Genomic DNA, 111,032 nt, shown 5'->3' with positions numbered 1-111,032 from the left:
TGACGGGGCGTTCTTCCTGCTGCTGGACGAACCCGAGGTGTACGGGTTGCCACCGGACCCGGTGGTGACCACCCGCGACCTGCCGAAGATGTGGAGAAGCGCCGGCCTCGCCGCGCTGACGATGGTCGCCGTCTCGGCGGTCGCCTTCCTCGGCAGGCGGCCATGACCCGCGAGCAGCTCACTGTGGCGCCAGCCGACTTCAGCTCCTACTACGGCAGGCCGATCCTCAAGGCGCCGGTGTGGAAGCGTGACATCGGCGGATACCTGTTCACCGGTGGCCTCGCGGCCGGAGGCGCCCTGATCGGCGCGGGAGCGCAGCTGACCGGACGTCCCGCCCTACGCCGCGTGGGCCGCTGGACGGCTCTCGGCGGCACCCTCGCCAGCGCGTACCTGCTGGTGCACGACCTCGGCCGGCCGGACCGGTTCCACCACATGCTCCGGGTAGCCAAGCTGACCTCGCCCATGTCGATCGGCACCTGGATCCTCACCGCGTTCGGGCCGGCCGCCGGTGTGGCCGCGGTCGCCGAACTCGCGCCACGGCTACCGCAGCACGGTGTGCTGGGCCTCGCCCGTCGGCTGGCGCTCCCCGTCGGTGACGTCGCCGGTCTCGCCGCGGCGGCCACGGCTCCGGCGCTGGCCACGTACACCGGGGTCCTGCTCGCCGACACCGCCGTACCGGCCTGGCACGACGCGTACCCCTTCATGCCGTTCGTCTTCGGCGGCAGCGCGCTCGCCGCGGCCGCCGGGGTGGGTCTCATCGCGGCGCCGGCCACCGAGACCGCCCCGCTGCGACGGCTCGCCGTCGCCGGCGCGGCCGTCAAGCTCATCGGCGGTCACCGGATGGAGCGGCTGCCGGTCACCGGCGAGCCCTACCGGAGCGGCCACAGCGGAGGCCTGGTCCGGGCGGGCAACGTGCTGCTCAGCGTCGGCGCGGTCGCCGCGCTGCTCTCTCGACGCAGCCGGGTCCTGTCGGTGCTCTCCGGCGCGGCCCTGGTGGCCTCGTCGGTGGCCACCCGGTTCGGGATCTTCGAGGCGGGCTCGGTGTCGGCGCGCGATCCGAGGTACACGGTCGTACCCCAGCGCGAACGCCTTGCCGGCAACGGCCCGGCGGCGGACGACGGACGAGGCTGACCGGCCCGGGCCGGGGCTGTCTCAGCCGGTGAAGAGCTTCGCGGCCGTCATGACGGTCTCGACGATGCCGTAGCCGAGCAGCACCGCGACGAGCAGCCAGGACAGCCAGAGCCGCCCGGTCTGGCTGCCGACGTGCGCGGGTACCGGTGGGCTGCTCTGCGGGCCGAGGGCCACCGGCTCGGTGACGCTGGCCTTCGCCACGGGCGAGGTCGACCCCCGGTCGGGCTCGTGGAACCGATCAGGTACGGCGCGGACCAGCAGGTTCGCGACGAAGCCGATGGCGAGCACACCGACCATGGTGAACAGCGCGGGCCGGTACGCCGACGCGGTGAGCGTCCCGGGCTTGCCCTGCGTGTCGAGGATCCGGTTGACGATCAGCGGCCCGGCGACGCCCGCCGCCGACCAGGCGGTCAACAGTCGCCCGTGGATGGCGCCGACCTGGAAGGTGCCGAAGAGGTCCCGCAGGTACGCGGGCATGGTGGCGAACCCACCGCCGTAGAAGGAGATGATCAGGGCGGCGATCAGCACGAAGAGCGCCGTCGCGGCGTGCCCGGCCACGGCGAGCAGGGCGTAGAGGACCATGCCGACGCCGAGGTAGATCAGGTAGATCGGCTTGCGGCCGATCAGGTCCGACGTCGTCGACCAGACGAACCGGCCGGCCATGTTGAACAGCGACAGCACCCCCACGAAGCCGGCAGCCGCCGACACCGACACGGCGGTGGACCCGTTGTCCCGGAAGAAGTCCTGGATCATCGGGCTGGCCTGTTCCAGGATGCCGATGCCCGCCGTGACGTTGCAGAACAGCACGATCCACAGCAGCCAGAACGAGCGGGTCCGTACGGCGTTGGACGCGGACACGCTCGCCCTCGTCACCAGCGGCCGGCTCGCGACGCGAGCGGGGTCGAACCCGGCCGGCCGCCAGTCCGGCGGAGGAACCCGGACGTTGAACGGACCGAACATCATGATCACGAAGTAGCCGAGGCCGAACGTGACGAACAGCCCCACCAGGGCGGACCCCGAGGCCACCGCCGCCGGGTTGGACGGGTTGTAGTCGGCGTCGTAGAGCGACAGCAGTTGGCGCGCGAGCGGGCCGGCGATCAGAGCGCCACCGCCGAACCCCATGATCGCCAGGCCGGTGGCGAGACCCGGCCGGTCGGGGAACCATTTGATCAGGGTGGAGACGGGCGAGATGTAGCCGATGCCGAGCCCGATGCCGCCGATGACGCCGTACCCGAGGTAGAGCAGCCAGAGTTGTTGTGTGGCGATGCCGAGCGCCCCGACCAGGAAGCCCGTGGTCCAGAAGCAGGCGGAGACGAACATCGCCCGACGGGGGCCGTTGCGCTCCACCCATCGGCCGCCCACCGCCGCCGACGACCCCAGCATGACGATGGCGATGCTGAAGATCGCCCCGATCGCCGTCTGGCTCGTGCCGAAGTGCGCGATGAGGGAGTTCTTGTAGACGCTGGTCGCGTAGACCTGGCCGATGCACACGTGGACGGCCAACGCCGCGGTCGGGATGAGCCAGCGGCTGTATCCCGGGGGAGCGACGGTGTGTCGAGGGTCGAATACCGACAGCATGGGCTCCGCACCTCCTGCGGCTGAGCGGGCAGGCGGCGGGCGCGTCCGGCGTTCGCCGTTGATCGGCTGTCGTTCACGTTACGTGGTCGTCGGGGGCCGGCTCGTGATTACCGGAAAACGCGCTGGTCCGGGCGTTGGCGCTCGCCGGCACGTGGCCCGTGCTGACGATCTGCCCATCTCAGGCAGCAGTCAGGCGCGCCCGATCCGTGGGTCCTGCCGGTCGGTGAGTCGCAGCCCGACACCACGGACCACCTCGATCGCGGCACCGGTGCCGAGGTCCCGTAGCTTGCGCCGCAGCCGCTTCACCAGGGACTGCACGTCCGCCCTGCGCCCGCGTCCCTCGTCGTGCCAGACCGAGCGGTGCAGCTCGGCGTAGCTCCACACCCGCAGCGGCTCGGTGGTCAGGCAGATCAGCAGATCGTGCTCCAGCCGGGTGAGGGCGACCTCGCGCGTCCCGTACCGGGCGGTGGAGCGGGCCGAGTCGACGATCAGGACGGGACCGGGATCGGCAATGGGCTCCGGGCCCGGCGTCCGTCCGCCCGGCGACCCGGTCCGCTGCGCTGGCACCCCGATCAGCCGGCGCAGCTCGTCGAGGTCGGCCACCAGCAACAACGGCGCGATCCCGTCGAGCCGTTCGGCGAGCCGGATGCGCTCACTGGGCGACGGCGTCACCGCGATGAGCAGCGGGAACTCCTCGTCGGCCGGGTCGACCCCGTCCCACGCCGCGTCGTCGGTCTCGGCCACCGCACCGCCTGCGAATCGAGGGGCTTCCCTGCCCAGTCATCGTCACGGTCCTGACAATGTTTGGCAAGCGCGCCACCGGCAGGGCAACCGGTAGCGACAAGTTGCTCACAGCAAGTTCTTGATCGTCCTTTCCTCTCGATCATAGTGTCCAGTCGGGCAACCGGCGTGACCCGCGCGGTGCATGGGGGAGGCATGAGGGGTCCGTTCGCTCGGTTCCGTCGAGCTGGATCTCGCGCACTTCTCACCATGGCCCACGTACACCCCTGGGTCGTTCTGAGGAAGGCGGCACCGATGTCCAGACGTCCACAATGGAGACGAACGGCCAGATCCCTGGTGAGTGCCAGCGCCGCGCTGGTCCTCGCCGCCACATGCCTGGCCAGCCTCGGCTCCGGGGCGCAGGCCGCGCCCGGCTCGACGAGCACCGCCACCGGCGACAAGATCCGGCCGGAGCTCGCCAAGCAGTTCCAGGCCAAGAGCGCAGGGGACTTCTGGATTCGGTTCAAGGACCGGGCGGACCTGAGCAAGGCCAGCGCCACCAAGGACTGGACGAAGCGCGGCGCGGCCGTGGCCCAGGCGTTGCGGGACAGCGCCGCCGGGAGCCAGGGCAAGATCCGCGCCGAGCTCGACAAGTCGGGTACGAAGTACCAGAGCTTCTGGGCCACCAACGCCATCAAGGTGAACAGCGGTTCGCTCGAGATGGCCCAGCAGTTCGCCGCCCACAGCGAGGTCGAGGGCCTCTACGCCCCGGTCGCCTACGAGCTGCCGAAGCTGACCAAGGGCACCGACGAGAAGACCGTCAACGCCGTCGAGTGGGGCGTTGCCAACATCAACGCCGACGACGTCTGGTCCCAGTACGGCATCACCGGCGAGGGCGTCACCATCGCGAGCATCGACAGTGGCGTCCAGTACGACCACCCCGCACTGGTGAACTCCTACCGCGGCAACAACGGCGACGGGACGTTCGACCACGACTACAACTGGTTCGACGCCGCCGGCACGTGCGACGGCGCGCCCTGTGACGACGACGGCCACGGTACGCACACCATGGGCACCATGGCCGGCTCCGCCGGCGCGAACCAGATCGGTGTCGCGCCCGGGGTCAAGTGGATCGCGGCGAACGGCTGCTGCCCCACCGACGAGGCGCTGATCGAGTCCGGCCAGTGGATGCTCGAACCGACCGACTCGAACGGTCAGAACCCGGACGCCAGCAAGCGGCCGAACATCATCAACAACTCCTGGGGCACCCGGCTGCCGTCCAACGAGCCCTTCATGGAGGACGTCACGCTGGCCTGGGCCGCCTCGGGCATCTTCGGGGTGTTCTCCAACGGCAACAGCGGGCCGGCGTGCCAGACCAGCGGCTCCCCGGGAAGCCTGGCCAGCAACTACTCGGCGGGCGCGTACGACGTCAACAACACCATCGCCAGCTTCTCGGCGCGCGGCGTCGGGCAGAACGGCGAGATCAAGCCCAACATCTCCGCGCCCGGCGTGAACGTCCGGTCGAGCGTTCCCGGCAACGGGTACGGCACCGCAAGCGGCACGTCGATGGCCGCCCCGCACCTCGTGGGCGCGATCGCCCTGCTCTACTCGGCGGCACCGTCGCTGGTGGGCGACGTCGACGCGACCCGCGCGCTGCTCAACGGCACCGCGATCGACAAGGCCGACGACCAGTGCGGCGGCACGGCCGCGGACAACAACGTCTGGGGTGAGGGCCGGCTGGACGCCCTCGCGCTGCTCAACGCCGCCCCGACCGGCGACGTCGGCACCCTGGCCGGCACGGTCACCGACGCGGCCACCGGCGCCCCGATCGCCGGCGCGACCCTGACGCTCACCGGCCCGACCTCGCGCGAGATCACCACCGGCGCCGACGGCACGTACTCGACCCTGGTGCCGATCGGCGACTACCAGGTCGTCGTGTCCGCGTTCGGGTACGGCAGCACGACCAGGACGGCGACGGTCACCAACCGGACGACCACGACCCTCGACGTCGCCCTGACGGCGGTGCCGCGCGTCAACGTCACCGGCTCGGTCACCGACGGCTCGGGTCATGGTTGGCCGCTGTACGCCAAGGTGACCGTGAGCGGTCCGGCGGGCGTGTACGACTACACGACGCCGTCGAACGGCCGCTACAGCATCACGTTGCCGGCGGGGCAGACGTACACCCTGACGTACGAGGTGCAGTACCCGGGCTACCAGAAGGTCACCAAGGAGGTCGTGGTCGGCACCCGCAACGTGACCGCGAACGTCGCGGTGCCGGTGGACACCACCAGGTGCACGACGGCCCCCGGCTACACGTTCGGCTCCGACGGCGAGTACGAGACCTTCGACGCGACGACCACTCCGGCCGGCTGGTCGGTGGTGGACAACGTGGGCAGCGGCCAGGTCTGGAAGTTCACCGACGACGGTGAACGGGGCAACCTGACCGGTGGCACCGGCAACTTCGCGATGATCGACAGTGACGCGTACGGCGCGGGCCGGAGCCAGGACACCTCCCTGGTCAGCCCGGTGGTCGACCTGACCGCCGTCAGCGCTCCGGTCATCCGATTCAACCAGGACTTCAACCAGCTCAACGACGACACCGCCGATGTCGACCTGAGCATCGACGGGGGCGCGACCTGGACGAACGTGCTCCGGCAGGAGACCGACGTCCGGGGTCCGAAGCTCACCGAGATCCCGATCCCGCAGGCGGCCGGCAAGTCGCAGGTCCAGGTGCGGTTCCACTACTACGACGCGACCTTCGAGTGGTGGTGGGAGGTCGACAACGTCCTGATCGGCAGCCAGGTCACCTGCGTGCCGCTCGACGGTGGCCTGGTCGTGGGCAACGTCCGCGACAAGAACGACAACAGCTACATCAACGGCGCCACCGTCACCAGCAACGACCGGCCGGCCGAGAAGGCGGTCACCGTGGCGACGCCGGACGACCCGGGCCTGCCCGACGGCTTCTACTGGATCTACTCGACGCTGACCGGTACCCACAAGTTCACCGCGACGGCCGGCAGCTACGTCAGCCAGAGCAAGCAGGTCGACGTCGAGCCGGACTGGGCGACGACCGCGAACTTCGTCCTCGCGGCCGGTCGTCTCTCGGTGACGCCCACCGAGTTGAGCGCCACGCTCCAGATGCCCAGCGGCAAGACCACCAGGACGTTCACCGTGACCAACACCGGCGGCGCGCCGGTCGAGGTCGGCTTCGGTGAGCGGGACAACGGCTTCGAGTTGCTGCGGGCCGACGGCTCGCGGGTGACCCGGCAGCAGGTTCTCGGGTCGACCGGCGCGCCCGAGCAGCGGGTGACCGCTCCGACGTCGGTCGCGGCCAAGGCTTCCGGCAAGGCGGCGACGGCGACCCCCGCCGCGGCCGGACCGCAGGCTGCGCCCTGGACGGACATCACCGACTACCCGGGCAACATCATGGACAACCGGGTGGTCACTCTGGACGGCAAGGTGTACTCGGTCGGTGGTGGCGACGGAACCGCCTCCACCGCGAAGAACTACGCGTACGACCCGGTCGCGCAGACCTGGACGGCCGCCGCCGACCTGCCCGGCGCCCGCAACGCGCTGACCGTCGGCGTGGTCGGCGGGAAGATCATCGCAACGGGCGGCTGGGGCGCCGAGGGCCCGGACGCCGCCACCTGGTCGTACGACCCGGGGGCCAACGCCTGGACCGAACTGGCCGACAACCCCGCCCCGCGGGCCGCCGCCGGGCAGGCGGTCGTCGACGGCAAGCTCTACGCCGTGGGCGGCTGCACGACCTCGGCGTGCCTGCCGATGTCGAACTCCGTGGTCCGGTACGACCCTGGCGCCGACACCTGGGAGACGCTCGCCAACTACCCGAAGTCGGTGGCCTTCGCCTCCTGCGGCGGGATCGACGGCGTCCTCTACTGCACCGGTGGCAACGACGGCACGGCGGCGCAGAAGGCCAGCTACTCCTACGACCCGGGCGCCAACACCTGGACCGCCATCGCGGACGCGCCGACCGACAACTGGGCCAGCTCGTACGCGGTGGCCAGCGGCAAGCTCCTGGTCGTGGGCGGGTCGCAGGGCGGTGCCATCACCAACGCCGGCTTCGCCTTCGACCCGGCCACCAGCTCGTGGTCGAACCTGCCGAACGCCAACACCGCCCGCTACCGGGGCGGCGCGGCGTGCGGCTTCTACAAGATCGGCGGCTCGTCGGGCAGCTTCAACGCGGCGCCGGACAGCGAGGCCCTGCCGGGCTTCGAGGGATGCGCCGAGGCGGCGGCCGACGTCAGCTGGATGACGATCGACAAGACGACGGCCACCCTGGCGCCGGGTGAGAAGGTCACGGTCACCGTCGGGTTGACGGCGAACGTGGACCAGCCGGGCATCTACTCGGCCGCGGTCACGATCAGGGAGAACACGCCCTACTCGGTGCCGCCGGTGCCGGTGACCATGACCGTGACGCCCCCGAAGACCTGGGGCAAGTTGATGGGTACGGTGACCGGGACCAGCTGTGCGGGTGCCACCGCACCGATCGCCGGCGCGGTGGTCCAGGTCGACTCGTGGGCGATGTCGTGGACGTTCACGACCGACGCCGCCGGCACGTACGCCTACTGGGTGGACCGCCGGAACAACCCGCTCACGATGATCGTCGCCAAGGACGGCTGGAAGCCCCAGACCCGTTCGACGAAGATCGACACCACCACGCCCGCGGTGGAGAACTTCACGCTGAAGCCCATCCGGTGCTGACGCCTGAGCGGTAACGCACCGAACCGGCCCGCCTGGTCCTCGACCGGGCGGGCCGGCCCGTTCGTGACGTGGGTGCGTTCAGATCGGGGTGAGTCGGAAGCCGACTCCACGGACCGCGTGGATCGTGGCCGTGGCGTCGAGCCGGGCGAGCTTGCGGCGTACCCGGCGGACGACCGAGTGGATGTCGGACCCGCGGCCGAGGTGCCGGTTGCCCCAGACCTCGAGGTGCAGCCGCTCGTACGTCCAGACCTGCCCGGGAGCGTCGACGAGACAGAGCAGCACGTCGTGTTCCAGCCGGGTCAGGTCGATCTCCTGGTCACGCCAGCGCAGCACCCGCCGGTCGGAGTCGACGCTCAGGTCGGGTGGCGGCTGCGAGAGTGGCGGCACCTCCGTGTGCACGGCCGGAACGGGCGGGGGTACGACCGGGGGCAACTCGCCCACCCCGAGGAACTCCCGTGCCTGCTCGACGTTCGAGACGATCAGGAAGGCGTCGCTCCCGCCGAGCAGCCGCGCCAACTGCCGGCGCTCGGCCGGCGAGGACGCGATGCCGATGACCAGCGAAGCGGCCGAAACCCCGTGCATTGCCCAACCCCTTCCGGTTCCCCACGAACACTCCGGATGGTTTTCGCACTGCCGAGACGAAGATCGATCGGCGTCCTGACCCTAGTGGCGGCTCGTCTCGGCCGGGTAAAACATAGTTGCATGTAAGCATGTGAATTGAAGTTCACGTCCGGACAGCTTGGCGACACGACCTGTGGGCGGGCGGTCGCGGGGGAGGATCGCCCCGTTTTTCCGGTACGCGCGGCGGTTGTGACAGAACCAAGACAATCCACGGACAGCGTCCGGATCTGGCGGGCCGAGCATGGTCGCCATGTCCCACGGATCGTCGTACCCCGTCGGTCGCTCGTCCTCCCCGACGCGAGCGCTGCCGCCCGTTCCCGCGTCGACGCTGGCCCACGACCGGCCCGCCGTGCCGCCGGCTGTCCGACTGCTCGCGGCGGCCGTCTGTTGTCTCCTCGCGTTGGGTCTGGTCGGCGTGGTGTTCGTGTGGACCCAGCCCGGTCAGTGGATCGACGGGCTGCTCCTGCCGCGCGCCGAGCGCGGCGGGGGATACGAGCAGTCCAGCGACCTGTTCGGTCCGGCCACTGTCGTCCTGCGGCACTTCGGCCGGCCGTCGTTGCTCGCCGTCCTGCTCGCCGCGGTGCTGGTGGTGGGTCTGCTCGGCCGCCGGCTGCTGCCCGGCGTCGTGGGTGTCGGCATGGTGCTCGGCGCGGTGCTGGCGGCCGGCGCGGCGAAGTCGGCGCTGCCCCGCCCGGAGTTCGCGGTCGCCGGTTCGACCACGCACAACAGCTTCCCCAGTGGTCACGTCGCTGTCGCGACGGCCCTGGCGCTGGCGTTCCTGCTGGTGGTGCCCGCTGCGGTCCGGCGGTGGCTGGTGCTGCCGGGCGCGGCGGGCGTCTCGGTGATCGGCGCGGCCACGATGATCGCGGGATGGCACCGCTTCAGCGACGTGCTCGGTGGGGTTCTGCTGAGCGTGGCGCTGTTCTGCCTGGCGGCGGCCGTGCTGGCGGCACGGCCCGGCGGGGCCGCGCGTCGCTTGCCTGCCGTGCCGGCGTCCGGCCGGGCCTGGCGCGTTGTCGCCGAGGGGGCGGTCGGGCTGCTCGTGCTGGTCTGGGTGGTTCGGGTGCTGGTGCCGGGTCTGGCAACCGCGCTGCGGTGGGGGCCGTTCGTGGCCATCCTCGCGGCGGCCGGGCTGACGATGCTGGCGGTGGGTGTGGCGGCGTTCCTGATCCGGTCGGTGGAGTTCGGCGGGCCGGCGCAGTCGTCAGATGACCGGACGTCCGGGCGCTGACCGGTCGAGAGCGGGCGCGGGACATCGACAAAAAGCGAGCAATTCTCATGATGGGATACTTGACGGCATGCCCCAGGTCCTGCTGATCGAAGATCACCAGACGGTCCGCGACGGACTGCAGTTGGCGCTCACCCGGCAGGGCCACACGGTGGACGCCGTGGCGACCGGTGAGCAGGGGCTGGAGCGGATGCGGGCGAGCGCCCCCGACGTGGTCGTCCTCGATCTCATGCTGCCGGGTATGGACGGCTTCGAGGTGTGCCGTCGCATCCGACAGCGTGGTGACCTGCCCATCATCATGCTCACCGCCCGCAACGACGACATGGACGTGGTGGCGGGTCTGGAGGCGGGCGCCGACGACTACGTGGTCAAACCGGTACAGGCCCGGGTGCTCGAGGCGCGCATCCGCGCGGTGCTGCGACGTACCGGCGGCGACTCGCGACGCCCCGGCCCGGAGCGGCCCGGGCTGCACCAGCACGGCGCCCTGACCATCGACCGTGCCGCCCTGGTGGTCAGCAAGGGCGGGGTGCCCGTCAGCCTGGCCCCGACGGAGCTGCGTCTGCTGCTCGAACTCGCGTACACGCCGGGTCAGGTGCTCAGCCGCCAGCAACTGCTGGAGGCCGTCTGGGAGCACGGATATCTCGGTGACTCGCGCCTGGTGGACGCCTGCGTCCAGCGGCTACGCGCCAAGATCGAGGACGAGCCGTCGACGCCGGTCTTCATCCAGACCGTACGCGGTTTCGGATACCGGTTCGGACCGCTGTGACCCCCTGGAACCGGGCCCGCGCCATGGCGTTGGGCCTCCGCACCCGCCTGCTCCTGGCGTTCGCCCTGCTGGGCGTGACCACCACGGCCGTGGTCGCCAGCGGCAGCTACTTCCAGGCCCGGACCGTCATCCTCCAGCAGGCGCAGGACGCGGCGGTGGCCTCGCTGACCGACCAGCTCACGAAGGTGTATCCGATCCTCGGCCTGCCGCCCAGCCCGGAGGAGCTGAACGTGTTGGCCCAACGGCTCTCCGACCGGGACAGCTACGCCCTGGTCCACTACCGGGACCGGTGGGCGTCGGGGGTCGACGGCAGGGAACCGCTCACCCCCGAGCTGCGCAAGGAGGTGGCGGGCGGTCAGATCGCCTGGCAGCGCGTCGACCGTGGCGGACATCCCGTGCTGCTCATCGGCACGCAGCTGCGGATCGAGCGGTCTGACGGCACGTCCGTGGAGTCCGGGGTGGAGGTCTACTCGGTGCGCAGCCTCGCCTCCGAGCAGCGGAGCATCGACCGGCTCGCCACGCTGGCGTGGGTGACCGGCGGGCTCTCCCTGATCCTCGCCGTCCTGCTCGCCCTGCTGGCCGCCCGGGGCGTGCTGCGGCCGGTGCGCGAACTGGGTCGCGCGGCACGCCGGCTCGGTGAGGGTGACCTGTCCACCCGGCTGACCGTCCGGGGCGTCGACGAGCTCGCCGACGTCACCCGCACCTTCAACGACACCGCCGCGACCATCGAACGCCAGGTCGGTGAGCTGCGGCGGATGGAGGCCGACGCGCGGCGCTTCGTGGCCGACGTGTCCCACGAACTCCGGACGCCGCTGGCCGCCATGACGGCCGTCACCGACGTCCTGGACGAGGAGGCGGACCGGCTGCCCGGGGACGCCGGCCAGGCCGCCCGGCTGGTCAGCCAGGAGACGCAGAGCCTCACCCAACTGGTCAACGACCTCATCGAGGTCAGCAGGTTCGACTCCGGCACCGCCCGGCTCGCCCTCGACGACGTCGACGTCGCCGCGGCTGTCACCGCGACGCTGCGGCTGCGGGGCTGGACCGATCGGGTACGGACCGAGCTGCCGCCCGGTGTCGTCGCCCGGCTCGATCCCCGCCGGCTGGACGTCATCGTCGCCAACCTGGTCGGCAACGCCTTCCGGCACGGCGCCGAGCCGGTGTCCGTACGTCTGCGCGCCGAACCGGAGTGGTTCACGATCGAGGTCGCCGACGAGGGGCCGGGGCTGGACCCGGAGGTGCTTCCACACGTGTTCGACCGCTTCTACAAGGCCGACACCGCCCGGACCCGCTCCGAGGGCAGCGGCCTGGGTCTCGCCATCGCGTGGGAGAACGCGCGCCTGCACCGGCACGGCGGGCAGTCGGGGAGCCTCGTGGCGAGCAACGCGTCGCGAGGTGGAGCCGTGTTCACACTCCGCCTGCCCCGGACGGCGGCCGAGACCACCGCCGCCGGAGGCGTACGGTGATCGGTCGTCGCGTGGCGCGGGCGCTCGTCGCGGGCGGCCTCCTGCTCACCCTGTTCACGGCCGGCTGCGGGGTCCGGCCCAGCGGCGTCATCACCGGCCGCTCCGCGGTGAGCGGCCCGTCCGGCGGTGGGGGCGTCTACCTGATCTCGGACGGCGAGCTGGCGCTGGTGCTGCGACCGGCCAAGGGCGCGCCGCCGTTACCGGCCGAGACACTCGCGCTGCTCGCGGCCGGCCCCACCGACACCGAGCGGAGCGCGGGGTTCACCAGCGAGGTGCCGACCGACCTCGCTCCGACAACGGTGACGTCGAGCGTCGACGAGCCCGGCATCACGGTGAAGACGCCGACTCCCGTGCTGCCGCTGTCCACCCTCGCGGCCAACCAGATCATCTGCACCGTGGCGTTCGCCGATTCGGCGGTCAGTCCCGCCCCGGTCACCCTCGTCGGCCCGGACGGCACCCGGCCGCCCTGGTCCTGCCCGCTCGAGTGACCGGGGCGACTGTCGCTCACACCAGGTCGACCGCCCGTCCCGGCCGGGGCAGGCCTCGGGAGAGAGCCTGAGCCCGGTAGGCGAGCGCGCCGGAGACCAGGATGTCGAGCAGGGCGGGAAACTCGATGCCGGCCCGCTGCCAGATCTGCGGGAACTGCGACGCGGCGGTGAAACCGGGGAAGGTGTTGACCTCGTTCACGATGGGCTCCGCACCCTCGTGGGCGAGAAAGAAGTCGACCCGCAGCAGTCCCCGGCAGTCGAGGGCGTCGAAGGCACGGATCGCCCGGTCCTGGAGCACCTCGGTGGTGGCCGGGTCGAGTCGGGCCGGGATCTGGAAGACGGCGCCACCGTCGTACTTCGCGTCGTAGTCGAAGAAGCCCGCGCCGCTGACCCGGATCTCCAGGGGCGGCCCGGCCTGCACCCGGCCGTCGGGGTGCTGCAGGACGGCGACGTCGATCTCCCGGCCGTGCGCCCCCTGCTCGACGAGCACCTTCGGATCGACCTTCCGTGCCTGCGCGAGCGCGTCCGGCAGAGCCGACCATTCCGTCACCCGGACCACGCCCAGGCTGGAACCGGCCCGCGCCGGCTTGACGAAGACCGGCAGGCCCAGTCGTCGCTGGTCGGCCGGCGACAGGGTCTCCCCGGGCCGCAGCGTCACACCCGGGCTGACCCGCAGGCCCTCCGCGGCCAGGAGCCGCTTGGTGACGCCTTTGTCCATGCCCGCCGCGCTGGCGAAGACGCCGTTGCCGACGTACGGCACGCCCAGCCACTCCAGCAGTGACGAGACCGTGCCGTCCTCGCCGTACGGGCCGTGCAGGGCCGGGAACACCACGTCCTGGGCGCGTAGCACCCGCAGCGCCTGCGGCAGGCTGGTGGGACGACCGTCGACGTGCCATCCGCCGTCGACGCCGATGAGCACCTCGGTGACCTGGTACCGCTCGCGGTCCAGCCCGGCCAGGGTGCTCTCCCCCGAGCGCCGTGACACCTCGTGCTCGCCGCTTCGTCCGCCGTACAGCACTGCCAGTCGCGTAGTCATGCGACGTCCGCCCTTTCGTGGAGATGGTCGCGGCCCACCCGCGCCCCGATTCCGGTCAAGATCTCGTGTGGGTTGGTGCCGGCCCAGCGCGCCCACTCGGTGACTCTCGGCGCGTCGTCGTCGCGTCCCGCGCCGATGACGACGACCGGATCGCCGATGCCGACCGCCAGGTCACCGGCGTCGACGACGCACTGGTCCATGGCGATGCGCCCGACGACCGGGCAGCGTCGACCGCCGAGCCACACCTCGGCCCGGCCCTCGGTGGCCCGGGGCAGCCCGTCGGCGTACCCGAGTGGCAGCAGCGCCAGCGTCGTCGGTGCGGCTGTCACGTGCTCCGGCCCGTACGAGACGCCCGTGCCGGCCGCCACCCGCTTCACGTTGACCACCGTGGTGCGCAGCGTCAGTGCCGCGCGCAGCCCGAACTCGCCCGGACCGACCGCGCCGAACGGGTCGACGCCGTAGAGGGCCAGCCCGATCCGGCAGAGGTCGAAGTGGGTCCGGGGCGCCGACAGCGCCGCCGCCGAGTTGGCCAGGTGCACGAGGTCGGGGTCGAGGCCCGCGGTCCGGGCGACGTGCAGCGCCTCGGTGAAGGTCCGCACCTGACGGGCCAGCGTGGGAGTGCCCGGTACGTCCGCGTCGACCAGGTGGGACCACACGCCGCGTACCCGGAGCGCGCCCTGCACCTCGTACTTACGGGCCCAGGCCACCAGGTCGGGCCAGTCGTCGCGGCCGGCGCCGTTGCGGCTCAGGCCGGTGTCGGCCTTGAGCTGCGCCGTCGCGGGCAGGCCGAGGCGCAGGGCCGCGTCGACGAGCGCGTGCAGGTGGGTGGTCGTCGAGACGCCCACGTCGACGCCCGCGACGATCAGCTCGGCGAAGTCGTCGTCCGGTCGGTGCAGCCAGCTCAACGTCGGCGCGGTGATCCCCGCCGCGCGCAGCTCCAACGCCTCGGCCGCCGAGGTCACGCCCAACCAGGTGGCCCCGGCGCGCAGCGCGGCCCGCGCGACGGGCACTGCGCCGTGGCCGAACGCGTTCGCCTTCACCACCGCCATCAGGTCGGTGCCGGTGACCGCGGCGACCGTGCGGACGTTCTCGGCGATCGCCCCGAGGTCGACCACCGCTCCGCCCAACGCGCTCATCGGTCGGCCGCCGGGCGACGGGGGCCGGGGAGCGCGAACAACCAGCGGGCGTGCGCCGCCAGCAGCAGCCGGTGTACGGCCAGGCTCAGACCGGTGACGAGCGCGGTCAGCGCGATCGGGTAGCCCAGCACGACGAGGCCCTGAGCGCCCGCGCCCAGCCCGGAGACCCGGGCGGCCAGGAGGCGGTGCAGCAGCGCCACCAGCGGCATGTCGATGACGTAGACGGGCAGCGTGGTGCGCCCGAGCGCGGCCAGCCGGTCGCCGAGGGCGGGCCACCGGACCAGTCGGGCGGCGGCGGTGACACCGAAGGCCACCGCCACGACGGAGACCGCCGGCCAGACGCCGAACCACCGCTGTGCGCCCGCGGCCGCCATCGCGGCGAGCGCCACGGCGTACGACCCGCCGGTCAGCGCCAGCCGACGCCCGGTGGCCGTGGCGGCCCAGCGCTGGATGTGGGGCCGCAGATACAGGCCGGCGAGGAAGAAGATCAGGTTCTGGTAGAGGCCGGCGCGGTTGCCCGCCGTGGCCAGCAGGCCGGCGGCGGCGACTGCGGACAACGCCGCGGCGGGTACGCCCACCAGCAGCTTCGGCAGCCGACGCGTCGCCTTGGCGAGCGTGAAGTAGAGCGCCAGGGCGTACAGGTACCAGAGGTTGGAGGGCGTGATGGTGAGCTGCGCCAACAGGCCGAGGGCGGACGTGGCCCGGTCGGTCGGGAAGTCCGGCGTCAGGGCGAGGACCGCCGTGTGGACCAGGAGCCAGAGGGCGTACAGGTAGAGGAACCCGGCGATGCGACTCCGGGCGACGGTCCGCCACGGCCGGTGCACGGCGTTCGCCGCGAAGAGGCCGGAGATGGTGAAGAAGAGCGGCATCCGCAGCGGCAGGAACTGCTCGCCCAGCGTGCCCCACAGGCCCGGCACGGGTACGCCGACGTGCCAGTCGATGCGCAGGTAGTCCTTCAGGACGACGTGCCAGGCGACGACGAGGAGGATGCAGACACCCTTCGCGGCGTCGGCCCACTGCACACGCTGCGGTCCGCCGGTGTCGGCCTGCCGCCGGTGACGCAACCGGACGCGCGCGTCGGGGTCGTACCCGCCCGGTCGTGGCTCGGTGAGAGACAGCTCTTGGATCACTCAGCAGAAGGTGCCAGCGGGATATCCGCTCCCGATCCTCGAATTGTCATGAACCGGTAATGGACTCCGCCCGCTCGTCGTACGGGGACCACCACCATCGTGCCGACGACGCGTTGGGAACCCGGGAAGCGCTACTAGGCTCGATCGCGGAGGTGCCGAACATGAAGCTCGGTCTGCACTACTGGAACTTTTCGACTCCGGCCGATCCGGCGGCCATCGCGCCGACCCTCGCCGAGGCGGCGACCATCGCCGAACAGGCCGGAGTGGCCTCGTTCACGGTCATGGACCACTTCTTCCAGATGGAGGCGCTGGCGCCGGCCGAGGAGCCGATGCTGGAGGCGTACACCACGCTGGGTTACGTCGCGGCGCAGACTCGCCGGATGACGCTCGGTGTGCTGGTCACCGGTGTGATGTACCGCTATCCGGGGCTGCTGGCCAAGACCGTGACGACCCTCGACGTGCTCTCCGGCGGTCGGGCCCGGCTCGGCATCGGGGCGTCCTGGTACGAGCGGGAGCAGCGGGGACTCGGCGTGCCCGTGGTGCCGGTCGCCGAGCGGTTCGAGCGACTGGAGGAGACGCTGCGGATCTGCAAGCAGATGTGGAGTGACGACGACGGGCCGTTCGACGGGCGGCACTACCAGCTCACGGAGACGATCAACTCGCCCCAGCCGCTGCGCCGTCCGCACCCGCCCATCATGATCGGCGGCAGCGGCGAGAAGAAGACACTGCTGCTGGTCGCCCGGTACGCCGACGCCTGCAACCTGTTCGGCACGGGCGCCGAGGGGATCGCGCACAAGCTGGACGTGCTGCGCGGGCACTGCGCCGCCGAGGGCCGCGACTACGACAGCATCGCCAAGACCGTGTTGGCCTCCAAGCCGCCGCTGGAGGATCTCGACGCGTTCCTCGCCGAGGTGTCCGACTATGCCGCGCTCGGCGTCAGCGAGGTGCAGGTCACGCCGGACCGGCACCCCGTGGAGTTCGCCCGGCGGCTCGGCGACGAGGTGCTGCCGCGGCTGGCCGACATCGGCTGACGTGGGCGCGGCCGACCACGCTGAACGCGCAAGGCCGATTCGACGACGAGGGCCGCCCACCCGCGGAAGCGGGGGACGGCCCTCGTCCATGTCGGGTCAGCCCACCGAGGCGGGGAACCTCTCCCACACCCGGTGCGCGGCCATCAACCGCTGCACCCCGGTCAGCGCCTCGGCACCCGAGTCGGCGGCCACGATGCCGGGTGTGCCCGCCACCCCGGCCTGCTCCAGCACGGTGACGCCGGCGCCCCACGCGCCGATCGCCTTGGCGTGCCGCCAGCACTCCTCGACCAGGAGCAGCACGCGGGGGTCGACGGTCGCCGCGTCCGGTCGTCCGGCCTTGGCGTCGCGGGCGGGCAGCGCGTCGGGCGCGGGCACCGGTGCCCCGGCCAGCAGGAGCGCGTCGAACTCGACCGAGCGGCCGGTGGCGAAGGTCCGCTGGACGGGCAGGTCGCCCACCATGCCTCCGTGCGGGGCGATCAGCAGTGGCACCATCCCGGCCTCGAACACCGCCCGGCGGACCCCGTCGACGTCGTCCAGGTCACCGTCGGGGTCGACGACGATCCCGACCGTCCGGCCGTCGGCCGGCCACTCCCCGCCGACCTGGGACAGCGCCGGGCTCGGGGCGACGTCCGCCAGCGGCACCGTCGGCTGCGGCGCGGGCAGGCCCAGGCCGGTGGCCACCTGCTCGCAGAGCACCGGGTCGATGTTGGCGAGGGACTGGAGCTGCCGTTCCTTGATCGCCTGGTGGTAGCACTTGCCCAGCTCGAAGGTGTACGCCCGGATGATGTGCTCCCGCTCCACGGGCGACATGCTCAGCCAGAACAGCCGTACCTGGCTGTAGTGGTCGTCGAAGGACGCGGGGTTCGCGCGGACCTTGGGCGCCTGCGCCACCGTCACCGGTACGTCGACGAAGGCGTGCTCGGCGTCGCCGGCCGGGAAGGGGTTGCCGCCGTCGAGCGAGTTCGGCCGGTACGGCGCCACTCCGGCGTGCACGGCCTGCTGGTGGAAGCCGTCACGCAGCATGTCGTTGACCGCCGCGTGGGGACGGTTGATCGGGATCTGCGTGAAGTTCGGGCCGCCCAGGCGGGTGAGCTGCGTGTCGACGTACGAGAAGAGCCGGCCCTGCAACAGCGGGTCGTTCGTGACGTCGATGCCCGGGGGGAGGTGGCCGAGGTGGAAGGCGACCTGCTCGGTCTCGGCGAAGAAGTTCGTCGGCGTCCGGTTGAGGACCAGCCGGCCGATCGGTTGCACCTCCGCCAGTTCCTCCGGGACGATCTTCGTGGCGTCCAGTAGGTCGATGCCGGCGAAGGTCTCCTCGGGAGTGTCGGGGAAGACCTGGATGCCGAGTTCCCACTCGGGGAACGCGCCGGCCTCGATCGCGTCGTAGAGGTCGCGGCGGTGGAAGTCGGGGTCCATCCCGCCGAGCAGCTGCGCCTCCTCCCAGGTCAGGGAGTGCACGCCGAGCTTCGGCTTCCAGTGGAACTTGACCAGCGTCGTCTCGCCGGCCTCGTTGACCAGGCGGAAGGTGTGCACACCGAAGCCCTCCATGGTCCGGTACGAGCGCGGGATGCCCCGGTCGGACATGTTCCAGATGGTGTGGTGCTGCGCCTCGGTGTGCAGCGAGACGAAGTCCCAGAAGGTGTCGTGCGCGCTCTGGGCCTGCGGGATCTCCCGATCGGGGTGCGGCTTGGCGGCGTGGATGATGTCGGGGAACTTGATGGCGTCCTGGATGAAGAAGACCGGCATGTTGTTGCCGACCAGGTCGAAGGTGCCCTCGTCGGTGTAGAACTTGGTCGCGAATCCCCGGGTGTCCCGGACGGTGTCGGCCGAGCCGCGCGATCCCAGGACCGTGGAGAACCGGACGAAGACCTCCGTCTCCCGGCCCTTCTTGAGGAAGCCGGCCCTGGTGACCGCCTCGGCGGTGCCGTAGGCCGTGAAGACGCCGTGCGCGCCCGCGCCCCGCGCGTGTACGACGCGCTCGGGGATGCGCTCGTGGTCGAAGTGCGTGATCTTCTCGCGCAGGTGGTGGTCCTGAAGGAGGACCGGTCCCCGGGGTCCGGCCTTGAGCGAGTGGTCGGTGTCGCGTAGCCGCGCCCCGTTCGCCGTCGTCAGGTACGCGCCCTGCTGGCCGTTCGCGGTCGTCGGCGCGCCGGTCTCGACGCCGGTCGGCGTCCGGGTCTGCGGCGCGCCCTGCTCCGTCTTGGGCGGTAGCGGGTCGTGGGGCGAGGTCGGTTCCTCGATGCTCGGCGGTGCGCTGCCGGGTGCGCCCGGCACGTCCGGCGTGAGGGCGTCGGCGATCTTCTCGGAGGCGGTCTTGACGACGTTCTTGACCGCCTCGGCGGGCTTGCTGGAATCCACTGGGCGAACCTCTCCCTGGAGCGTTTGAGCAGGCCCATGCACCCCTACCCCTGGCCAGAGGGTCGAAACGCGCAAATAATCCGATCCTTCGTCGGGACTGGTGATTTCACCGATGCGCCGATGGACCCGGGCGACCAAGACTGATGAGCGTCGATATCGCTCGACTCTAGGGAGTGCCCGACGTGTCGTCACCAACCACCACCCGTCCCCGTTCCCTGCCCGCCCGAGCCGCCCGGCTCGCGCTGGCCGCCACCCTGCTCGCCACCGGCGTCCTCGTCGGACCGACGGGCGCCGCGCAGGCGGCCGGCCCGTACGAGCGCGGCCCCGCCCCGACCACGGCGATCCTGGAGGCCAGCCGCGGCCCCTTCGCCACCGCCTCGCAGAGCGTGTCCTCGCTGAGCGTCACCGGCTTCGGCGGCGGGGTCATCTACTACCCGACCAGCACCAGCGAGGGCACGTTCGGTGCCGTCGCCATCTCGCCCGGCTACACCGCCGCCTGGTCCAGCATCAGCTGGCTGGGTCCACGGATCGCCTCGCACGGCTTCGTGGTGATCGGCATCGAGACCAACACCCGGCTGGACCAGCCGGACAGCCGTGGCCGGCAGTTGCTCGCCGCGCTGGACTACCTCACTGAGCGCAGCTCGGTGCGGAGCCGGATCGACAGTAGCCGGCTCGCGGTGGCCGGCCACTCCATGGGTGGCGGAGGAACCCTGGAGGCGGCCTCGTCGCGGCCGTCGTTGCAGGCCGCGGTGCCCCTCGCGCCCTGGAACACGGACAAGAGCTGGTCCGAGCTGCGCGTCCCGACACTGATCATCGGCGGCGAGAGCGACACCGTCGCCCCGGTCGCCACGCACTCGGTGCCCTTCTACAACAGCATCCCGTCGTCGGCCGAGAAGGCGTACCTCGAGTTGAACGGCGCGAGCCACTTCTTCCCGCAGACGGTGAACACGCCGACCGCCCGGCAGATGGTGGCCTGGCTGAAGCGGTTCGTCGACGACGACACCCGCTACGAGCAGTTCCTCTGCCCGGGGCCGAGTGGTTCGCAGATCGAGGAGTACCGCAACACCTGCCCCAGCTCCTGACTGGGCGCGTGAACCGGGACGGCCGCCGTCGGGCGGCCGTCCCGCTCGCGTTGCCGCATCGAAGGGTCTTGACGCGATAACCGAGAAACGTACACTGCGAGTGTAAATAACACCCGCCACGGCAGAGGGATGGGTGCATGGAGCGCGGCCTCGAACTGCACGACATCGGCGTCCGTTTCGGCGGCCTCACCGCCCTCGACGACGTCTCGCTCCGGGTGCCACCCAACCGGGTGGTGGGCGTCATCGGGCCCAACGGCGCGGGCAAGACCACACTGTTCAACGTGATCTGCGGTTTCGTTCCGCCGCACACGGGTTCGCTGACCCTCGACGGCCGGCCGCTGCGACCCCGACCACACCGGCTGACCAGGCTCGGCATCGCCCGGACCCTGCAGGGGACCGGGCTCTTCGCCGGCCTCAGCGTCGTGGAGAACGTGATGACCGGCGCGTCGCACACCGCCCGTGCGGGGTTCGGGGCCGCACTGCTCGGGTTGCCCCGCAGCGACCGCGACGAGCACCGACTCCGTCGGCACGCCCTGGACATCCTCGACGGTCTGGGCATCGCCGAGCACGCCGGGGCGGCGCCGGGCACGCTGCCCTTCGCCGTACGCCAGCGGGTCGCCCTGGCCCGCGCGCTCGCCGCGCGACCCCGGCTGCTGCTGCTCGACGAACCCGCCGGTGGCCTCGGCGCCGACGACATCGCCGACCTCGCGGAGCTGGTGCGGCAGCTCCCTCGCCGCGACACCGACCCGTGCGCCGTGCTGCTCGTCGAGCACCACATGGACCTGGTGATGGCCGTCTGCGACGAGATCGTGGTCCTCGACTTCGGTCGGGTGATCGCCACCGGGACGCCGGCCGAGATCCGCGACGACGCGGCGGTCACCGAGGCGTATCTGGGCGCCCTCGTCGAGGAGGCCGCACCGTGAGCGCGCCGGACCTGCTCGTGGTCCGGGGGCTGGTGGCCGGTTACGGCGCCGCGCCGGTGTTGCGGGCCGTCGACCTCACCGTGCCGGCCGGCACCATCGCCGCCGTGGTCGGCGCCAACGGCGCCGGCAAGACGACGCTGCTGCGGGCGCTCTCCGGCATGATCCGTCCGAGCGCCGGCCAGGTCGTCCTCGCGGGCGAGGACCTGCGGGGTACGCCGGTGGAGCAGCTCGTGCGGCGCGGCATGGCCCACGTCCCGGAGGGCCGGGGTGTGATCAGCGAGCTGACGGTCGACGAGAACCTGCGGCTCGGCGGGCTGTGGCGGCGTGACCGGGCGGACGCGCGCCGCGCCCTCGACGAGGTCTACGAGCTGTTCGAGCCCCTGGCGCGGCGTCGCCGGCACCTCGGTCACCAGCTCTCCGGAGGGGAGCGGCAGATGCTCGCGCTCGGCCGGGCCCTGGTCGGCCGGCCACGTCTGCTGCTGTTGGACGAACCGTCGCTCGGCCTGGCGCCCCGGGTGGTCGCCCGGATCATGGCGCTGCTGCGGCAGCTCCGCGACCGGACCGGCCTGACGGTGCTGCTGGTCGAGCAGAACGTGCGCAGTGCCCTCGCCGTCGCCGACCAGGGCGTCGTGATGTCCCTCGGTCAGGTGGTGATCGCCGCTCCGGCGGAGACGCTGCGTGACGACGTCGACCTGCGCCACGCGTACCTCGGTTTCTGACCACCACCGGTGTCCCCTCTGAAGGGAGGACAGTTGGACCGCTTCGTCTTCCTCACCGTCGACGGCCTGTCCCGGGGCGCGGTGTACGCCGCGTTCGCGCTCGCGTTGGTGCTCATCTGGCGGGCGGCGCGAGTCGTGAACTTCGCCCAGGGGGCCATGGCCGTCGCCGCCGCCTACGTCGCGTACTCGGTGACCGCCGCGACCGGCTTCTTCTGGCTCGGTTTCGTCGTCGCGATCGTCGCCGGCCTGCTGCTCGGCGCGCTGGTGGACCGGGTCGTGATGCGGCACGTCGACCACGCCTCGCCGCTCAATCCGGTCATCGTCGCGCTCGGCCTGGTGCTGCTGATCCAGGCCGTGCTCGGCATGGTGTACGGCAACGAGTTCCGCCCCGCCGACGTCCCGTTCAGTCGGTCCGCCCTGAGCGTGGGCGGGGTCGCCGTGCTGTCGCCGTACGACCTGTTCGTCTTCGCCACGATCGCGGTGGTGGTCAGCGGGCTGGCCTGGATGTTCGCCCGTACCGCGATCGGGTTGCGGATGCGCGCTGCGGCGTTCGCGCCGGAGGTGTCCCGTCTGCTCGGGGTGAACGTCGGTGGCATGTTGACGCTCGGCTGGGCGCTCGCCTCCGGGGTGGGCGCGCTCGCCGCGATGCTGGTCATCCCGACCGAGCTGGGCCTGCACCCGCACGCCATGGACCTGGTGTTCGTCTCGGCGTTCACCGCAGCGGTGGTCGGCGGCCTGGACAGTCCACCGGGCGCGGTCGTCGGCGGCCTCGTGGTGGGGCTGCTGCTGTCCTACGTGAGCGGGTACGCCGGCAGTGACCTCACCCCGCTGGCGGTGCTCGTGCTGCTGCTGGCGGTACTGCTGGTACGGCCCGGCGGCCTGTTCGCCCCGGTCACGGCGAGGCGGGTGTGAGCGCGACCCGGGCGGCCGTGCCGCCGAAACACCGGCCGGCCGACACCGGCGACCGACCGGTCGAGTCCCGACGCGGCTCCACGCTGCTGCGACACCTCGCGGTCGCGCTCGCCGTGGGGTTGCTACTGGTCGCGGTCAGCTATGCCGTCGAGCCGTTCCGCAACTTCCAGCTCGCCACGATCGCGGCGTACCTGTGCGCCACCGCCGGGTTGACCGTCCTCACCGGACTCAACGGCCAGCTCTCGCTGGGGCACGGGGCACTGATGGCGACCGGGGCGTACACGGTGGCGCTGTGCCAGAACGCGTTCGCCGACCGGGGGTTGACCGGCGGTTGGCTGTTGCCGGTGTCGCTGCTCGCGGCGGTACTGGGCACGGTCGCGGTCGGCGCGGTGGTCGGTGTGGCGGCGGCCCGCCTGCGCGGCCCCTACCTGGCCGGGGTGACGCTCGCCGTGGCCGTCGTCGTGCCGGCGCTGGCCGTCACCTTCGACGGTGTCCTGGGCGGCGAGCAGGGGCTGTCGGTGCCGGTGGAGCCGCCGCCGCTGGCGCTCGGCCCCTACTTCCCCTACGAGCGGTGGCAGCTCTGGATCTCGGCGGCCGCCACGTTGCTGGCGCTGCTCCTGCTGGCGAACCTTGTCCGCAGCCGGTACGGGCGGACCTTCCGGGCCGTCCGCGACGACGAGGTGGCGGCCCGACTCGCCGGCATCCACGTGGCCCGTACGCAGGTTCTCGCATTCGTGGTCAGCGCCGCCACCGCCGGGCTCGGCGGTGGTCTGCTCGCGGTGCTGTCGCAGAGTGTCTCGCCCGGGGCGTTCTCACTGACGCTGTCCCTGTTCCTGCTGATGGCCGTGGTGATCGGCGGTCTCGGTAGTCTCGCCGGCGCGCTCTGGGGGGCCGTGCTGCTGGTCGCCCTGCCCGATCTCACCCATTCCGTCACCGAGCTGCTCACCCTGTCGCCGGGGGTGGCGCAGCGACTGGAGGGCAACCTCCCGCTGGCGATCTTCGGAGTCACGCTGATCGTCGTGATGATCGCCGCGCCCGGCGGTGTGCAGGGCCTGTTGGCCCGCCTCGGCCGGGCGCTGCTGGCCCGCTGGCCGGCTCGGCGTTCCTGAACTGTTCCCGGTCCGGCCTCTCGCCGGGCGCCTCACCACCACACCGTTCCGCAGAACCAGACCGAGAAAGGTCGGTGTTTCCCATGCACCCTACGGCGCGACGCGGTCTCGCGATCGCCACCACCATCGCCCTGCTCGCCGCCGTCGCCGCCTGTGGCGGCGACGACGGCCCCACCTCCGGCGGAAGGTCCGTGCCGGGAGTCACCGACACCGAAATCGTCGTCGGCACCCACATGCCCCTCACCGGGCCGGCGTCGGCCGGCTACTCGAAGATCGCGCCGGCGACGAAGGCGTACTTCGACTACGTCAACGCCAACGGCGGCGTGCACGGTCGGAAGATCACCTACAAGATCATGGACGACGGCTACAACCCGGCCAACACCCAGCAGGTCGTCCGCCAGCTCGTGTTGCAGGACAAGGTGTTCGCCGTCCTCAACGGCCTCGGTACGCCGACGCACAGCGGAGTGCTCGACTTCCTCAAGAGCAACCGGGTGCCGGACCTCTTCGTCGCCTCCGGCAGTCGGAGCTGGGACCAGCCCGAGACGTATCCCGGCACGTTCGGCTTCAACCCGGACTACACCGTCGAGGGCAAGATCCTCGCCAACTACGCTAAGGCGAACCTGGCCGGCCAGAAGGTCTGCTTCCTCGGTCAGGACGACGACTTCGGCCGCGACAGCCTGGCTGGCGTGGAGAAGGTGCTCGGGGCCGGCGCGGTGACGGTCAAGCAGACGTACGTCACCAGCAACACCAACGTCGCGCCGCAGATCGGCGCGTTCAAGGCGGCCGGCTGCCAGGTCGTCGTGCTGGCGACGGTGCCCGGCTTCACCGCGCTCTCCATCGGCACCGCCGCACGGCTGGGCTTCAAGCCCCAGTGGCTCGTGTCCAACGTCGGCGCCGACCAGCCGACCCTGGCCAAGCAGCTCGGCGCCGCCGCGCCGCTGTTGGAGGGCATGGTCGGTACCAACTACCTGCCGATGCAGAACGACACCGCGAACCCGTGGATCCAGCTCTTCACGAAGATCAACAAAACCCACAACGGTGACGCGCCGTTCGACGGGAACACCGTCTACGGCATGTCGGTCGGCTACCTCTTCGTGCAGGTGCTGCTCGCCGCCGGTAAGGACGTCACCCGCGAGAAGGTGATCGACGCGGTCCAGAAGGGCGGCTTCCAAGGTCCCGGCCTCGCGCCGCTGCGTTTCTCCGCCGACGACCACTCCGGCTACGGCGGGCAGCGGTTGAGCCGGGTCAGCGGGGGAGTCCAGAGCTACTTCGGGCCGACGTACGAGACCGACGAGAGGGACGGGCCGGTCAAGGAGTACACCGCCGCGCCGGTAGCGCCGCCGGCGAACGGGGTGCCGACCGCCTCCTGACGCGCGCCACGTTGTCGTACGACCCGGGGGTGACCACGCCCGGGTCGTACGACCGCGCGCGTCCGTGCGCGCCGTCCTGTGGCGTTGACCGACGCCGATGAATACTCTTACTATTTGCACCGTGAATGCAATCCGGCCGGCCCGGATGATGCCGCCCACGCGTACTCGGTACCACCCTGTCACCGTCTGTCTAGACTCCTCGCAGAGTTGGGTGGCACCGTGACGATGAAGGGGCGGGGGCGGATGAACAGGGTCGAGGCGCCGGGGCGGGTCGACGGGCGGACCGCCCGCGCCGAGCGCACGAGGGTGGCCATCGTCGAGGCGCACCTGGCGCTCATCGCCGAGGGTGACCTGCGGCCGACCGGGGAACGCATCGCCGAACGGGCCGGCATCTCCCTGCGGACGCTCTGGACCAACTTCAAGGACATGGAGACGCTCTTCGAGGCCAGTGGTGCGGAGGTGCTGCGGCAGCAGGACGCCGCATACCGGCCGATCTCGACCACGTTGCCGCTGGCCAAGCGCGTCGACGCGTACTGCCGGCAGCGGGCCCGGCTGCTCCAGCTCATCGCGCCGTCGGCGCGGGCGGCGCAGATGCGCGAGCCGGTCTCCGACCAGCTGCACCGCAACCGCCTCAAGCACATCGACCGGGTCCGTGACGAGGTCGAGCAGCTTTTCGCCACCGAGCTGGCGCGTGCCGGGTCCGGGCGCGGGCAGTTGGTCAACGCGGTGGTGGCGGCGAGCATGTGGCCGGCCTGGTCGATGCTGCGCTACGGCCTCGGTCTGGGCGTGGACGCGGCCCGCGGGGTGATGAGCCGTACGGTGGGCGCGCTGTTGGCCGAGGTGGCGGCCGACTGATCCCGGCCTGTCCTCTTTCCATCCGCTTATCGATGAGTGACACTGTGACGCATGGTTACTGCATCACAAGTGCAATTAACTGTGCTGCGCGGCCGGGATGACCAGTGCGGGGCCGTCCGGAGTCTGCTGGACGGCGTGACCGACGGCGGCGGAGCCCTGCTGCTGCACGGTGAGCCGGGCTCGGGCCGGACCGCCCTGGTCTCCTACGCCCACCGGTACGCCGCGAAGGACTGCACGATCCTGGCCGGGGCCGGACTGCCCGAGGAGGCGATGCTGCCGTACGCCGGCCTGCAACGCCTGCTCGATCCGGTGCGCGACCGCGCGGCCGCCCTCCCCGAGCCCCGACGGCACCTGCTGTTCCGGGCGTTGGACGGGGAGGGCTGCCCGCCCGAGCGCCGGCTGGCCCTGTCGGTGGCCGTCCTCGGGCTGCTCGCCGCGGCCGCCCGGGAGCGCCCGCTGCTCGTCACGATGGACGACGTCGACCGGGGTGACCCGCAGACCATGCAGGTGCTCGCGGTCGTGGCCCGCCGACTGCGGTGCCTGCCGGTCGCCGTCCTGCTCACCGCGGACGCCACCGCCACCGTCGACGGTCTCGTGACGTACCGGCTGTCGCCGCTGGACGAGCGGGACAGCGTCGCCGTCCTCACCGATCGACTGCCCGAGCGGCCGGCCGTGCCGGTCGGCGCCATGCTCGCCGCCGTCGGCGGCGGCAACCCGCAGGCCCTCGTGGACCTCGCCGGCGTCCTCACCCCTGGGCAGTGGCGTGGCGAGGAGCCGCTGCCGGCCGCGCCCCCGGCGGACGGCGCGCTGGGACGCGCCTACCGGACCCGCCTCGACCGGCTGCCGGCGGACACCCGCCGGATGCTGCTGCTCGCCGCGCTCGACGAGTCGGACGACGCGGCGACCCTGATCCGTGCGGCCGGCGCCGCCGGGATGGCCATCGAGGCGCTCGCCCCGGCCGAGGCGGCCGGGCTGGTCCGCGTCGAGCCGGGAGCCGTCACGTTCACGCAGCCACTGGCCCGCGCGATGGTCGCGGCCGGCGCGCCGCTCGCGCAGCGGCGAGCCGCGCACCGGTTGCTCGCGGGCGTGCTCGATCCGCACGGTCAGCGGTTACGCCGGGCGATGCACCTCGCCGACGCGACCGCGGGTGCCGATCCGGCCCTCGCAGAGGAGTTGGAACGGGCGGCGGCCGGCGGGCGCACCGGCTGGGCCGTGGCATCGGCGGCGCTGTGCCGGGCCGCCGCGCTCAGCGACCGTCCCCTCGACGCGGCCGCCCGCCTGCTCGCCGCGGCCCGTTACGCGTGGGCCGCCGGGCAACCCGGCCAGGCCCGCCTGCTGCTCGACCGGCTCCGGGCGACCTGCGCGGACCCGGTCGTCGACGGCCACGCCGGGCTGCTGCGCGGCGAGGTCGACCTGCGCTGCGACGACGCCACCGGCGCGGCAGCCACCCTGGTGACCGCCGCGCGAACGGTGGCCGGAGTCGACCGCGCCCGCGCCCTGGAGGGTCTGGCGCGCGCCGGTGAGGCGGTGTGCTTCGCCGGCGACCAGTACCGGTACGCGGAGGTCGGCCGGCGCGCCGCGGAGCTTCGGCAGCGCAACGATCCGCCGGTGGTGGAGCTGACCGGCTGCCTGGTCACCGGGGTGGCGGCCACGCTGCGCGGCGACCACGAACGGGCCGGGCCCGCGCTGCGCCGGGCCGTCGTGCTGGGTGGCCGGCTGACCGGGCCGGAACTGACCACCACCGCGCTCACCTGTGCGGCGGCGGCCGGGCTGGTGGTCGCCGTGGACGGCGCGGCGCACCGGTTGGCCGAGCGCGCCGTCGGGTTGGCGCGGGAGCGCGGCGAGCTGTCGATGCTCTCCCGGGCGTTGGAGCTGCGGGCGGTCGCCGAGTACTGGCTGGGACGGCACGAGGCGGCGGCGGAGACGTCCCGCGACGGGCTGCGGGTCGCGCGCGCCACCGGGCAGTTCAACTGCGCGAACGTCCACCTGGGCATGCTCGCCGTGCTCGCGGCCGTGCGCGCCGACCGCGAGAACTGCCTTCGGCGAATCCGGGAGATCGGTACGACGCCGACGCCGGGCAGCCGACCGCACGCGCTCGCCGGCTGGGCGCTGGCCGTCCTGGACCTCGTCGACGGCCGGCACGCCGAGGCGGCGAACCGACTCGCGTCGCTGGCCCGCCTCGGCACCGGCCGAGGCCAGGTGCTCGTCCAGGTGATGGCCACCCCGTACCTGGTGGAGGCCGCCGCCCACCTGCCGCACCGCCCGGCGGCGACCGCCGCGCTCGCGGCCTTCGACAGGTGGGCGAGCAGCACCGCGAGCCCGCTGCGCCGGGCTCTGTCGGCCCGGTGTCACGCGCTGCTGGCGCCCCGGGGCGGCGTCGAGGCGGAGCGGGAGTTCCGGACGGCGCTGCGGCTGCACCCGACGGAGGCCGGGGCGTTCGAGCGGGCCCGCACCGAGCTGCTCTTCGGTCAGGAGCTGCGGCGCAGCCGGCGACCGCGGGACGCCCGGGAGCATCTGCATCGTGCCCGGGAGGCCTTCACCCTGCTCGGGGTCGGTCGTTGGGCCGAGCTGGCCACGGCCGAGCTGCGCGCGGCCGGGGAGTCGGTCGGGCCGCCTGATCTCCCCGCGGCGCGGCTGTTGACCGGTCAGCAACTGCGGATCGCCCGACTGGTCGCCGAGGGCGCCACCAACCGGGAGATCGCCGCCCGGATGTTCCTGTCCACCCGCACGGTCGACCATCACCTGCGCAACGTCTTCCACCGGCTGGGCATCCGCTCCCGTACCGAGCTGGTCCGCGCGTTCGCCACCGAACCGCACGCCGGTCTGGCCTCCGACCGCTGAGCGCCGCCGTCCGCTCTGGACGGCGTAAACTATCACCGCTAGTTTGTGGGTCAGGCACCCTCCAGCGCTAAGGACACCCGCATGCGAGTCTTCACCTCCGTCGACGAACTGGCCGCCGCGGTCGGCGAGACCCTCGGCCCCGGTCCCTGGCAGCGGATCGACCAGGATCGCGTGAACCTGTTCGCCGACGCGACCGACGACCACCAGTGGATCCACGTCGACCCGGAACGCGCGGCGGCAGGTCCCTTCGGTGCCCCGATCGCGCACGGCTTCCTCACCCTGTCGCTGGTGCCGGCGCTGGCCGGCCAGCTTTACCGCGTCGAGGGGATCGCGATGGGGGTCAACTACGGGCTCAACCGGGTGCGCTTCCCCGCGCCGCTGCGGGTCGGCGCCGCCGTCCGGGCCAGCGCGGTCATCGCCGAGGTGTCGCCCGTCAGCGGCGGGGTGCAGATGGTCACGGCGGTGACGGTGCACAGTGACGGCGGCGACAAGCCCGTCTGCGTCGCCGAGACGGTGAGCCGCCTCTACCGCGCGGCGACCCGCTGAGCGGACCACACGCTGGGCTGGCGTCGGTCATCCGCATCGGCTGCCCGCCGTGTCGATGTGCTGTTGAGCGTGATGCCTCAGAGGCATCAAGATGACTCTGAGGCATCACGCTGACGACCACATCCGCCCCCAACGGTCGTGGCTGGCGTCTGGTGGGCCATCTCCTTTCGCAGACGATGAGCCGAGGACCCTTGCTCCGCGCATCGAAGCGTGCCGGGCCAGGCAAATGGGCGGTACCTTCGACATGGCGGTGCTCCCGGTAGAGGCCGGTGGTGCCGCCATTCCCGTCCGCTACCGGGAGCACCGCCATGACGGCCCACGTCGACCCACGCTTCGGCGCTACCCTTCGGCAACTTCGTGAGCAGGCCGGCCTGTCCCTGCGGGCGCTCGCTCAGCTCACCCACCGCGGCAAGAGCCATCTCCACGAACTGGAGAACGGCAGCAAAGCGGCCACCTTTGAGACCGCCCGCCACCTCGACCAGACGCTCAACGCAGGCGGCAGACTCGCCCGCCTGGTCGCCGCTCCCGTCGACCACGAAGCCGAAGCGGACGACCTGCTTCAACGGGCGTCGGCCAGCGACGTCAGCGCCGAAACTCTCGCCCGCATCGAGCAGGGTGTTGACGAACTCGCCATCCGGTACCCGACCACCGCCCCGGCCGACCTGCTGCCGCTGGTGCGCCGGCATCTGGGCCACGTCACCCGCCTGCACCTTACGCCCACGCGTCTCGTCGCGGCATCGGCTCATCAGCAGATCCGGACGTCGCTGGGTTGACCCACATGACTGGCCCGAAGGTCAGCCCGTCCGACTCGAGTCGCGTTCGAAGCCATCCGTAACTGCGGGGGCGGCGAGAAGAACTCTCGCCGCCCCCGCTTTCGGTGTCCGGGGCGCGTGTGTCAGGCGACCGCGCAGGCGGTGCCGTTGAGCGTGAAGGCGGTCGGCTTGCCGGCGTTACCGGTGTGGGTGGCCTGGAAGCCGATGTCCACCGACGTGTTCGCGGCGATCGTGCCGTTGTAGGAGACGTTGCTGGCGGTTACCGCGCCGCTGGTCGGGGAGTAGCTGGCGTTCCAGCCGCCGGTGATGGTCTGGCCGCTCGGCAGCGTGAACGCCAGCGCCCACCCGTTTATCGCGCCGCTACTCGTGTTGGTCACCGAGACGGACGCGGTGAGACCGTTGTTCCAGGCGTTGACCGTGTACGTGACCCGGCAACCCGCGGACGGCGGCGGCGTGGTGGGCGGGGGAGTGGTCGGCGGCGGGGTGGTGGGCGGCGGGGTCGTCGGCGGGGGCGTGGTGGGCGGCGGAGTGGTGGTCGGCGGCGTGTCCCCGCCGATGCTGCCGGGCACCGCGCGCAGGGCGTCGTACCAGGCGACGGCCATCTTGCGGTAACCCGTGGCGTTGGGATGGACTCCGTCGGCCAGGTCGCTGAGCGTCAGCGCGCGGTACATGTCGACCAGGTGGACGCGCTTGCCGGCCGCGGCTCTGGTCTGCACGATCCCCGGGATCGCCGCGTTGTAGCCCCGGACCACGTTGTCCGCGCCGGACTTCGGGATGATCGTCGCCACGAACACGTCCGCGTTCGGGGCGGTGTTGGTGATGCGGTCGACCAGGGTGGCCAGTCGGCCCGGCGCACCGGAGGTGTCGCCGTACATGTCGTTCGTGCCGATGTGCAGCAGCACGGTGCGCGGGTTGGTGGCGCGCAGCCAGTTCACGATGTTGGCGTCGATCTGCGCGATGGTCCAACCGGAGTGGCCCTCGTGGTCGTGGTCGCCGAGGCTGGACGGGCCGTTGAACATGGAGCCGACGAAGTCGATCCGGTAGCCGCCGGACGCGAACCGCTGCCAGAGTTCGATCCGGTAGCCACCCGCGACGTTGAAGCCGTCGGTGATCGAGTCGCCGAGGGGCATGACGCGTACCCCGCCGTTGGACTCGGCGCTCGCGGGCGCGGTCGCCACCGGCACGGCGGCTGTCATGGCCGCGACGGCGGCCAGCGCCGTCCACCACAGCCGGGCCCGTCGGGGCCTCCGGGTGGTCGCGGGCCTGGCGGGTGTCGGGGGGACGGGTTTACCAAGGGTCACAGTGCTCATGGGGCTTCCTCGGGTGATGGTGCGACGACCAGGAACCCGGACGTCGGGATGTGCCCTTCACCCCGCCCGGACGCACCATAGCTTGTTATCGCTAACACCGGCAATGCATCGATCGCCGACCATGGGTGGGCTCAGCTCGCGAGCGTCGCGGCGAGCCAGCGCAGTTGCCGCCGGACGTGCAGCGCCTCTCCGCTCTCGTGACCGTTGAACGGGTACACGTGCATCTCCCGCCGCGGGGCTTCGGGCCGGCCGGTCGCGGCGCCGTACTGGTTGTAGGCGGCGAAGCCGGTGCTCGGCGGGCAGACGGTGTCGCGCAGGCCGATGCCGAAGTGTGCCGGCGCGGTGGCCCGCCGGGCGAAGGTCACCCCGTCGACGTAGGACAGCGTGCGTCGGACCGCGGCCTCGGCCTCCCGGTTCACCGCCAGGTACCGGGCGATCTCGCCGTACGGCGAGGCGTCGCTGAGCGCGATGGCGTGCTGGACGTCGCAGAGGAACGGCGCGGTGATCAGCACCGCCGCGAGATCGTCGACCAGGCCGGCGACAGCCAGGGCCACGCCCCCGCCCTGGCTGTTGCCGAGCAGGGCGACCCGTCCCGCGTCGACTCCGGGCAGGGCGCGTACCGCCGCGACGGCCCGGACGGCGTCCGTGATCAGCCGTCGGTAGTGGTAGTCGTGCGGGTCGAGGATGCCCCAGGTCGCCGGCCAGGGTCCGCCGGGCGCGCCGTGCGGGTCGGCGGTGTCCCCGGCGGCGTACAGCCCGGACTGGCCCCGGTTGTCCATCAACAGGTGCGCGTATCCGGCCACCGGCCAGACCAGCCGCTCGTGGGGGAGGCCACGGCCACGCCCGTAGCCGGCGTACTCCACCACGGTGGGCAGCGGTTCGGGTACGCCCGCAGGGCGGGTGAACCAGGCCCGTACCTCGTCGCCGTCGAAGCCCGCGAACGTGACGTCCCAGGTGTCGAGGACGCGCAGGTCGGTGGGTTCGGGGCGGACGTCGACGAGCACCGGACGGGCGGCTGCCTCGACGAGGGTGTCACCCCAGAACCGGTCGAAGTCCTCCGGTTCGACGATGGTGGGCGCGTATCGCTCGAGCTCGTCGAGGCGGACAGCGGAGTCGGGCACGGTTCCTCGCAGGGTCAGCGTGGCGGGGCGGGGGGTGCGGTGCTCTCCCGGACGACCAACTCGGTCACCAGGTCGATCCGGCTGGTCGCCGGCTCGGTGCCGGCGGACAGGTCGAGCAGCATCTGGGTGGCGATGCCGGCCATGTCGCGCAGCGGCTGGTTGATCGTCGTGAGGGCCGGATCGGTCCAGGTGGCCAGCGGCAGGTTGTCGTACCCGATCACCGAGAGGTCCTCGGGAACGCGCAGGCCGCACCGCCGGGCGGCCCGGAGCACCCCCATCGCCTGGATGTCCGATCCGGCGAAGATCGCCGTCGGCCGGTCCGGTCGTTGCAGCAGCTGCAACCCGTGGGCGTGCCCGGTGCCGGCGGAGAAACTCCCGTAGCGGATCAGCTCGCGGTCGAGGGTCAACCCGGCTTCGTCGTGCGCGGACTGGAAACCGGCGGCCCGGGCCCGGCTGCACAGCATGTCGGGTGGCCCGGAGATGACCGCGATGCGCTGGTGCCCCAGCTCGATCAGGTGTCGAGCGGCGAGCAGGCCGCCGTTGAAGTTGTTCGAACCGACCGTGGGCACGGAGGCCGAGGTCGCGCTGTCCGTGTCGATCACGACGAACGGCACGCTCTGACGCCGCAGGAGCTGCTGCTGTGCGTCGGTGAGGTGGCAGAGGACGAACAGCACGCCCAGCGGACGTTGCCCGAGCAGGGTGTCGAGCCACCGTGGCGGCGGACGGTGTGCGCCGCCGAGCTGCGACACGGCGAGGCCGACGCCGGCGAGGCTCGTCACCGCCTCCACGCCGCGCAGGACCTCCATCGCCCACCCGGTGTCGAACTCGTGGAAGACGAGGTCGATCCGACGCGCGCCGGACGACGATCGCCGGTTGCGGCGCTGGTACTGGTGGCGGTCGAGACTCGCCTCGACCCGGGCTCTGGTGCCGGGGGAGACGTCCTCGCGTCCGTTGAGGACCTTGGAGACCGTCGCGACCGAAACGCCGACGTCGTGGGCGATCGTCGCGATGGTGGTGGTGGAGCCGGGTGGGCCGAGCGGGTGGGGCTCTGTCATCGCAGCCTCATACAGCATCCGAAATTTTCGGGAGACCCTAGCACGATCGGTTGACGATGGTCGTCGATGCAGGTAAGCGGGCTGGGAGGCGTCTCAGGACCCATCGAAACTCTTGACACGCTCTGGCGGCGGACTTAGGTTGCCGAAAAGGTTGCTCTGGTTTCCGGAAAGTTTCGGATTGTGGAACCGCGCGCCACGAACCGGTCCCACGACGGCGCCGATAGTGGCCGGAGCTAAGGGGTCTCGGCATGACAAGTCAGCTGCCCGCCGACGGTGAACCGGCGTCCGGGGACGCCACACCGTGGCGCAACACCCGGCTGTCGCCGGCCGAGCGGGCCGAGGCGCTGCTCGCGCGGATGTCCGTCGAGGAGAAGATTGCCCAGCTCTTCGGGGTCTGGGTCGGCGCCGAGGCATCGGGCGAGGGCGTCGCGCCGCATCAGTCCGACATGATCGACGGCAACCCGCCGTGGGACACGATCATCCGGTACGGGCTGGGTCAACTCACCCGCCCGTTCGGCACCGCGCCGGTCGATCCGGTGCTCGGCGCCCGCTCGCTGGCCGCGTCCCAGGAGCAGATCGTGGCCGTCAGCCGGTTCGGCATCCCGGCCCAGGTGCACGAGGAGTGTCTGACCGGGTTCGCCGCCTGGAAGGCCACCGTCTACCCGACCCCGCTGGCCTGGGGCGCCTCGTTCGACCCCGAACTGGTGGAGGAGATGGCCGGGCGGATCGGGGCGTCGATGCGCGCCGCGGGCGTACACCAGGGCCTCGCGCCCGTCCTCGACGTCACCCGCGACTACCGGTGGGGCCGCACCGAGGAGACCATCGGGGAGGATCCGTACCTGGTGGGAACGACCGGCGCGGCGTACGTACGGGGCCTGGAGAACACCGGTCTGGTGGCCACCCTCAAGCACTTCGCCGGATACTCGGCCTCCCGGGGCGGACGGAACCTCGCCCCGGTGTCGATGGGCCGCCGCGAGCTGGCCGATCACATCCTGCCGCCGTTCGAGATGGCCCTGCGTCTCGGCGGCGCCCGGTCGGTGATGAACTCCTACGCCGAGATCGACGGCATGCCCGCCGCCGCCGACGAGCACCTGCTGACCGGACTGCTGCGCGACGAGTGGGGCTTCACCGGCATCGTGGTCGCCGACTACTTCGCCGTGCGGTTCCTGGAGACCCTGCACGGCGTCGCCGAGGGTGCCGTCGACGCCGCCCACCTCGCGTTGCGCGCCGGCATCGACGTGGAACTGCCCACCGTGGACGCCTTCGGCGAGGCGCTGGTGGAGGCGGTCCACGCCGGCGCGGTCGACGAGGCGCTTATCGACCGGGCGGCCCGACGGGTGCTGGTCCAGAAGGTCGAACTCGGGCTGCTCGACGAGGACTGGCGGGCCCTGCCCGACGACGCCGCGGGCCTGCGCCTCGACGACGAGGTCAGCCGGGACGTTGCCGTACGCCTGGCCCGGGAGTCCATCGTGCTGCTGCGCAACACGGGCGCGCTGCCGCTGCCCGTCGCGACCCGGGTCGCCCTGGTGGGTCCGCTCGCCGACGACCCGATGGCCATGCTCGGCTGCTACACCTTCCCCAACCACGTCGGCGTCCACCACCCCGAGCACGGCCTGGGAGTGGAGATCCCGACGCTGCGCGACGAGCTGGCCCGGCGTGTTCCACTGCTCACCCACGAGCCGGGCTGCGCCGTCACCGGCGAGGACGCCTCAGGCATCCCGGCCGCGGTGGCCGCGGCGGCCGGCGCGGACGTGTGCGTGCTCGCCGTCGGGGACCGCGCGGGAATGTTCGGCCGGGGCACCTCCGGCGAGGGCTGCGACGCCGCGGACCTGCGGCTGCCCGGAGTGCAGGCCGACCTCGTCCGGGCTGTCCTCGCCACCGGTACCCCGGTCGTGCTGGTGCTGATGACCGGCCGACCGTACGCGCTCGGGCCGGAGTTCGACACGGCGGCGGCCGTCGTGCAGGCGTTCTTCCCCGGTCAACTCGGCGGGCAGGCGCTCGCGGAGGTGCTCACCGGCGCGGTCAACCCGTCCGGGCGACTGCCGGTCAGCGTGCCCCGCCACGCCGGCGGGTTGCCGGGCACGTACCTGTCGCCGCCGCTCGGGCGACGCAACAAGGTGTCCTCGATCGACCCGACCCCGGCGTACCCGTTCGGCCACGGCCTGAGCTACACCACGTTCGAGTGGTCCGACGCCACCGTCGTGACGCCGGTGGACGCGGATCGGGACGAGGCGACCCCCTGGCCGGTGGACGGCGAGGTCCGGGTGCGGATCACCGTCCACAACAGCGGTGACCGGGCCGGCACCGAGGTGGTGCAGCTCTACCTGCACGACCCCGTCGCGCAGACCACCCGCCCGGTGAACCGGCTGGTCGGCTTCGCCCGGGTGCCCCTCGAGGCTGGAGCGCGGGCACAGGTGACGTTCGGCGTACCGGCCGACGTCACGTCGTTCACCGGCCGGACCGGCCAGCGTGTGGTCGAACCCGGCGCGGTCGAGCTGCGGTTCGGACGGTCGAGCGGGGAGCTGACCGACGCGCTGCGGCTGCGGCTCACCGGGGCCGAACGCCAGGTCGGGCACCAGCGGGAACTGCTCACGTCGGTGCGGATCGAGCCGCTCGTGGCCGTTCCGCACTCCGCATAGGAGGCGAGGATGACATCCGAGACGTTACGGCCACCGCCGCCGGCGCCACCCGACGCCGCGGTGGAGGCCACCGATCCCGGTCCACGCGCGCCCCGTCGGCGTCGCACCTGGCGACAGTCGCTGCGCCGGGACTGGCAGCTCTACTCGCTCGCCATCCTGCCGCTGCTGTTCTTCCTGGTTTTCCGGTATCTCCCGATGATCGGCAACGTCATCGCGTTCCGCCGGTTCAAGCCCGGCGGGAGCATCTTCGGTGAGTACTGGGTCGGGCTGCGGTACTTCCGGATGTTCCTCAGCGACCCGACGTTCTGGGACGTCTTCACCAACACCCTGGTGCTCGGGGCGCTGACCCTGCTGTTCTGCTTCCCGTTGCCGATCGTGCTCGCGCTGCTGCTCAACGAGGTGCGCGCCCGGCGACTGCGGCGGTTCGTGCAGTCCGTGTCCTACCTGCCGCACTTCCTGTCGATCGTGATCGTCGCGGCGATGGTCATGCAGTTGACCTCCGTCGACGGGACCGTCAACCAGATCGTGCAGGTCGCCGGCGGCGAGGCGGTGCCGTTCCTGCAACGCGCCGAATGGTTCCGGACGATCTACGTGTCGTCCGAGGTCTGGCAGACGGTCGGCTGGGGCACCATCCTCTACCTCGCCGCGCTCACCACCGTCGACGACGACCTGTACGAGGCGGCGCGGATCGACGGCGCCAACCGGTGGCGGCAGACCTGGCACGTCACGCTCCCGGGCATCCGGCCCACCATGGTGACATTGCTGATCCTCAACATCGGCACGTTCATGGCGGTCGGGTTCGAGAAGATCCTGCTGCTCTACAACCCGCTGACCTACCCGACCGCCGACGTGCTCTCCACGTACCTGTTCCGGATGGGCTTCGGGTCCAGCAACTTCAGCTACGCCGCCGCCATCGGACTGTTCGAGGCGGTCATCGGGCTCACGCTGGTCCTGACGGCGAACCTGATCGCTCGGCGCACGGTGGGGACGAGCCTGTGGTGACCGTCGACGCCACCGACACCCTCCGCGCGAGCGACCCACCCGTCCGCGCTCGGCCTCGCGGTATCCAGCAGGGCCGGGGCTATCGCGTGTTCCAGGTGTGCAACGCGATCGTGCTCACCATCGTGGTGGCGGCGACCCTGTTCCCGTTCGTCAACGTCCTGGCCCGCTCCCTCAGCGACGAGGGCTACATCATCGCCGGCCAGGTCAACCTCGTGCCGCGCGGGTTCAACCTGGACACCTACCGGCTCGTGCTGAACGACTCGCTGTTCTGGACCAACTACCGCAACACCGTCTTCTACACCGTGGTCGCCACGACCATCTCGATCGTGCTGACCACCTGCTACGCCTACGTGCTGTCCAAGAAGCACCTCCGGGGACGTACGGCTCTGATCGGCATCGCCGTCTTCACCATGTTCTTCACCGGCGGTCTGATTCCCAACTACGTGCTGGTCACCAGTCTGGGCCTGAAGAACAGCGTCTGGGCCATCGCGGTGCCCAACGCGATCAACGTGTTCAACCTCCTGGTGATGAAGGCGTTCTTCGAGTCCCTGCCCACCGACCTGGAAGAGGCTGCCGCCGTCGACGGCCTCAACACGTACGGCATCCTGCTGCGCATCGTGCTGCCACTGTCGAAGGCGATCGTCGCCACGATGGTGCTGTTCTACGCCGTGGCCTTCTGGAACTCCTGGTTCGCCGCGTTCCTCTACATGGACAAGCAGGAGCTGTGGCCGGTGACCGTCTATCTGCGCAACCTGATCGCCGGGGCCACCGGCGCGGAGAACGTCGGCGCGATCGCCGAGGCCGACGAGGTGCAGGCCGAGGCGACCCTCAAGTCCGTGACGATCGTGCTCACGACCCTGCCGATCCTCCTGGTCTACCCGTTCGTCCAGCGGTACTTCGTCCGCGGCGTGATGCTCGGCGCCGTGAAGGGCTAGCCAGCACGTCCACCTGTTCCTCCACCGAACCACCGAACCCGAAAGGACCGCCATGCTCCACCGATCGTGGCGCCGCGTCGCGACAGCGGTAGCCGTGCTGCTCACGGCGACCAGCATCGCCGCCTGTAGTGATGATCCGTCCGACGCCAAGGACCTGTCGGAGAACCGGGCCGGCGCGATGTCCGACTACGGCATCGGCAAGCAGTTCAAGGCGAGCGAGCCGGTCTCCTTCTCCCTCCTGTACAACAACCACCCGAACTACCCGCTGCGCGAGGACTGGCTGTTCTGGTCGGAGCTGAAGTCGCGGGCCAACGTCACCCTCACGCCGGTCGCCGTGCCGCTGAGCGACTACGAGCAGAAGCGCAGCCTGCTGATCGGCGCCGGCGACGCCCCGATGATCATCCCGAAGACGTACCCGGGGCAGGAGGACGCGTACGTGTCCTCGGGGGCGATCCTGCCGGTCAGCGACTACCTGGACCTCATGCCGAACCTGCAGGACAAGATCTCCCGGTGGAACCTGAAGCCCGAGATCGACGGGCGGCGGCAGGAGGACGGCAAGTTCTACGTGCTGCCCGGCCTGCACGAGAAGCCCTGGCAGGACTACTCGGTGGCGATCCGCACCGACATCCTCGACGAGTTGAAGCTGAGCACGCCGAAGACCTGGGACGAGCTGTACACGGTGCTCAAGGCGATGAAGGCCAAGTACCCGGACGTGTACCCGTTCTCGGACCGGTGGAGCAAGCCCAACCCGGCCGGCAACCTGCTCAACATCCTGGCCGTGTCGTACGGCCTGCAGGGTGCGGGCTGGAACTTCCAGCACACGAGCTGGGACGCCAACGCCAAGAAGTTCGTCTACACGGGCGCGAGCGACCCGTACAAGCAAATGCTCCAGTACCTCAACAAGCTGGTGAAGGAGAAGCTGCTCGACCCGGAGAGCTTCACCCAGACCGACGACCAGGCCCGGCAGAAGCTTGCCAACAGCAAGTCCTTCGTGATCAGCGCCAACGCCCAGGCCGTGGTGAACGACTACCGGCCGGACCTGGCCAAGACCAACCCCAAGGCCAGGATCGCCAAGATTCCGCTGCCGGTGGGGCCGGCCGGTGAGGTCAACCCGGCCAACCGGCTGGAGAACGGCGTGATGATCTCCGCGAAGGCCCGCGAGAGCAAGAACTTCGTGGCGATGATGCAGTTCATCGACTGGCTCTGGTACTCCGACGCCGGCCAGGAATTCGCCAAGTGGGGCGTCGAGGGGAAGACGTTCGTCCGGGACGCCGCCGGCAAGCCCAAGCTGGCGCCGGACGTCAACGTCATCGGGCTCAACCCCAAGGCCCCCAAGCACCTGCAGAAGGACTTCGGCTTCTACAACGGGGTCTTCGCGTACGGCGGCAAGCCGGAGTTGGTGCAGGGCTTCTTCGCCCCGGAGGAGCAGGAGTTCCAGAAGGTCATGAACGCCCGCACGCCGGTCGTCGTGCCCCCGCCGCATCCGTTGACCGACGAGGAGCGGGAGCAGGCGTCCCTGTGGGAGACGCCGCTGAAGGACGCCGTCTACCAGGCGACTCTCCAGTTCGCGCTGGGCCAGCGGGACCTCGCCCAGTGGGACGCCTACGTGGCCGAGCTGAAGGGCAAGAACATGGACGCCTACCTGACCATGGTGAACAAGGCGTACGACCGCTACCAGAAGGACCACCGCTGAGGTGTCGGCCGGTCCGGTGACGCGCCCCGGACCGGCCGACCACGGCAATCCGCGCGGGAATCGCCTGCCGACCGGGAGGAGTAGGACAGTGAACGACACGGCGCCTACCCGGCGGCAGCTCGGCGACGGACCCCTGTCCCGGTTCGCGTCCCGCGTCTACATCCTGCTCGTGGTCGAGGTGCTGCTCCTCCTCACCACGCTGCCCGGCCTGCTCCCGCTGCTGCTGCTCGACCGCGACCCCAGCAACCTGCCGCTGGTCGCGCTGTTGCTGACACCGGTCGGGCCGGCTGTCTCCGCCGCCCTGTACGCCCTGCGCCACCAGCGGCCCGACCTGACGGACCTGCGACCCGCCGCGCTGTTCTGGCGGGGCTACCGCGGCAACGTCGGTGGCGCGCTGCGGGTCTGGACACCGGCGCTGGCGTGGCTGACGGTGCTCGCGCTCAACCTCGCCTACCGCGACGCGGTCGGCCTGCCCACCTGGTGGGTGGTCCCGCTGGTCCTGGTCGCGGTCGGGGTGGCTCTCTGCGCGGCCAACGCGCTGGTGATCACCTCGCTGTTCCAGTTCCGCACCCGTGACGTCCTACGCCTGGCCGTGCACTTCCTCGTCCGTACCCCCGGGGTCTCCGTCGGCAACGCCCTGCTGCTCGGCGCGGCGGCCGGGATCACCGCGGTCTTCTCCGAGGGGGTCCTGGCGCTCCTCGCCTCGGTCGTGGTCCTGGGGGTCCTGCGCGTCGCCGACCCGATGGTCGACCTGATCCGGAAGGAGTTCACCGCATGAGCCGCTCCACGACCGCCGAGGTGATCGTCACGCGGAGGGACGCGTGAACGCGGACTTGGAGGAGACGGTGTTCGTGGCGGAGCCGCCCGACGTCGAGGACCCGCGCGTCCACCCCGCGTGGCTGCCGCCGGAGGCGTTCCGGGCCCTCGGCGCGCGGCGCGTCCTCGTGCACGGCGACGGGCTGCTCGTCGACACCGTCCTCGACGAGGTGACGCGCGCCTGCACGCGCTACGGCGGTCGGGTGTGGCATTCCCCCTCCTGGGACGTCGACGTCGACCTGGTGCTCACCCTTCGCGGGGCGCCCGAGCTGCCCAGTTCCGCGGTCGAGGCGGCCCGTTCGGCGGGGGAGGCGGCGCTCGCCGACATGGGCGACGGCGAGACGCTCGGCGACGAGGGGTTCCTGCTGGCCCGCAGCGGCGAGACGACGGTGGTGCTGGCCGACGCGCCCGCCGGCCTCCTGTACGGGCTGTTCCACGTCGTACGGCTCTGCGCGGCAGCCTTCGACCCGGCCCGTCCACCCGAGCTGCACCGACCCGCGCTGCGCCGACGCATGCTGAACCACTGGGACAACGTGGCCGTGCATCCGGTGATGGGCCAGGTCGAGCGGGGGTACGCCGGTGGCTCGATCTTCTGGGCCGGCGGTCGTCCGCGCGGGGACCTGACCCGCATTCGGGAGTACGGACGGCTGTTGGCGGCCAGCGGGATCAACGCGATCTCGGTGAACAACGTCAACGTGGGTCGCGCCGAGGCGCTGTTGCTGACCGACCGACTCGGCGACGTGGCCCAGATCGCGGACGTGCTGCGCCCGTACGGCATCCGGGTGCACCTGTCGGTCACCTTCGCCGCGCCGATGGTCCTCGGCGCGCTGCCGACCGCTGACCCGTTCGACGAGGAGGTGCGCGCCTGGTGGGCGGCCACCACCCGGCGGGTGTACGAGCGCATCGACGACTTCGGCGGCTACCTGGTGAAGGCCGACTCGGAGGGGCAGCCCGGCCCGTTCACCTACGGACGCGACCACGCCGACGGGGCGAACCTGCTCGCCGAGGCCCTCGCCCCGTACGGGGGAGTGGTGCACTGGCGGGCGTTCGTCTACAACCACCACCAGGACTGGCGGGACCGGTCCACCGACCGGGCGCGGGCCGCGTACGACCACTTCGCCCCCCTCGACGGGCGGTTCCGTACCAACGTCGTGCTCCAGGTGAAGTTCGGCCCGGTGGACTTCCAGACGCGGGAACCGGTCTCGCCGGTGCTCGCCGCCATGCCGGCCACCCGGGTCGCGGTCGAGGTGCAGGTCACCCAGGAGTACACGGGTCAGCAGCGGCACGTCTGCCACCTCGGGCCGTGCTGGGGCGAGGTGCTGAGCTTCGCGCCCTGGGGCCCCGACGGGCGCACGATCGCCGACGTGGTCACCGGCGAGGCGGGCAAGGGCGGAGGCCTGGTCGCGGTCGCCAACACCGGTGACGACCTCTTCTGGACCGGGCATCCGCTGGCGCAGGCCAACCTGTACACGGTCGGCCGGCTCGCCTGGAACCCCCGGCTCGACCCGACGGCGATCCTCGACGAGTGGATGACGTTGACGTTCCCACCGTCGGCGACCGCCGATCCGGAGCTGGTCCGGCGGACGCTGCACGAGATCATGGACGACTCGTGGCACACCTACGAGCGGTACACCGCCCCGCTGGGTGTCGGCTTCATGGTCCATCCCGGCGACCACTACGGCCCCGACGTCGATGGGTACGAGTACTCGCGCTGGGGCACCTACCACTTCGCCGACCGCGACGGCGTGGGCGTGGACCGCAGTCGCGCCTCGGGCACCGGCTTCGCCGGCCAGTACCCGCTGTACTGGGCCGAGGTGTACGAGTCGACGCGGACCTGCCCGGACGAGCTGCTGCTGTTCTTCCACCACGTGCCGTACACGCACGTCCTGCACAGTGGATCGACGGTCATCCAGCACATCTATGACACCCACTTCGCCGGCGTCGAGGAGGTGGCCGTGATGCGGCGTCGGTGGCAGACGCTGAACGGGATGATCGACCCGGCCGTGTACGAGCGGGTGGCCGAGCGCCTCGACGAGCAGGTGCGCAGCGCCACCGAGTGGCGGGATCAGATCAACACGTACTTCTTCCGCAAGTCCGGGGTGCCCGACGCGCGGGGACGACGCATCTACTGAGCCAGCGGTTCACCAGGGGTGCACGGTCCCGTCCTCCAGCCGGTTGACCGGCAGGTACGCGGGCGCGTACGGGAAGCGGGCCGCCGCCTCCTCGTCGATGTCGACGCCCAGCCCGGGCGCCTCGGCGGGGTGCAGGTAGCCGTCGGCGAAGTGGTAGCCGTGTGGAAACACCTCGTCGGTCTGCGCGGTGTGCCGCATGTATTCCTGGAGGCCGAAGTTGGGGATCGAGATGTCGAGTTGCAGCGCGGCGGCCATGCAGATGGGGGAGAGGTCGGTGGCGCCGTGTGAGCCGCTGCGGACGTGGTGCAGCGCCGCGAGGTCGAAGATGCGCCGCAGGTGGGTGATCCCGCCGGCGTGCACCACGGTGGCCCGGATGTAGTCGATGAGCTGCTCGCGGATGAGCTGCGCCGCGTCGAAGACGGTGTTGAAGACCTCGCCCACGGCGATCGGCGTGGTGGTGTGCTGCCGGATCAGCCGGAAACCCTCCTGGAGGTCGGCGGGGACCGGGTCCTCCATCCAGGTCAGGGCGTACGGCTCCAGACTCCGGCCGAGCCGGGCCGCCTCGATGGGCGTGAGCCGGTGGTGCACGTCGTGCAGCAGCCGCAGGGTGGGGCCGAACTCGTCGCGGACCCGCGCGAAGACGCTTGGCACGTGCGACAGGTAGCGCTGCGTCGACCAGGTGGCCTCGCTGGGCAGAGCGGCGTCGGCCGGCTCGTAGAAGAGCTTGTCGGCGCTGACCCCGTACGTCTGGGGCAGACCTGGCACACCGCACTGCACCCGGACCGCCCGGTAGCCGAGGTCGACGTAGCGGGCGACCTCGACCAGCACCTCCTCGACGGTCTCGCCGTTGGCGTGGCCGTACACCGTGACGCCCTCGCGGGACCGGCCGCCGAGCAGTTGGTAGACCGGCAGGCCCGCCACCTTGCCCTTGATGTCCCACAGGGCGGTGTCCACCGCGGCGATCGCGCTCATCGTGACCGGACCGCGCCGCCAGTATGCGCCCTGGTAGAGGTACTGCCAGGTGTCCTCGATCCGCGCCGGGTCACGGCCGATCAGCAGCGGCGCCACGTGGTCGCGCAGGTAGGACGCGACGGCCAGCTCCCGCCCGTTCAGGGTGGCGTCACCGACGCCGGTGACGCCCTCGTCGGTGACGATCTTGAGGGTGACGAAGTTGCGGCCCGGACAGGTCACGATGACTCGGGCGTCGACGATCTTCACTCGATCTCCTTCGTGCCCGCGGGAGTCGGGTGAGGACGCTCGCAGGGGGGTGCACGCGAGGACGGTCTGCTTATCGGGAACGTGCCGATAATATCCCGGCGTCGGCCGGTGGCGCAGGGTCCCGCCGGCCCCGGAACCGGTGCTGGTGACCGCGTAATGCCTTACGCCGAAAGGTTTCCGGAAGCCTTGACAATCGAGTGTGCTCGATTGAAGCTGACATCGGTCACGCGAGCCGCGGTCACGGTCGGGCGAAGGGCAGTCCTCGACTAACCCCCTTCCATGCGCCATGTCCCCGAGGGATCGCGAACCATGACACTGAAGACAAGGCTGCTCGGCGTCCTCACGGCCGTCGCGACAGTCGCCGCGGCCGCGCTGGCGTTCGCCACCCCCGCGTCGGCCGCGACGCTCACGCAGGTGACCGGCTTCGGCAACAACCCCACCAACCTCCAGATGCACCTGTACGTCCCGGACCGGGTGGCGTCGCGCCCGGGGATCCTGCTCGCCCTGCACTACTGCACCGGCACCGGCCCCGCCTTCTACTCCGGCACGCAGTACGCGTCCCTCGCCGACCGGTACGGCTTCATCGTCATCTACCCGTCGGCGACCCGCAGCAGCAAGTGCTGGGACGTGGCCTCGCCGCAGGCGCTGCGCCGGGGCGGGGGCAGCGACCCGGTCGGGCTCGTCTCGATGATCGACTACGTCAAGCAGCGGTACTCCGCCGACCCGGACCGCGTCTTCGCCACCGGCACCTCGTCGGGCGCGATGATGACAAACGTCATGCTCGGTGACTACCCGGACGTGTTCGCGGCGGGCGCGTCCTTCGCCGGCGTGCCGTTCGCCTGCTTCGCCACCGGGGGCACCTCGGAGTGGAACAGCCAGTGCGCGAACGGGCAGCTCATCAAGACGGCCCAGCAGTGGGGCGACCTGGTCCGCGGGGCGTACCCCGGTTACAGCGGCCGCCGACCGCGGATGCAGATCTGGCACGGCACGAGCGACGACACCCTGCGCTACCCGAACTTCGGCGAGCAGGTCAAGCAGTGGACCAACGTGCATGGTCTGAGCCAGACCCCGACGTACACCGACTCTCCGCAGTCGGGATACACCCGCACCCGGTACGGCAGCAGCGGCCCGATGGCCCCGGTCGAGGCGATCAGCATGCAGGGCGTCACGCACAACATCCCCGTCGACGCCGCCCAGGTGATCCGCTTCTTCGGCCTCGACGGCACCGCCCCGCCCACGACGCCTCCGCCGACGACGCCGCCTCCCACGACGCCGCCGCCGACCACGCCGCCTCCGACGACGCCTCCTCCGACCACGCCGCCGCCGACGACACCGCCGCCGACCACGCCGCCTCCCACCACGACGCCACCGCCCAGCGCGGGCGCCTGCCGGGTCACCTACACGGTCAACGCCTGGAACAACGGGCTCACCGCGAGCGTGAGCATCACCAACACCGGCACCACCGCGGTGAACGGGTGGGCGCTGACGTTCACCCTGCCCAGCGGTCAGAGCATCACCGGTGGCTGGAACGCCGCCTACTCGCCGACGAGCGGTGCGGTGACCGCCCGCAACGTCTCCTACAACGGCACCATCGCACCGAACACGTCGGTCGACATCGGCTTCCAGGCCACCCACACCGGCGACGCCGGCAAGCCCACGTCGTTCGCCCTCAACGGTGCCGCCTGCTCGGTCTCCTGACCCCACCGCACCCCATCCGCAAGGAGTCACACGAATGGGAAATACGAGATGGAGGGCGGCGTCGAGAGCCGCCATCGCGCTGGCCGGGGCAGGCGCGCTCGCCGCCGGCATGGCGCTGGTCCTGACGGCGCCCGCCGCCGCCGGGACCACGCTCGGCGCGTCCGCCGCCGAGAAGGGCCGCTACTTCGGTACGGCCGTTGCCGGGTTCAAGCTCTCGGACAGCGCGTACACCACGATCCTGAACCGTGAGTTCAACATGGTGACGGCCGAGAACGAGATGAAGATCGACGCCACCGAACCGCAGCAGAACCGGTTCAGCTACGGCTCGGCCGAGCAGATCGTCAACCACGCCCGCAGTCGTGGCATGCAGGTACGCGGTCACACGCTGGCCTGGCACGCCCAGCAGCCGAGCTGGATGCAGGGCATGAGCGGAAGCGCCCTGCGGCAGGCGATCCTGAACCACGTGACGCAGGTGGCCACGCACTTCCGTGGGCAGGTCTACTCCTGGGACGTGGTGAACGAGGCGTTCGCCGACGGCAACTCCGGCGGTCGGCGCGACTCGAACCTCCAGCGCACGGGCAACGACTGGATCGAGGCCGCGTTCCGTGCCGCACGGGCTGCGGACCCGGGCGCGAAGCTCTGCTACAACGACTACAACATCGACAACTGGACGTGGGCCAAGACGCAGGGCGTCTACAACATGGTCCGCGACTTCAAGTCCCGTGGCGTGCCGATCGACTGCGTCGGCTTCCAGTCGCACTTCAACAGCGACTCCCCGTACGTCAGCAACTACCGCACCACACTGTCGAGCTTCGCGGCGCTGGGTGTGGACGTGCAGATCACCGAGCTGGACATCGAGAGCGCCCCGGCGAACACGTACCGGAGCGTGGTCGAGGACTGCCTCGCGGTGGCCCGCTGCAACGGCATCACCGTGTGGGGCATCCGGGACAGCGACTCGTGGCGGTCCTACCAGTCGCCGCTGCTGTTCACCAACAGCGGCCAGAAGAAGCCCGCGTACGACGCCGTGCTCGCCGCGCTGAACAGCGGCACCACCCCGACGACGCCGCCGCCCACCACGCCGCCGCCGACGACCCCGCCGCCCAGCGACCCGCCGCCCACGACTCCACCGCCCACCACTCCGCCGCCCGGACAGGGTGATTGCTTCGCCTCCGTGACGGTGAACCAGTGGAACGGCGGCTTCGTGGCGAACGTACGGGTGACCGCCGGCTCGTCGGCCCTCAACGGCTGGACCGTGACGATCGACCTGCCGTCCGGCGCGACCGTCACCAACGCCTGGAGCGCCACCAACAGCGGTAGCACCGGTACGACGACCTGGACGAACGTGTCCTACAACGGCCAGGTCGGCGCCGGCCAGTCCACCGAGTTCGGCTTCCAGGGCACCGGCACCGCCGGCACCCTCAGCCCAACCTGCGCGCCAAGCTAACCCCCAACCCCAACCCCACCCCCCCGGGTCCCACCCCAGTCCCCGGAGGTCCCCCGCGCCAAGCGCGTTGATCATGAAGTTATTGCCACGACACGCCGACGAGGGCGGCAATAACTTCATGATCAACCGGGGTGGAGGGCCGGGGTGGAGGGCGGGGGAGGGCCGGGGTGGGGGCGGGGGGAGGGGCGCCCGGGGGCGGGGCGGGGGTTAGCCGTCTATTCGGGTTATGTTGCGGATCTTGTTGGAGGCGTCCAGGGCGGCGACCTTGTACGCCTCGGCCAGGGTCGGATAGTTGAACACCGCGTCGATCAGGTAGTCGATCGTGCCGCCGCAGCCCATCACCGCCTGACCGATGTGGACGATCTCGGTGGCGGCGGTGCCGAACACGTGCACCCCGAGCAGCCGGCCGTCCTCGGGGGAGACGAGGAGTTTCAGCATCCCGTACGAGTCGCCGACGATCTGACCGCGCGCCAACTCCCGGTAGCGGGCGATGCCCACCTCGAACGGCGTGGACGCCTCGGTCAGCTCGGCCTCGGTCTGGCCGACGAAACTGATCTCCGGGATCGTGTAGATGCCGATGGGTTGCAGGCCGAGCATCCCCCGGATCGGTTCGCCGCAGGCGTGCTGCGCGGCCAGCCGGCCCTGCTCCATCGAGGTGGACGCCAGCGCCGGGAAGCCGATCACGTCGCCGACTGCGTAGATGTTGTCGACAGGGGTGCGGTAGTTGGCGTCGACGGTGATGCGGCCGCGTCGATCCGCCGTGAGGCCGGCCGCCTCCAGGGCCAGGTCGTCGGTCTGGCCCTGTCGGCCGGCCGAGTACATGACGGTGTCCGCGACGATCTTCTTGCCGCTCTTGAGGATGCACAGCGCCGCCGTCTGGTGCTTCTCCACGGCGGCGACCTCCTCACCGAAGCGGAACGCCACCGACAGGTCGCGCAGGTGGTATTTGAGTGACTCGACGACCTCGTCGTCGCAGAAGTCGAGCATCCGCTCGCGGCGCTCGACGACTGTCACCTTGGTGCCGAGGGCGGCGAACATCGACGCGTACTCCATGCCGATCACGCCGGCGCCGACCACGACCATGCTGCGGGGTACGGCCTGGAGGTTGATGACGCCGTCGGAGTCCACGATGGTCCGCTCGTCGAAGTCGACGCTGTCCGGGCGGGCCGGGCGGGTGCCGGCCGCGATGATGGCCTTGTCGAACGTCACCTTGGAGTCGCGCCCCGAGCCGGCATCGACCCAGATGGAGTGGGCGTCCGCGAAACGCCCGGTACCGGTGATCATCGCGACGCGGTTGCGGGCGAGCTGGTTGCGGATGACGTCGGTCTGCCGGGTGATGACGTGCTGGGTGCGGGCGGCCAGGTCGCTGACCGTGATCTCCTCCTTGACGCGGTAGCTGCTGCCGTACAGGTCGCGCTGGCTCAGGCCGGTCAGATAGAGCACAGCCTCGCGCAACGTCTTGGACGGGACGGTGCCGGTGTTGATGCACACCCCACCGAGCATGTCGCGGCGGTCCACGATGGCAACCCGCCTGCCGAGCTTGGCGGCGGCGATCGCGGCCTTCTGACCGCTGGGTCCGGAGCCCAGCACCAACAGGTCGTAGTCATACACGATCGTTAGCGTCGCAAGATGTCGCCGCCGACACCAGACCCCGGATGCGAGCGTTACTCGTCTGCCGCCACGCAGACGCCGCCGTTCAACGTGATCTCCTCCGGCAGTTGCGTGCCGCTGGCGATGACGCCCAGCGACACGGTGCCGCCGGGCCTGATCAGCGCGTTGTGGCTGGTGTTGCGGACCCGCAGGTAGCTGTTGTCGGGCCGGTCGACGACCTGCGCGCCCCAGAGGGCCCGCACCTGCTGGCTGGCCCAGAACCGCCAGGTCATCGTCCAACCGTTCACCGCCGTCGTGCCGGTGTTCTCGACGGCGAGGTACGCCACGAAGCCGTCCGACCACTGTCGGACGACGGTGCGGACGGCGCAGCTCGGCGGGGGCGGCAGGGTGGTCACGGTGACCGGCGGGGACAGCGGCGACCAGTTGCCCGCCTCGTCGCGGGCGCGGACCACGAAGGTGTACGTGGTGTTCGGCGTCAACCCGCTGACCTGGGTCATGGTGGGCCTCGGCGGGAACTGGTACAACTCCCTGACCAGGGTCAGCTGACCACCGGCGTCGACCCGGTACACCTCGTACCGGTCGAGCACGACGTTCTCGGCCGACGGGGCCCAGCGCAGCCACACCAGGGTCGCGGCGACGTCGTACGCGACCGGCTGGCCCGGCGCGCTCGGCGGCTGGGTGTCACCCGGTGGCATCGTCACCCGCAGCGTCGGGCTCGACGGTGAGCGGTTTCCCGCCGCGTCCAGCCCAGCCACGCCGAAGGTGTAGGTGCGCGACGGCCCGAGGTCGGTGATGCGGATGCTGTTGGTGCCTGTCGACCACGTCCGGCCGTTGTCCTCGAACATCGCCGAGACCGCGTAGCCGACCACTCCCACATTGTCGGTCGACGCGGCCCACGTCAGCTCGACCGAGGTGGTGTCGATGGCGGTGACCGTGATCGGGCCGGGGGCGGTGGGTCGCTCGGTGTCGTCGGCGGCGTACGCCGGACTCGGGCCCAGCATGGCCGTTGCGGCCACCAGCGCGGCGACGACCAGGGTAACGGCCCGTGGTCGGGGCCGCGTTCGGATTGGGTGCACGATGAATCCCTCGCCTCCGGTTGTCCGCAGCGGGCCGGCGATTCACTGCCGTGGATTTTAGGGCAGCGGGCGACGCGAGGATGCCCCGTCTAGGTGACCAGGCGGCGTTCCCAGACCCAGGCGGCGATCTCGACGCGGTTGCGGGCCGGAAGTTTCGTCTGGACGCTGGCCAGGTGGGTCTTGACCGTGCCGACGGCGATGAAGAGCTCGCTGGCGATCTCGGCGTTGGTCAGACCCCGGGCCACGAGCCGCACGACGTCGAGTTCCCGTGGGGACAGACCCGCGTCGTCGCGTGGCGCGGTGGGCGAGCTGAGGTGCTCCAGCAGTCGTACGGTGATGGACGGGCTGATCAGCGCGTCACCGGAGACGGCGGCGCGGACCGCCTCGACGAGCAGCGCCGGCCCGGAGTCCTTCAGGAGGAATCCGCAGGCGCCGTTGGAGAGCGCGGTGTGCACGTACTCGTCGAGGTCGAAGGTCGTGACCACGACCACCCGCACCGGGTCGGCGACGCCCGGCCCGGCGAGCAGGCGCAACGCCTCCAGGCCGTCGAGGCGGGGCATCCTGATGTCCAGCAGCACCACGTCCGGGCGCAGCCGCCGGACCATCTCGACGGCGGCGACCCCGTCGGCGGCCTCGCCGACCACCGCCATGTCCGGCTGCGCTCCGATGATCATGCTGAAGCCGGTCCGGACCATCGCCTGGTCATCCGCGATCAAGACCCGGATCATCGCGCCACGGCCGACCGCAGCGGGAACGCGGCGTCGAGCACCCAGCCGCCGGCGATGCCCGGTCCGGCGGTGATCGTGCCGCCGAGGGCGCGTACCCGCTCGGTGAGGCCAAGCAGGCCGAAACCGTGCCCCCTGGCGGGAGGCGTGCGTGGGCTCGCGCCGTCGTCGGCGACCCGGACCAGGAGCCAGTCCGGCGTACGACGCACGGACACGGCTACCGACCGGGCGTCCGGCGCGTGCTGACGGGCGTTGGTCAGCCCCTCCATCACCACCCGGTACGCCGAGGTCGACACCTCCACCGGCAGCTCGTCGAGCGGACCGTCGACGTACAGCCGGGCCGGCGCGTCGGTCGTGCCGTTGTGGCCCTCCAACAGGGGCGCGAGGTCGGCCACGCCGGCCAACGGGGCCAGCGGCGCGTCCGGCGGGGCGTCCGGATTGCGGAGGACACCGACCATCCGTCGCATCGAGGCCATCGTCTCGGCGCCGGCCCGCTCGATCTGCTCCAGGGCCACGATCACCCGCTGTGGGTCCTGCTCGGCGACGAACCGGGCGCCCTGGGCCTGCACCACGATGCCGGTCACGTGGTGGGCGATGAAGTCGTGCAGGTCACGGGCGAACTCGGCGCGCTGCTCGGCGCGTACCAGGGCGATGGCCCGCTCCCGCCCGGCGGCGACGACGCGCAGGTAGATTCCGACGGCGGCAGCGCCGACCGCGCCGAGCGCCTGGAGCAGCCCGAAGATCACGTAGACGAGGTCGGTGCCGGCGCGCAGCGGCTGCGCGGCGGCGGCGAGCGCGGCGACCACGGCCGCCCACGGTGCGAGCCGGGGGGAGCCCCACCGGGTCACCACGAACACCACCGCGATCATCCCGGCGGACTCGGCCAGCCCCCAGGTGCCGCCCAGCAGAATGAACCGGCTCGTGCTGAGCACCAGGAAGCCCAGAGTGACGGCGAGGGAGATGACGCCGAGCACGAGCGCCGCGATCGGCAACGACCGGGAACCCTGCCGGTGCACCGGCAGCCAGACCACCGTGGTCGCCGCCGCCATCCCCACCTGTAACAGGGCGCGCAGCGCTTCGGCCATGCCCATCCCGCTGTAGAGGCCGTACCGCAGGTCGAAGGCACAGAGCAGGGCCAGCGCCGCCAGGCCGGCGAGCTGACCCAGGCGTACCCACCAGGTTGAGAATGTCGGCGCGTTCATCGTGACCCAGCGTAGCCACGTGGGCGGCGCGGGCAGATCGGCCGAAAGGCAGACCCGACGCCGGTGTTCCCCGACCGCGGGCCGATGCGGCTCCCCTGCGGCGCGGGCGAGGCTTCCCCGGTCACGTCACAGCCACTGGAGGAACCCATGACAACCCACGCCTCGCCGCCGACCGGGCAGGCGGCCGTCGCGGCCGTCGACCTCGTGAAGGTGTACGGCAGCGGCGACACCGCCGTCCGCGCCCTGGACGGCGTCTCGGTCGGCTTCGGTCGGGCCGGGTTCACGGCGATCATGGGCTCCTCCGGGTCCGGCAAGTCGACGTTGATGCACTGCCTCGCCGGCCTGGACACGGCCACCTCCGGGCGGGTCCTGCTCGGCGGCACGGAGCTGACCGGCCAGTCCGACCGCACACTGACCCGGGCACGCCGGGACCGGATCGGCTTCGTCTTCCAGTCGTTCAACCTGCTGCCGCAGCTCACCGCCGCGCAGAACATCACCCTGCCGCTGGACCTCGCCGGCCGGGAACCCGACCGTGAGCTGTTCGCGCACCTCGTCGACGTGCTGGGCCTCGGGCAGCGGCTCGGGCACCGGCCCAGCGAACTCTCCGGCGGCCAGCAACAGCGGGTGGCGCTGGCCCGGGCCCTGGTGTCGCGGCCCGAGGTCGTCTTCGCCGACGAGCCGACCGGCAACCTCGACTCCCGCTCCGGGGCGGAGGTGCTCGGCATCCTGCGCGACTCGGTACGCGACCTGGGCCAGACGGTCGTCATGGTCACCCACGATCCGGTCGCCGCCGCGTACGCCGACCGGGTGGTGCTGCTCGCCGACGGTCGGATCGCCGGCGACATCGCCGCGCCGGACCAGGGTGCGATCACCGAGGCGCTGCGCTCCCTGGCGGTGGCGGCATGAGGGCGACCGTGCTGCGTACCCAGGTGAGCGCCGCGGCCCGACGGCCGGGACGGCTTATCCTGACCGGCCTCGCGATCCTCGTCGCGTCGTTCGTCGTCTTCGGCACCGTGCTGGCGCAGGACATCACGGAACGGACCGCGCGGGACAACCTCAGCGGCACACCGGCCGGCACCGACCTGGTGATCGGTGACCCCGAGCAGCCGCCACTGGCCCTGACGGAGTTGCGCGACGTCCGTGCCGTGCCGGGCGTCGCCGAAGCGGTGGGTCGGGTGGCGATCGGTGTCTCCGTCGCCGGCGGGTACGTCAACCTCGAGGCCGACCCGGGCGTCGGCCCGCTGGCGACGGTCCGCCTCGTCCAGGGGCGCTACCCCGAGCGGCCCGGCGAGATCGCGGTGAGCCCGCGTACCGTCGAGCGGCTGGGGCTGACGGTCGGCACGGTGACCACCGGGACGGGCGGCGACCTCAGCACCGGCGCCCCGCTCACCGTCACGGGTGTGGTCGACACTCCCGTCGACGGCGGCACCAACGCGTACGCCCCGGACGACGCCGTGATCGCGTGGGGTCACCTGAGCGGCGTCGAGCGGATCGACCTGCGGGCGGCGCCGGGCGCGGTGCAGGCGGTGCGCCAGCGGGTGAGCGCGGCGGTCCCGGCCGACCAGCCGGTCCGCTCGGGCGCCGAGGTACGCGACGCCGAGGCCGATGCCGCGGCCGAGCAGGTCGGGAAGCTGTTCGCGCTGGTCGGCATGTTCGTCGCGATCGCGGTGGCCGCCGCGGCCCTCGTGGTCACCTCGACGTTCCGCATCGTCTTCGCCCAGCGGATGCAGCACCTCGCCCTCCTGCGCGCGGTGGGTGCCGGCCGGAGCACGTTGGTGGGCGCGCTCACCGCCGAGGGCGCCCTCACCGGGTTGGTCGCCGGCGTCGTCGGGGTGGCCGCCGCCCTGGCCGTCGGGCAGGCTCTCCCACCCATTCTGCGCGCCTTCGGCGCGGTGGTGTCGTCGCCTGGCCTGCCGCTGGGGGCGGCGGTCGCGGTGGTGCTCGGCGCGGTCGTCCTCACCGTGGTGGCGGTACTCGCTCCGGCGTTCTCCGCCGCCCGGGTCTCGCCGCTGGAGGCGTTGCGGGCGGCGAGTGTCACCGCCGGGCGGCGCGGCATCGGAGCGTCGCGTCTGGTGTCCGGGGCGCTGCTGATCATCGGTGCGCTGCTGGCCGGCGTAGCGGCGGTGCGTCGCATGCCGACGCCGGGGCAGGAGTCCTACGACCCGACCACGGGTCTGCTCCTGCTGGTCGCCTCGGGTGCGCTGGCGTTTCTCGCCCTGGTCGCCCTCGGGCCGTTGCTGGTGCGTCCGGTGCTGGCCGTGGCGGGCTGGCCGCTGCGCCAGCTCGGCGCGCTGGGTCGGCTGGCGGTCGGTGGGATCGGTGGGACCCCGCGGCGGGCCTCCGCCGTGTCCGTCGTGGTGGCGCTCGGGGTGACGCTGATCTCCGGGGTGGTCATCGGCGGCGCGTCCATGCGGGTCGTCGCCGACCGGGACATGGCGCTCTCCGCGCCGGCCGACTACGAGGTCGCCGGGGAGGCGGGTACGACGCTGCCGGTGGCTGTCCTGGCGCGGGCGCGGGCGGAGAGTGGCGCGCTGACCCGGGTCGTGCCGTACCGGATGGTCAACGACGTCGCCCTGCTGCGCGGCGGAGAACGCCTCGGTGGGGCCGAGGCCGGATACTCGACCACCGACCTCGACCTGTCGGCGTTGCCGACCCTCGCCGACCTGGCCGTGGCCCAGGGCAGCCTCGCCGACCGTGGGCCAGGCCGCGTCGTGCTCGGCGACTGGGTCGCCCGCACCGCCGGCCTGCGCGCCGGCGACACGGTGACTCTCGGCCACGACCGGTCGACTGTCGACGTGCGGGTGGCGGCGATCCTGCCCGACCGTGGCCCCCTGTACGCGGGCATCCTCGCCGACCGCGCCGACCTCGACCGGATCGGCGGGCCGACGGCGTACACCGGTCTGCTGGCGGACGCGGCGCGTGCGGGCGAGGACGGTCGTGCCGCCGGGGTGCGGGCGCTGCGGCAGGCGGTCGGGACCACCGCCGGGCTGCACATCAGCGTGCTCGCCGACGAGCGGGACCGCAACGACGCGGTGCTGAACGCCCTGGTCTGGATCACCGCCGGTCTGGTCAGCCTGACCGTGTTGATCGCCGTGGTCGGCGTGGGGTCGACGACCGCGCTCTCGGTCGTGGAGCGGGTACGCGAGTCCGGCCTGCTGCGCGCCGTCGGCCTGTCCCGGACCGGTCTGCGCGCGATGCTGACCGTCGAGTCCGGCCTCTACGGTGTGATCGGGGCGACCTTCGGTCTGCTGCTCGGCGTCCCGTACGCCTGGTTGGCGGTACGGGCTCTGGGCCTCAACGCGCCGTTGTCGCTGCCGGTGCTGCCGCTGGTCGGGCTCTTCGCGGCGCTGGTCGGGCTGACCGCCCTGGCGGGGGTGCTACCGGCTCGGCGGGCGTCCCGGGTCAGCCCGGTGACGGCGCTGGGCGTCGAGGGCTGAGCGGCGCTCTCCCTGGCTGGGCGGCGAGGTCTCGCACCCGACACCCCGCCGACCGGCTCCAATCCGACGGCCGATCGGTTTCCGCCACGCGGTCGTCACGAAAACGGGCGGCGACCCGTCACAGTCCCCGGATAGTCTGCCTCCGCGCGTCGTCGCCCCGGCACGTCGCGTCCCGCGCCTGGTCGGCGCGGCGATCGCCGCCACCGCCCACCATCCGCCGGATCAACCGACCTCAGGAGAGTTAGTGACACAGCAAACCGTCGCGACATCGGACAAACTCGACGCCGCGGTGCTCAAGGTGGCGGGTGTCGTCGTCCTTGGCGCGATCATGTCGATCCTCGACGTGACGGTGGTCAGCGTCGCGCTGCCCACGTTCCAGAATGAGTTCGACGCGTCCTACGCCCGGGTGGCCTGGACGATGACGGGCTACACGCTCGCCCTGGCCACGGTGATCCCGCTCAGCGGATGGGCGGCCGACCGGTTCGGGACGAAGCGCCTCTACATGGTGGCGCTCGCCCTGTTCACGATCGGGTCCGGGCTCTGCGCCACCGCGGACTCGATCGGCGAGCTGATCGGCTACCGCGTCCTGCAGGGCCTCGGCGGCGGCATGCTCATGCCGCTGGGTATGACGATCATGACCCGGGCGGCCGGGCCGCACCGGATCGGCCGGCTGATGGCGGTCCTCGGTATCCCGATGCTGCTCGGCCCGATCGGTGGCCCGATCCTCGGCGGCTGGCTGATCGACACGGCGAGCTGGCACTGGATCTTCCTGATCAACCTGCCGATCGGTGTCGTCGCCCTGATCTACGCGCAGATGGCGCTCCCCAAGGACGCTCCCGAGCCGTCGGAGTCCTTCGACTTCCTCGGCATGCTGATGCTCTCGCCGGGTCTCGCGCTCTTCCTCTACGGCGTCTCGTCGCTGCCGGAGGCGGGCACCTTCTCCGCGACCAAGGTCTGGGCTCCGATGCTGGTCGGCGGCGTGCTGGTGGTGGCGTTCGTGCTCTACTCCTTCAAGCCCCGGCACCCGCTGCTCGACCTGCGGCTGTTCCGCAACCGCAACCTGACCATCGCCGCGGCGACGCTGTTCGTGTTCATCATCGCGTTCATGGGCGCCGGCCTGCTGTTCCCGAGCTACTTCCTGCAGGTGCGCGGCGAGTCGACGTTGGCCGCCGGTCTGCTGATGGCTCCGCAGGGCATCGGCGCGATGATCACCATGCCGATCGCCGGTACGCTCGCCGACCGGGTGCCGATCGGTCGCACCGTTCCGTTCGCGTTGGCCCTGATCGTGATCGGGTTCTTCGGGTTCACCCAGGTCGACCCGCAGACGTCGTACTGGCTGCTCGGTGGGTCGCTGTTCGTGATGGGCCTCGGCATGGGCGGCACGATGATGCCCATCATGACGTCGGCGCTGCGGACGTTGCAGGCGCAGGAGGTCGCGCGCGGCTCGACGCTTGTCAACATCCTGCAACAGATCGGCGGCTCGGTCGGCGCCGCGGTGATGTCGGTGATCCTGACCAACGAGCTGAACGGCTCCCGCCCGATCCCCGGCCTGGTCGACGAGAGCGGCAAGCCGATCACCGAGGCCGGGCTGGCCATCGCCTCCCAGCAGCGGCCGGAGCTGCTCACGCAGATGCCGGTGGATCCGTCGATCATCGAACGGGGTCTCGACTTCGCCGCGAAGTCGTTCGCCCACACCTTCTGGGTGGCGTTCGCGCTGGTGCTGCTCACGTTCGTGCCGGCCGCCCTGCTGCCGCGCCGGCGTACGCCCGCGCAGCCGCTCGGCGACGAGCAGACCGACCTGCCCAAGACGCCCGTCGTCATCCACTGACCGACGCGCCCGCCGCGCTCGACGCCCGTCCGGTGTCGAGCGCGGCGGTGCGTTGATCAGCGCAGGGGACCGTCGCCAGCCCCGTCGGGGTCCTCGATCACGTGGACCGCTGCCTCCTCGGCGCTGGCGCCACCCGCGTCGATGCCGGCGTCCCACGCCACCGACTCGGCCTCGTCGTCCTCGCGGACGCCCTCGTCGTACTCGACGAGACGGCCCGCGCGCGGCTCGGCCTCGTACCCGCGACGGGTCAGCTCGTCCTCGTCGTCGCCACCCTCGGCGTACGGGTCGACGTCCGGCTCCTCCTGGGCGAGGTACTGGTCCAACGACTCGCCCGCCCGCTCCTCGGCGGGGGTGGTGCCGAACCGGTTCGCCGCCGTCCAGTGGTCCGCGGCGACGATGCCGGTGTCGAGGGGGTCGCCGACGCGGTTGTCGTCGAGGGTGTCCGAGGCGTCCAGCACGCCGTCGTCCTCGACCACGTTCCACTCGTCGACGGAATCCGTCTGGCTCACGGCAGTTTCTCCTTTGTCACAGCGCAGCGAAGCGCCAAGCCTATGACCGTGCAACGCCGCCGGCTCCCGAGGCCTGCCCGTTGTGACGAACCGACCTCGGGGGCGGCACGAGCGTCACCGCTTCAGCAGCTCCACCACGGCCTCGGTGAACTCCGTCGGCTGCTCGACGTGCCCGAAGTGCCCGCTGCGCTCCAGCACCACCAGGCGCGAGTCCTTGAGGCCCGCGTGCAGCTCCTCGGCGTAGCGGGGGCCGCAGATGAAGTCGTACGCGCCGACGATCACCACGGCCGGCGCGGCGATCTCACCGAGCCGGTCGCGCACGTCGAAGGGCGTCGGGTCCTGCGCGCGCGCCGGCGCCGCCCAGGCCCGCAGACCCGCCTGCAACGGGGCGAACTCGGCCCGCCGGGCCCAGAAGTCCGCGAAGTACACCGGCAGCGCCTCGCTGAGACCGGCGCTCAGCGACTCGTCGTCGGTGGCGGCCAGGGCCCGCTGGAGAGCTGCCGGCACGGCCGCCGCCTCCGGGTGCTCGGGGTGCCGCAGCGGGTACGCGGCGAGGCCCTTCATCGCCTCGGCCCAGAACTCGGCGCCGGTGACGGGCGAGGTGTCGTACAGGACGAGGCCGGCGACGCGGTCCGGCTGCTGCAAGGCGTACCGCTGGATGACGAAACCGCCGTACGAGTGCCCGAGCAGGTAGACCCGGGGCTCACCGAGATGTGTGACGACCGCGTCCAGGTAACGGACATAGGTGTCCATCCGGTAGTCGTCGCGGTTGTCGAGGCGGCCCGACGCGCCCGTGCCGACCGGCTCGACGTACACCATGGTGAAGTGCTCTTCGAGGCTCGGCGTCCGCAGGTAGGCCCATTCGATGCCGGGGCCGCCCGAATGCGCCACACACACCGGGCCGGTGCCGGCGACGTGGTAGACCTGTCGCACCCCGTCGACGGTGAACGTGTGGGCGCCCGGCGCGAGCGCGCCGACGTCGTGGCGGGTGGAACCCATGAAGTATCTCCCGATCCGTGGCCCGTGCGGCATGTGCCGCGACGGTGAGTGGTGGCTGACACGGACCAGATGCGCGGGTCGGGGAGAAAGTTCGCTCTGCTCGGGAACTTCCTCAGGCCCGCGCGGGAACGGGATGGAACAGGGTGAGCTGGCGCACTCTCCCGCCGCGTAGCACCTGCAACCACAGAGCCGTGGGCGGGCAGTGCTCCGGGTTGTCCGGCGGACTGATCAGGTCGGTCTCCCAGAGCAGCACGTCGCCGCTGGACACGACGGTGCGCAGCCGCTGCCGTACCCCGGCTTGCAGGTCGCTGGTCATGCCGTGGACCGCCAGGTCCCGGCCGCCGCGTGGGCCGCCCGGGACGATCATCTGGGCGTCGGGCCACCAGGTGTCGTCGACCACCCGGTCGAAGTCGCCGCGCATCGCCGTGGAGATCATGTCGCGGCCCTCGCGCCACCGGGCGTCGGCGGCCGCCCGGACGTCGGCGTGCGCGGCGGTCGCCGCCGTCCGCAGGCCGCCGGCGAGGGCCCGCCGGGCGTGGCTGAGGCGGCTGCGGACGGTGCCGACCGGCACGCCGCACACGGCCGCGATCTGCTCGTACGACGAAGCTTCGCTGAAGTAGCGCAGCAATGTGACCATGCGGTCCGGCTCGGACAACTCGCTGATGGCGTGCCACACCCAGTCGCGCAGCGCGCCGGAGTCCAGCGCCTCCTCCGGGGTGGGGCCGGTGGCGGGCCGGGCGAACCAGTCGGGGTCGGCGACCGGCACCGGACGCGGTCCACGCAGGGCCATCCGGGCGTTGTTCCGGACGATCGTGCGCAGCCACGGGCCGACGGCGGCCTGGTCGTGGACCTCGCCGATACGCCGCAGCGCGGTCACCATCGCGTCCTGCACGGCGTCCTCGGCGTCCGGTCCGTACCCGAGCAGGCTCACCGCCACCGCCCGCATGCCCGCCTCGTGCCGGGTCAGCAGCACGCCGAGCGCCGCCGCATCGCCCGCCCGCGCGAGCGCGACCAGGTCGGCGTCGTCCACCGTCATGACCGGTTCCTCCCCGAAACGCCAGTTCTGAACAGGTCTGCTCGCCCAAGGGTACGGCGGACCGGCGCGACCATCCCCGGGGCGGAGCGGTCCTTCTCCGCAGCCTGCGGGATGGGCGAGGGCGCACGCGCGCGCCGGTCCGGACGACTGGGTCAGGATGGGGGCGTGGAGATCGAACCGGTCGACGGCGCACCCCGGCAGGCGTTCCGCTGGGCGCTCCTGCGTCAGCGCTGGGAGGACCTCACCTTCCTGCACTGGGCCGTCGCGCCGGAGGTCGTCGCGCCCCTGCTGCCCGCCGGCACCGCGCCGGACACCATCGGCGGGGTCAGCTACGTCGGGCTGATCGGCTTCCGGATGGTCGGGCTGGGCTTCGGCCGTGGCCCGGGCGTGCCGTACTTCGGCACCTTCGCCGAGACGAATGTCCGGCTCTACTCGGTGGACGACACCGGGCGGCGTGCCGTCGTGTTCCGCTCGCTCGACGCGTCCCGCCTGGTGCCGGTGCTCGTCGCGCGGGCGACGCTGCGTCTGCCGTACCTCTGGTCCTCGATGCGGTTGGACCGCGACGGTGACCGACTCACCTACCGGTGCCGGCGACGCTGGCCGGGGCCAGCGGGTACGACGAGCCGGATGGAGGTCCGGGTGGGGGAGCGCATCGCCGATCCCACCGGAGTCGAACACTTCCTCACCGCCCGCTGGGGGCTGCACACCCGGGCGTACGGTCGCACGCTGCATCTGCCCAACTGGCATCCCCGCTGGCCGTTGCACCGGGCGGAGCTGCTGCGCCTGGACGACGAACTGGTCGCCGCCGCGGGCCTGCCGCCGCCGGTCGGGCCGCCGGTCAGCGTGCTCTACTCGCCCGGCGTCGGTGTGCGATTCGGGCCGCCCGTCGCGCTCCGGCGGCCCGGCTGAGTGACGCCGGGCCGCCGGTCGCTCAGTAGCGGCCGCCCTCGGGGGCGGGCAGGGCGTCGAGGTCGGCGAGCTCCTGCGCACCGAGCCGCACGTCACCGGCCGCGCAGTTGTCCACCAGGTACTTCGGTGTCTTGGTGCCGGGGATCGGGATGACCCGATCGCCCTGGGCCACGACCCACGCCAGCGCGACCTGCGCGGGGCTGACGCCGGCCCGCTCGGCGATCTCCCGGACCTGGCCGACGATGGCGAGGTTGGCGCGCAACGCCTCCTGCTGGAAGCGCGGCAGGCCACGTCGGAAGTCGTCCGCCGGCAGGTCGTCGAACGAGGCGAATCGTCCGGTGAGGAAACCCCGACCCAGTGGAGAGAAGGGCAGGAAGGCGATGCCCTGCTCGACGCAGTACGGCAGCACCTCGGCCAGCGGGTCCCGGGTCCACAACGACAGCTCGGACTGCACCGACGCCACCGGGTGCACCGCCTGGGCCCGCTCGATCTGGTTGACCGTCACCTCGGACAGGCCGATCTGTCGCGCCTTGCCGGCGGTGACGACCTCCGCCATCGCGCCCCAGGACTCCTCGATGGGCACCTCGGGGTCGACGCGGTGCAGTTGGTAGAGGTCGACGTGGTCGGTGTCGAGGCGACGCAGGCTCTCGTCGATCGCCGCGCGGATGTGCTCCGGCCGGCCGTTGTTGCCGATCTTCGGTGAGTTGCCGGGGCCACCGGTCGGGGAGGTCGCCACCAGGCCGACCTTCGTCGCCAGGACGGCCCGCTCCCGGTGGCCGTCGGCCAGCGCCCGCCCGACCAGTTCCTCGTTGGTGTACGGCCCGTACACATCGGACGTGTCGATAAGCGTGGCGCCCAGTTCCAGCGCCTGTCGGATCACGGCGATCGAGGTGTCGTCGTCGCGAGGGCCGGTGATGTCGTATCCGTGGCTCATGCCCATGCACCCGAGGCCGATGACGCCGACCTCGGGTCCCGCACTGCCCAGCGTGGTGGTTCGCATGGGCACCACGCTACGTCCGCCGTCCGCGTTCCGCCTGCCGCCCGGCCTGGTGCCCACCGCGTACCGAGCACGCCGCCGGAGTGGGCGCGGGTGGTGCGAATCGGTCCAGCCTAGAATCGACAAAGCTCACTCTTTTGTGCGGCATGGGCTGGGCTACCACGAAGGGCGGTGTGTGGCATGGGACCGGACGAGCGACGACGGTTGTTCGAGCAGGCGCGGGAGCTCTCGACGCGACAGGAGACGTGGGCGGAGGCCGACCGGCTGTGGGTGCGGGTGGTCGAGGCGTACCGGGATGCCGTGCGCGGTCCGGGTGGGGTCCGCGAGGACCAGCAGCAGTTGGCCCGGGCGCTGTGGCGGCACAGCATGCTGCTCTCCGCGCGCGGCCGGGCCGCCGACGGGACGGCACCCGGCGGTGAGGCGGTGGTCGTCTTCGAGCGGGTGTACGACGCCGTGGCGGCCGAGGGCGGCAACGTGGCGGCCGCGCCCCGCGACGACGCCCTCGCCGAGCTGATCACCGCACTGGTGGACCTGGCCGAGGTCTCGTTCGCCGCCGGTCAGCCCGCCACCCGCAGGGACCTGTTGGAACGTGCCGTGACGGTGGGTCTGACCTCTGCCGGGTCGCCGCCGGAAGCGGGGCCGCGTACCCGGGAGGCGATGGGGACGGCGTACCACAACCAGGCGGTGGCACTGCTGCACCGGCACCTCACCCGGCCGTCGTCGGCGGAGGGCGCCAAGGAGGCGGCGCTGGCGGCGTCACGGGCCTGTGAGCTGCGCCAGGGGCTGCTGGACATGGCGCGCCCGCTGACGTTCTGGGAGTTGGCCAACACCTACGGCGTGTACGCCCAGTGCCTGGTTCTGATCGGCGACCTAGACCGGGCGGCCCTGGTGCTGTCGATGGGCAACCGCTTCGTGGAGACGTTGGGCCCGGCCGCGGCGGAGCCCGCCCAGAAGTTGCGGGTCGCGGCCGAGATGTTGGCTCGGGAGAAGGGTGGGTCGCAGGGTGCGGCTGGTTCGCGCCGCTGGGGCTGGCGTCGCTGAGCGGCGGTGATCCGGCCGCCTCGGCTTGCATGGCATCGTCGACGATCGATACTGTGCGCGAAGGCGCCGCCCCGCCTCAGACCATCACCGTCGATCCGAAGCGGGTTCCGCATGCGCACACTGAGACTTGTCACGTCGCTGGCCGTCGCCGGCCTGCTCGCCGGCGCGGTGGCGACGATCGCCACGCCGGCCAGCGCGGCGACCGCCGCGTTCTCCGTGACCAACAGTTGGGGCAATGGCTATCAGGGCCAGGTCACCGTCACCAACGACACCTCCGCGCCGATCACCGGTTGGCGGGTCGAGTTCGACCTCCCGGCCTCCTCGAGCATCAGCCAGTCGTGGAACGCCCAGCAGGTGACCGCCGGCAGCCACTACACCTTCAGCAACGTGTCGTGGAACGGCACCCTCGGCGCGGGCGCGTCGACGTCGTTCGGCTTCCTCGTCAACGGCTCCGGCACCCCGGTCAACTGCACCGTCAACGGCAACGGCGTCTCCTGCTCCGGCGGAACGCCGCCGACCACTCCGCCGCCCACCACGCCACCGCCAACCACGCCACCGCCGACCACTCCGCCACCCACGACCCCGCCACCGACCACCGGTACGCCGGTCGAGCGGCACGGGCAACTCCGGGTCTGCGGTACGACGATGTGCGACAGATCCGGCGCGCGGGTGCAGCTGCGCGGTGTCAGCAGCATGTGGCTCAACTGGGAGACCGCTCCGTACGCCGAGAACCTGTCCGCGCTGCGCTGGATGCGGGACAACTGGAACCTCCAGGTGATCCGCGCGGCGATGGGCGTCGAGCCGGCCGGGGCGTACCTGAGTGATCCGAACAAGGCGCGGGCGCAGGTCGAGACCGTCATCAACAACGCGGTCAACGCGGGCGTGTACGTGATCGTCGACTGGCACGCCCACGAGGCGCAGAACAACCAGTCCCAGGCGGTGGCGTTCTTCGGTGACCTGGCACGCCGCTACGGTTACCTGCCCAACGTGATCTGGGAGACGTGGAACGAGCCGTTGCAGTTCAGCTGGTCCGGCGTCATCAAGCCGTACCACCAGGCGGTCGTGTCCGCGATCCGTGCCGCCGACCCGGACAACATCGTGGTCCTCGGAACGCCGACGTGGTCGCAGGACGTGGACGCGGCGGCGGCCAGCCCGGTCGCCGGCACCAACCTCATGTACACGCTGCACTTCTACTCGTGCACCCACGGCGCGTCGCTGCGGGCCAAGGGAGACGCGGCGATCCGGGCCGGCCTGGCGCTGTTCGTCACCGAGTGGGGCGCCAGCAACGCCGACGGTGGCCTCGACGGTCGCGCCTGCCTGCCGGAGGCGCAGTCCTGGATCGACTGGATGAGGGCCAACGGCATCTCCTGGACCGCCTGGAAGCTCGACGTCGGCACCGACACCACGAACCTGCTCAGCCCAGGGGCCCCCGTGACCGGCGGATGGAACAACTACCTGCACGGCCACGCGCCGTTCGTGGTCGCCAACATGCGGTGACCCGGCCCCCCGACTGAGCGGGTCGGGTCCCGATCAGGCACGGGCGGCCCGCGTCGGGGGACGGTCGTGTCGGTGAGCGGTATACCGCGGAGTCATAACTATGACTCCGCGGTATACCGCTCGTCGTCGTGCGCACCGGGCCGCGCTGCCGTCGGCCGGCGAGTCGCTGACGGAGCCCGCCCCACTGTCCGAAGATGATCAGGCCGTTCTCGTCCTGGAGTGACCACGAGGCGGAACGGCGCGTCACCTTAACGCGCCGGAAACACCCTCGCTATCAAGCCTGGGAACGCTCGTCGGACAGTCGAGACCACCGACACGCGAACCGGGGTGACCATGGTCGACAACACCACGAACGCGGCGACGTTCGACGGACCGGTGGACCGGTCCGGCAACGGCCGGGCCGTGCCGACGTCCCGTCCCGCTCCGACCGCACCGGCGTACGACGACGACCCGGCTGACCTCGCCACGATCGGCGTCGAGGAGGAGTTCCACGTCGTCGACCTGCACACCCGGGAGCTGGTGCCCCGGGCCGGGGAACTGCTCGACCGGCTGCCGGCCACGTCGTTCACCGCCGAGCTGCATCGCAGCGTCGTGGAGACCAATACCGCCGTCTGTCGGACCCTGGACGAGATCCGCGCCGAGCTGACCCGGCTGCGTCAGTCGGCGGTCCAGGTCGCCGACCGGGCCGGGCTGGGCATCGTGGCGGCCGGTACGGTCCCGCTGCGCGCCGACGGCGACCCGAGCGTCACACCCACCTCGCGCTACCGGCGCATGGTCGACGAGTACCAGTTGCTCGCCCGGGAGCAGTTGATCTGCGGCGCGCAGGTGCACATCGGCGTCTCCGACCGGGACCTGGCGGTGGCCGTCACCCGTCGCGTCCAGCCGTGGCTGCCGGTGCTGCTCGCCCTCTCCACCAGCTCGCCGTACTGGATGGGCCAGGACAGCGGGTACGCCAGCGTCCGCTCACTGGTCTGGCAGCGCTGGCCCACGGCCGGTGACCCGGGCGAGGTGACCAGCGCGGCCGACCACGAGGCCCTGGTCGCCGAGCTGATCTCGTCCGAGACCATCACCGACCCCGCCATGATCTACTTCGACGTCCGGCCGTCGGCGCACGTGCCGACCGTCGAGCTGCGCATCACCGACGCCAACGCCGACGTCGAGACGATCGTCCTGCTCACCGGGCTGTTTCGCGCACTCGTGCGGCGGGAGGTCGCCGCCCTGCGCGCCGGGGTCGAACGCACCGCCGTCCGCCCGCCGGTGCTGCGCGCCGCCGTGTGGCGGGCCGCCCGCTCCGGGCTCGAAGGCGACCTGCTCGACCTGCCCCGCTCGGCCCGCCCGGTGCCGGCCACCCAGGCGGTCCGCCGCCTCGTGACCGACCTGCGCCCGCAGTTGGAGGCGACCGGCGACTGGGAACAGGTCAGCGAGCTGACCCGGTACGCGCTGGAGCGTGGCAGCTCCGCCGCACGGCAGCGGCGGGCGTTCGAGCGGCGCGGCCGGCTGGCCGACGTCGTCGACCTGCTGCTCGACGAGACCCGGGGCCGGGTGCGCCCGTCCCTGCCCGGCTCGTCGACACCGCCCGCGCTGCCCACGTACGCCGATGCCGGCGACGAGGTCTTCGGCCCGGCCGGGCCGGCGCCCGCGTACCGTCCGCTCCTCGCCGCCCTGCGTACCCTCGGCGCCGCCGGCCTGCGTCAACGCGAGCACGACCGGGACGAGGAGCAGCGCGCCCGGGGCGTGACGTTCAGCGTGGCCGGCGAGGCCAGCACCCGGCTCTTCCCGGTCGACCTGGTGCCCCGGGTCGTGCCCGCCGACGACTGGCGGACGCTGCGTGCCGGTCTGGTGCAGCGCGCCCGCGCGCTCGACGCGTTCCTGCGCGACGTGTACGCCGACCGGGCGGTGGTGGCCGACGGGGTCGTGCCGGCCTGGGTGGTGGAGTCCTCGCCGGGGCTGCGCCCGACCGGCGCGCTGATGGGTCGGCACAGCACCCGCGCCCAGGTGTCCGGAACCGATCTCGTCCGCGATCCCGACGGCGGCTGGTACGTGCTGGAGGACAACCTGCGGGTGCCCTCGGGCATCGGGTACGCCGTGCAGAACCGGCGGCTCACCCAGGCGGTGCTGCCCGAGCTGCCGGTGCCCGACGACCTGCTGCCCGCCGACGAGACGCCGGCGATGCTGCGCCGGGCGCTCGTCGCCGCCGCGCCGGCCGCTGCCGACGATCCCGCCGTGGTGGTGCTCAGCAGCGGCCCGGGTGACCCGGCCTGGTTCGAGCACCGGCTGCTCGCCGACGAGATGGGTGTGCCCCTGACCGAGAGCAACGACCTGCTCGTCGAGGACGGCCGCGTCCACGTGGTCTCGGAGGGGCACCGCAGCCCGGTGGACGTGATCTACCTGCGGATGGACGAGGAGGCGTTGCTGCACGCCCCGGGTGCGGACGGCGTGCCCCTGGGCTGGCCGCTGCTCGCGGCGGTGCACGCCGGGCGGCTCACGCTGGCCAACGCGCTCGGCAACGGCGTCGGCGACGACAAGGCGCTGTACGCGTACGTGCCCAAGCTCATCGAGTACTACCTCGGGGAGAAGGCGCTGCTCGGGGACGTGTCGACCTACCTGTGCGGGCTGCCCGAGCAGCGCGCCGAGGTGCTGGGCCGGCTCGACGAGCTGGTGCTCAAGCCGGTCGACGGGTACGGCGGTGACCGCGTGGTGATCGGCCCGCGCGCCGAGGCGGAGGAGTTGGACGCCGTCCGGGAGCAGATCCTCGCCGCCCCGCACCGGTGGATCGCCCAGGAAATGGTCACGCTCACCACCCACCCGGTCTTCGACGGCACGGCTCTCGCGCCCCGCCACGTTGACCTGCGGGCATTCGTGTTCCTCGGCGAGACTGCGGAGGTGGCGCCGGTGGCGCTGACCCGGGTCGCGCCGGCCGGCAGCATGATCGTCAACTCTTCGCGGGGAGGTGGGTCGAAGGACACCTGGCTGCTCGGCGGAGCCGGGCAACCCTCGGTGTAACCCACGCTTGACGCAGATGTCATCGGGACGCAACCCGGTCCGCCAAGCCTGGACCGGTCAGCGGCCCGAGCGGACCGAGCCGATGAGAGGTGTGTGCCATGTGCGGTATCGGAGGTGAGTTCCGCCTCGACGGGGCGCCGCCGGACCTGGCGGCGCTGGAACGGATGCTGCCCGTCCTGTGGTCGCGGGGCCCGGACGGCGAGGGGCGGTGGCAGCACGGCCCGGCGGCGCTGGTGCACCGCCGGCTGCGCATCATCGACCTGTCCGACACCGGCGCCCAGCCGATGGTCGACCCCGAGCTGGGCCTCGCCCTCGTCTTCAACGGCTGCATCTACAACTACCGGGAGCTGCGCGACGAGCTGACCGCGGCCGGTTACACCTTCCGGTCCACGTCGGACACCGAGGTGATCCTCAAGGCGTACCACCGGTGGGGAACGGCCTGCGTCGAGCGGCTCTACGGGATGTTCGCCTTCGCCCTGGTCGAGCTGGCCACGCACACGCTCGTGCTGGCCCGTGACCGGCTCGGCATCAAGCCGCTCTACCTGGCCGAGACGCCGGGCCGCATCCGGTTCGCGTCGACCCTGCCCGCGCTGCTCGCCGCCGGTGACGTCGACACCGACCTCGACCCGGTGGCGCTGCACCACTACATGAGCTTCCACTCGGTGGTGCCGCCGCCGCGCACCATCCTGGCCGGCATCCGCAAACTCCCGCCCGCCACCGTGCGCGTGGTCACCGCCGACGGCCGCAGCACCGACACCGTCTACTGGCGGCCCGAGTTCACCCGCGCCGCCGCGCCGACCATGTCCGCCGAGGAGTGGCAGGAACGGATCATGGGGGCGTTGCGCACCGCCGTACGACGGCGGATGGTCGCCGACGTGCCGGTGGGCGTGCTGCTCTCCGGCGGTCTCGACTCCAGCCTGATCGTCGCCCTGCTGGCCGAGCAGGGCCAGACCGGCCTGGCCACCTTCAGCATCGGCTTCGAGGCGGCGGCGGGGGAGAGCGGCGACGAGTTCCACTACTCCGACCTGATCGCCCGCCACTTCGACACCGACCACCACCAGATCCGCATCGACGCGACGCGGTTCGTGCCCGCCGTGCACCAGGCCATCGGGGCGATGAGCGAACCGATGGTCAGCCACGACTGCGTCGCGTTCCACCTGCTCTCCGAGGAGGTCTCGCAGCGCATCACCGTGGTGCAGTCCGGCCAGGGCGCCGACGAGATCCTCGCCGGCTACGACTGGTACCCGCCGATGGCGAACGTCGCCCGCGCGGACGCCGTCGAGGCGTACGCCCGGGTGTTCTTCGATCGTCGGCACGACGCGCTCGCCGGCCACCTGGCGCCCGAGTGGATGCTCGACCACGACGCCAGCCTGGAGTTCGTCGCCGCCCACTTCGGCGCGCCGGGCGCGGACACCGCGCTCGACGCGGCGCTGCGCCAGGACAGCCTGGTGATGCTCGTCGACGACCCGGTCAAGCGGGTCGACAACATGACGATGGCGTGGGGGCTGGAGGCCCGGGTGCCGTTCCTCGACCACGAGGTCGTCGAGCTGGCCGCCGCCTGCCCGCCGGCGCTCAAGCTGGCCCAGGGCGGCAAGGGCGTGCTGAAGGCCGCCAGCCGGGGCATCGTCCCCGACGAGGTGATCGACCGGCCCAAGGGCTACTTCCCGGTGCCCGCCATCCGGCACCTGTCCGGCCCGCTGCTCGACGACGTCCGGGACGCCCTGACGGCGGGCCCGGCGCGCGACCGTGGTCTGTTCCGCAAGGACTACCTCGAGGAGTTGCTGGACACGCCGAACGCCCAGCGGACCACGTTGGGTTCCAACGCGCTCTGGCAGCTCGGGCTGCTGGAGCTCTGGTTGCAGCGGATCGGGGTTTAGATGAGCGTACGGACCGAGGTGCCGCGCCGGCTTCGACCGGCGCGTAACCGGCCGGCGGCGACCCCGCCTCCCGGCCAGGACTTCGCGCCCGCGCCGTCACCGGACGGTCGGCGGGTGGCGTACGTGTCCGATCGTGCCGGCACGCCGGCCGTCTGGGTCCGCGACGTCGACGCCCCCGAGGCCGTCGCGCTGCCCGGCGGCGACGAACCGGTCCTGGCGGTGAGCTGGTCTCCGGACGGGCAGTGGCTGGCCTGCGTGGTCGCGCCCGGTGGCGCGCCCCGCACCGAGCTGTGGGTGCTCCACCCGGACGGCACGCAGCGCCGCCAGGTCGCCGGCTTCGGCCGCCGCAGTGCGAGCCTGGCCGGATGGCTGCCGGGCGGCGCGTTGATGGCGGTCACCGAGACCGCCGAACGGGGTGCCGCCGTGCTCGTCGACGCCGGCACCGGGCATCGGCGGGTGCTGGCCGAGGACGACCTGCTCACCCTCCTGGACGTCAGCCCGGACGGCAGCTCAGCCCTGCTGCGGCGGGGCCCCCGCAACGCCCGCTGGCTGGAACTGCTCGACGTGGCCACCGGCGACCGCGTACGTCTGCTGCCGGACACCGGCCGGGGCAGCACCGACCAGGGCTGGTTCGGCCCCGGCGGGACGAGCGTGTTGGCGCGTACCGACGCGTTCTCGGAGCTGGCGGCGCTGGTGCGCGTCGACCTCGCCCGACCGACCCTGGCCCCGACGCGCGTCGCGGCGCGGCCGGACGCGGAGCTGGAATGCGTCGCGCTCGACGCCCCACGTGAGCGGGCCGCGCTGCTGTGGAACACCTACGGCGGGCGTAGCGAGCTGAGCCTGTGCGATCTCGCCAGCGGCGTCCAACGGGCCGTGACCGCACCGGGCGAGGTGCTCGGCGACGCCGTCTTCGCCGAGGACGGTGAGCTGCTCTGCGTCACCGCGCAGGGGCCGGTGCAGCCCCGGGAGGTCTGGCTGGTCGACCCGGCGACCTCCACCCCGCGCCCGCTGCGGCCGGACACCGACGCCGAGCGTACGGGTGGCGCGGGGGTCGCGCCGCAGTTGGTCGACCTGCGTGCCCACGACGGAACGCCGCTCTCCGGTTGGCTCTACCGCCCGGCCGGTCCGGGGCCCTGGCCGACGGCGATCAGCCTGCACGGCGGCCCCGAGGCGCAGGAACGGCCCGGCTACAACCCGCTGTTCCAGGCCCTCGTGGCGCAGGGCATCGCGGTGTTCGCGCCGAACGTGCGGGGCTCGTCCGGCTTCGGCCGCTCCTTCGTCGCCGCCGACAACCTCGCCGGCCGGTACGGTGCCATCGCCGACGTGGCGGCGTGCGCCGAGCACCTCCTCGACAGCGGCGTCGCGATCCCCGGCCATCTCGGCTGTCTGGGCCGCTCCTACGGCGGCTACCTGGTCCTCGCGGTGCTGGTGAACTTCCCCGGCCTGTTCGCGGCCGGGGTGGCCGAGTGCGGCATCTCCGACTTCCGCACCTTCTACGCCAACACCGAGCCGTGGATCGCCGCCGCCGCCGTCAGCAAGTACGGCGATCCGGTGCGCGACGCCGAGTTGCTGCGGGACCTGTCGCCGATGACCCGGATCGACCAGCTCGACGTGCCGGTGCTGCTCATCCACGGCGCGAACGACACCAACGTGCCGGCCGGCGAGTCGGTGCAGGTGGCGCGGGCCCTGGCCGCCCGGGACGTGCCGCACGGGCACCTCGTGCTCGCCGGTGAGGGGCACGACTTCCTGGCCCGGGACAACGCCGAGGCGGCGCGTACGGCCACCACCTCCTGGCTGACCCGGCACCTCGCCACGACGGTGATCACCCTCGGCTGAGGCGTTATCCTGCGCCGGTGGACGTCACGGCGCAGGGTGAACGGCTGGCCGCCGACCTGGGCCGGTCCCTCGCCGAGCTGACCTTCGTCGACCTGGACACGGACGAGGTCACGGCGCGGGTGATCGACACCGTGGTGCGGTGGGCCAGGGCGCAGGGCTGGCGGGTCTACCGGCGGGCGCCCAGCGTCCTGCCGTTGCCGCCGCCGATGCAGCAGCGGCACTCGGTCCTCGACGTGGCGTGCGCCCGTCCGGACGGGCCGCCGGTGGTGGTGGAGGTCGACCACACCGACCGGGCCCGTACGGTGCAGAAGCTGACCGCCGAGGCGGACGCCGGACGGATTCCCATCTGGGTGCGCTGGGGCGCCGGCCGGTTCACCGCGCCGCCGCCACCGGTGGCGATGGTGACCGTCGAGGTCACCCGACGGTCCGGACCGGCGGAGCGTGGACGTCTGCACAGCCGCGTCGACGACCGGCCCGCGCCGGCGCACTCTGCCGGCGGCGGCACGGCGGCAACACAGGCGCTGCCGATCCCGCTGGTAGATCCCCTCGCCAACCAGCTGCCGGACCCGCTTTCGAAGCCGCTTTCGGAGCCGGGCAAGGGCACCTGAAGCGAATCGTAAGCGGGTGCCGGCAGTGTTCTGGGTGTCACCGGAGAACACGACCGACACCCAGGAGATTCCGATGCGCAAGCTCATCAACTCGACCTACATCACCCTCGACGGCGTCATCGAGAACCCGATGTGGACCGCGCCGTACTTCGACGAGGAGGCCATGGGTCTGGCCGGCGAGCTGACCGACGCGGCGGACGCGATGCTGATGGGCCGGGCCACCTACGACGGCATGTCCGTCGCCTGGCCGCAGCAGGACGAGAGCGACCCGACCACCGGCGCGGCCTACTTCAACAACGTCAAGAAGTACGTCGCCTCGACCACCCTCACCAACCCCACCTGGAACAACACGGAGGTGCTCCAGGGCGACCTGGTCGAGGCGGTGCGGGGGCTGAAGGCCCAGGACGGCCGGAACATCATCCAGTACGGCTTCGGTTCGGTCACCGCCCAGCTCGTCGACGCGGGTCTGGTGGACGAGGTCCGCTTCTGGATCCACCCGGTGTTGCAGGGCGCGCCGAGCGTGACGTCGCCGCTGAACGACTTCACGGCGTCGTTCGACCTGGTCGACACTCGGGTGCACAGGAGCGGCGTGATCGTGGCGACGTACCGGCCGAAGAGCGCCGTCTGACCGTCCCCCTCAGAGCTGAGCCCGGGCCTCGCCCGGGCTCAGCTTCGCGCCCTCGTCGGCCAGCGCCTCGAAGCGCTCCGGCCCGAGGGCGGCCCGGACCCGCGTGGTCACCCGGTCCACCTCGTCACGTTCGGCCGGAGCGCACGGTGCCTGCGCGTCGAGCCGCGCGGCGGCCGCCGCGCCGAGCAGCCGGGCCGCGATCTCCGGACCGCCCACCGCCGAGGCCATCCCCTCCAGCGCGAAGATCGCGTCCCGGGGCGCGGCCATCGCCTCGGCGGTCTCGAACGCCTCGACGTGCAGGGCCAGCGCGGCGTCCGGGTCGCCGCCCTGCTCGACCGCGTGCCCCAGCTCGACGAGGACCGGCGGCAGGTACAGCGCCGGCTGTGCCTCGGCGCGCCCCCGCTCGGCGAGGTTGCCGAGGTGGGTGACGGCCAGGTCGAGTTTGCCGTCACGGCGGGCGGCCAACCCGAGGCACAACTCCGCGAACACCAGGGCGCCCGGGGCGTCCTGCTGCACCGCCAGGTGGTACGCGCGTTCGGCCAGCTCCCGGGCCTGCGGATAGTCCCGGGTCTGCACCGCCAGCCACGCCAGCCAGGACAGTTCGGTGCACACCTGCGGCCACAGCCGCAGCTCCTCGGCCCAGCGCAGCCCCTCGGTGTGCAGCGCCGCGGCGCGTTCGTGGTCGCCGCGCATCTCGGCGAGCCCACCCACCCACTCGGTGGCCTGGAGCCGGCCCCACCGGTCGCCGACCTCGGCGAAGAGCGCCGCGCTGCGGGTCGCCGTCCGCTCCAGCGTCACCTGGTCGCCCGCGACGTGCGCGATCTTGGCCTGGGAGGCAAGCACCGCCGCCCCGGTCCACGGGTCGACGTCGACGGGCATCAGCTCCATGGCCAGGGCCAGGTCACTCTGCTCGATCAGCGCGTTCGCCGCGAACCAGGCGCCCCGGCCGGCGGGGTCGCCGGCCACCGCCGCGCGTACGTCAGCCGCCTCGACCGCCTCGCCCCGCAGCAGCGCGAAGCCGACCCGCCAGGGCGCCGCCCGCCTCTCCTGCTTCGGGTCGCCCGCGACGGCGAGAGCCCGCCGTGCCTCGGTGAGCCGACCGCGCAGATACCAGTACCAGCTCAGCGCGACGGCCAGCCGCAGCCCGCCCCCGTGGACCAGCGCCGCGCGCAGGTTCGCCGTCTCGACGTCCAGCACTGTCAGCCACCGCCGCTGCTCCGGCCCGCGCAACTCCGGGTCGGCGCGCTCGGCCAACTCCGTGTAGTAGCTCGCGTGCCGCGTCCGGACCTCGTCGGCGTCGTCCAGGCGGTCCAGGCAGAACGCGGCGACCGATTCGAGCAGCCGGTAGCGCGGACCCTCCGGCGCGTCGTCCAGCACCACCAGCGACCGGTCCACCAGCCGGGCGAGGGAGTCCAGGTCGGTCTGGCAGACCTGCTCGGCGGCGTCCGGCGTGCAGCCGTCACGGAACACCGCGAGTCGGGCGAGCACCCGCCGGTCGGCCTCGTCGAGCAGGTCCCAGCTCCAGCCGATCACCGCGGTCAGCGTCCGCTGGCGCGCCGGCACGTCACGCTGCTGCGTGGTGAGCAGTCGGAACCGGTCGTCCAACCGTTCCACCACGCCCTGCACGCCCAGCGCGCGGACCCGGGTCGCGGCCAGCTCCAACGCCAGCGGCAGGCCGTCCAGGCGACGGCAGAGCTGGGCGACCGCCGGCGCGGTGCGCTCGTCGAGGCGGAATCCGCGCTGCTGGGCGGCGGCACGGGCGGCGAACAACCGGGCCGCCGCCGAGCGCCGGACCGCGTCCGGGTCACCGTCCGACAGCGGCAACGACAACGGGGGTACGTCCCACAGCAGTTCCCCGGTCAGACCGAGAGGTTCACGGCTGGTGGCGAGCACGGTCACCCCCGGCGCGTCGCGCAGCAGCCGGGCGACCAGCGCGGCGGTCGGCTCGATGACGTGTTCGCAGTTGTCCAGCACCAGCAGCAGGTGCCGTTGGCGCAGCGCCGTGACGAGACGGTCGGTGGGGGACAGGCTGGCACCGGCGGCCTCGCGGACGTCCAGCGCGCCGAGCACCTGCTCGGCGACGCCCGGGTCACCGGCCGGCAGTGGCGACAGCTCGACCAGTAACACGCCGTCCGGCGGCGACTGGGTGCGGGCGGTCTCGGTGGCCAGCCGCGTCTTGCCGACACCACCCGGGCCGACCAGCGTGACCAGCCGCCGCCCGGGCAGCAGGGCACGCAGCTCGGTCAGCGCCTCGGCACGACCGACCAACTCGTCGAGCTGCGCCGGCAGGCTGTTGCGGATGATCGCGGCCTTCGGCGGCGCGCTCAGGCCGGCGTCCTGTTCCAGGACCCAGCGGTGCAGGGCGACCAGCTCGGGGCTCGGGTCGAGGCCCAGCTCGTCGGCGAGCCGATCCCGCAGGTCGGCGTAGCTGTCCAGCGCCTCGGACTGGCGACCGGCCGCGTACAGCGCACGGAGCTGCACCGCCCGCAGCCCCTCGTGCAGGGGATTGCGGGCCACCAGCTCGGCCAGGTCGGCGGCGGCCAGGTCGGGCTCGCCCCGGGCCACCCGCGCCTCGGCCAGCCGCTCGTGCACGGCGAGACGCTGCTCGGCGAGACGGGTCGCCTCGGCGCGGACGAACTCGGCGTCGGCCACGTCGGCGTACGCCTCGCCCCGCCACAGCGCCAGGGCCTCGGTCAGCCGGCCGACGTCGGTGTGCCGGGCCAGTTCGGCGAACCGGTCGGCGTCGACCGTCCCGGCCCGCAACAGATAGCCGGGAGCGCGGGACTCGACCAGGTCGCGGGCACCCGGCTCGGCGTCGTTCAGCGCCTTGCGGAGCTGGGACACCCGCACCTGAAGGGCGCCGGTGGGATTGGCGGGGGCGTCGTCACCCCACAGGTCGTCGATGAGCCGGTCGGCGGAGACGACCTGGTCGCGGTTCGTCAGCAGATCGGCCAGCAGCGCACGTACCTTGACGCCGGGCACCACCACCTGCTCGCCGGTATCCGTGGTGACGGCGAGCGGCCCGAGCACCCCGAACTGCACGGCGGTCATCCTAGCGGTGGTAAGCCGACCTGAAGCGGACCGTAAGCGCGCTGCCGCACCGTGTGGGCATGGACATCTACCACGAGACCCATGGCGACGGCGAAGGCCGGCCACTGCTGCTCGTCCACGGCGCGCTCTCCGGCATCGGCACCTCGTTCGCCACGATCCTGCCGTTCCTGGCACGGTCCCGGCGGGTGATCGCCGTCGAATTGCAGGCCCACGGCCACACCCCGGACGCCGACCGTCCGTTCACCGTCGAGCACTTCGCCGCCGACGTGGTCGAACTGCTCGACCGCCTCGGCGTCGCCCAGGCGGACGTGTACGGCTGGAGCATGGGCGCGGCGGTGGCGCTGCGCCTGGGCACCGACCACGCCGAACGGGTCGGACGGCTGGTGCTCGCCTCGGTGAGCTTCGACGACGCCGGCCTGCACCCCGGGCTGCTCGACGGCATCCAGGACCTGCGACCGGAGCACCTGCACGGCTCGGAGTTCCACGAGGAGTACCTGCGGACCTCCCGGGACCCGGCGGGCTGGGCCAACCTGGTCACCAAGATGAAGGTGCTGGACGCGAACCTGCCCCGCTGGACACCCGAGCAGATCGCGGCCCTGGCGGTGCCCACCATGATCGTGCTGGCCGACTCGGACATCATCCAGCCCGAACACGCGGTACGGATGTTCCGACTGCTCGGTGGCGCGGTGCCCGGTGACCTGACCGGCCTGCCGGCCTGCCGCCTGGCCATCCTGCCCGGCACCACCCACACGACGATCCCACAGCGCGCCGACTGGCTGGCCCCCATGATCGACGACTTCCTGGACGACCCCACCCCGCCCCCGCCCCCGGCCCCCGCCCCTCCCCGCGCCTCCGCCGCTCCCCGCGCCTCCGCCGCTCCCCGCGCCTCCGCCGCTCCCCGCGCCTCCGCCGCTCCCCGCGCCTCCGCCGCTCCCCGCGATCTTGCACTTTCTGTCGTGGCATAAGGGGCAAAAGCTGCATAACGTCGACACAAACTGCAAGATCGCGGGAGCGGGAGCGGGAGCGGGAGCGGGAGCGGGAGCGGGGGCGGGGGCGGGGGGGTGGGGTGGGGGCGGGGGTGACGGGTGACTGGGCGGCAGGATCGGGGGCATGAGTGACGAGGCGCGTGTTGTGCTGTCTGTTCTTGGTGGGGAGGTTGCCGCGCTCGTTGCCGCGCTCTCTGCATTGCCGGCGCTGGCGTGGGAGCGGCCGACGCGCTGCCATCCCTGGCGGGTACGCGACGTGGTGGGTCACGTCGTCGTCGTACTCTCGCGGGTGCCGGACATGGTGGCGGCGCCCGCTCCCGAGCGGGCCGGGACCACCGCGGCGGCGTACTACCGCGCGGACGGGCGGTTCAGCGACGACACGAACGACGAGCGGGTACGGACAGCGCAGCGCCGCGCGGCCGACCCGGACCCGGCTCTGCTCGTGCGGGACCTCGTGGACACCGGACGGACGGTTGTCGAGGTGTGCCGGGAGGAGCCCGCGGACCGGGTGGTCCGGACCCGGCACGGTGACGCGATGCTGCTTACCGACTTCCTGACCACCCGGCTCGTCGAGGTGGGCTTGCACGGGCTCGACGTCGCCGACGCCGTACCCCGCGAGCCGTGGCTCGGCCCGGCGGCCACCGAACACCTGCTGCGCCTGCTCTTCGGCCCACGGTGGCAGGTCGCGGTCGACGCCACCGGAGACCCGATCACCCTGCTGCGCAGGGCAACAGGGCGCGAACCCGTCACCGCCGAAGAGCGGCGGGTCCTGGACCAACTGGGCCTGCGCCACCTGGCCCTGGGCTGACCCACCCCTTGGCCCTGGGCTGAACCCAGGCAGCAGCTTCGGGGATGTTGCTGCCTCCGGCGCGTCTGAGGCAGCAACATCCCGGATGTTGTGAGGATCTTGGGCGCGGGGCTCAGGGGGTGGCGTGGCGGCGGAAGATCAGCGCGTACGTCGAGAACCGGTGACTGCCCCGCAATGTCAGCTCCTGGGCAGGGTGGGCGGTGACCACGTGAAAACCGGGGAAGGTCGAGCCCTCGGCGAGCGGCCGGGGGCCGGACGCGACGGGGTCAGCGGCGCGCACCAGGCGGGCGTACGCGCCCATGCCGGACCCGCCGAACGTCTCCTCGACGACGTGCAGGAGGTGGGGCCAGACGTCCTGCGGCCCGGCCGCGATCAGCGTGGCGTGCTCGTCCACCGGGGGCAACGAGTCGATTCGCACGGGAGCCTCCCCGGATCAGGGCCGGTCATCCACCATGGACATCGGCGACAGTAAGCATGGCGTACGGGCCGCCGACCGAGTAGAAACGTTCCAGAGAGCGCTCTCACATCCCAGCTGTGCCGGGAGCACGTGCCGGCCGGCGGATAGGACGACGAACCACATGACGAGCACATCCCGACGTACCCTCACCCTTGCCCTGGTGGTGACCGCCGCCGTCACCATGACCAGCACCGCGGCCAGCGCGGGGCGTCCCACGCACAGCGCGCCCGACTTCGGGCCGAACGTGACAGTCTTCGACCCGTCGATGCCGGTCGGGGAGATCCAGCAGACCCTCGACGCGGCGAACGCCCGGCAGGTCGACAACGAGATGGGCACCGAGCGGCACGCCTACCTGTTCAAGCCGGGCAGCTACGGCACGGCCGAGCAGCCGTTGCAGGCCAAGGTCGGCTACTACACCGAGGTCGCCGGCCTCGGCGCCGCACCCACCGACGTCGCCGTCAACGGCAAGATCGAGGTCTACAACCGCTGCCTCGCCGACGGTGGCACCGGCAACTGCCTCGCGCTCGTCAACTTCTGGCGCACCCTGTCGAACCTCTCGCTCACCGTGAACGGCGCGGGTCAGGACGGCTGCCGCTCGACGGCGAACTTCTGGGCGGTGTCCCAGGCGGTCTCGATGCGCCGGCTCAACATCACCGGCGGCGGGCTGTCCCTGATGGACTACTGCACGGCCGGCCCGCAGTACGCCAGCGGCGGCTTCATCGCCGACTCGCGACTGCCGGCCACCACCAACGGCTCCCAGCAGCAGTGGCTCACCCGCAACAGCGAGGTCGCCGGGTGGTCCAACGCGGTGTGGAACCAGGTCTTCGCGGGTGTCGAGGGCGCGCCGGACGACGCCGCGTTCCCCGACCCGCCGTACACCACCCTCGACACGACCCCGGTGAGCCGGGAGAAGCCGTACCTTTTCGTGGACTCCCGAGGCCACTACAACGTGCGGGTGCCGGCGGCGCAGCGCGACAGCCGGGGCGTCTCGTGGGCCGACGGCGTCACCCCCGGACGGACCATCGGCATCGACGACTTCTTCATCGCGAAGCCGTCCGACCCGGTCCGTGTGATCAACGCGCAGCTCGCGCGCGGCAAGCACCTGCTGCTCACCCCCGGCGTCTACGACATCGCCCGCAGCATCGAGATCCGGCGTGCCAACACGGTGGTGCTCGGCATCGGCCACGCCACCCTCACCGCGGTGAACGGCGCCGTCCCACTGGACGTCGCCGGGGCGCCCGGCGTGATCGTCGCGGGCGTCACGATCGACGCCGGTACGGTCGAGTCGCCGGTCCTGCTACGGGTGGGCCGTCAGCACGGCCACGACGCCAGCAGCCCGGCCAACCCGACCACGCTGTCCGACGTCTACTTCCGCGTCGGTGGCCCGCACATCGGCCGGACGAACACCGCGCTGGAGGTCAACAGCGACAACGTGCTCATCGACCACACCTGGGTGTGGCGCGGTGACCACGGCGTCGAGGGCTTCACCGAGGGTGTCAACGGTGACACCGACCGCTGGCGCACCAACACCGGTCGGTACGGCGTGATCATCAACGGCGACCACGTGACCGCGACGGGCCTCTTCGTCGAGCACTTCCAGCGCTACAACACCGTCTGGAACGGCGAGCACGGCACCACGGTCCTCTACCAGAACGAGCTGCCGTACGACCCGCCGACGCAGGCCGACTGGATGAACGGCCCGGTCGAGGGCTACGCCGGCTACAAGGTCGGCGACCGGGTACGCCACCACGACCTCTACGGCGGCGGGGTGTACGTCTTCAACCAGAACAACCCGTCGATCCACACGGAGAACGGGTTCGAGATGCCGAACCGGCCGGGTGTGCGGCTGCACCACATCATGACCGTCAACCTGAGCGCCGGCACGATCGACCACGTCGTCAACGGCGTCGGCGACGCGGCCGACATGACGAAGGTCGGTGTGCCGGTCTACATCGCGCAGTACCCGGTTTCGTAACGCTTCCGGGCGTACCAACGGGGGCCGGAGTCACTGACTCCGGCCCCCGTTCATTGTCACTGAGCTGGCGTCGTCGCGGTGGTCTGCGCGGGCTCTGACGGCGCGGTCAGGGCCGGGATGCCCGGTATCGCGCTCTTCGGCGCGGCCGCCGTCGTGTCCCGGCTCGGTGGGACCAGGAACGTCAGGTCCGGCGTGCGGGACCGGTCGGCGCGGCGCAGCGCGGCCCCCACCTTCGGAATCGGCAGCGGGGACCGGCTGTGCCGAGCGCCCGCCTGGTGCCGTCCGGGGCGGCCGGTCGACGGGCGTGCCTCGGCTGGCTTGGCGCTCACCGGGCCGGTCGCGCGCTGCGGCCGTCGACGGGCGGCCTGCTTGGCGACCCGGTGCCGGGCGCGTCCACTGCCGGTCTTGAACCCGAGTGCGGGACGCTCCACCAGGTGCCAGGAGAGGGCGGCGCACAGGACGCTGCCGAGCAGACTCAGCACGATGTAGCCGACGATCCCGAACCGGGTGCCGCCGAGCAGGGCGATCATCTGCTGCACCGGGAAGCCGTAGATGTAGATGCCGTACGTGTAGTCGGTCCGGCGGCTGATGCGGGACCACCTCTTGGGCAGCGCGACCGCCGCGAACAACACCAGGTAGGCGAACGCCGGAAGGCCGACCGCGAAGAATCCGCCCAGCCACAGCGAGCAGACCAGCGTGCCGGCGGCCAGCACGGCCAGCGTGGAGTTCATGGGGACCCGGTGTGCGTACAGGCGTGCCGCGGCTCCCAACAGGAACAGGAAGCCGAGCATCAGCGTCCAGTCCGCGGCGAACGCCCCGATCAGCGGGAACGGCCCGACCGCGCCGTGCTGAGGTGGCCGGGAGCTCCAGCCGGGCGCGGCGAAGAAGTCGGCCAGGATCAGGGCGTAGCAGCCGCCGGCCAGCACGAGCACCGCGCGGGGGGCGCGTTGCAGCACCGAGGTCACCATGAGGACGGCGACCACGGCGTAGAGCGCCAGGTCGTACCGGAGCGTCCACAGCGCCCCGTCGAAGGCGCTCGGTCCGCCGACGATCTGACCGTACGGGGTGTCGGCCAGGAGCCCGGCGATGGGGAACTGCTCCATCGAGGCGAGGATGTTGGTGGTGACGTAGTCGAACGGCCCTTCCGGGTGCCCCCAGAACCCGTCGAGATTGCCGTTCTCGTAGAGCGCCGCCAGCGGGGCGAAGACGAACGCGGTGACGAGCAGACAGACCCACAGTCCGGGGAAGACCCTCAGCACACGGGCGCGGACGTACTGGCGCAGCGTGGAGCGCAGGGCGCTGTCGGCGATGAGGAAGCCGGAGATGAGGAAGAAGCCGTACAGGCACATGGTGCCGAGGTCGCTCTGTCGGCCGAACGTCGCCGCGCCGATGTTCGCCCGGCCGAAGCCCAGCGGCCCGGCGTGCGCGATGATCACGCCACAGGCCATCGCCAGGCGAAGGACGCCGAAGGCGTTGTGCTGGGCGGAGAACCTGCCCTGCAGAGTCGGGGACTGCTGCCCGTTCAACCTCGCCTGCACCTGAAGACTCCTTCGATCACTGATCTGTGCGGACCTCGGCGCGCAAGGCTGCCGATCGATGGGCCAATTATCAGACGATCCAAGGAGGTTTGTCCCGAAATTCTAACGATTGTCCGAATCAGTGGTGTGTCAGGTTGCGGCGCCGATCGTCCGGCGTACCTGCGTGACGCGCCGAGCCGACACGTCCAGGAGCCGCGCCATGGCGGCGACGCACCGCTCGGCGGCCCGTCCGTCGCCGAACGGTGAGCCGACCGCCGGCACGCGAGCGCTGGCGAGATGCCGGAGCCCGGCCGAAAGCAGCAACTCCGGATCGGTGCCGACCAGCTCGCCCCGACCCGCCGCCAGGGCTTCCGGACGTTCGGTGGTGTCCCTGGTCACCAGCAGCGGCACGCCCAGGGTGGCCGCCTCCTCCTGGAGTCCGCCGGAGTCCGTGACGACCAGGTCGGCCATCCGCAGCAGCCCGACCATCTGCGGGTAGGCCAGTGGCGGGGTGACCCGTGCGTTGGCGATACCCGCCAGGCCCGCGCTGACCTCCGCGCTGAGGCGGGGATTCGGATGGGCGACCATGACGACCTGGACGTCGGGGCGTTGCCGTGCCAGCCGGCGAAGTCCGTCTATCGTGGCCGCCACTCCCTGGCCCCAGTTCTCCCGGCGGTGCGCGGTCGCCACCACCAGCTTGCGGGTCGGGTCGACCCAGGCCGGTGGTCGGGCCGCCCCGCGCTCGATGAGGTCCTCGAGTGCGTCCACGACCGTGTTGCCGGTCACCGCGATCACCTCGGAGGCGATGCCCTCGGACAGGAGGTTGGTCCTGGCCTCCTCGGTGGGCGCGAGGTGCAGGGAGGCGATCCGGGCGAGCATCGCCCGGTTCGCCTCCTCCGGGAACGGCCGGTCCAGGTCGTTGGTCCGCAGGCCAGCTTCCAGGTGGACGATCGGGGTACGTCGCCAGAAGGCGGCCGCCCCGCCGGCCAGGGCGGTCGTGGTGTCCCCTTGCACCACGACCGCCGCTGGACGGTGGTGTGCGAGCAGGTCGTCGACCCCCGTGATGAGGGCCGCCGCCAGCTCCGCAAGCGAGCCGGTACGCCGTTGCGGGCACAGGCTCACCTCGGGGCGGAGGCCGAACGGGAGGAGTGCCTCGGCGACGCGTCCCGGTTGTTGACCGGTGTCCGCCACCCGCACCGTGAACCTCGGATCATCGAGGAGACGGCGGATCAGAGGCGCGGTCTTCACACCCTCCGGCCTGGTGCCGGCGAGGATCAGGACCTCTCGTGTCGTCGACCTGCTCGCACACATGGTGGGTCAGCTCCTGGCGGCCGCGCGGCGGCGCCGGTAGAGCGAGAACCCGCCGGTGGTGCCGGCCGCGAGTGCGCCGATACCGAGTGCGAGCGGTGCCCCGGCGAGCGGGATCACCGGAATGGGCGGTGCGACCGCGTTGGCCCCGCAGCTCGACGTGCCGATGGTCACGCCCGCGAGCGCCCCACCGAGAGCGGTGAGGTTCAGCGCGGTGACGCTGAGCTGACCGACGCCCGAGCTGGTCTGGTTGTTGAGTGTGAGGTCGATCAGCCCCGGCACGCTCAGCCCGGTGTTCGGCAACGGGTTGGCCGGCAGGTTGAGCAGCGTCGTCTCGATGCCCAGCAGGGTCGACGTGATGCGGGCGTTGACCAGGGAGGTCGTGCCCGTCGCGGACGGGCTACTGGTGGCGGTGCACGACGAGTAGATGGCGTCGGCCACCAGGGCGATCGTGGCGAGACCGTTGGTCCCGAGGTTCAGCGACACTGCCGCGCCGGGCGTGACGAGGCAGGACCCGCCGGCGCCGATGGTCACCGTGCCACCCACGCCGAGCACGCCGGCACAGGCCGCCGAGGTGCCGTCGTTGAAGGCGCGGACATTCTGCGCCAGGACCCCGGCGGTGATGACGGTCTGTCCGCCGAGCACGCCCAACGGCGGGTTCTGGTTGCCGGAGATCGACTCGGTGGTGCCGTCGTTGGTCGCCGACGCGGTGCCGGAACTCGCGAGTCCTCCACCGAGCAGGCTGATCTGCAGCGCGGAGGCTGACGACTGGGAGGTGTCGGCGAACGCCGGGGAGGCCGCCAGGACGGCCATGGCGAGGCCACCGGCCAGCACCGCAGCGGTTCGGGCGAGACCGGATCTGACTCGTGGCATAGATGTCTACTTTCTGGTGTGGGCGGTTGTGGGGTGGTCAGTGGTGGGGGTGGTGGTGAGGTGCGCGAGGTGGACCAGGTGGCGAGGCGGTCTGATCGAGCGAGGTCCGTCGACACGGCTCGAACCGCGGGCCGGGTGGTGCCGGCGGGGCTGGGTCGGTACGGCCACTCGACCGATGGCCCGGACCGGGGTCGGTTGCGGTTGCGGGTCGGCGGCGCGGGCGGTCTTCTGCCAGTCGGTGCGGGCGGTCACCATGCGGGCGAAGGCCAGCCAGACCGCGAGCGACTGGGCGTAGCTGTAGAGCCAGTGGCAGACGCCTAGCAGCAGGGCCTTGCTCACCGACAACTGCGGCTCACAGCGAGCCCGGTAGACGATTCCCCACAGGGCGAACGGCCCGATGCCGAAGACGAGCACCAGCGGTGGTACGCCCCACCCGCCGCTGTCCCACCAGCCGCCCAGACCGCCGGCGGTGTGGTCGACGTAGTAGATCATCACCGCCAGGCAGGCGACATAGACCGGGGTGCCGAGGAGCTGGGTCCACGGTGCCGCCAGGAAGTGGGCGATCTCCAGCGTCGCGGAGTTTCCGATCCGGGGCGAGCGCAGGACCCTGCCCAGATAGCGGCCACACTGCATCGAGCCCTGAGCCCAGCGGGTCCGCTGCCGCACCAGGGGCCGGATCTGGGTCAGTGCCTCCTGGGCCACCCAGCTCTCCGCGCAGTACTCGGTGTGGCCACCGGCCAGCAGGATGTGCAGGCCCAGCTCGAAGTCTTCCAGCAGAGCACCGTGCCAGGGTGTGCCGTGCTCGGCGGCGATGTCGTTGAGCAGCGACAGGCGGGTGAACTGGCCGTTGCCGCCCATCGCCACGCTGCCGGTGCGTCGACGCAGGGATTGCATGGCGGCGATCGGCGCGCGGAACTCCATGTCCTGTAGCCGGATCAGCAGCCGTCCCCATCCGCTGACCTCGGTCACCGGGGCGTACCGGCGCGGCGCGCACTGGAGCATCCGCACCTCCACCTGCACGGCGCCGACATCCTCCGTGCCGAAGTACTGCCGGCCGGCAAGGGCGACGGGGCCCTGCGGGTCGAGCCGGCTGTCCGCGTCCAGGACGCCGACGATCACCCGGGTACGGTCGACGTCGGCCGGCAGCGACTGCTCGATGCGGCGCCAGGCGGCGTTCAGTGCGGCGCCCTTGCCCTGCCGCGCGTCCGGTAGCTGACGACGGACGACGTGTACCCGGGGCTCGTGGGAGAACGCGGCCAGCTCGGCGAGCGTGCCGTCGTCGGACGCGTCGTCGACGCACCAGACGGTCACCTGGGGGAAGTCGCCGAGCAGCCGCCGCAGCGTGTCGCCGATGACTGACGCCTCGTTGCGGCACGGCACGATGACGTGCCAGTCGAAGCCGTCCGGGCTGCCGCCGCGGCTACGTCGGGTCTTCAGGTGGAAGACCAGGATGCTGAGCACGTACGCGCAGAAGCTGACGCAGAGCAGGAACGCCGCCGTGTTGAGCAACGCGAGGGTCTGGGTCTCAGCGGACACCGGCGATCGCCCCCCGCATGCGCTTGGTCCGGCTGACCAGGACAACGAACAGGATCGCCACGGCGATCAGGCCGGCCGTCGTGATCACGGAGCCGATCAGCACGTGACTGCGTTCGTAGCCGAGCCGGAAGCCCCAGGTCTGCATCGAGACCACCACCGCGGCGAGTCGCACCTGGTTCACCGTTATCAGCAGCAGGGTGGCGATTCCCAGGGCGTTCAGGCCACGTGACATCGAGATGCGCCGGAACCCGACGAGCGTCGAGGCCAGCACGATCGGCGGTATCAGCAACATGGCGACCGAGCATCCACTGGAGACCATGAAGCCGACCCAGCGCTCGTCGAGCGGGAAGATGACCGCCGCGCCGATCGACTTGGCGTTCGCCAGGCCGACGGCGTCGACCAGGCGGGCGTTCAGCCATGCCTCGCCGCTGGCGATGTCGTGCCACCGCCACAGGGTCGCGGCGGCCACGGCGACGCCGAACAGGATGCCCGTCGTCGCGCGCAGCCATGCCCCCCAGCTGGAGGAACCTGTCATCGTTCGCGGCCCAGCAGGGCGACGAACCACAACGCCAGGCCGAGAACGACCAGGCCGACGCCGACCAGCAACCACGACTGGATGGCGACCCCGGTGGCGGCCAGCCCTCCGCCGATGTGTGGACCCTTGGTAGGTACTCCGTACATGGCCATCTCCCTCGTCAACTCGGAGGTCAGGATGGCATCGCCGGAATCGGGCAAACAGGATAAAAACCCATAGAAACCCTAAAGAGTGATTAAATACCCCTTAAGTGGTTGACGCTGTTGGTCGGCCAGCATCCCTTGCTCCGCAACAGATTCGATGTCCCGACAGGTGGCGCAGAGGTGGTCAAGATGGTGACCGGTTACCCCGGCAGGACGGGCCCGGCGGCAACGTCCCGATGGCGGGCGATGGCGGGCTGGCAGAAGGCCATGATCGGGTTGACCCTGGTCTTCGCGGTGCTCTGCGCGGGCCTCGTCACGGTCGGCTTCGGTCTGAAGCACCGGTACGAGAGTCGGGTACAGCGCGAGGACATCCTCGGACAGGGCACCGCGCCCCACGACGAACGCCGCTGGGAGTCGGGGCCCCTCAACCTGCTGCTGCTCGGATCGGACTCGCGCGACGGTGAGCCTGATCAGGCTCTCTACCCCGGTCAGCGGTCGGACACGCTCATGCTGGTGCACGTCAACGCCGCCCGGGACGCGGCCACCGTCGTCTCGATTCCCCGGGACAGTTACGTCGACGTCCCCGCCGCCAAAGGGGTCTGGTCCGGCGGACTCAACAAGATCAACGCAGCGTTCGCCTTCGGCGGCGCCGCGCTGGCCGCCGAGACGGTCGCCAAGCTCACCGGTCTGACCCTGGACGGGGTGCTGGTGGCCAACTTCGCCGCCGTCCGCAAGCTCGTGGACGCGGTGGGCGCCATCAACGTCTGCCTGCCGTACCCGGTCACCTCCTCGGACACGGGGGTCACCTGGACCGCCGGCTGCCACGACCTGGACGGCAGGGCCGCCGACGACCTGATGCGTCAGCGGCACGGGGTGCCCGGCGGCGACTTCGGGCGCATCTACGACCAACAGTTGGTGGTCCGTGCCCTCGCGGAGCGGATCAGCGCGACGAGTCTGCTCACCAACCCGACCCGACTCGACCGGGTGCTCACCACGGCGGCCGAGTCACTCATCGTCGACCGTGACCTCAATCTGGCCGACCTCGCCCTCGCGGTGCGCCGGGTGAAGCCCGAGACCGTCCAGTTCGTCACCGTCCCCTTCAGTGACCCCAATCTGCAGACCCCGGCCGGGTCCGCGGTACGGCTGGACGAGGTGAAGGCCCAGGCTCTCTTCGCGGCCGTGCGCGAGGACCGGGTCACCCAGTGGCTCGCGACCAACCCGCAGACGGCGCCGGCCAACTGAGCCGCGCCGCACCTCCGTAGGAGGCGGACACGGCATTGAGCGGTATACCTCAGAGGAATGAATATGACTCTGAGGTATACCGCTCGACTCACTCGTCTAGGCCGTCTGTCAAGGTCCTCGGTCGAGCCGAGGGGCGGACGGCGGACACCACAATGAGGGTGATGCCTGTGAGGCATCAAGATGACTCACAGGCATCACTCTCAATGGAGCGGGCGGCTCCGATCCGGCCGGACCACGGGCCGCGAGCGGCGGTTCACCAGCGGCCGAAACGGCCGGTCCTCTCGGCCTCCGCAGGCCGGCCAGGGGCTTTGACACACGGCCTAGCAGTACAGCTAGCGCGACCGCTGCCAGTAGCGGCACGTCCAGTCGACCTGGTGCAGCTCGTCCTCGATGCCGTGCTCGGCACGGAAGTCGTCCACGGCCTGCTTGCATCCGCGTACGGCGTGGTAGTCGTCGATGATCACGTACCCCCCGACCGACAGCTTCGGGTAGAGCGAACGAAGCGCCACCATCGTCGAGTCGTAGAGGTCCCCGTCGAGACGCATCACCGCCAGGCGTTCCACCGGAGCGCTGGGCAGGGTGTCCGAGAACCAGCCCTTGAGGAAGCGGACCTGGTCGTCGAGGAGCCCGTACCGTTCGAAGTTCGCCTGCACCTGCTCCTGCGACACGGCCAGGAAGGGCACCTGCCACAGCGCGTCCTCGACGTCCTCGACCCGGCGGGGGTCCGGCTTCGGCAGACCGCGGAACGAGTCCGCGACCCACACCGTGCGGTCCCGGTCGCCGTAGGCGCGCAGCATTCCGCGCATGAAGATGGTCGCGCCGCCCCGCCAGACCCCGGTCTCGATCAGGTCGCCGGGTACGCCCCGGTCCAGCACGTCCGCGATGCACTGCTCCAGGTTGTCCAGCCGGCGCAGGCCGATCATCGTGTCGGCCTCCGGCGGCCAGTCCCGGCCGTTGGCCCGTGCCTCCGGGTCGAACGGGAACTGGAGCACCAGTTCCAGCCCCTTGCGCTGCAGCAGATGCCGGCCGCGCTGCAGGAGCCGGCCGTGCAGGGAACCCCGGCGCGGCTGGTAGGGCATCCACGTCTCGCGGAAGACGTATCTGGTCAACGCCTTCTTGAGCAGGTCGCAGTAGAGCGCACGGGGATCGTCCAGCATCCGGTCGGATGACTGGGTCGGCGCCAACATCTCACTCATCGGCAATCTCCTTATCGGTGTCTGTGATCGGCAACTGGCGGTCCGATGGGGCGTGCGGCCAGCCGTCCCTCGTGCGTCAGCCCCAGCGTTCGGAGTCGCCGACGGCGACTGCCCGGCGCAGCACGATGGACGTGGACGAGAGTCGTTCCGTACTCGGTCGCCCGGCGGGCAGTAGCTCCTGCCCGTAGGACGACCACCGACCCGTCGGGTCGGGAATGGGTGTCTGCGGCGACGACGGCGACGCGACGGACTCGGTCATCGCCGTCCGCCAGGTCGCCTCGGGCCGGGCCAGTGGCCGGCCGAGCACGCTCACTCCGGCGGCGCTGCCCCGGGTCGGCGACCCATCCGCCTGTCCGGGTTGGACGCGCGGCGTCGCCGCCTGCTCGGGGCGCTGCGGGACGTCGGTCACCACCGGGTTGGGCTCGGTGATGGCGTCCTCGACGCGGGTGGACACGAACGCCGCGTGGGAGGCCGGCGACCGCTCGGCCGGGGCGGTCCGGTCGGTCGGCGTCGACCGCTCGACCGGAGTCGGCCGTTCGACCGCGGTGCCCTCGACCGTCTTGCCGCTTCCGGGCGCGCGACCCGATCCGCCCGGCTCTGCGGCCTGCCGGCGATGCCGACCGCCACTGCTACCCGACGAGTCCTCGACGAGCGCGCTGACCAACTCCCGGATGACGGCGCCCGACCTCGCGGACGGCAGCGACAGCGTGTCCTGGACGGCGTCCAGAGGCGGGGCCGGTTGTTGCGCGGCCGCGCGGTTGTCCGTCCGCGCCTCCGCGCCGATCACCACGACACCGGCCAGGGGAAGTCCGAGGCGCTGGACGAGCCGGGCTGCCCGCGTACCGTCGTCGAGGTTCGTCCGGCCAGCCCGGATGACCAGCAGCACACCGTCCGCGTGCTGGGCGAAGGCGGAGATCTCCCGTCCCGCCAGGATCGGCGGCGCGTGCACGAGTACGCAGTCCTCGTCCTCGCCCAACGTGTTGAGAAGCCCGCCCAGGTCGTGCAGGGCCCGCGTGTCGGCGCCCTCGCGGGGCTCGGCCGGCAGCACCGTCAGGGTGGGGAAGTCGACCAGACGCACCGGAGAGCACTTCTGCGCCAGGACCTGCTGCCAGGTGTGTGGCGCCTCCGGGAAGTGGCCGGACAACACCGGGTCCCGTACCGCCCCGTCCACCAGGGTGGCCCGGCAGTGCTCGTCGGCCAGGCCGAGACCGAGCAGCGCGGTCACCAGCGCCTTGCCGTCGTCGTCGTGGGCGCTGGTGACCAGCAGCCTCCGGCGTGGCAGCGGGGCGGTGAGCACACTGAGCGTCGAGATCGTGGCGCGTACGGCGTCGGTGACGTCGGTGCGCGCGTAGAGCGCGCTGGCGTGGTGGCGGGAGAACCGGCGCGGTAGCTTCGGCAGCACGCCGAGGACCGGCAGGCCCAGGCGCGTCTCGACCTGCCCGACGTCGCGTAGTCGACTGTCGAACCGGTCGCGTAGGAGCGTCGCGCCCCAGCCGGCCAGAAGCCCGGCCAGGGCCCCGAGCACGCCGTTCAACATCGGTTTCGGGAAGGCGGGGATGGCCGGCGTGCTGGCGGTGTCGAGCACCCGGGCGCTGATTCTGGTCGGGCCGCCCATCTCCAGTTTGCTGAGGCGTTCGCTGGCGGCACGGGAGGCCACGTTCGCGATAGCGGCGGCCTGCGCCCCGGAACCGGCACTCGCGTGCACGGTGATGATCTGGAGGCCGAGTTCGTACTCACCGCTGACGTGGCCGAGTACCGCGTGCTCGGGCAGTCGCAGCGTGCGCGCCGTCTCGATCGCGACCTCACGGGAGCCGACGAGCCGGGCGATGGTGGGTGTGAGGTTCTGCGCGAGAGCCAGGTCCGCGGGTCGGCTCTCGTCGGTCTGTTCGGCGCTGACCAGCACGGACGCCTCGGCCTCGTAACGGGCCGGTAGGAGTGCGGTGACCCCCTGGGCGGCGGCCAGGCCCGCGCACAGGCCGATCAGCGGTACGCCCACGCGGCGCCACGAGGCACCGAGCAGACCCTTGACATCTATCGACGCGCTCATCAGGCGATTGCCTCTCTTGTTGAATGCCCGGCCTCGGCGGGCGGAGTGCGAAAGGGGCGGGTGGGGGACAGCAGCCCGCGCCAGGTGGCGCAGAGGGTGTCGGCGATGCGGTCCCAGTCGAACTCGGCGTCCGCTCGGTGCAGCCCCTGGTTCGCCAGCCGGCCGGCGAGTGAGGGATCGTCGCGCAGTAGCGCGAGGCGGGCCGCCAGCGCGGGTACGTCGCCAGCGGGGAAGATCAGGCCGGCGTCGCCCACCACGTAGGGAATCTCGCCGACGTCGCTGCCCACGACCGGCACGCCACAGGCCATGGCCTCGACCAGCACCCGGCCGAACTGTTCGCGCAACGGGATGCCGACCCAGGGCAGGGTGTTGCGCTGCACGACCTCGACCGACGGCATCGCCAACGTGTCCATCCGGTTCAGCAACCCGGGCAGTTCGGCGTGCCCGGCCCAGCCGTGCCGGTGCACCCGGCCGGGCCGTCGCGCGGCCGCCCGTTCGATCTCGCCGCGCAGGCTGCCGTCCCCGACCAGCGACACGTCGCAGTCGATCAGCTCGGCGGCGCGCAGCAGGTCGGTCACGCCCTTGTGCGGCTCGAACCGTCCGACGAATCCGACGGTGAACGGGCGCATCGCCGGATCGGTGGGCAACGGGCGGAAGACCCGGGTGTCCACACCGAGCGGGACGATCGTGGCCGGGCCGCGGTAGCCCTTGACGCGCAGCACGTGCAGCGCGGCCGGCGTGATCGGGAAGGCGTGGTCGACGGACAGATAGGACTGTCGCTCGATCCGGGGAAAGGGCACCGGGAACCGGGTCACAACGTTCTGCGCGGCGTACAGGGTGGTGGGCACCCCGGCCCAGCAGCGTTGACGCAGCCGCAGGGCCTGCCAGGTGGTGAGGTAGGCCGCCTCGCCGATGACATGCAGGATGTCGGGGCGGGTAGTGGTCACGTCGTGGCCGCCGGGGACACGGAACAGCACCGAGGCCATGTGTCCGGTCAGCGACTCGCCGAGCAGGTGCGGGACGACGTGGTACCGCAGTCGGCGGTGTCGCGCACTGAGCCGGGCCAGCTCGCGTCGTGTCACCGGAGACACGTCCGCGGCGAGTACGGTCAGGGTGACGTCGGGCTGTTCACACAGCACGTCGAACAGGTCCGTCCAGTGTTCGGTGCGCTTGCCGGCCACCGTGATCAGGACGTGCATCACGCTCCTCCTCTCGTCTCTCCTCGGGTGACCGCGATCCGGCCGATGCGGGTCCAGGCCCGCAACCGCGCCGTCCCGGCTCGGGGTTGCAGGGGCATCCGCACACCGGCCAGGCCGATACCGATCAGGGCGCGCAGCAGCACGACACCGCGTACGGCGTGCAGGGTGCCGGCTCGGTGCCGGGCGAAGTACCGCAGCATGCTGCGGTACAGGTGGGGCCAGATCCAGGCCGGATCGGAGCTGCTCGCGCCACCGGTGTGCAGGGCGGTCACCGACGGCACGTACAGCACCTCGGCGCCGCGCCGGGCGGCCTGGAGGCACAGCTCCTCGTCCTCGTAGTACAGGAAGTAGCCCTCGTCGAGCCCGCCGACCGCCTCGAACAGGTCGGTGCGTACCGCCAGGCAGGCCCCGGAGACCCAGTCCACCGCCACCGGCTGCGCTCCCCGTACGCAGGCGTCGTAGGCGGCCCGGCGCTGCCGGCCGCTGAGCAGCCGGCGCAGCGCGACCGGCGCCAGCGAGCCACCGAAACGGCTGGCCAGCACCGTGCCGAGGGACTCGAACCGGTGCGCGCTGATCGCGATCCGGCCGTGCGCGTCGACGAGCCGTGGTCCCGCGATGCCCACCGACTGTCGACTCCTGATGACCCGGACCAGCTCCGCGGCCATGCCGGGGGTGACCACGCAGTCCGGGTTGACCAGGAGTACGACGTCGGTGTCGATCCCGGCAGCGGCCCGGTTCACCGCGCTGGCGAAGCCGGTGTTGGTGGTGCTGGCGAGGACCGTCACCTCCGGGAAACGGTGTCGGACGAGCGCGACCGTGCCGTCGGTGGAGGCGTTGTCCACCAGTCGTACCGGCAGTCCCTCCTGCCGCAGCGCGGTCAGGGCGGCGACGATCTGCCGCTCCGAGTTGTGGGTCACCACGACGGCGGTGGCGTCGGCGTTACTCATACCGTGACTCCCGTCCGGTGCAGCGGACGGTGCAGGAGCGGCGCTCCCGCGAATCGTCGGAGCGGCGCACCGTCCCGTTGTGCGGCAAGCAGGGTCAGTGCCGGCAACAGGCCCAGTTCCCAGTGCCCGTCGGTCGGCGCCGCGAAGACCGCGGCGGCCAGGAAGCCGCAGGACAGCGCCGCGAACGGCAGGGTGATCCCGTCCCGGCTGCGCAGGCCGACGCGGATGCTGCGCAGGATCGGCCAGAGCACGAGCAGGAGGCCGACCAGTCCGAGGTTCGCCAGTACCGTGACGTAGAAGGCGTGGTAGACCGGCCCGACGTCGGTGAGGGTGAAGCCCGACAGGTAGACGCCCGGCGTGCTCTGGCCGAGGCCGGCGCCGACCAGCGGCTGGTCGGCGAAGACACCCAGGCCCACCGACGACTCCGCACCCCGGTAGCCGGCCGACTGCGCCAGGCCCTTGGCGATCTCGCCGGCCCGATCCCGTACCCCCGGTTGCAGGGCGAGGACCGCCGCCACCGCGACCGCGGCGGCGGCGGTCGCGGCCAGGCCGGTGCGGACGGCCCGACCACCACGGACCAGCATGACCAGCAGGGCCAGCGCGGCGGCGAGCCAGATTCCCCGGTACGACGCCAGCAGGACGTCGACGGCGAAGAACCCGGCGAGCAGGAGGACGCCGTTGCGGCGCCACCCGCGCAGTCGACCGGCGGCCCAGATCAGCGGCGGGACCGCCATCAGGGTGATGAGTCCGCCGTGCCGTCCCGGCGTGGTGACCGAGAGGGCGGTGAAGGTGCCCGCCAGCACCACGTACAGGACCCCGGCCGCCAGGATCCGCCGGGCCGTGGTCAGGGTGTGGGTCGCGACGAAGAAGTACACCGGGATCGTGGCCATCTGGTACGCGGCGACCAGCACCTCCCCGGAGCGGTTGCCGACGGCCAGGCCGTAGACCGCGGCCACGACGGTCAACCCGATGAGGGTCAGCATGCCCAGGTCGGCGGGGGTACGCCGAGTCGGCCCCTCCACCCGCAGCCAGTGCCGCACGGCCAGCGCGGCACCGCCGGCGGCCAGCAGCAGCACCTTCACCGCGATGAATCCCCGGACGTCGCCGCCGCTGAGCACGGCACCGATCACGGCGCCGCCGATGATGCCGACCGGCAGCACCGCCCAGGGCCAGAGCAGGAAGACGCCACAGGCGAGTACGCCGGCGGCGGCGGCCAGTCCGACCGGCCCGGGCAGCAGGGTGACCACGGTGACCAGGGCACCGAGCCCGGCGCCGCCGAGGAGCACGGTCGGTGCGACGATCGGCACTCTCATCGCGGCAACCCCGCCAGCAGTGAGCGCAGCCGCACACCCCGGATCGACCAGCTGTTGCGGGTGGCGACCGCCCGACGTAGGGCCACCTGCTCGGGGGCGTCAGCACCGTCCAGCGCAGCGTCGATGGCGGCGGCGAAGCCCTCCGCGTCGTCGGCGAGGGCGATGACGTCGGCCAGTGCCCGCAGCGCGGGCAGCGGTGTCGCGACGACGGGCTTGCCGAGGGCCAGGTACTCGTAGCACTTCTTCGGGTGCACGTAGTCGACGAGGCTGCCGACCCGGTAGGGGATGACGGTGACGTCGCAGGCGCGCAGGATGTTCGGCACCTCGGCGAAGCCGACGGCGTCCACCAGGTGCACGTTGGACAGGTGCAGCAGCGGGGCGCGGCCGGCACGGGTGGACGGGCCGATCAGCACGAAGGTCCACTCGGGGTGCGCCCGGGCGACCTCGGCGACCAGGTCCCCGTCGAAGGCGCGGGTGTCGACCGCCCCGCTGTAACCGATCAGTGGCCGGCGCATCCCGGTCAACCAGGGCGCGACGGGGCCGTCCGGCGAGAAGTGCTCCGGATCGCATCCGTTGGCCAGCACCACGGGCGCGGGGTCGACGGCGGGCATCCGTTCCGGTAGCGCGCTGGACGAGGCGAGGACGAGGTCGGCCGCGCCGACGGCGGAGTCCAACGCCCGCCGCAGGTGCCGACGGTTCCAGCGTCTCGTGAACGTCCAGTCCAGGTCGGTGGCGTCGTACACCACGGCGGACGCGTCCAGTCGGGCGGCGACCGGCGCGGCCAGGTCCTCGTCCAGCCACAGCAGTCGTACCGAATCGGCATGCCGGCGGAACCAGCGGCGGAGCCGGAGCGCGGCGAACCAGCGGTTGATCCGGTTGACCGGCGGCAGGTGCCGGCCGAGCGGCAGCAGCGCGGGCCCGGCGCACTGCCACAGGCCGTCGGCCACCTGGCGGACGCGCAGCCGCCAGCGGGGGAGGTGCCCGGCGGGATCGACGAAGAGCACCCGGTGGTCGACGGTCAGCTCGCGCGCCAGGGCGTGCTGACGGTGGGCGCCGTTGGCCCACGGGGTGCCGCTGAAGACGACCACCCAGTCCCGGTCGTCGGTGACCGTGGAGTCGTCGGTCGGCGCGGATGGGCGAAGCGTGCTCTCAACCACGGCGCGACCCCTGCATCGGTCGGGGTGCCACGGTGGGCAGCACCTCGTCCTCGCCGAGCCGGCCCAGCACGGGTCGGGCGCGCTCGTCGTCGAGCCGCAGCAGGCGAGCGCCGGCCTGTCGGTCCAGCCAGCGCCGCAGGGCGCCGGCCGCGATCCGGCGGTTGATCCAGTTCACCGGTGGCAACGCGTCACCCAGCGGCAGCGCGGTCGGCGCGACGGCGCGCCAGGCCGTCGAGCCGATCGGGGTCATCTCGCACCGCCAGCGGGGACGACGGCCCGGCGGGTCGACGAAGAGCAACCGCTGCCCGGTCGCCAGCTGCTCCAATTCGGTCTGGTGTCGTTCGACCGACCAGCGGTTGCGGCTGAACAGCACCACCCAGTCGCGGGTGTCGCCGTCGGGCAGCGGACCGACGTCGCCGCGCAGGGCGGCGAGCAGGTCGGCCATACCCAGCTGGACGTGTCGGCCGAACAGCCGCTTGACCAGGTGGTCGACGAGCAGGACGGCCTGGAACACCGCCATCCGGTGCCGGGGTTGGGTCGTCCGCAGGTAGCCGACCATGCTGCCCAGGAGGTGTCGGAAGCGGATGGCCGGCCCGAGCAGCCGGCAGGACGCCCCTCGGCTGTGGGTCACCACCGCGTCGGGGAGCATCCACAGTTGGTGACCGGCCTGCTGGAGCTGACGGGCCAGGATGGCGTCGTTCCAGTAGACCGGGAACGTCTCGTCGAAGATGGTCTGTCGTCCGAGCACCGAACGGCGCAGCAGCATGCAGCTACCGGAGGCGAGTTGCCGGGGGCGGCTGAAGTCCTCGCCGCGCATCTGGAACCGGTGCAGCGCCTGGCGGAACCCGGGCACGCGGCGCAGCGCGGTGACCAGCGCGATGCTGGCGGCGAAGCTGGGCTGCTGAACGTAGTGCTGCTGGAATGTGCCGTCCGGGTTGAGGTACAGCGGGCTGACTCCGGCCACGTCCGGCCGTTCCCGCAGATGGTCGACCATCCGGGACAGCGCGCCCGGGTGGAACCGGATGTCGCTGTTGAGCAGCAGGACCAACTGCCCGGTCGACCGCCGGTACGCCTGGTTCACGGCGGCTGCGAAGCCGGTGTTGTGGCTGTTGCGGATCAGGCGGACCCGAGGTTGGTCGGCGAGCATGTCGGCCGAGCCGTCGGAGGAGGCGTTGTCGACGGCCACCACCTCGTAGTCCAGGTCGGCGGGGGCGGTCGCGGCCAGCGACTCCAGGCACTGCCGGGTCTGCTCGCGCGTGTTCCAACTGATCAGCAGGACCGACAGCAGTGGGGTGCCCATCACGACACGCTCCGGTCGTCCCGACGGGCGAAGATCCGCAGCAGGTCGCCGAGCCGGCTGTGCGTCACCCGGGGTGAACGGCTGGCGGCGACGTCGGCGACCAGGAGGTTCCGTGCGTTGCGCAGTCGGGCAGCCGGTCGCCAGTAGAACCGCGAGAAGACCGTGTCGTGGGAGATGACCCGGAAACCGGTCTCCACCAGCATCTGGGTGAGCGTGTCCGGGGTGAAGTGCCACCGGTGGTACGCCGGAGCGATGGCGGGCCAGTCGGTGCCGAGTCGGTGGGCGGCGGCGGAGGCGATGTTGGGGACTTCGAGGGCGAGCCAGCCGCCGGGGGTGAGGGCGGTGTGGGCGGCATGGAGGAAGGCGCGGGGGTCTTGGACGTGTTCGAGGACGTGGAAGGCGCAGATGGTGTCGGCGGTGAGGGTGGGTGCGATGGTTTCGAAGTAGCCCTGGCGGACGGGCATGTGGAGGTGGTCGCGGGCGTACTGGGCGGCGGCGTGGCTGACTTCGATGCCGGTGGCGTTGATGCCGGCGTGGTGGGCGGCTTCGAGGAAGTAGCCGCCGGCGCAGCCGGCTTCGATGAGGGTGGTGGGTCGGGTTGCCGAGAGCAGCCACCGCAGCCGCCGGGCGGCCTCGAACCGGCGTTGACCGGCCGAGGCGAAGTACTCCTGGTACCCGTCGGTGGTGTAGTACGCCTCGTCGTACAACTCCTCCGGGTCCGGCGCGTCGCCGGCCGTCCAGACGAAGCCGCAGTCGGGGCAGCTCCACAGCAGGTCGCCGAGCGTCGGCGAGTGCCCGCCGGCGCGGCCGCAGAGCCGGCACCGGACCAGCTCGATCCCATCAAGTTTCATCGGGTACTCCGTCGGTGTTGTGGCGTCCGGGCGATCACCCGGAGCAGGTCGCCGAGGCGCGGATGGGTCAGCCGCGGTGAGCGGAGCCCGATCAGGTCGGCGGGTAGGAGGTGTCGCGCGTGCCGCAGCCGGTAGCGCAGCGGCATGTAGTAGCGGAAGACCGCCGTGTCCTGCCGGACCACCTCGAAGCCGGCGTCGGTCACGAGCCGGGTCAGCGTCGCGGGGGTGAAGTGCCAGCGGTGGTAGCGCGGCTGGAGGCCGGGCCAGTCGGTGCCGAGTCGGTGGGCGGCGGCGGAGGCGATGTTGGGGACTTCGAGGGCGAGCCAGCCGCCGGGGGTGAGGGCGGTGTGGGCGGCGTGCAGGAAGGCGCGGGGGTCTTGGACGTGTTCGAGGACGTGGAAGGCGCAGATGGTGTCGGCGGTGAGGGTGGGTGCGATGGTTTCGAAGTAGCCCTGGCGGACGGGCATATGGAGGTGGTCGCGGGCGTACTGGGCGGCGGCGCGGCTGACTTCGATGCCGGTGGCGTTGATGCCGGCGTGGTGGGCGGCTTCGAGGAAGTAGCCGCCGGCGCAGCCGGCTTCGATGAGGGTGGTGGGTCGGGTTGCCGAGAGCAGCCACCGCAGCCGCCGGCCCGCCTCGAACCGGCGTGGTCCGGCCCGGAAGTAGTCGTCGTAGCCGCCGTCGGCGAAGTAGTCCTCGTCGTAGCGCCCGTCCGCCTCGGCCTGCTCCTGCGCGGTCCAGGCGAACCCGCAGGCCGCGCAGCGGCGCAGCAGCCCACCGAGTTCGGGTCGGTGGTCCTGCCGCGGCCCACAGACGAGGCACCGGGCGGTACTGCGGTCCACGCTCATCGCGGGCCACCTGCCGTCGGGGCCAGGACGGCCGAGGGAGCACGCAACAGCCGGCGCAGCCGCGTCCGGTCGCTCGCGCTGAGGTGTCCGCCGACGGCCAGCAACGCGGCGGCGACGAGCAGGGTCAGGCCCGCGCGGCTGGAGACGGCGAGGGCGGCGTCGAGTCGCCCGGGGCCGTCCGGCAGGTAGCGGCTCGCCGCGCTGGCAACCAGTCCGGCCGCGACCGCCACGGCGATCGGCGGCCAGATCACCCGTACCAGCGGCGTCAGCCGCCGGGCCGTCGCCGCGTGGAAGTAGACCAGGAAGTACGCGGTGCTGAGCACCACGGCCAGGGCTGTCGACAGGGGTACGCCCAGCGGCCCGCAGAGCCAGATCAGCGGCACCGTGAGGGCCACATTGAGCACGACGGAGAGCAGCACGTACCGCGTCTCCAGCCCGGGTCGGCCCTCGGCCCGGGCCATGATGGTGGTCGCCCCGCTGATCAGGTTGAGGGCGTAGGCGGGGGTGAGCACGAGGATGTTCACCGTGGCCCAGGGGACCTGGTGTCCCAGCCAGAGCCGGACCAGTGGGTCGGCGCTGACCATCAGGGCCGCGGCGGACGGGGCGAGGAACAGCGCCAGGTATCGGGTGGCCGCCAGGTAGAACCGGTCCGACATGCCGGCGCCGCGGTTGACCGAGCGGGCGACAGCGGCCGGGAACAGCACGACGAGGGCGAGACTCGGTGGTAGGCGCAGCAGGTTGAGCAGGCGGCTGCCCAGGTCGAAGTCGCCGGCGACGGCGGGGCCGAAGACCCCGGCGAGGACGAGGCGGTCGAGTTCCACGTTGACCATGCCGGCCCCGGCGGACACCTGCACCCGCATGCCGTAGCCGCCGATCCGGCGTGCGTCGGGCAGGCCCAGCCGTCCCCAGCGTGGCGACAGGTCCGGGCGTTGCCGGTGGGCGGCCCCGGCGAGCAGGAGCGTACGGATCGCGCCGGTCGCGGCGGCGGAGGCGGCCAGCGCCGCCAGGCCGCCGCCGAGGCGTACCACCAGGATTGCCAGTGCGGCGCCGAGCACGGCGGTGCTGGCGCTGATCGCGGCGAGCGACCCGTACCGCTGGCCGCCTTCGAGCACGGCACGCCAGGGCAGCTCGACGGCACCGGCCACCAGGCCGAGGACCAGCCAGAGCGTGGCGTGCCAGGCCTCGTCGGCGAGGTCGCCCAGCCGCAGCAGCCCGGTGAGCCACGGCCAGCAGACGCCGAGCGCCCCCACGGTGAGCAGTCCGAGCAGCGCGGCCCAGCCCAGCGTCAGCCCCTGTAGCCGGCGCACCAGGTCACGGTCCGCCGCGCTCACGGCCTTGGCGACCTCGCGCACCAGCGCGGAGCCGAGTCCGAGATCGACCAGTGCGGCCATGGCCAGCAGGCCGGCCAGCACGATCCAGACGCCGAATTCGCGGGACCCGAGGCTCTGGTAGACGACCGGCACCGAGACCAGCCCGGACACCGCCATGACCACCCGCGCGCCCAGCATGCTGGCCGTGTTGCGGGTGACCCGGGTGTCGACCGTGTCGGTGGCGCTACCCACGGGGGAACCCCCGGAACAGCTCGACGACGGTCAGCAGCAGCAGGGCCAGGTCGACCCGCATCGAGCGGCAGTTGAGGTAGAGCAGGTCGCAGCGGAGTTTGTCCTCCACGGTGGCCGCGTAGCCGCCGGTGAGCTGCGCGATGCCGGTCAGCCCCGGACGGATCAGGTGCCGCAGGTCGTAGTGCGGCAGGCGTTCGAAGCCGGCGATGAACTCCGGGCGTTCGGGGCGTGGGCCGACGAGGCTCATCTCGCCGCGTACGACGTTCCACAGTTGGGGCAGCTCGTCGAGACGGGAGCGTCGTAGCCAGCGTCCGAGCCGGGTGATCCGGGCGTCGTCCGGCTGGGCGAGGACGGGTCCGGTGGCCTGTTCCGCGCCGACCCGCATGGTCCGGAACTTGACCAGCCGGAACAGCCGGCCGCCCGCGCCGACGCGCTCCTGGAGGTAGAACGGCGGACCGGTGAACGAGACCACGGCGGTGATCGCCGCGATCAGCGGGATCACCACGACGGCGCTGAGCAGGATCACGGCGAGGTCGAAGGCCCGCTTGAGGCGTTCGTGCCGAGGTCGGCCCGCGCCGGAGCCGAGGCGGATCCAGGGCAGCCCGCCGAAACGGGCCATCGCCGGCGCGCGCAGCAGGCCGTAGACCGGTCGTGCCAACACCAGGATCTCGACTCCGGCGCTCAGGCAACTGGTCATCAGGCGCTCGTCGACGCTCTCCAGGGAGTGCTTGAGCAGCAGCAGTCGTGGGCGGACACGGGTGAGGACCGCCGCCACGTCCTCGGCGCGCGGCGGCATCGGCAGCCGGGCGGCGACGTCGAACTCCTCGTCGAGCCGGTCGGGCACGGCAGCGACGTCGTTCGGCTCGATGACGACCACGCGTACCCGCCGGCTGCTCTGATCCGGCCTCGGGGCCCGCTCGCGCCGCTCGGCGCGGTGGACGGACACCTGGTGGACTCCCGCCGGTGACCGCGACACCGCACCGATACCGGTCGGGACGTCGGCGCGGTGGAGCGACGCCGGAGAGTGGCCCGCAGCGATGGGACCCCGGGTCTTCCTCAACGCGTCGACCTCCTCGGTAAGGGACTCGCGGGCATGCCAGCCAGCACCCCGGGAGCAAGTCTCAAGGACAAAAACCCCAAGAGGGTCAAAACGACAAAAAAAGGATTCTGGGGACGAGCATGGCTATATGACGGCAACCTGGGTGGTGAAAGGTTCCCTTTCAGGCGTTCTAGGTCCGCGCTGATGGCCCGAGCCCGGGTTGTCGGCACCGACCGACGGCCCTGTCGTACCGAGGAGTTCCAGATGGTCCTGCCAGACATCGCCGTCGGTCCCGAACCGTCGGCAATCCCGGTGCCCCGTCGCGTTCTGGTGGTCGGCGGCGCCGGCTTCATCGGCAGCCACGTGGTCGCCCGGATGATGCTGATGGGAAGCGAGGTGCGCGTCCTCGACAACTTCACCACCGGGCGGTTGGAGAACCTCGCCGACGCCGCGTACGGCGGGCTGACCGAGGCCGACGTGGTGACCGGCGACATCCGCACTCCAGAGGGGCTGGAGATCGTGCACCAGTGGCAGCCCGAGGTGGTGGTGCACCTGGCCGCGCAGCCCAGCGTTCCCGCGGCCCGCCGCTCACCCCTGTACGACGCCGACGTGAACGTGTTCGGCACCGTCAACGTGCTCGACGCCTGCGTCCGCAGCGGGGTACGGCTGGTCATCAATGCGGCCAGCAGCGCCATCTTCGGCGGGGTCCCCGCCAACGAGCTGCCGATCCGTGAGGACCACGCGATCGCGCCGGTCAGCCCGTACGGCATCAGCAAGGCCGCCGCCGCGCACTACCTCGACTGGTACGGGCGGCAGCACGGCCTGGCGTACACCTCGATGGTCTTGGGCAATGTCTACGGCCCCCGGCAGGAGGGCGGCGACTGCGGTGTCGTGTCCCTCATGGCGGATGCCCTGGTCCGTGGTCGGCAGGTGGTCATCTACGACGACGGCGCGCAGACCCGTGACTTCATCCACGTCAGTGACGTCGCCGAGGCGGTTGCCGTCGCCTCGCACCACCCGGGGGCGGGGATGGTCAACATCGCCTCCGGGCGGCAGACGAGCATCAACGAGGTGTACGACGCCGTCCGGGACGCGTGCGGCGTGGAGGCCGCGCCCCGCTACGAGCCGCTGCCCTGGCCGGGGGAGGTACGCGCCATGGCGCTCGACATCCGCAAGGCCCGTGAGCTGCTCGGCTGGTACCCGAAGGTCGGCCTCACCGAGGGTGTGCGGATGACGGTGCGGGACGCCCGTCGTCGCCACGGCGGCCGGGTCCTCACCCAGGCGCGCGACCTCGACCCGGTGGCGGCGACCCAGTAAGGCGTCGGGACGCCCGCGCCGTGCGGTTACCGCCCCGACGTCTCGAGGCGCGGTGAGCGGGCGCGGGCGGTCCCGGCGAGAGCGGCGAACACCGGTGTCCGCAACGCTTCCTCGAGCTGCTCCCGCCACGGCGCCTGCGGGCTCACCCCGGCCACCCGCCACCGCCCGTGCCCCAGCACGCCGTAGGCGGGACGCTGCGCGGGGCGGGGAAACATCGTGTGCGACACGGGCTGGACCCGCTCCGGGTCCAGCCCGGCAAGGTCGAACAGCGCACGGGTCAGGTCGTACCAGGTCGAGTGGCCCGTGCTGGTGCCGTGGTAGATCCCCGGCGGTGCCACCCCGGCGTGGGCCGCCTGGCCCAGCTCCACCAACTGCCGGGCCAGCGCCCGGCTCCAGGTCGGCTGGCCGGTGTGGTCCGCCACCGCCCGCACCACGCGGGACTCGGCGGCCTGGGCGAGCATGGTGGCGACGAAGTTGCGCCCGTGTTCGCCGTACAGCCAGGCAGTACGGACGATGTACCCCTGCTCGGGCAGGAACTGCCGCAGCGCCTCTTCGCCGGCGAGTTTGCTCCTGCCGTACGCGTTAACCGGACCGGTGGGTTCGTGCTCCTGGTAGGGGCTGCGGGCGGCGCCGCCGAAGACGTAGTCGGTCGAGATGTGCAGCAGGCAGGCCCCGGAGCCCGCGCAGGCCCGCGCCAGGTGGCCCACGGCCGTGCCGTTGACGGCTGTCGCCTCGTCCTCGGCCTCCTCGGCGGCGTCCACATTCGTCCAGCCGGCGGCGTTGACCACGATGTCGTGGCCCGGCACGAGGCGCGCGACCGCCGCGGGATCGGTGACGTCGAGCGTGGCGTGGTCGGCGACGGTGACGGACGCGCCGGGGTGGTGTGCGAGCGCGTCGACCATGTCCCGACCCAGCATGCCGTGCGCTCCGGTCACCAACCAACGAGCTGCTATGTCCATCAAAAAAGAATAAAACGTACAAAACATCCAAGCGGCACTTTCAAGGCACGAAACATGACAGGCTCGCGCTGCTTCCCGGAACCTGACGAATTTTTGCATCGATAAGTCCCACTCTTGCTGAAGCGCATTCGGAACTGCCACGATGGCCGTCAATGCCTTCCGTCCCGAAGGAGTGGTCCCCATGGCGGTAACCCGCCGCAGGTTCGTCACGTCCGTGTTGGCGGGCTCCGCCCTCGCCGCCGCCTCCACCACGAAGCTCCTCGCCAGCCCCGCCCAGGCCGCCAGTCCTCCCGGGGACGTGGTCGGCAAGGTCACTGTCGGCTACCAGGGCTGGTTCAGCGCCCCCGGCGACTCCGCGCCGATCGGCGGCTGGTGGCACTGGAGCCGCGACCGGTTCCAGCCGCCCTCGCCCAGCAACACCACGATCGTGTCCTGGCCGGACATGCGCGAGTACACGCGCAGCTATCCCACCGCGTACCCGAACCTGGGCAACGGGTCGCCGGCCACCCTCTTCTCCTCCTACGACCAGCAGACCGTGGACACCCACTTCCGCTGGATGCAGGAGTACGGCTGCGACACCGCCGCCCTGCAACGCTTCAACCCGACGGGCGACGAGGGGCCGACCCGCGACGCCATGACGCTCAAGGTCCGCTCGGCGGCCGAGCGTTACAGCCGCAAGTTCTACATCATGTACGACGTCACCGACTGGCTCACCATGCAGTCCGACATCAAGACCGACTGGCTGACGAAGATGTCGACGCACACCGCGTCCAGCGCGTACGCCCGCCAGAACGGCAAGCCCGTCGTCTGCATCTGGGGCTTCGGCTTCAGCGAGCCGAGTCGCCCCTTCACCCCCGGGCCCTGCCTGGAGGTCATCAACTGGTTCAAGGCGCAGGGCTGCTACGTCATCGGCGGCGTGCCCACCTGGTGGCGGCAGGGGATCGAGGACTCCCGCGCCGGCTTCCTCGACGTCTACCACGCGTTCCACGCGATCTCACCGTGGATGGTCTACCGGGCCAGGACCGTCGAGGAGCTGGACTCGTACTACAACAACGTCAACGTCGGCGACATGGCCGACTGCGCGGCCCGCGGCATCGACTATCTGCCCTGCGTGATGCCCGGCGACCTCGCCGGCGGGCACCGCAAGCACGGCGACTTCTACTGGCGGCACATCTACAACATGGTCCGGCTCGGCTCCCAGGGCCTCTACGTGTCGATGTTCGACGAGTACAACGAGGGCAACCAGATCGCCAAGACGTCCGAGACGCAGGCGACCACCCCGGCCGGCGCGAACATCCGGGCCCTGGACGAGGACGGCGTCGCCTGCTCCTCCGACTACTACCTGCGCATCACCGGCGACGGTGGCCGGATGCTCAAGGGCCAGCTCGCCCTCACCGCCACACGCCCCACCCCGCCGACTGTCGGCACCCCGCCCCCGACCAGCGGCGACCTCGCGGCCGGCCGGTCCGCCTCGGCCAGCAGCCAGAACGGATCGTTCACGGCGTCGAACGCGGTGGACTCCGACGCCGGCAGCTACTGGGAGAGCGGCAGCGGCGCGTTCCCGCAGTGGTGGCAGGTCGACCTGGGCGCCAGCCAGCAGGTCAGCCGGCTCGTGGTGCGGCTCCCCGCCGGCTGGGGCGCGCGTACCCAGACCATCACCGTGCAGGGCAGCGTCGACGGCAGCTCCTTCTCGACCATAACCGGGGCCTCGGCGTTCGCCTTCGACCCGGCGACCGGCAACACCGTCAGCCGCACGCTCACGACCACCACGGCCCGCTACGTCCGGCTGAGCATCGCCGGTAACACCGGCTGGCCGGCGGGCCAGCTCGCCAAGGTCGAGGTGTACGGCTCCAGCGGCACCACGGACAACCCGCCGACCGCCCCGAGCAATCTCGCTGTGTCCGCCAAGACGTCGAGCAGCGTCTCCCTGGCGTGGACGGCGTCGACCGACGACAAGGGCGTCACCGGCTACCAGGTACGCCAGGGCGGCGAGGTCGTCGCCACGGTCACGGGCACCACCGCCACCGTGAGCGGGCTCAGCGCGTCCACCTCGTACACCTTCACGGTCGTCGCCCGCGACGCGGGCGGCAACACCTCGTCCGCGTCGAACGCCGTCACGGTGACCACCGACGCCGCCACCAACTCGGACCTGGCCCGCGGCCGGTCCACCTCGGAGAGCAGCCACGTGCAGAGCTACGGGTCGGGCAACGTGGTCGACGGCGACGCCAACAGCTACTGGGAGAGCGCCAACAACGCCTTCCCCCAGTGGGTGCAGGTCGACCTGGGCGCTGCGCGCACGGTCGGGCGGGTGGTGCTGAAGCTGCCGCCGTCGTCGGCCTGGGGTGCTCGGACGCAGACCGTCGCCGTTACCGGCAGCACGGACGGTTCGAGCTTCGGGACGCTGGTCGGGGCGTCGGGGCGGACGTTCGATCCTTCGACGGGCAACTCGGTGTCGCTGACGTTCAGCGCCGCGCAGGCTCGCTACGTGCGGATCACCGTTACCGGTAACACCGGCTGGCCGGCCGGGCAACTGGCGGCACTTGAGGTGTACGCGAGCTGACCGGACGTGGGGCGGCCGCCGGACGCCGACCGGCGGCCGCCCCTCCCGTCAAGCGCCTGGCGATGAGACCACCAGCGATTATCAGACGCCCGAGCAGGTCCGCGCCGCCGGATGCGAGCAGCTGATGGCGCACCTTCGCCGGCATCGGGCCGTGACGCTGCCAAGGTCGCCAATCAGGCGTTGACTGCCGCGGCTGAACAGGAGATCCGCCATCACTGGCACACTCCCCACGTGACTTACGACCTTGCAGTGTGGGAGGGCGAGCAGCCCGCAGACGATGTCGAGGGCAGGCGCATCTTCAGCCAGTTCTACGACGACTACATCGACGCGGACCACGATAGGCCGCCGACTCCTCGCATCCGGGCCTACGTCGACGCGCTGCTTGATCGGTGGATCGACATGACCGAAGACGAAGAGGACGTGAGTCCTTGGTCGGACGGCCCGATGATCAATAACGCCTCGGGACCGATCATCTACTTCGGCATGCGCTACAGCATGTGTGAGGGGGTGTCTGCCGAGGCAGCGAGGATGGCCGCGGACCGAGGTCTGATCTGTTTCGATGTGCAGTGGGACCGTCTCCGACCGGCCGCCGAGGAAGCGTCGGCCGGGCCATCGACGGGCCAGTAACGACTCTCCCTAGCTGGCGCCAGCGGGCACGAACTGTCAACGCGCCAGGTTCCCTCAGGAGGCGATTCCAGGCCTGAACCGGGCCGGAAGATCCGCAGCAATCACCGGTCGAGTATGAGAAGCCGGGACGACGGCTGGATAGCCACTCGTACAGCCACGCCGGCCGACGAACGGGAGCGGGAGCGGGAGCAGCCGACAGACCGTGCAGGTCAGCCGCAACAGCCGACGCCCGTCGATAGACCGCATGATCTTTGCAATGTGGGGGTCAGGTGAAAGGCTCCTAGCGTGACCAGCAGCTACATCGAAGGCACCGAGCTTGACTTGGACGAGGTCAACCGCTTGTTCCAACGGATCCTCGTTGCGGACCGCGCCTACGAGGCGGCAGCCGACCTCTGGGAGGAGGTGGGGCCTCCGGAGCTCGACGACGCGCTGAGGATGAGTCTGTACCTCCAGTGGGCGGCGTTCACTGACTGGGTGGAACTCAAGCCAGAGGAAGAGGAGAAGGCGAGCCTAGAGATGGTTCGTGCGGCTCAAGAATGGCTTGCTCTGGACCTCGCGGACGACGCGGCGTTGGACCGGTACTTCGATCACTGGCTTCACGCGGTTCTTGGGTACGCTCGCCGGTCGACATGACATCGGCTGCGCGTCGCCTCGGCCCTGACGTGGCAGTCCGCATTTATTCCGCAATAGGTCGACGGACGGCGAGGGAGTGGTGAGAGATGTCGAGGCGCTTCCGCTGTCAAGAGCCGACTCTGGCAGGTCGCACGATCACCCATCTTGATCTCGTACTGAGTAGGCCGCCGCACCTTCGTATCAGGGCGTTTCGAGGGCGTCAGGGGCGCCGGCCAGGGTTCTAGACTTCCCGCGTGAGTCTGTCCTCCGGGTTAGCCGAGACAACTTCGCAGCGTCATCTGCAAGATGCCCTACCCCGTCGCTGGCTTCATGTGAAGGCAGTGGCGGCGAAGGCGGAAGGGCTTGCACGCCTGGTCGGAGATGATGCGGAGTTGCTGACGGCGGCTGCTTGGCTGCACGACATCGGGTATGCCCCCGACGTCGCCGACACGGGTTCCCACGCGCTTGACGGTGCGCGATGGCTTCGGAGTCATGGCTTCGGAGACCGTGTCGCTGCATTGGTCGCCCACCACTCCTGCGCTGTCCACGAAGCAGACGAGCGCGGTCTGGGACAGGCCCTAGCCGATGAGTTCCCGCGCGAGGAGACGGCGACCTCGGATGCACTCTGGCACGCGGACATGACGACTGGCCCGGACGGCCAGGACCTCACCGTCGATGAGAGGTTGGCGGAGATTCGGCAGCGCTATGGGCCGGACGATGTCGTGACGCGGTTCCGGCTGAGAGCTGAGCCGATGCTCCGAGATGCCATCGGCAGGACTCAGCGTCGACTGTCAGCTCAGCCGACGTAATGGACCGAAAGTCGCTGCATCCGTGGTCGACCCTGAGTCGCATCGACGTGTACATCGGCAGCCGGTCTAGTTGGTCACGGGCCATCCACACCAGAGAAAAGACTCAATCGCTGGTCGTCGGATCGCCGTAGAGGTATCGGGCGCGGAAGCATATCGAGTTACCAGGTGCGCCAGGGCGGCACGGTCGTCGCCACGGTCACGGGCACCACCGCGACCGTGAGTGGCTGGCTGCGTCCACCTCGTACACCTTCACCGTCGTCGCACGCGACGCGGCCGGCAACACCTCGTCCGCGTCGAACGCCGTCACGGTGACCACCGACGCCGCCACCAACTCGGACCTCGCCCGCGGCCGGTCCACCTCGGAGAGCAGCCACGTGCAGAGCTACGGCTCGGGCAACGTGGTCGACGGCGACGCCAACAGCTACTGGGAGAGCGCCAACAACGCCTTCCCCCAGTGGGTGCAGGTCGACCTGGGCGCTGCCCGCACGGTCGGGCGGGTGGTGCTGAAGCTGCCGCCGTCATCGGCCTGGGGTGCTCGGACGCAGACGATTGCCGTCACGGGCAGCACGGACGGTTCGAGCTTCGGGACGCTGGTTGGGGCGGCGGGGCGGACCTTCGACCCGTCGACGGGCAACTCGGTGACGTTGACGTTCGGGGCCGCGCAGGCTCGTTATGTGCGGATCACCGTTACCGGTAACACCGGCTGGCCGGCCGGGCAGTTGGCGGCACTGGAGGTGTACGCCAGCTGACCGGACGTGGGGCGGCCGCCGGACGCCGACCGGCGGCCGCCCCTCCGGGGCAGCAACCCTATCGGATCAGGGGCGAACATTTTGCCAGGATGGAACTCCCGCCATCGGCCTACATCGCTTAGAGCGAAGTCGCCGGCCATGATTCCGACTTCCCCTCTGGCCTGCGTCGAGACAGGTGAATTCGAACCGCCGGCCCTTTGACCCCCAAAGATCGGCAACGCGATGTGGTTCAGCTCGACCCGCTGGTCAACGGTCCGCTAGTGGTCGCCATGGTTCGGCACGGTGTCATCGGTTGCTGTACATCGCTGCTGTACCCGCGCCCGCCCGTCGGCGGCGCTCCATGGCGGGCAGGTGCAATCACCTGAGGCTCGGACATGTCGCAAGACCAGGGACTGGACTGCCTGTGCAAGCATCTAGGCGTGACCGAGACGCCAGAGGATCTTGTCACTGAGACACGCTCCGACAATCTTGCTTCGACGGGGCCCGACAGTCTCGTACCCATCGAGGAGTTGCTTGAGGACGGGCTGGAACGACTAGCCGACGCCGTCTCAATAAATCGGAACATTGCTTCCGACGCTACCGATAAGATCTGTAATCATGTAGCAAAACTGCGCATCTCCATTAAAAGAGTCTTCGAGGACGATGAAGAGTCAATCGAAGCACATAACGAGCTGGCGCGCCTCGACAAAGCAATTCACTCGACCGAAACGCTTGCTCTCTATGGAACAATGCATGAGGTTGTATCCTCGATTTTGGCGATATCCAAGATTGCAGCGACGGCCGTGCAGTGCAGCATCGACTTCACGCAGCATTTCGAATTTAGTCGGAGGGCTGCGGAATTCGAGCGAGAGAAGATTCTGCATGGAATTGAAGATCTCGACCTTCTCCTGACGCGGTCGGAGCTATCAGAGACTGCCCGGGAAGTGCGCCGTATAGCTGGAGACGTCCAGGAGGCGGCCGGAGATGTCGCGCAGAGCGAGCTTGCTGCACACTACCAGGAAGGGGCAGCCCGCGAAGGTCGGCGCTACCTGCACTGGAATGTCCTGTTCGGCACGTCCATCGTCGCGTCCGTCGCGCTCGCCTCATTTCTGATCTCCCAAACCCCCCAGGCGAACTGGACAGCGCAAGAGACGACGAGGATCACGATAGCTATCCCCTTGCTCATATTTGCAATTCATTCGTCACGCCAATCGCGGTTTCACCGGGATGCGCAAGCGGCATTGGGGCTTGTGGCGGTCAAGTTGAAAACCGTACGAGCGTTCGCAGATTCTCTCGACCTTGAGAACCGCCAAGAACTGCTGACGACGTTAGGCAAAAGCATTTTTAGTACACCTGAACAGTCAAACTCCTCGGACACCGGCCAGTCTCCGATAACCGTTCCGGAGCTGATTGATCTTCTCCGCGCGCGTAATCCCGCACAAAGCATTGCCGGGGATGCGAGTAAATGATCGGCAGTTGAGGTACGACAAAGGAACCATCTCGATCTTCGGAGATGGCCCCTCACCTGAGTCGGGACGGCCGGATTCGAACCGACGACCCCCTTGACCCCCAGTGATCGTCAACTTGGTCCCATTTGGGTCACAACGCTGGTCCATGGTCTGATGGTGGTCGCCATGGTTCCGCTCGGTGTGGTCGGTTGCTGTACTTCGCTGCTGTACCGTTCGACCGCATCGGCCGGCGTGTCCCCCTACCCAGGCGGCCCGTGGCTGCCTATTTGAAAAAATCAAGAAGCAAAGCCAGTGTTGCGACAATCAGCGCCATTGCCGAGATCAGGACGGCGTTGAACTGATGATCACTCTGTCTGAACGTCAGCCAACCTGCCTTCAAAGCGACTCTTGCCTCCTGCCGCAGCTCTCGAAAGTACATCGGGACAAGTCGAGAAGGAGAGGGAAGGGCGACTGGCTGCGGGACAGCGCCGAAGAGAGGAGTCACTCGCAAGCTGCTTGCGCGGATGAAGCGAACGATCGTCGGGGCAAAAATCGCATACACGAACCAGGCGAACCCTGCTATATACAAGAACAGCAGTGCCGGAACTCCTAGCTGCCAACGTCCAGAGGCGATAGCCCACGACGCGGCGATCGGGGGTAAGAGCACCGGCACCCAAGTCAGCATGACCAGATAGATCACGCGCATGCCAGCGTTCATCAATTTCGCTGAAACGATCTCTTTGACGATTTCATCGAACCAAGAGGGAACAGCCTCACCGATCCCCTCGAAACTCAGCAGCAGATTGCGGTCAAGTTCGCGATCCTTGCCCAGCGTTAAAACGGCCGCGCCCTCAGACGATTCAAAACGCGCCTCCATGATGTAAATCTTTCCCCGCGGCGCATGCATCGCAAAATCTGCAATGGAGTTCGCCTCAAAGTTACGGACGACCCTAATCGAAGGGCTTTGCGCGGAGGGGTTCGAAGCCGTTACCGTGTACGTCTCCCGACTAGACCAGGCTAGGGCAATTCGGCGCAGATCGCTCACGGCATCCGCGACAAATTCAAGGTCGGCCAAATTCAAACGGGCCGACGGCATTGTCGCTATCGCGCTAATTGAGCCGGGTCTCAGTTTCTCGCTCACGCGCCACAGTGTACGTATTGGTAGGACGGTGCCGGCCGTCCCGCTTCCTGTCGCAAACCCGACAGGTCTCCGGGCGGCGGGTTCGTCTTCCTCGATGAACCCTGTGCCGGAGACCTCGCGATCTATCGATCACTGACACACCGTAACCTACTTCGAGACGCAGCCTAGCGGCTTCGCCGCAGTCCGGGTCCCGCTCGCTAGTCACGGCAGCCATAGACTGGAAATGCGCGGTCCAAATGGGACCGGACGTAGTTGACAGGAATCTGATGGCCGTACCAGCAGGCAAGGACTCAGTCGCGTGGGTCGACGGCGTGGTCCTCTACCGCGACGACGTTGAGCGGCTTGCCAAGATGATCTCTGAGCACCTGCCGGAAGATCTTCGAAGGATCTCGGTGAGATATCGGAACCGGGATGCCGTTGAGGAGAACGGGTCTGCTGCACCGATAGGTGACATCTGAGATGGCTTGCCCTGTGGGCGAGCTGGAAGGATGTCGCTGTGCCCAAGCCCTACCCCCGAGAGT

Annotated in this window: 87 protein-coding genes and 2 pseudogenes; 49 read left to right on the top strand and 40 right to left on the bottom strand. The window is 71.3% G+C overall.

The genetic code is table 11. The features are described from left to right. Together ABZU91_RS22360 and nrfD are read left to right on the top strand one after the other, a co-directional pair. Positions 1–166: pseudogene (locus ABZU91_RS22360) on the top strand (4Fe-4S ferredoxin); the annotation flags it as partial. Beyond that, on the top strand, positions 163–1,131 hold the full coding sequence (nrfD, locus tag ABZU91_RS22355; RefSeq protein WP_355243584.1) for an NrfD/PsrC family molybdoenzyme membrane anchor subunit: 969 nt from the start codon (positions 163–165) through the stop codon (positions 1,129–1,131). The pseudogene ABZU91_RS22360 and the gene nrfD, both read left to right, overlap by 4 nt. A gap of 21 nt (positions 1,132–1,152) precedes the next feature. Here nrfD and ABZU91_RS22350 read toward each other — a convergent pair whose 3' ends face one another. Next, positions 1,153–2,709 carry an OFA family MFS transporter gene (locus ABZU91_RS22350; protein WP_355243581.1) on the bottom strand — a complete coding sequence of 519 codons (1,557 nt, stop codon included), beginning with the start codon at positions 2,707–2,709 and terminating at the stop codon, positions 1,153–1,155. 189 nt (positions 2,710–2,898) lie between these two features. After that, complete coding sequence (locus ABZU91_RS22345) at positions 2,899–3,453, bottom strand: winged helix-turn-helix domain-containing protein (RefSeq protein ID WP_355243578.1); 555 nt, start codon at positions 3,451–3,453, stop codon at positions 2,899–2,901. 333 nt (positions 3,454–3,786) lie between these two features. Between ABZU91_RS22345 and ABZU91_RS22340 the strand changes: the two genes are divergently transcribed. After that, the gene (locus ABZU91_RS22340) at positions 3,787–8,151 is read left to right on the top strand and encodes a S8 family serine peptidase (protein ID WP_355243576.1); all 4,365 of its coding nucleotides are present in this window, start codon (positions 3,787–3,789) and stop codon (positions 8,149–8,151) included. Positions 8,152–8,229: 78 nt separating this feature from the next. On the opposite strand, the gene ABZU91_RS22335 is transcribed toward ABZU91_RS22340, so the two are convergent. Beyond that, positions 8,230–8,733, bottom strand: coding sequence for a winged helix-turn-helix domain-containing protein (locus tag ABZU91_RS22335; RefSeq protein WP_355243573.1), 504 nt, complete (start codon positions 8,731–8,733; stop codon positions 8,230–8,232). Between the two features lie 289 nt (positions 8,734–9,022). Here ABZU91_RS22335 and ABZU91_RS22330 point away from each other — a divergent pair, with 289 nt between their 5' ends. The 4 genes from ABZU91_RS22330 to ABZU91_RS22315 all read left to right on the top strand — a co-directional run bounded on the left by ABZU91_RS22330 (position 9,023) and on the right by ABZU91_RS22315 (position 12,717). Next, positions 9,023–10,003 carry a phosphatase PAP2 family protein gene (locus ABZU91_RS22330; RefSeq protein ID WP_355243570.1) on the top strand — a complete coding sequence of 327 codons (981 nt, stop codon included), beginning with the start codon at positions 9,023–9,025 and terminating at the stop codon, positions 10,001–10,003. 67 nt (positions 10,004–10,070) lie between these two features. Further along, entirely contained in the window at positions 10,071–10,766 is a 696-nt protein-coding gene (locus ABZU91_RS22325; RefSeq protein ID WP_355243567.1) for a response regulator transcription factor, read from the top strand. Further along, positions 10,763–12,229, top strand: coding sequence for a HAMP domain-containing sensor histidine kinase (locus tag ABZU91_RS22320; RefSeq protein ID WP_355243565.1), 1,467 nt, complete (start codon positions 10,763–10,765; stop codon positions 12,227–12,229). Before ABZU91_RS22325 ends, ABZU91_RS22320 begins: the two co-directional genes overlap by 4 nt. Beyond that, entirely contained in the window at positions 12,226–12,717 is a 492-nt protein-coding gene (locus ABZU91_RS22315; RefSeq protein ID WP_355243562.1) for a hypothetical protein, read from the top strand. Before ABZU91_RS22320 ends, ABZU91_RS22315 begins: the two co-directional genes overlap by 4 nt. Positions 12,718–12,733: 16 nt before the next feature. Here the strand turns inward: ABZU91_RS22315 and ABZU91_RS22310 are convergent, their stop codons facing one another. Genes ABZU91_RS22310 through ABZU91_RS22300 form a run of 3 tightly spaced genes read right to left on the bottom strand, consistent with a single transcriptional unit; the run spans position 12,734 to position 16,019 of the window. Next, positions 12,734–13,753 carry a D-alanine--D-alanine ligase family protein gene (locus ABZU91_RS22310; RefSeq protein WP_355243559.1) on the bottom strand — a complete coding sequence of 340 codons (1,020 nt, stop codon included), beginning with the start codon at positions 13,751–13,753 and terminating at the stop codon, positions 12,734–12,736. Further along, entirely contained in the window at positions 13,750–14,889 is a 1,140-nt protein-coding gene (alr, locus tag ABZU91_RS22305; protein ID WP_355243556.1) for an alanine racemase, read from the bottom strand. Before alr ends, ABZU91_RS22310 begins: the two co-directional genes overlap by 4 nt. After that, positions 14,886–16,019: an acyltransferase family protein gene (locus ABZU91_RS22300; protein ID WP_355243553.1), complete on the bottom strand. Its 1,134-nt coding sequence runs from the start codon at positions 16,017–16,019 to the stop codon at positions 14,886–14,888. The genes alr and ABZU91_RS22300 overlap by 4 nt, the downstream gene beginning before the upstream one ends. A gap of 161 nt (positions 16,020–16,180) precedes the next feature. On the opposite strand from ABZU91_RS22300, the gene ABZU91_RS22295 reads away from it, so the two are divergent. Beyond that, positions 16,181–17,050 carry an LLM class F420-dependent oxidoreductase gene (locus tag ABZU91_RS22295; protein WP_355243551.1) on the top strand — a complete coding sequence of 290 codons (870 nt, stop codon included), beginning with the start codon at positions 16,181–16,183 and terminating at the stop codon, positions 17,048–17,050. 96 nt (positions 17,051–17,146) lie between these two features. On the opposite strand, the gene ABZU91_RS22290 is transcribed toward ABZU91_RS22295, so the two are convergent. Then, the gene (locus tag ABZU91_RS22290; RefSeq protein ID WP_355243548.1) at positions 17,147–19,408 is read right to left on the bottom strand and encodes a catalase; all 2,262 of its coding nucleotides are present in this window, start codon (positions 19,406–19,408) and stop codon (positions 17,147–17,149) included. A 182-nt stretch (positions 19,409–19,590) separates the two neighbouring features. Here ABZU91_RS22290 and ABZU91_RS22285 point away from each other — a divergent pair, with 182 nt between their 5' ends. The 10 genes and pseudogenes from ABZU91_RS22285 to ABZU91_RS22240 form a co-directional block, all read left to right on the top strand. Next, a complete protein-coding gene (locus tag ABZU91_RS22285) occupies positions 19,591–20,490 on the top strand; it encodes an alpha/beta hydrolase (RefSeq protein WP_355243545.1) in 900 nt (299 codons plus the stop codon). Between the two features lie 137 nt (positions 20,491–20,627). Further along, positions 20,628–21,413, top strand: a complete 786-nt coding sequence (locus tag ABZU91_RS22280; protein ID WP_355243542.1) for an ATP-binding cassette domain-containing protein — start codon at positions 20,628–20,630, stop codon at positions 21,411–21,413. Then, a complete protein-coding gene (locus tag ABZU91_RS22275; RefSeq protein WP_355243539.1) occupies positions 21,410–22,132 on the top strand; it encodes an ABC transporter ATP-binding protein in 723 nt (240 codons plus the stop codon). The genes ABZU91_RS22280 and ABZU91_RS22275 overlap by 4 nt, the downstream gene beginning before the upstream one ends. Positions 22,133–22,165: 33 nt before the next feature. Then, the gene (locus tag ABZU91_RS22270) at positions 22,166–23,044 is read left to right on the top strand and encodes a branched-chain amino acid ABC transporter permease (RefSeq protein ID WP_355243536.1); all 879 of its coding nucleotides are present in this window, start codon (positions 22,166–22,168) and stop codon (positions 23,042–23,044) included. After that, positions 23,041–24,153 (top strand): branched-chain amino acid ABC transporter permease, encoded by a 1,113-nt coding sequence (locus ABZU91_RS22265; protein WP_355243533.1) that lies wholly within the window; start codon positions 23,041–23,043, stop codon positions 24,151–24,153. Before ABZU91_RS22270 ends, ABZU91_RS22265 begins: the two co-directional genes overlap by 4 nt. Positions 24,154–24,236: 83 nt before the next feature. Further along, on the top strand, positions 24,237–25,523 hold the full coding sequence (locus ABZU91_RS22260; protein WP_355243531.1) for an ABC transporter substrate-binding protein: 1,287 nt from the start codon (positions 24,237–24,239) through the stop codon (positions 25,521–25,523). A 243-nt stretch (positions 25,524–25,766) separates the two neighbouring features. Beyond that, positions 25,767–26,378 (top strand): TetR/AcrR family transcriptional regulator, encoded by a 612-nt coding sequence (locus tag ABZU91_RS22255; protein WP_355243529.1) that lies wholly within the window; start codon positions 25,767–25,769, stop codon positions 26,376–26,378. 51 nt (positions 26,379–26,429) lie between these two features. Further along, positions 26,430–29,219, top strand: a complete 2,790-nt coding sequence (locus ABZU91_RS22250) for an AAA family ATPase (protein WP_355243527.1) — start codon at positions 26,430–26,432, stop codon at positions 29,217–29,219. A gap of 81 nt (positions 29,220–29,300) precedes the next feature. Then, positions 29,301–29,765, top strand: coding sequence for a MaoC family dehydratase (locus tag ABZU91_RS22245; protein ID WP_355243524.1), 465 nt, complete (start codon positions 29,301–29,303; stop codon positions 29,763–29,765). Between the two features lie 308 nt (positions 29,766–30,073). Continuing rightward, positions 30,074–30,472: pseudogene (locus ABZU91_RS22240) on the top strand (helix-turn-helix domain-containing protein); the annotation flags it as partial. A gap of 188 nt (positions 30,473–30,660) precedes the next feature. Here the strand turns inward: ABZU91_RS22240 and ABZU91_RS22235 are convergent. The 3 genes from ABZU91_RS22235 to ABZU91_RS22225 all read right to left on the bottom strand — a co-directional run bounded on the left by ABZU91_RS22235 (position 30,661) and on the right by ABZU91_RS22225 (position 34,024). Next, a complete protein-coding gene (locus tag ABZU91_RS22235) occupies positions 30,661–31,734 on the bottom strand; it encodes a cellulose binding domain-containing protein (protein ID WP_355243590.1) in 1,074 nt (357 codons plus the stop codon). Positions 31,735–31,979: 245 nt separating this feature from the next. After that, positions 31,980–32,969, bottom strand: coding sequence for an acetylxylan esterase (locus ABZU91_RS22230; protein WP_355243521.1), 990 nt, complete (start codon positions 32,967–32,969; stop codon positions 31,980–31,982). A 14-nt stretch (positions 32,970–32,983) separates the two neighbouring features. Further along, the gene (locus ABZU91_RS22225; protein ID WP_355243518.1) at positions 32,984–34,024 is read right to left on the bottom strand and encodes a LacI family DNA-binding transcriptional regulator; all 1,041 of its coding nucleotides are present in this window, start codon (positions 34,022–34,024) and stop codon (positions 32,984–32,986) included. Positions 34,025–34,272: 248 nt separating this feature from the next. Here ABZU91_RS22225 and ABZU91_RS22220 point away from each other — a divergent pair, with 248 nt between their 5' ends. The 6 genes from ABZU91_RS22220 to ABZU91_RS22195 all read left to right on the top strand — a co-directional run bounded on the left by ABZU91_RS22220 (position 34,273) and on the right by ABZU91_RS22195 (position 43,241). Continuing rightward, a complete protein-coding gene (locus ABZU91_RS22220) occupies positions 34,273–36,663 on the top strand; it encodes a glycoside hydrolase family 3 N-terminal domain-containing protein (RefSeq protein WP_355243515.1) in 2,391 nt (796 codons plus the stop codon). A gap of 9 nt (positions 36,664–36,672) precedes the next feature. Then, on the top strand, positions 36,673–37,665 hold the full coding sequence (locus ABZU91_RS22215) for an ABC transporter permease subunit (protein ID WP_355243512.1): 993 nt from the start codon (positions 36,673–36,675) through the stop codon (positions 37,663–37,665). Beyond that, a complete protein-coding gene (locus tag ABZU91_RS22210) occupies positions 37,662–38,600 on the top strand; it encodes a carbohydrate ABC transporter permease (protein WP_355243509.1) in 939 nt (312 codons plus the stop codon). The genes ABZU91_RS22215 and ABZU91_RS22210 overlap by 4 nt, the downstream gene beginning before the upstream one ends. A gap of 52 nt (positions 38,601–38,652) precedes the next feature. After that, complete coding sequence (locus ABZU91_RS22205) at positions 38,653–40,293, top strand: extracellular solute-binding protein (protein WP_355243506.1); 1,641 nt, start codon at positions 38,653–38,655, stop codon at positions 40,291–40,293. Positions 40,294–40,381: 88 nt separating this feature from the next. Beyond that, the gene (locus tag ABZU91_RS22200; protein WP_355243503.1) at positions 40,382–41,071 is read left to right on the top strand and encodes a hypothetical protein; all 690 of its coding nucleotides are present in this window, start codon (positions 40,382–40,384) and stop codon (positions 41,069–41,071) included. A 43-nt stretch (positions 41,072–41,114) separates the two neighbouring features. Next, a complete protein-coding gene (locus ABZU91_RS22195) occupies positions 41,115–43,241 on the top strand; it encodes an alpha-glucuronidase (protein ID WP_355243500.1) in 2,127 nt (708 codons plus the stop codon). Between the two features lie 9 nt (positions 43,242–43,250). Here ABZU91_RS22195 and manD read toward each other — a convergent pair whose 3' ends face one another. Further along, positions 43,251–44,459, bottom strand: a complete 1,209-nt coding sequence (manD, locus tag ABZU91_RS22190) for a D-mannonate dehydratase ManD (RefSeq protein WP_355243497.1) — start codon at positions 44,457–44,459, stop codon at positions 43,251–43,253. A gap of 309 nt (positions 44,460–44,768) precedes the next feature. Between manD and ABZU91_RS22185 the strand changes: the two genes are divergently transcribed. Further along, on the top strand, positions 44,769–46,157 hold the full coding sequence (locus ABZU91_RS22185; RefSeq protein WP_355243494.1) for a PHB depolymerase family esterase: 1,389 nt from the start codon (positions 44,769–44,771) through the stop codon (positions 46,155–46,157). 109 nt (positions 46,158–46,266) lie between these two features. Then, positions 46,267–47,601 (top strand): endo-1,4-beta-xylanase, encoded by a 1,335-nt coding sequence (locus ABZU91_RS22180; RefSeq protein ID WP_355243587.1) that lies wholly within the window; start codon positions 46,267–46,269, stop codon positions 47,599–47,601. Between the two features lie 207 nt (positions 47,602–47,808). On the opposite strand, the gene sthA is transcribed toward ABZU91_RS22180, so the two are convergent. The 4 genes from sthA to ABZU91_RS22160 all read right to left on the bottom strand — a co-directional run bounded on the left by sthA (position 47,809) and on the right by ABZU91_RS22160 (position 52,215). Next, positions 47,809–49,212: a Si-specific NAD(P)(+) transhydrogenase gene (sthA, locus tag ABZU91_RS22175; RefSeq protein WP_355243491.1), complete on the bottom strand. Its 1,404-nt coding sequence runs from the start codon at positions 49,210–49,212 to the stop codon at positions 47,809–47,811. Positions 49,213–49,265: 53 nt separating this feature from the next. After that, on the bottom strand, positions 49,266–50,288 hold the full coding sequence (locus ABZU91_RS22170) for a fibronectin type III domain-containing protein (protein ID WP_355243488.1): 1,023 nt from the start codon (positions 50,286–50,288) through the stop codon (positions 49,266–49,268). Between the two features lie 89 nt (positions 50,289–50,377). Further along, positions 50,378–51,016 (bottom strand): response regulator transcription factor, encoded by a 639-nt coding sequence (locus ABZU91_RS22165; RefSeq protein WP_355243485.1) that lies wholly within the window; start codon positions 51,014–51,016, stop codon positions 50,378–50,380. Then, positions 51,013–52,215 carry a histidine kinase gene (locus tag ABZU91_RS22160; protein ID WP_355243483.1) on the bottom strand — a complete coding sequence of 401 codons (1,203 nt, stop codon included), beginning with the start codon at positions 52,213–52,215 and terminating at the stop codon, positions 51,013–51,015. Before ABZU91_RS22160 ends, ABZU91_RS22165 begins: the two co-directional genes overlap by 4 nt. 147 nt (positions 52,216–52,362) lie before the next feature. Between ABZU91_RS22160 and ABZU91_RS22155 the strand changes: the two genes are divergently transcribed. The 3 genes from ABZU91_RS22155 (at position 52,363) to ABZU91_RS22145 (ending at position 57,480) form a co-directional block, all read left to right on the top strand. After that, positions 52,363–53,121 (top strand): ABC transporter ATP-binding protein, encoded by a 759-nt coding sequence (locus tag ABZU91_RS22155; RefSeq protein ID WP_355243480.1) that lies wholly within the window; start codon positions 52,363–52,365, stop codon positions 53,119–53,121. Beyond that, positions 53,118–55,652, top strand: coding sequence for an FtsX-like permease family protein (locus tag ABZU91_RS22150; RefSeq protein WP_355243477.1), 2,535 nt, complete (start codon positions 53,118–53,120; stop codon positions 55,650–55,652). Before ABZU91_RS22155 ends, ABZU91_RS22150 begins: the two co-directional genes overlap by 4 nt. A 244-nt stretch (positions 55,653–55,896) precedes the next feature. Beyond that, entirely contained in the window at positions 55,897–57,480 is a 1,584-nt protein-coding gene (locus tag ABZU91_RS22145) for a DHA2 family efflux MFS transporter permease subunit (RefSeq protein WP_355243474.1), read from the top strand. A 56-nt stretch (positions 57,481–57,536) separates the two neighbouring features. On the opposite strand, the gene ABZU91_RS22140 is transcribed toward ABZU91_RS22145, so the two are convergent. From ABZU91_RS22140 to ABZU91_RS22130, 3 genes are all read right to left on the bottom strand, one after another. Beyond that, on the bottom strand, positions 57,537–57,989 hold the full coding sequence (locus ABZU91_RS22140; RefSeq protein WP_355243471.1) for a DUF5709 domain-containing protein: 453 nt from the start codon (positions 57,987–57,989) through the stop codon (positions 57,537–57,539). 114 nt (positions 57,990–58,103) lie between these two features. Next, positions 58,104–58,988, bottom strand: coding sequence for an alpha/beta hydrolase (locus ABZU91_RS22135; protein WP_355243468.1), 885 nt, complete (start codon positions 58,986–58,988; stop codon positions 58,104–58,106). Between the two features lie 112 nt (positions 58,989–59,100). After that, complete coding sequence (locus tag ABZU91_RS22130; protein ID WP_355243465.1) at positions 59,101–60,024, bottom strand: sigma-70 family RNA polymerase sigma factor; 924 nt, start codon at positions 60,022–60,024, stop codon at positions 59,101–59,103. A gap of 165 nt (positions 60,025–60,189) precedes the next feature. Between ABZU91_RS22130 and ABZU91_RS22125 the strand changes: the two genes are divergently transcribed. After that, entirely contained in the window at positions 60,190–60,933 is a 744-nt protein-coding gene (locus tag ABZU91_RS22125; RefSeq protein ID WP_355243462.1) for a DUF2071 domain-containing protein, read from the top strand. Between the two features lie 22 nt (positions 60,934–60,955). Here the strand turns inward: ABZU91_RS22125 and ABZU91_RS22120 are convergent, their stop codons facing one another. Beyond that, positions 60,956–61,933: an aldo/keto reductase gene (locus tag ABZU91_RS22120; protein ID WP_355243459.1), complete on the bottom strand. Its 978-nt coding sequence runs from the start codon at positions 61,931–61,933 to the stop codon at positions 60,956–60,958. A 177-nt stretch (positions 61,934–62,110) separates the two neighbouring features. Between ABZU91_RS22120 and ABZU91_RS22115 the strand changes: the two genes are divergently transcribed. The 7 genes from ABZU91_RS22115 (at position 62,111) to ABZU91_RS22085 (ending at position 72,420) form a co-directional block, all read left to right on the top strand. Continuing rightward, complete coding sequence (locus tag ABZU91_RS22115) at positions 62,111–62,971, top strand: hypothetical protein (protein WP_355243456.1); 861 nt, start codon at positions 62,111–62,113, stop codon at positions 62,969–62,971. Between the two features lie 111 nt (positions 62,972–63,082). After that, entirely contained in the window at positions 63,083–64,468 is a 1,386-nt protein-coding gene (locus ABZU91_RS22110; RefSeq protein WP_355243453.1) for a cellulase family glycosylhydrolase, read from the top strand. A gap of 333 nt (positions 64,469–64,801) precedes the next feature. After that, on the top strand, positions 64,802–67,471 hold the full coding sequence (locus ABZU91_RS22105) for a carboxylate--amine ligase/circularly permuted type 2 ATP-grasp protein (protein WP_355243451.1): 2,670 nt from the start codon (positions 64,802–64,804) through the stop codon (positions 67,469–67,471). Positions 67,472–67,569: 98 nt separating this feature from the next. Then, positions 67,570–69,348 (top strand): N-acetylglutaminylglutamine amidotransferase, encoded by a 1,779-nt coding sequence (locus tag ABZU91_RS22100; RefSeq protein WP_355243448.1) that lies wholly within the window; start codon positions 67,570–67,572, stop codon positions 69,346–69,348. Further along, entirely contained in the window at positions 69,349–71,184 is a 1,836-nt protein-coding gene (locus ABZU91_RS22095; protein WP_355243445.1) for a prolyl oligopeptidase family serine peptidase, read from the top strand. 17 nt (positions 71,185–71,201) lie between these two features. Then, positions 71,202–71,792, top strand: a complete 591-nt coding sequence (locus ABZU91_RS22090) for a hypothetical protein (RefSeq protein WP_355243442.1) — start codon at positions 71,202–71,204, stop codon at positions 71,790–71,792. Between the two features lie 16 nt (positions 71,793–71,808). Next, positions 71,809–72,420: a dihydrofolate reductase family protein gene (locus ABZU91_RS22085; RefSeq protein WP_355243439.1), complete on the top strand. Its 612-nt coding sequence runs from the start codon at positions 71,809–71,811 to the stop codon at positions 72,418–72,420. Positions 72,421–72,429: 9 nt separating this feature from the next. Here ABZU91_RS22085 and ABZU91_RS22080 read toward each other — a convergent pair whose 3' ends face one another. Beyond that, positions 72,430–75,471 carry a BTAD domain-containing putative transcriptional regulator gene (locus tag ABZU91_RS22080; protein ID WP_355243436.1) on the bottom strand — a complete coding sequence of 1,014 codons (3,042 nt, stop codon included), beginning with the start codon at positions 75,469–75,471 and terminating at the stop codon, positions 72,430–72,432. 59 nt (positions 75,472–75,530) lie between these two features. Between ABZU91_RS22080 and ABZU91_RS22075 the strand changes: the two genes are divergently transcribed. Both ABZU91_RS22075 and ABZU91_RS22070 read left to right on the top strand, forming a co-directional pair. Then, the gene (locus ABZU91_RS22075) at positions 75,531–76,436 is read left to right on the top strand and encodes an alpha/beta fold hydrolase (protein ID WP_355243433.1); all 906 of its coding nucleotides are present in this window, start codon (positions 75,531–75,533) and stop codon (positions 76,434–76,436) included. A 145-nt stretch (positions 76,437–76,581) separates the two neighbouring features. Continuing rightward, positions 76,582–77,265: a maleylpyruvate isomerase N-terminal domain-containing protein gene (locus ABZU91_RS22070; RefSeq protein WP_355243431.1), complete on the top strand. Its 684-nt coding sequence runs from the start codon at positions 76,582–76,584 to the stop codon at positions 77,263–77,265. 112 nt (positions 77,266–77,377) lie between these two features. On the opposite strand, the gene ABZU91_RS22065 is transcribed toward ABZU91_RS22070, so the two are convergent. Beyond that, positions 77,378–77,683, bottom strand: a complete 306-nt coding sequence (locus tag ABZU91_RS22065) for a hypothetical protein (protein ID WP_355243428.1) — start codon at positions 77,681–77,683, stop codon at positions 77,378–77,380. Positions 77,684–77,843: 160 nt separating this feature from the next. On the opposite strand from ABZU91_RS22065, the gene ABZU91_RS22060 reads away from it, so the two are divergent. After that, the gene (locus ABZU91_RS22060) at positions 77,844–79,697 is read left to right on the top strand and encodes an adenylyl cyclase (protein WP_355243425.1); all 1,854 of its coding nucleotides are present in this window, start codon (positions 77,844–77,846) and stop codon (positions 79,695–79,697) included. A gap of 56 nt (positions 79,698–79,753) precedes the next feature. Here ABZU91_RS22060 and ABZU91_RS22055 read toward each other — a convergent pair whose 3' ends face one another. The 6 genes from ABZU91_RS22055 to ABZU91_RS22030 form a co-directional block, all read right to left on the bottom strand. Continuing rightward, entirely contained in the window at positions 79,754–81,235 is a 1,482-nt protein-coding gene (locus ABZU91_RS22055; protein ID WP_355243422.1) for an acyltransferase family protein, read from the bottom strand. 129 nt (positions 81,236–81,364) lie between these two features. Continuing rightward, on the bottom strand, positions 81,365–82,525 hold the full coding sequence (gene wecB / locus ABZU91_RS22050; protein ID WP_355243419.1) for a UDP-N-acetylglucosamine 2-epimerase (non-hydrolyzing): 1,161 nt from the start codon (positions 82,523–82,525) through the stop codon (positions 81,365–81,367). 6 nt (positions 82,526–82,531) lie between these two features. Next, on the bottom strand, positions 82,532–83,395 hold the full coding sequence (locus tag ABZU91_RS22045; RefSeq protein WP_355243416.1) for a choice-of-anchor P family protein: 864 nt from the start codon (positions 83,393–83,395) through the stop codon (positions 82,532–82,534). A 6-nt stretch (positions 83,396–83,401) separates the two neighbouring features. Next, positions 83,402–84,931, bottom strand: a complete 1,530-nt coding sequence (locus tag ABZU91_RS22040; RefSeq protein WP_355243413.1) for a glycosyltransferase — start codon at positions 84,929–84,931, stop codon at positions 83,402–83,404. Beyond that, positions 84,921–85,466 (bottom strand): hypothetical protein, encoded by a 546-nt coding sequence (locus ABZU91_RS22035; protein ID WP_355243410.1) that lies wholly within the window; start codon positions 85,464–85,466, stop codon positions 84,921–84,923. The genes ABZU91_RS22040 and ABZU91_RS22035 overlap by 11 nt, the downstream gene beginning before the upstream one ends. Next, the gene (locus ABZU91_RS22030; protein ID WP_355243407.1) at positions 85,463–85,612 is read right to left on the bottom strand and encodes a peptidase; all 150 of its coding nucleotides are present in this window, start codon (positions 85,610–85,612) and stop codon (positions 85,463–85,465) included. Before ABZU91_RS22030 ends, ABZU91_RS22035 begins: the two co-directional genes overlap by 4 nt. Before the next feature lie 186 nt (positions 85,613–85,798). Here ABZU91_RS22030 and ABZU91_RS22025 point away from each other — a divergent pair, with 186 nt between their 5' ends. After that, complete coding sequence (locus tag ABZU91_RS22025; protein WP_355243404.1) at positions 85,799–86,851, top strand: LCP family protein; 1,053 nt, start codon at positions 85,799–85,801, stop codon at positions 86,849–86,851. Between the two features lie 332 nt (positions 86,852–87,183). Here the strand turns inward: ABZU91_RS22025 and ABZU91_RS22020 are convergent, their stop codons facing one another. The 11 genes from ABZU91_RS22020 to ABZU91_RS21970 all read right to left on the bottom strand — a co-directional run bounded on the left by ABZU91_RS22020 (position 87,184) and on the right by ABZU91_RS21970 (position 100,217). Then, on the bottom strand, positions 87,184–88,047 hold the full coding sequence (locus ABZU91_RS22020) for a TylF/MycF family methyltransferase (RefSeq protein ID WP_355243401.1): 864 nt from the start codon (positions 88,045–88,047) through the stop codon (positions 87,184–87,186). 76 nt (positions 88,048–88,123) lie between these two features. Then, positions 88,124–90,094, bottom strand: a complete 1,971-nt coding sequence (locus tag ABZU91_RS22015) for a hypothetical protein (protein WP_355243398.1) — start codon at positions 90,092–90,094, stop codon at positions 88,124–88,126. Further along, on the bottom strand, positions 90,094–91,293 hold the full coding sequence (locus tag ABZU91_RS22010; protein WP_355243395.1) for a glycosyltransferase: 1,200 nt from the start codon (positions 91,291–91,293) through the stop codon (positions 90,094–90,096). Before ABZU91_RS22010 ends, ABZU91_RS22015 begins: the two co-directional genes overlap by 1 nt. Continuing rightward, the gene (locus tag ABZU91_RS22005; RefSeq protein ID WP_355243392.1) at positions 91,293–92,240 is read right to left on the bottom strand and encodes a glycosyltransferase family 2 protein; all 948 of its coding nucleotides are present in this window, start codon (positions 92,238–92,240) and stop codon (positions 91,293–91,295) included. Before ABZU91_RS22005 ends, ABZU91_RS22010 begins: the two co-directional genes overlap by 1 nt. Then, positions 92,237–93,553, bottom strand: a complete 1,317-nt coding sequence (locus tag ABZU91_RS22000; RefSeq protein ID WP_355243389.1) for an O-antigen ligase family protein — start codon at positions 93,551–93,553, stop codon at positions 92,237–92,239. The genes ABZU91_RS22005 and ABZU91_RS22000 overlap by 4 nt, the downstream gene beginning before the upstream one ends. After that, the gene (locus tag ABZU91_RS21995; protein ID WP_355243387.1) at positions 93,550–94,710 is read right to left on the bottom strand and encodes a glycosyltransferase; all 1,161 of its coding nucleotides are present in this window, start codon (positions 94,708–94,710) and stop codon (positions 93,550–93,552) included. Before ABZU91_RS21995 ends, ABZU91_RS22000 begins: the two co-directional genes overlap by 4 nt. Next, the gene (locus ABZU91_RS21990) at positions 94,703–96,010 is read right to left on the bottom strand and encodes a glycosyltransferase family 2 protein (protein ID WP_355243384.1); all 1,308 of its coding nucleotides are present in this window, start codon (positions 96,008–96,010) and stop codon (positions 94,703–94,705) included. Before ABZU91_RS21990 ends, ABZU91_RS21995 begins: the two co-directional genes overlap by 8 nt. Further along, on the bottom strand, positions 96,010–96,861 hold the full coding sequence (locus ABZU91_RS21985; RefSeq protein WP_355243381.1) for a class I SAM-dependent methyltransferase: 852 nt from the start codon (positions 96,859–96,861) through the stop codon (positions 96,010–96,012). The genes ABZU91_RS21990 and ABZU91_RS21985 overlap by 1 nt, the downstream gene beginning before the upstream one ends. Continuing rightward, the gene (locus ABZU91_RS21980; RefSeq protein ID WP_355243378.1) at positions 96,858–97,709 is read right to left on the bottom strand and encodes a class I SAM-dependent methyltransferase; all 852 of its coding nucleotides are present in this window, start codon (positions 97,707–97,709) and stop codon (positions 96,858–96,860) included. Before ABZU91_RS21980 ends, ABZU91_RS21985 begins: the two co-directional genes overlap by 4 nt. Beyond that, a complete protein-coding gene (locus ABZU91_RS21975; RefSeq protein ID WP_355243375.1) occupies positions 97,706–99,271 on the bottom strand; it encodes a lipopolysaccharide biosynthesis protein in 1,566 nt (521 codons plus the stop codon). Before ABZU91_RS21975 ends, ABZU91_RS21980 begins: the two co-directional genes overlap by 4 nt. Continuing rightward, positions 99,264–100,217 carry a sugar transferase gene (locus tag ABZU91_RS21970; protein WP_355243372.1) on the bottom strand — a complete coding sequence of 318 codons (954 nt, stop codon included), beginning with the start codon at positions 100,215–100,217 and terminating at the stop codon, positions 99,264–99,266. The genes ABZU91_RS21975 and ABZU91_RS21970 overlap by 8 nt, the downstream gene beginning before the upstream one ends. A 357-nt stretch (positions 100,218–100,574) precedes the next feature. Here ABZU91_RS21970 and ABZU91_RS21965 point away from each other — a divergent pair, with 357 nt between their 5' ends. Then, positions 100,575–101,627 carry an NAD-dependent epimerase/dehydratase family protein gene (locus tag ABZU91_RS21965; RefSeq protein ID WP_355243369.1) on the top strand — a complete coding sequence of 351 codons (1,053 nt, stop codon included), beginning with the start codon at positions 100,575–100,577 and terminating at the stop codon, positions 101,625–101,627. Positions 101,628–101,653: 26 nt separating this feature from the next. Here ABZU91_RS21965 and rfbD read toward each other — a convergent pair whose 3' ends face one another. Further along, entirely contained in the window at positions 101,654–102,586 is a 933-nt protein-coding gene (gene rfbD, locus ABZU91_RS21960) for a dTDP-4-dehydrorhamnose reductase (RefSeq protein ID WP_355243366.1), read from the bottom strand. Between the two features lie 181 nt (positions 102,587–102,767). On the opposite strand from rfbD, the gene ABZU91_RS21955 reads away from it, so the two are divergent. The 6 genes from ABZU91_RS21955 to ABZU91_RS21930 all read left to right on the top strand — a co-directional run bounded on the left by ABZU91_RS21955 (position 102,768) and on the right by ABZU91_RS21930 (position 109,391). Next, entirely contained in the window at positions 102,768–105,146 is a 2,379-nt protein-coding gene (locus tag ABZU91_RS21955; RefSeq protein WP_355243363.1) for a discoidin domain-containing protein, read from the top strand. Between the two features lie 231 nt (positions 105,147–105,377). Continuing rightward, positions 105,378–105,773, top strand: coding sequence for a hypothetical protein (locus tag ABZU91_RS21950; protein WP_355243360.1), 396 nt, complete (start codon positions 105,378–105,380; stop codon positions 105,771–105,773). Positions 105,774–106,058: 285 nt separating this feature from the next. After that, positions 106,059–106,406 carry a hypothetical protein gene (locus ABZU91_RS21945; protein WP_355243357.1) on the top strand — a complete coding sequence of 116 codons (348 nt, stop codon included), beginning with the start codon at positions 106,059–106,061 and terminating at the stop codon, positions 106,404–106,406. Positions 106,407–106,639: 233 nt separating this feature from the next. Then, positions 106,640–107,194: an HDIG domain-containing metalloprotein gene (locus tag ABZU91_RS21940; RefSeq protein WP_355243354.1), complete on the top strand. Its 555-nt coding sequence runs from the start codon at positions 106,640–106,642 to the stop codon at positions 107,192–107,194. Between the two features lie 308 nt (positions 107,195–107,502). Beyond that, complete coding sequence (locus ABZU91_RS21935; RefSeq protein WP_355243352.1) at positions 107,503–107,943, top strand: discoidin domain-containing protein; 441 nt, start codon at positions 107,503–107,505, stop codon at positions 107,941–107,943. Positions 107,944–108,362: 419 nt separating this feature from the next. Beyond that, entirely contained in the window at positions 108,363–109,391 is a 1,029-nt protein-coding gene (locus ABZU91_RS21930) for a hypothetical protein (protein ID WP_355243349.1), read from the top strand. Between the two features lie 262 nt (positions 109,392–109,653). Here the strand turns inward: ABZU91_RS21930 and ABZU91_RS21925 are convergent, their stop codons facing one another. Then, positions 109,654–110,511: a hypothetical protein gene (locus ABZU91_RS21925; protein ID WP_355243346.1), complete on the bottom strand. Its 858-nt coding sequence runs from the start codon at positions 110,509–110,511 to the stop codon at positions 109,654–109,656. Positions 110,512–110,777: 266 nt separating this feature from the next. Here ABZU91_RS21925 and ABZU91_RS21920 point away from each other — a divergent pair, with 266 nt between their 5' ends. Then, on the top strand, positions 110,778–110,969 hold the full coding sequence (locus ABZU91_RS21920) for a hypothetical protein (RefSeq protein WP_355243343.1): 192 nt from the start codon (positions 110,778–110,780) through the stop codon (positions 110,967–110,969). Positions 110,970–111,032: the final 63 nt, after the last annotated feature.

It is taken from the genome of Micromonospora sp. NPDC005174, from assembly GCF_040608495.1.
Taxonomy (GTDB): Bacteria; Actinomycetota; Actinomycetes; order Mycobacteriales; family Micromonosporaceae; genus Micromonospora.
The sequence above is the reverse complement of the archived record's forward strand: the minus strand, read 5'-3'. Positions and strand labels throughout refer to the sequence as shown.

Excerpts from the sequence above, each read along its gene's own strand:
- nrfD (WP_355243584.1), top strand. The coding sequence starts at position 163 with ATGACCCGCGAGCAGCTCACTGTGGCGCCAGCCGACTTCAGCTCCTAC.
- ABZU91_RS22350 (WP_355243581.1), bottom strand. The coding sequence starts at position 2,709 with ATGCTGTCGGTATTCGACCCTCGACACACCGTCGCTCCCCCGGGATAC.
- ABZU91_RS22335 (WP_355243573.1), bottom strand. The coding sequence starts at position 8,733 with ATGCACGGGGTTTCGGCCGCTTCGCTGGTCATCGGCATCGCGTCCTCG.
- ABZU91_RS22330 (WP_355243570.1), top strand. The coding sequence starts at position 9,023 with ATGTCCCACGGATCGTCGTACCCCGTCGGTCGCTCGTCCTCCCCGACG.
- ABZU91_RS22325 (WP_355243567.1), top strand. The coding sequence starts at position 10,071 with ATGCCCCAGGTCCTGCTGATCGAAGATCACCAGACGGTCCGCGACGGA.
- ABZU91_RS22310 (WP_355243559.1), bottom strand. The coding sequence starts at position 13,753 with ATGACTACGCGACTGGCAGTGCTGTACGGCGGACGAAGCGGCGAGCAC.
- alr (WP_355243556.1), bottom strand. The coding sequence starts at position 14,889 with ATGAGCGCGTTGGGCGGAGCGGTGGTCGACCTCGGGGCGATCGCCGAG.
- ABZU91_RS22295 (WP_355243551.1), top strand. The coding sequence starts at position 16,181 with ATGAAGCTCGGTCTGCACTACTGGAACTTTTCGACTCCGGCCGATCCG.
- ABZU91_RS22280 (WP_355243542.1), top strand. The coding sequence starts at position 20,628 with ATGGAGCGCGGCCTCGAACTGCACGACATCGGCGTCCGTTTCGGCGGC.
- ABZU91_RS22260 (WP_355243531.1), top strand. The coding sequence starts at position 24,237 with ATGCACCCTACGGCGCGACGCGGTCTCGCGATCGCCACCACCATCGCC.
- ABZU91_RS22255 (WP_355243529.1), top strand. The coding sequence starts at position 25,767 with ATGAACAGGGTCGAGGCGCCGGGGCGGGTCGACGGGCGGACCGCCCGC.
- ABZU91_RS22250 (WP_355243527.1), top strand. The coding sequence starts at position 26,430 with ATGGTTACTGCATCACAAGTGCAATTAACTGTGCTGCGCGGCCGGGAT.
- ABZU91_RS22245 (WP_355243524.1), top strand. The coding sequence starts at position 29,301 with ATGCGAGTCTTCACCTCCGTCGACGAACTGGCCGCCGCGGTCGGCGAG.
- ABZU91_RS22235 (WP_355243590.1), bottom strand. The coding sequence starts at position 31,734 with ATGACAGCCGCCGTGCCGGTGGCGACCGCGCCCGCGAGCGCCGAGTCC.
- ABZU91_RS22225 (WP_355243518.1), bottom strand. The coding sequence starts at position 34,024 with ATGACAGAGCCCCACCCGCTCGGCCCACCCGGCTCCACCACCACCATC.
- ABZU91_RS22220 (WP_355243515.1), top strand. The coding sequence starts at position 34,273 with ATGACAAGTCAGCTGCCCGCCGACGGTGAACCGGCGTCCGGGGACGCC.
- ABZU91_RS22215 (WP_355243512.1), top strand. The coding sequence starts at position 36,673 with ATGACATCCGAGACGTTACGGCCACCGCCGCCGGCGCCACCCGACGCC.
- ABZU91_RS22205 (WP_355243506.1), top strand. The coding sequence starts at position 38,653 with ATGCTCCACCGATCGTGGCGCCGCGTCGCGACAGCGGTAGCCGTGCTG.
- ABZU91_RS22185 (WP_355243494.1), top strand. The coding sequence starts at position 44,769 with ATGACACTGAAGACAAGGCTGCTCGGCGTCCTCACGGCCGTCGCGACA.
- ABZU91_RS22180 (WP_355243587.1), top strand. The coding sequence starts at position 46,267 with ATGGCGCTGGTCCTGACGGCGCCCGCCGCCGCCGGGACCACGCTCGGC.
- ABZU91_RS22165 (WP_355243485.1), bottom strand. The coding sequence starts at position 51,016 with ATGATCCGGGTCTTGATCGCGGATGACCAGGCGATGGTCCGGACCGGC.
- ABZU91_RS22160 (WP_355243483.1), bottom strand. The coding sequence starts at position 52,215 with ATGAACGCGCCGACATTCTCAACCTGGTGGGTACGCCTGGGTCAGCTC.
- ABZU91_RS22155 (WP_355243480.1), top strand. The coding sequence starts at position 52,363 with ATGACAACCCACGCCTCGCCGCCGACCGGGCAGGCGGCCGTCGCGGCC.
- ABZU91_RS22150 (WP_355243477.1), top strand. The coding sequence starts at position 53,118 with ATGAGGGCGACCGTGCTGCGTACCCAGGTGAGCGCCGCGGCCCGACGG.
- ABZU91_RS22135 (WP_355243468.1), bottom strand. The coding sequence starts at position 58,988 with ATGGGTTCCACCCGCCACGACGTCGGCGCGCTCGCGCCGGGCGCCCAC.
- ABZU91_RS22130 (WP_355243465.1), bottom strand. The coding sequence starts at position 60,024 with ATGACGGTGGACGACGCCGACCTGGTCGCGCTCGCGCGGGCGGGCGAT.
- ABZU91_RS22120 (WP_355243459.1), bottom strand. The coding sequence starts at position 61,933 with ATGCGAACCACCACGCTGGGCAGTGCGGGACCCGAGGTCGGCGTCATC.
- ABZU91_RS22115 (WP_355243456.1), top strand. The coding sequence starts at position 62,111 with ATGGGACCGGACGAGCGACGACGGTTGTTCGAGCAGGCGCGGGAGCTC.
- ABZU91_RS22110 (WP_355243453.1), top strand. The coding sequence starts at position 63,083 with ATGCGCACACTGAGACTTGTCACGTCGCTGGCCGTCGCCGGCCTGCTC.
- ABZU91_RS22105 (WP_355243451.1), top strand. The coding sequence starts at position 64,802 with ATGGTCGACAACACCACGAACGCGGCGACGTTCGACGGACCGGTGGAC.
- ABZU91_RS22100 (WP_355243448.1), top strand. The coding sequence starts at position 67,570 with ATGTGCGGTATCGGAGGTGAGTTCCGCCTCGACGGGGCGCCGCCGGAC.
- ABZU91_RS22095 (WP_355243445.1), top strand. The coding sequence starts at position 69,349 with ATGAGCGTACGGACCGAGGTGCCGCGCCGGCTTCGACCGGCGCGTAAC.
- ABZU91_RS22080 (WP_355243436.1), bottom strand. The coding sequence starts at position 75,471 with ATGACCGCCGTGCAGTTCGGGGTGCTCGGGCCGCTCGCCGTCACCACG.
- ABZU91_RS22075 (WP_355243433.1), top strand. The coding sequence starts at position 75,531 with ATGGACATCTACCACGAGACCCATGGCGACGGCGAAGGCCGGCCACTG.
- ABZU91_RS22070 (WP_355243431.1), top strand. The coding sequence starts at position 76,582 with ATGAGTGACGAGGCGCGTGTTGTGCTGTCTGTTCTTGGTGGGGAGGTT.
- ABZU91_RS22060 (WP_355243425.1), top strand. The coding sequence starts at position 77,844 with ATGACGAGCACATCCCGACGTACCCTCACCCTTGCCCTGGTGGTGACC.
- wecB (WP_355243419.1), bottom strand. The coding sequence starts at position 82,525 with ATGTGTGCGAGCAGGTCGACGACACGAGAGGTCCTGATCCTCGCCGGC.
- ABZU91_RS22045 (WP_355243416.1), bottom strand. The coding sequence starts at position 83,395 with ATGCCACGAGTCAGATCCGGTCTCGCCCGAACCGCTGCGGTGCTGGCC.
- ABZU91_RS22035 (WP_355243410.1), bottom strand. The coding sequence starts at position 85,466 with ATGACAGGTTCCTCCAGCTGGGGGGCATGGCTGCGCGCGACGACGGGC.
- ABZU91_RS22030 (WP_355243407.1), bottom strand. The coding sequence starts at position 85,612 with ATGTACGGAGTACCTACCAAGGGTCCACACATCGGCGGAGGGCTGGCC.
- ABZU91_RS22025 (WP_355243404.1), top strand. The coding sequence starts at position 85,799 with ATGGTGACCGGTTACCCCGGCAGGACGGGCCCGGCGGCAACGTCCCGA.
- ABZU91_RS22020 (WP_355243401.1), bottom strand. The coding sequence starts at position 88,047 with ATGAGTGAGATGTTGGCGCCGACCCAGTCATCCGACCGGATGCTGGAC.
- ABZU91_RS22015 (WP_355243398.1), bottom strand. The coding sequence starts at position 90,094 with ATGAGCGCGTCGATAGATGTCAAGGGTCTGCTCGGTGCCTCGTGGCGC.
- ABZU91_RS22010 (WP_355243395.1), bottom strand. The coding sequence starts at position 91,293 with ATGCACGTCCTGATCACGGTGGCCGGCAAGCGCACCGAACACTGGACG.
- ABZU91_RS22005 (WP_355243392.1), bottom strand. The coding sequence starts at position 92,240 with ATGAGTAACGCCGACGCCACCGCCGTCGTGGTGACCCACAACTCGGAG.
- ABZU91_RS22000 (WP_355243389.1), bottom strand. The coding sequence starts at position 93,553 with ATGAGAGTGCCGATCGTCGCACCGACCGTGCTCCTCGGCGGCGCCGGG.
- ABZU91_RS21990 (WP_355243384.1), bottom strand. The coding sequence starts at position 96,010 with ATGGGCACCCCACTGCTGTCGGTCCTGCTGATCAGTTGGAACACGCGC.
- ABZU91_RS21985 (WP_355243381.1), bottom strand. The coding sequence starts at position 96,861 with ATGAAACTTGATGGGATCGAGCTGGTCCGGTGCCGGCTCTGCGGCCGC.
- ABZU91_RS21980 (WP_355243378.1), bottom strand. The coding sequence starts at position 97,709 with ATGAGCGTGGACCGCAGTACCGCCCGGTGCCTCGTCTGTGGGCCGCGG.
- ABZU91_RS21965 (WP_355243369.1), top strand. The coding sequence starts at position 100,575 with ATGGTCCTGCCAGACATCGCCGTCGGTCCCGAACCGTCGGCAATCCCG.
- rfbD (WP_355243366.1), bottom strand. The coding sequence starts at position 102,586 with ATGGACATAGCAGCTCGTTGGTTGGTGACCGGAGCGCACGGCATGCTG.
- ABZU91_RS21955 (WP_355243363.1), top strand. The coding sequence starts at position 102,768 with ATGGCGGTAACCCGCCGCAGGTTCGTCACGTCCGTGTTGGCGGGCTCC.
- ABZU91_RS21920 (WP_355243343.1), top strand. The coding sequence starts at position 110,778 with ATGGCCGTACCAGCAGGCAAGGACTCAGTCGCGTGGGTCGACGGCGTG.